The following is a 113,273-nucleotide window of genomic DNA, read 5'->3' on the forward strand; positions in this document are numbered from 1 at the left end:
TTCGCCCTGGTCATCTACCTGTGCGACGGCCCCGCGCCGCTGGCCTGCACGGCGATCGTGGCGCTGCTCGCGTGCGCGCTGTGCGTCATCGTGCACAAGTTCGCCAGGCTCGTCGGCGCCGACGAGCGCGCCGCGTTCCGCCTGGTCGTCGTGACCGCCTTCATGCCCGCGCTGCTGCTGCACACGTCCGACACCTACAAGGACGGGTTCAACGCGTTCCTCGTCGTGGCCTGCGTCGGCATCGGGGCGTCGGCCGCGCGGCGGTTCAGCCTGAGCAGGCTGGTCCTGGCGGCGGGGTTGCTGTGGTGCCTGTGGTACGTCCGCCCCTACATGGTGTTCATGTGCGTGGTGCCGCTGATCTGCGGAGTGCTGGTCTCGAAGGCGAAGTTCTCGGTGCGCAAGCTGGTCACGTTCAGCGCGCTGCTGGCCACGGCCATGCTGTTCTTCGGCAGCGTGTACGACAGCGCCGCCATCGAGCAGCTGCAGCAGCAACTGGACCGGGGACAGTCGAACGTGGTCCGGTACGCCAACGCCACCGGCGGCTCAGGGGTGATCTTCGAGGACGGCGGCGACGCGTGGAACTCCCTCGGGGAGAAGCTGGTCTACACGGTCCTGTCGCCGTTCCCGTGGGCCTCGGGCAGCCTCGCGCTGCACCTCGGGAAGATCGACGTGCTGCTCTGGTATTTCCTGCTCTGGTCGGCGGCTCGTGGCGCCGTGCGGCTCTGGCGCCACGATCGGCGAATCCTGCTCATCCTGCTGCTGTTCATCGTGCCCGGCACGATCGCCTACGCGACCACTATGTCCAACATCGGGCTGATCTTCCGGCAGCGGATCCCCATCGTCCTGGTCACCAGCCTGCTCGCCGCGGTGGCCTGGAGCCGGCTGCCGCTGGGGTCCTCGGTGGCTCCGTCCGGCGCTCCCGGAGCTCCCGGCCGCTCCAGGGCGCGGGACCCGCGGCCGGCCAGGCACCTGACCGGGGATCCCGCGCCTCGCCGGTGACTCCCTACCGATCTGTCTGGTAGACGGCGAAGTCCCCGGAACGGAACCGGAGCCGGGCGAAGTCCGCGAGGTCGCGGCTCACGCCGGGGCGCGTCCCGTCGACGAACAGCCAGCCGACCCCGTAGCCCTCCCGGAGCCGCTGGACCGCGCCCGTCGACGGAGCCGCGAAGGCCGCCTCGTTCGCCTCGAACCGGGCCCGGTCCCAGAACGGAAGGCTCATCACGGGCAGGCCCGGCTGCCAGCGGTCCGCGTTCGTCGACGTGAACGCCCAGCCCTCGATCAGGAAACGCCGCTCGGTCAGGGCCGACATCCAGAACTGGCGAGTGTCGCACGGGTTCTCGAAGCCCCACCGGCAGTGCACGTTCGTCGCGACCAGGGTGTCCTCGGGCGAGTTGGCGCGCAGCCACCTCGCCGCGTCCAGCGCGCCCTGGGGGATAGCGACACCGGGCTCCGCCGAGGCCGCCTGACCGCCGCCGCCGTACGCGAAGGACAGGACGCGGGCGTGATGCGCGGCGGGCAGGCCGATGGCGGCCAGCGCCGTGAGCAGCAGAGCCCAGCCGCGGCGGCCCGGCTTCAGGACGACCAGGACGAGCACCGCCAGGGTGACCACCACGGCCAGCGCGACGGGCGGCCGGTAGAGGACGGAGTCCGCCTGGCCGGGATCCAGCGGCGTCCTGACCCCGCAGAGGACAGGGATCGCGTACGCGCAGACCACTCCGGCGCCCACGGCGCAGAGCGTCGCCCGGCGCGATACCCGGCCACGGCGCAGGATCATGATGAGCCCGTGGACCGCGATGATCGCGAGATAGGGGTAGGTCCCCCACAGGAAGTAGAGCTGGCTCCTGCCGGGATGATCGAGCACGAGGATCGCGCCGAGACCGGCGGCGCTGATGCCCAGCATGAGGACCACATCGGCGCGCAGCAGCGATCTCGGCCGGCTCAGCAGCCCCAGCACCGGGCACCAGGTGACGGCCCAGGACAGCAGGTAGATCGTCAGCACGCCGAGCAGCGAGGCCAGTGGGGGCACGGAGTCGATCGGCAGGCCGGTCAGGTCCTGCCAGACCGTGCGCAGGTAGGAGAGCGGGGCGACGATCGTGCCCTGCCGCTGGCCGCCGTACAGGACGTACTGGGCGAAGAACAGGCATCCCGCGGTCATCGCGAGCGTGACGACGGCGGCCCACGGAGGCCGCCGCCTCCTGACCACCTTGACCGCGATCACCGCCAGCAGCCCCACGGTGAGCATGGGCAGGTGCGTGGCCTTGGCGCCCATGACCACCACGAGGAAGATCGCGAGGACCAGCCATACCCCGCCGCCCCACCGGCCCAGCCGCAGCAGATCGTGCACGAGCAGCACGACGGGAACGAACAGCAGGGCCCCGAACGCGAAGGTGGGGCTCCCCCACGCCGCGTCGTGCATGCCGCCGAAGGTGAACACGCCGCTCGAACCGAGGTAGAGGAGGGGCGCCCCCAGCAGGACCGTCGCGCAGGTGGCGATCAGGGCTCCCCTCCACGACTCCATCACCTGCCGCCCCAGCATCGCGACCAGGACGACGAACGCGGCCAGCACCGGCAGCATCCCCAGCCGGAAGAGCAGGACGAGCGGCTCCACACCGCTGATCCAGCTCGCGGCGGCGTAGTGCGCGTAGACGAACCAGTGATAGGAGAGCGGCTCGCCGGCCACCATGGGGGTCATGGGCGGCATGTGCTGCTTCAGCTCACCGATCAGCGCGAGGTGGAACGGCGCGTCATCGGGATAGCCCGCCAGGGCGGGCCAGGACAGCGGGCCCAAACTGTAGTAGGCGCGCGCGCTCCAGGCGACCAGATAGCAGACGATCGCCGCCAGCGACCACGACCACCAGACCGGAGCGGCCGGCCGCGCCCCGCCCTTCCAGTGCCTGCGGAGCCGGGGAGAGGCGAGGAAGGCGACGTAGACGGCGACCGGCCACGCCACGACGAGCAGCGGTAGGTCGAGGGCCCGGACGACGATGTACACCAGCACTTCGATGGCGTAGCCGAGCGCCACCCCCAGCGCCAGCTCCTCCGCCAGGGTGCGGCGGTCGCCGTAGAGGGCACGGACCAGCAGCAGCCCCGGACCCGCGAGACACAGCACGACATAAGCGCCGAAGGCCGCCATGTCCCCGATGGAAACACCGTAGAACCGCAGGACAACGGCGACGAACCCCAGCGTGAGCACGGCGGGCAGCCACGAGAACACCCCCCGCGCTCCGGGGGGACGGCGATCCGGATGTCGCCCGGCGCCGGGGAGCCGGATCTCGTGCAGGTCTTTGGGTGATCCTCCGGGGGCATGGGCGAAACCCTCGAGAGACGCGGAACCGGTCATGAGCGTGAGTCTGGCAATTCCGGCGACCGCGACAGGGCGAACACCGGGCGCTCAGCGATGTCCTTGCCTTTCCTTTGTTCCGGCACCACCGACTGTTCCGCAGGCAGGGCCGAAGCGTTCTCACGCGCAGGCCGGCCCTGATCCGGCGAGCGGTTGCGGCGTGGGGATGCGCTGGTGGCGGGCGGGTCGGTGGCGGTGACGTGCTCTGAGTGGCGGGCACGTAATCCGTTGGAATTTCCGGGACCACGCACAGCGAGGCTGTATTACCCGCTCACGTAGTACCACCCGGACAAATAAACGTAGAAACACTCGGTGGTTGCGCCTCCCGGAAAGAAATGTCTCCAAAGCTCGCATTGCTCCTTGGTGGAGTAGGGACCATGCCAGCCCGGCACGGGGGCGAGACTCTCGCTCACGGCAGCGGAAGGCGTGCTGTAGACGCCACTGTTCGATGCCAGAGTCGATGCGTTCGCAGGTGCGGCAATGAAGAAAGCGGCAGCCAGGCCGCCGAAGGTCACAGCAGTGGCGAGAATTTTGCGTAGCCCGAACATCGTTTGGATCCTCCATGGTCTGATTAAGATCGATTGGTGAACTCTGAGCCCACGTGAGGTCAGCGAAAACTCCATCTGGCCTCAGTGTCTTTCTCGTTCGTACGCCAGGCGGACTGACAGCCGCGATCGCGGGATAACTCGTCTGCCCCTTCCATCGGTTGGTGTCTTATTAAGGCTGCATGACGATGCCGGGCCCTGTCTTACGGATGAGTGCACTCGTATTTGGTCTGCGCGCACTGTTGCGTATTGCTCGCGGAACCGGCGTGAGGAAAGGCCCAGGGCCGAAGCGTTCTCAGGTGGTGAGACCGAGTGGCTGAAGGCCGTCGGCTGGGTGGCCGCGGTCGGTGGCGGCGGCGAAGTCGGTTCAGCCGATCAGGCGGGCCAGGCCGCTGGCCAGGTTGCGCAGGCCGGCCATGATCCGGGGTGCGGTTGCGGTGCGGACGTATCGCCCGGAGAATCGACCATCCGATTCCGCCTCCACCAGTAATCGGTATTAACGACGATATCGCTCCACTTGTGGGCTTGGTCGTAAGAAAGCATTGGCAAAGACATCGCTGTATGACACCTTCCACACCGTCTCCCGCCACGCGTTATCGCCAAACTTGCCGCCATCTGACATTGCTTGACTCTGGATGCGGCCGGGGGCCACGTGCTGAACAGCGGGCAGAAGACCGGTTTCCCGGCACGGCGGCTGCTACGCACCGCGCTGTTCGGGCTCGGCGGCGGCGCGGCGTCCGCGCTCAGCCTGCTGCTGGGCGCCGACGCTCCGCCGGCGCCGGTCACTCAGCCGCCGGCGCCGATCACGGTCGTCGCCGCCGACCGGCACGCAGCACCCTCCTGGAGCCGCGCCTCCGCGTACGACCCTGTCGACCGGATGCGGCCGGGGAAGCGGCAGACCGTCACCGAGGCCTTTCGCAGGATGCGCCGGCACCTGCCCGCCCAGACCCGCAAGGGCAGAGCCGAATGCCCGCCGACCTCCGTCATCTGCATCGAGAACAGCCTGCCGGGCAGCCCACCGAGCCAGTGGGACGTGCCCACCCAGGGCGGCATCCCCGGCTATCCCACGCAGATCAGCGTGAACAAGGGGCAGACCGTTCAGTTCAAGGTGAACACCGGCGCGACCGACTACCGCATCGAGATCTTCCGGCTCGGTTACTACAGCGGCCTGGGCGCCCGCCAGATGGCGACCGTGCAGCCCTCCGTCACGCTCCCCCAGCTACAACCGGAATGCGTGAGCGAGCCGTCGACGGGGCTGGTGGACTGCGGCAACTGGGCGGTGTCCGCCTCCTGGGCGGTGCCGGCCACCGCCGTCTCGGGGGTCTACATCGCCAACCTGATCCGCGAGGACGGCATCAGTGGCCTGAGCCAGATGATCTTCGTCGTCCGGGACGACGCCCGCCAGTCGGAGATCCTCCTGCAGACCTCCGACGCCACCTGGCAGGCCTACAACACCTACGGCGGCAACAGCCTCTACACCGGCAGCCCGGCGAACCGGGCGTTCAAGGTCAGCTACAACCGTCCCTTCGACGCCCGCAGCAGGTTCTTCGGAGCCGAGTATCCGATGGTCCGCTGGATCGAGGCCAACGGCTACGACGTCAGCTACACCAGCAACATCGACACGGCCAGCCGCGGCGCGGCGATGCTGAACCACCAGACGTTCATCTCGTCCGGCCACGACGAATACTGGTCCAACGACATGCTGGACAACGCCTACGCAGCCCGGAACGCGGGGGTGAACCTGGCCTTCTTCACCGGCAACGAGATCTTCTGGAAGACCCGGTGGGAGCCGAGCATCGACGGGCAGGCCACTCCCTTCCGCACCCTGGTCTGTTACAAGGAGACGCTGGCCAACGCCAAGATCGACCCCAGTCCGCAGTGGACGGGGACCTGGCGTGATCCGCGTTTCTCCCCGCCTTCGGACGGGGGCAGACCGGAGAACGCCCTCACCGGCACGTTGTTCCGGATGAACGGCTACTCGTACAACGCCATCAGCGTGCCCGCGGAGTTCGGCTCCATGCGGTTGTGGCGCAACACCTCCATCGCCGGCCTGCAGCCGGGGCAGGCGGTGACCTTCCCCCTCGGCACACTCGGCTACGAATGGGACGAGGCGCCCGACAACGGAGTCGCGCCGGCGGGACTGGTGAAGTTCTCGCGGACGACCGTGTCGACCACCAATCTGTTCCTGCTCGACTTCGGTAGCACCTACGGCGCCGGGACCGCGACGCACAGCCTGACGCTCTACAAGCCCACGAGCAACGCGCTCGTCTTCGGCTCGGGCACCGTCCAGTGGGCTTGGGGGCTGGACGCGGTCCACGACCTTCCCGGGACACCGACGAACATCGACATGCAGCAGGCGACCGTCAACCTGTTCGCCGACATGAGGTCCCAGCCGGCCAGCCTCCAGCCGGGGCTGGTGCCGACGACGCCGTCCACGGACACCGCTCCCCCGACCTCGGCGATCAACAATCCCGCCGCCGCGGGCGTCGTGTCCGCGGGTTCGGTCGTCCAGATCCAGGGCACGGCGGCCGACACGGGCGGCGGCGTCGTGGCGGGGGTCGAGGTGTCGGTCGACGGCGGCAACCGCTGGTTCCAGGCGGTCGGCCGCACCAACTGGACGTTCAACTGGACGACGCCCGGCACCACCGGACCTGTGACGATCAGGACACGGGCGGTCGACGACATCGGCAACATCCAGGGCACCGCGACGCAGCGCACGGTCACCGTGGCCAGGGACTGTCCGCCCTGCACCCTGTGGCCGGACACGACCGTGCCGGCCACCGTCTCCACCAGCGATGACAGGGCGGTGGAGCTGGGTGTGAAGTTCCGGGCCACGAGCCCGGGCTTCATCCGGGGGGTCAGGTTCTACAAGGGCGCGCTCAACACCGGAACGCACACCGGCAGCTTGTGGAGCACCTCTGGGCAGCTCCTGGCGACCGCGACGTTCACCAACGAGACGGCCAGCGGATGGCAGCAGGTGAACTTCTCGACACCTGTCGCCGTCACCGCCGGCACCACCTACATCGCCTCCTACTTCACACCGACCGGCCACTTCGCGGTGAACCGGGCCTACTTCACCGCCCCCTATGAGAACGGCCCGCTCATCGCCCCCGCCGACGCGGCCTCAGGCGGGAACGGCGTCTACCTCTACAGCGCGACGAGCGCCTTCCCGGCCAACACCTTCAACGCCAGCAACTACTGGGTGGACCCCGTCTTCGTGCCGTCGAACAGCCTCTTCGACGCCTCTATGACCCCGTCGACGATCTCCTCGGACAACAAGGCCATCACGCTCGGCGTGAACTTCAGGGCGTCGACCAACGGGGTCGTCCAGGGAGTCCGGTTCTACAAGAGCTCGCTGAACACCGGGCCGCACACCGGAAGCCTGTGGAGCAGCGACGGGCAGCTCCTCGCCGACGCCGTCTTCACCAACGAGACCGCGTCAGGCTGGCAACAGGTGACCTTCTCGTCTCCCGTCACCATCTCCGCCGGCACCACCTACATCGCCTCCTACCACACACCGTCCGGAAACTACGCGGCCTCACGGCAGTTCTACGCGTCGCCCTACACGAACGGGCCGCTCACGGCGGTCGCGAGCGGGCCGGGCACCGGGAACAACGTCTACACCTACGGCGCGACGAACACCTTCCCGACGAGCACCTTCAACGCCAGCAACTACTGGGTGGACGTGGTGTTCGTGCCGTTGAACAGCCTCTGGGACGCCTCGACGGTCCCGGCCGGCCAGTCGACCGACAACAGGGCCGTGACGCTGGGTGTGAAGTTCCGGGCGACCACCGGCGGGGCCATCCAGGGGGTGCGCTTCTACAAGGGCCCGCAGAACACCGGGCCGCACATCGGAAGCCTGTGGACCGCCGACGGGCAGCTCCTGGCCAGCGCGACCTTCACCAAAGAGACGGCGACGGGCTGGCAACAGGTGAGCTTCCCCTCGCCTGTCACTATTGCCCCCAACACCACCTATATCGCGTCTTATTACACTCCCAGCGGACTGTTCTCGATCACCCGGCCCTACTTCACCACCCAGTACGTCAACCGCCCGCTCATCGCCCTCGCCGACGGCGCGGAGGGCGGGAACGCCGTCTACACGTACGGTGCGGGGAACACCTTCCCGACCAGCAGTTTCCAGTCCAGTAACTACTGGGTGGACGTCCTGTTCGCGCCCTGACCGGACCGGCACGGAAAGGCTCACGAAAAGGGCTCACCCCGGCGGTCATCGCCGGGGTGAGCCTTTTCTCTACAGCAGGTTCGCGGCGCCGGCCACGCTCAGAGCGTCGCCTCCTTCAACGGCCGCCACCATGCCTCGTTCTCCCGGTACCAGCGCACCACCTCGGCCAGCCCCTCGTCGAAGCCGACCTGGGGCTCGTAGCCGAGCGCCCGGATCTTGCCGCTGTCGACGGAGTAACGCCGGTCGTGACCGGGCCGGTCGGCCACGTACGCGACCATCTCCCAGCCGGCGCCGACCGCGTCGAGCAGCCGCCGCGTGAGCTCCCGGTTGGTCAGCTCGACGCCGCCCCCGATGTTGTAGACCTCTCCGGCCGACCCCTTCTCCAGCACGAGCTGGATGCCGCGGCAGTGGTCGTCGACGTGCAGCCACTCGCGTACGTTGCCGGCGTCGCCGTACAGGGGCACCGGCCGGCCGTCGATCAGGTTGGTCACGAACAGCGGGATGACCTTCTCGGGATACTGGTACGGGCCATAGTTGTTGGTGCACCGGGTCACCCGGACGTCCAGCCCGTAGGTCCGGTGATAGGCCCGGCAGAGCAGGTCGGCGCCCGCCTTGGCCGCCGAGTAGGGCGAGTTGGGCAGCAGCGGCTCCTCCTCGGTCCACGACCCATCGTCGATCGACCCGTACACCTCGTCGGTCGAGACCTGGACGACGGCCCGCACGCCGGCTTCGAGCGCGGCCTGCAGCAGCCGCTGGGTGCCGTAGACGTTGCTCAGGACGAAGTCACCGGGGCCGGTGATCGAGCGGTCGACGTGCGTCTCGGCCGCGAAGTTGACGACGACGTCGTGGCCGGGAACCACGTCGGCGAGCAGCCGGCCGTCCGTGATGTCGCCGTGGACCAGGGTGTATCCCGGGTGCCCGGCGACCGGCAGCAGGTTGGCCAGGTTGCCGGCGTAGCTGAGTTTGTCCAGCACGGTCACCTGGACGTCCTCATAACCCGGCAGGCGCCCGGACAGCAACGACCGCACGTAGTGCGAACCGATGAACCCGGCGCCGCCGGGCACGAGGATTCTCACGCTCTCACCTGAATCTTGCTGTGGTCTCCGACCATGAGCTGGTTGACGTGCGGAAAGTCCATGGACCGGGTGACCTCGACGTTACGGCCGATCAGCGAGTTGGTGAGCCCGCGGACCCCCGTGATGGACGACTCCCCCAGGATGATGCTGTACTCCACCTCGGCGCGCTCCAGCACGCAGCCCTCACCGATCGAGGTGTAGGGCCCGATGTGGGAGCCGCTGATCTTGGTGTTGGCGCCGAGCACGACCGGTCCCCTGATCACGGAGTTCTCGACCAGGGCGCCGGGCGCGATGACGACGCGGCCGCTGATCTCGGAGAACCCGTCCACGGTGCCCCTGACGTCGTGCTCGATGGTCTCCAGGACGATCTCGTTGCACTCCAGCATGTCCTGTAGCCGGCCGGTGTCCTTCCAGTAGCCGCTGACCAGATGCGAGTGCACCCTGAAGCCGTGGTCGACCAGCCACCTGATCGCGTCCGTGATCTCCAGCTCGCCGCGCGCCGACGGCCTGATCGCGCGGACGGCCTCGTGGATCGCCGGGGAGAAGGTGTAGACGCCGACGATCGCGAGATCGCTGCGCGGATGGACCGGCTTCTCCTCCAGCGCGACGATCTCGCCGTCCGGCCCGAGCTCGGCGACTCCGTAGAACCGCGGCTCGGCGACCTTGGTGAGCAGGATCTGGGCGTCGTGGTCGGCCCCGCGGAACGCGTCCACCAGGTCGGCGATGCCGTCCACCAGGAAGTTGTCGCCGAGGTACATCACGAACGGATCGTCGCCGAGGAACTCCCGGGCGATCAGCACGCAGTGCGCCAGCCCCAGCGGCTCCTCCTGCGGGATGTAGGTGACCTCCAGGCCGAAGCGCGAGCCGTCTCCCACCGCCTCCCGCACCTCGCGGGCCGTGTCGCCGACGATGATGCCGACGCTCCGGATGCCCGCGTCGCGGATCGCCTCCAGCCCGTAGTAGAGGATCGGCTTGTTGGCTATGGGGACCAGTTGCTTCGCCGAGGTGTGGGTGAGCGGGCGCAGTCTCGTGCCCTTACCGCCCGCCAGAACAAGTGCCTTCACCGCTCACTGAGCCCTTCCGCGAAGAGTGCATGCCGCGTGAACCGCCTGTCCACTTGACGGTATGCGAGTGCGAATTACCGGGCCGTCCGCCACATTTCCCTTTGCCGAAGGGCGTGCCACATGTTGCCAACGCGAGAGGGTTCGGTCAGCGGGCGACCCGGAGCGGCCGCCCGGCGGGCTCGGGTCGCGCCCGCGCCGCTCGGGTCCCCCTGAGCACGTGGCGGGTCAGTACGTACGTGAGCGGGACGTTGACGGCCAGCACGACCGGCATCGCGAGCCAGGGGGCGAGCCCGGCCCCGGTCAGCAGCACGACGAGTCCGAGGCCGACCAGGTAGGCGACCAGGTACACGACCGGGAAGCGCAGGGCGGACCTGAGTGAGGCCCGGGTGCGGAACACGAAGACGGTGTTGATGACGTAGCCGAGCACGATCCCGGTCGCGTAGGCCAGCGAGTAGGCGACCGGCGGCGGCATCGACCACGTCAGGACGACGAACAGACCGTGGGTCACGGCCGTGTTCGTGGCTCCTCCGGCGACGAACCGGGCGAACCTCCGGCGCGCCGCGTTCACACCCGCACCGGCTCACCCGAGACGACCCGGCGGAACTCGTCGTACGAGCGGATGTAGTCGTCCGGGTCGTAGGGATGCGAGGCGAACACGAGCAGCAGGGCGTCCGGCGAGTACCGGTACTGCGTGCCCCAGATCATGGCCGGCATGTAGACGCCCCGGCTGGGCCGGTCCAGGCTGATCTCCCGCCGGTTGCGGCCGTCGTCCAGCAGGACTCCGCACGAGCCGCGCACACAGATCAGGAACTGGTCGCACCGCCGGTGCGCGTGCTCGCCGCGTACCTCGCGGCTGGGCACGTTGTAGACCAGGAAGTAGCGGGCCGGCCGGAACGGCAGCTCGCGCTCGAACTCGCCGACCGACAGCTCGCCCCGCAGGTCCTTGGCGACGCGGAGTTCGTGGAGGGTCGCCTTCCCCACGCCGAGGCCGGTGCCGCCGGCCGACGGGGCGCCGCCCGCCGCGAACGGGACACCGGGGTCCACCGGATCGGCGACGTAGCCCTTGATGCGGGCCGGGTTGCCGACCACGATCGCGTTCGGCGGGACGGACCGGGTCACCACCGCGCCCGCGCCCACCATCGCGCCGGTGCCGATCTCCAGGCCGGGCAGGATCGTGCTGTTCGCCCCGATGGAGGCGCCGGCCCGGACGACGGTGCGGGTGAACGCCTCGGGACGGACCCTGCTGCGCGGGAACGGATCGTTGGTGAACGTCGCGTTCGGGCCGATGAAGACGTCGTCCTCGACGGTGATCCCGTCCCAGAGCTGCACCCCGCACTTGACGGTCACGCGGTCTCCCACGACGACGTCGTTCTCGACGAAGACCCCGTCGCAGATGTTGCAGTCGCCGCCGATCCGGGCGCCCGGCAGGATGTGCGCGAAGGCCCAGACCCGGGTGCCGTCGCCGACGTCCGCGCTCTCGCAGAGCGCCCGCGGATGGATGTACGTCGTGCTCACGCGTGCCTGCCCGTGCAGAGGAGATCGGCGGTGGTCTCGGCCGCCCCCTCGAAGGTGCTGGCGGTGCGCACCAGGGCCAAGGGACGTTTCTTGGTGTTCTCGTAGCTGCGCCAGGCGTAGGAGCCGACGAAGCCGATGCCCAGGGTGTTGAGCGCGCCGAAGAACGTGATGACCACGATCGTGGCCGCGTACCCGGCCGCCTCGATCTGCCCGGTCAGGCGCATGACGATCACGAGTACGGCGAGGCAGCCGGCCACCACGAACCCGAGCAGGCCCATCACCGTGAGGATCCGGATGGGCAGGTCCGTGAAGGCGAAGACGCTGTCCAGCAGATAGTCGATCTTCTTGCGGAGCGTCCAGGTGCTCGTGCCGTGCGCCCGCTCGCGCCGGTCGTACGGCACCTCGCCGCGCCGGAAGCCGAGCCAGTAGACGAGCCCCACCAGGGATGTGTTGGCCTCGTCGAGCCGCAGCAGCTCGTCACGGATGCGCTGGTTGCAGCCGAAGACGTCCACCCCGCCCTGCGGGATCTCCGGCACCACGAACCGGCGGTAGAACGACCAGAACAGGTTGGCCGTCAGGCGCGACATCCCCGGGTCGTCGCGGCTCTCACGAACCCCCACCACGATGTCCGACTCGTCCTTCACCAGCCGGTCGAGGAAACTGAGCAGGAGCTCGGGCGGCTCCTGCAGGTCCGCGGCCATCACCGCGAAGTAGTCGCCCCGCGCGGCCCGCAGACCGGTGCGGATGGCCGCGAACGATCCGAAGTTGCGCGCGTGCAGCAGCAGCTGCGACCGGAACGGCGCCTGCGGCAGCGCCGCCTTCAGCAGTTCGAAGCTGTCGTCCGGGCTGCCGTCGACCACGAAGACGAACTCCACCGGCAGCCCGTAGCGCTCGGCGACGGTCGCGCCGACACCGGTGAGCTCCTCGATCAGCAGCGGCACGGTCTCGGCGTTGCGGTACACGGGGATGATCACGGAGAACATGGCCTCACCACGTGTTCAGGCACGAGATCACCCGCGTGACCTCGCCGTCGGAGAGTTCGGGATAGCAGGGCAGGGTCAGGATCGAACCGGCCAGGGCGTCCGTCACCGGCAGCTCCGCCGGGTCGCCGAGACCGGCCAGCGCGGGCTGGCGGTGGTCCGGCACGGGGTAGTGCACGTCGCTCAGCACGCAGGCCGACGCCAGCCGCGCCCGCAGCGCCTCGCGGTCGTCGCTCACGACCACGTAGAGGTGGCCGACGAACTCCTCGCCGTGCACCGGCGGGCACTGGATCTTCGGGTGGGCGATCTCCCGCGAATAGCGGGCCGCGATGGCCCGGCGGCGGTCGTTCCAGGAGTCGAGGAAGGGCAGTTTGGCGCGCAGCACGGCGGCCTGCATCTCGTCGAGGCGGCTGTTGCGCCCGCCGCCGGGGCCGGCGCGGTACTTCGACTCCCAGCCGTACTGCCGCAGCCGCCGTACCCGCTCGGCGACGTGCGCGTCACCGGTGACCACGGCGCCCGCGTCGCCGAGCGCCCCGAGGTTCTTCGTCGGGTAGAAGCTGAAGGCCGCCGCGACGCCGAACGTGCCGGCCCGCCGCCCGCCGCGCGCGGCGCCGTGCGACTGCGCGCAGTCCTCGAACACCGGGACGTCCGCGTGGGCCGCGACGTCCAGGATCGCGTCCATGTCGTGCAGCAGGCCGAACAGGTGCGTCACCACGACCGCGTCGAGTCCGCCGCCGGCGGCGGCCCGCTCCAGCTCGGCCGGACGCATCAGTTTCGTGTCCGGGTCCACGTCCACGAAGACGGGGCGGGCTCCGAGGGCCAGCAGGGCGGTCGTGGTGTAGAAGCCGGCGTTGGCGACGGTGGCGACCCGGCTGCCGGGCCCGACGCCGAGAGCGCGCAGTCCGAGCTCGATGGCGTCCGTCCCGTTCGCGACGCCCACGCAGTGCGCGGCTCCGCAGTAGGCGGCGAACTCCCGCTCGAACGCCTTCCCCTCCGCGCCGAGGACGTACCAGCCGCTGCCGAGCACCCTTTCGACGGCGTCGCGCACCGCCGCGCCGGTCGAGAACGCGTGCCGGCCCAGATCGTTGATCAGGACACGGCCCGCGCCCTCGCTCCCGCCGTCGTCGAGCCCCTCCAAGGGGAGGTAGGGCGAGTAGTGATCAACAGAGCGCATCGTCGGCCTTTGCTGCGTGCGGCGGTCACGGCTGCCAGGACAGGCGCTCCACATTCAACGCGGGCGGGAGCCTCGGCGGATCCGCCCGACACGCGGGGCACTGCCATCCCTTGGCGAGCCATTACCCAGGGCTTGCCCGGCGGAGGTCCCCCGGCGCCGGGGGACGAGGTCACACGACCGCCGGGCGCGCATCCGGTCGCCGCAGCTTCCGCAGCTCCCGCGTGAACCGTACGTACTGGGACGGGGTCGGTGAGTACCACTGGCGGCTGGTCAGGTCGGAGCGCCGGTAGGGGCGCGAGCGGCCGTCCAGCACCGCGCGCACGGCCTCCGCCATCGCGTCCAGCGCGCCGAGGTACTGCTTCACCGGAAGCGTGCGGTAGGTGTCGGTGAACGGGTCGACCGCGACGGGCTCCTGCGCGAGGATCTCGCCTGTGTCCACGCCCGGGTCGATCAGGTGGATCGTCGTCCCGACCAGCTCGGGGCGGCCCTCGTAGATCGCCCAGAAGCCGCCGTGCACTCCCCGGTATCTCGGCGTGATGCCGACGTGGATGTTGACGAACGCCGGGGCGCATTCGAGGATCCGCCTGCCGACGATGCCCGTGCCCGAGACCACGACCGCGCCGGGCCGCTCGTCGCACAGCAGGCCGGCGACCTCCGGGCCGTTCACGGACCCGACGTCCAGCACCCTGAGCCGGCCGTCGGGAGGACGGCGGTCGTGCCCGGCGAGCAGCTCCGCCACGCGGGCGCGTGACCGCGGCCTGATCACCATCCGGTCGTAGCCGAGGAAGGCCAGCTGGGCGGCCACGGCGCGGACGCCGAGCTTCCGGAGCCGGTGCCGGAGCAGCCGTCGCTGACTCCCCTGCTCGAAGACCACGGCCGACACCTCGAAGCGCGCCGCCAGGTGGTTGATGAGCAGGTAGGAGGTCTCGCTGCGGGCGGCCAGGATCACGATGCCGCTCACCGCCGCGCCCCCGCCCCGCTGACCTCGGCGTTGGCCAGCACGAACTCGGCGGCCTGGGCCATCGTCATGACGGCCAGCTCTCCCCTGTCGCGGCGCGCGCGGACCTCTCGCAGGATCTGCTCCAGCGCGCCGAACATCCGGGGATCGCCGCCCAGGTTGAACGGGTGGAACCAGAGATGGTAGATCTCGCCCCGGCGGACCGCGCGGTCGAGACCGAGCCGGGCCTGCCGCACCCTGGAGGCGATCGGGATGAGCCTGCGTGGCCCGTTGCCGCCGATGAGAAACTGCGACGCGGGCAGGTTCACCAGGCGCTCGCCCTCCCGGAGGGCGGGCACGGCGTAGGTCGGGGCGGCCGTCCCCAGGGCCCGATCCAGGAAGTGAAGCGCGCCGGAACGGTTTCCGTACCAGTTCCGCTCCACCCCTCGATAGGCGATGATCCCGAAATCGGACAGGGTGTCGACGAATCCGACCTGGTTCCGCGGATAGACGATGGAGCGCATCGGCAGGCCGAGCCGCTCGCTCACCTCGGCGGCGGCCTCCAGCTCGCGGACCCACACGTCGCGGGTGGTGCGCGGATCATGCGCGTAGACGTGGCTGAAGGTGTGCGTGCCGATCTCGTGGCGCACCCGCGCGCCGGTGAGCCACTCCGTCAGATAGGGCGCGCTGTACCAGCGTTCCGGCGTGCGGGCAGGCCCGGAACGGGCCGCCGGCTCCAGGAGGAGCCGGCCCACCACCGCCCACGTGGCGGGGACCTGGTATCCGTCCAGCAGATCGATCAGCCGCCGAATGATCTGTGGTTCCTCGTCGAGAATTCTGGAGAAACGCGGCAGGTCTTCGGAATTCGTGCCCCAGGCCAGCTCTGTATCGAGAGAAAGAATGAATATTCCGGGCATGCGGGGAGATTATCAATCGCCAAACCGCATTCAGCCGGCAGGCGGTCCGATTTCATCGCGATTTTGGTTAAGTCATCATTACCCGGGCCGGCCGGCACGGGCCGTTCTCGCCGCCGTGCCGACCGCCCTCCTCGCCGTCAACGGCCGCAGCACCGAACGCAGGTCGGCCGTTCCCGGTATCAACTCTCGCACCGGCAGCCCGGTCGACCGGGTGAACCGGACGACTTCGAGGAAGGCCATGAGGACGTAGGCCACGGTGGACGCCACGGCGGCGCCCACCGCGCCCCACCGGGGAATCATCACCAGGTTGAGCAGCACGTTCACGGTGAGGGCGCTGACCGCGATGGCGGTCATCGTGATCGGCCGGTCGAGGCGCACCAGATACTGCTCCAGCGGCCGGACCACCATCAGCGCGATCGTTCCCGGAGCCAGCGCGAGCAGCGGGGCGACGCTTCCGGCGAAGGACGGGCCATAGACCAGCGGGATGAGCCAGGGCGACGCCGCCGCGAGCAGGCCGACGAGTGCCGAGGAGACGAACAGGTTGATCCGGAGCGCGCGTGCGGTGACCTGCGAGGCGTCGGACACGTGGCCGCCCGCCTGCTGGGGAAGGACCACCTGCGTGATCGTCTCGCCGGGGATCCGGGCGAGGGCCATCACCGTGACGGCGACGGTGTAGATGCCCACCGCGGCCGCCGAGTCCAGGGCGTTGAGCAGCAGGATGTCGATGCTGACGAGGAAATACAGGGCCACCCAGCCCACGTGGTACTTGGCCGAGAGGGCGAGCTGACACCGTACGAGCGCCCTGTCCCAGTGACGCGCGCTGGGCCGGAGCCCGCGCAGCCCCCGGACGAAGGGCAGGGCCGTCGAGATCGCCCAGCAGATGATCACACTGGCGACGGTCACCTGACCGATCGCCGCGAGAAACAGCAGCGGCAGGCACTGCGCGAGCGCGGCGAGCAGGATCGTGCGGTTGACGAACTCCATCCGCGACCGCAGCGTCAGGATGCCGTCGAGGTTGATGGCCGCCGCGCCCAGCGGCACCACCGCCAGCGCCAGCGCCCACAGGGCGAACCCGCCGGGCGAGCCACCGGCCGTGGCCAGCGCCAACGCGCCCAGCGCCGACACGGCGCCCAGCACCAGCCCGAGGACCAGGCCGTTGGTGACCAGCGCCTGGTGCCGCGTCCGGTCCGACCACCAGGCGATCTGCGACTTCTCCACCGACAGGTGCCCGACGACGATGGCGGCGCCCGCCGCCGTGGCGATCACCGCGTAGACGCCTCTGCCCTCCGGCTGGAGCGTGCGGGCGATGAGCACCCCGGTCGCCATCGCCAGGATCAGCCTGACCGCGCGGCTGACCAGCGTGTGCAGGACGACCGTCTCGGTGGACCTCACCGCGGGGGGACGGGCCATGGGATCAGGTCGCGCACCGATCCTCCAGCAGCCGGTGATACAGGCCCATGTGCTCCTCCACCATGGTGGTGACGTCGAGGTTCTTGCTCGCCCACAGGCGGCTCGCGGCCCCCAGCGACGCGGCGAGCTCCGGATCGTCCAGCAGGCGGACGACGGCCTGGCTGAGGGCCACGGGGTCCGCCGGAGGAACGAGGACGCCGCGGTCCTCCACCAGCTCGGGCGTGCCGCCGACCGAGGTGGCGACGATCGGCCGTCCCCGGGCCATCGCCTCCATGACGGAGTTGCTCAGCCCTTCCGAGACCGAGGGCGAGACGACGATGTCGGCACGGTCCAGCATCCCTCTGCTGTCCGTCATGGCTCCCATGAAGCGGATGTCGAGATCGAGCGCGTTCGCCCGCTCCCTGAGCCGGTCCTCTTCGGGGCCGTCCCCGACGAGCACCACGGTGATCGGCCTGCCCTGGCGGGCGAGCAGCGCGGCGGCGTCGAACAGGAAGCCGTGTCCCTTCTCCGGCCGGAGCCGGGCCAGGCAGAGCACCACGGGAAGGCCGGTGTCGATGCTCGCCGGTTCGACCGGGTCGAACGCCGAATCCTGGAGACCGTTGTAGATCACGCTGAGCTTCTGGGGCGGAACCCCCTCGACCGTCCGCGCGTCCTCCGCCACGGCCACCGCGTTGGCGACGACGTGATCGGTGATCCGGACCATCGCGCTGCCGAGCTTGAAGCACCAGCGGTCTCTCAGGATGTCGCTCAGGCTCCGGCGACCGGCCACCAGGACCGGGACCCGGGCGAGCAGGGCTGCCGGGGCCGCCGGCATGTAGCACTCCATGAGAAAGGCGTGCAGCACGTCAGGACGGAGCCGGCGCAGCAGCCGCACCAGGCGGGCGAAGAGCCACACCCTCTGCATGACCGTGGCCCGGCCGCGCCGCCGCCGGACGAGGTGGTGGACCTCGATCCCCGCGGCTCGCAGCCCCGCCTCGTGGGGCCCGCCTCCGACCAGGAGGACGACGTCCACCTGGATGCCCCGGAGCCGTAGTTCGCGGGCGAGCAGGACCACCTGCGTCTCGGTGCCGCCGAAGCCCAGTTGCCCGATGAAGAGCACGACGCGCCGCAGGGTGGCATGGCCACCGGACGCCACGTCAGGCACCCTTCTGGGCCATGGCGCAGCGCCCCTCGGCGGCCACCGGATCGGCCGGCGACCCGTGCGCCCGTTGCCACAGCTCGAACTGGAGCAACGCCCAGATACGTTCGGCGTAGTCGGCCCCCGCCATGTGCCGCTGGAGCAGGTCCAGAACCGCCGTGGGCCTGAACAGGCCCCGGGCGCGGGCGGTGTCGTCGGTGAGGAGGTCGTAGGCGAGCTCTCGCAGGTCGCCGCGGAGCCAGGTGGCGAGCGGCACGCCGAACCCCTTCTTGGGGAACTCCAGCAGCTTCGGCGGCAGCCAGGGCGCGACCGCCCTTTTGAGCAGCAGCTTCGTCTGAAGCCTGCGCACCTTGTACCCGCTGGGCACGGCCGCCGCCCACTCCATCAGCTGATGGTCGAGGAACGGCGACCGCGCCTCGAGCGAGTTGGCCATCGTGGTGATGTCCACCTTGACCAGGAGGTCGCCCGGCAGGTAGGTGAGCGTGTCGAGTTCGAGGACCCGGCCCACCTCTGTCTCCAGCGCCGATTCGCGGAAGATATCGCCGAAAAGCCGATAACTGTCGGCATGCGCGACCTGCCGCCGCATGGCGTCGGTGTAGATCCGGGCCTTCTGCTCACGCGTGAAGCACGACATCAGCGACGCGTAGCGATGCGACGGAGCTTCGGCGCTGAACGCCATCAGCCGGCCGATCTTCCGGGCCGGGGAGCCCGAACGGGTCCGCTCCATGATCTGCGTGCCGAGCCGGTTGGCCCCCCAGGCGATGGGCGACGGGACGGCCGGGATCCGGCCGGCCAGGTTCATCAGGCCATAGCGCTGATAGCCGCCGAAGCATTCGTCTCCTCCGTCGCCGTTGAGGACCACGGTGACGTGCTGCCGGCTCATCTGGGCGACGTAGAAGCTCGGGATCGCCGACGAGTCGGCGAACGGCTCGTCGAAGTGCCAGGCGAGCCGCGGCAGGATGTCGAGCAGGTCGGAGGTGACCACGAACTCGTGATGGTCGGTGCCGTAGTGCTCGGCGACCATCCGGGCCTTGTGGCGTTCGTCGTACCTGCTGTCCTCGAAGCCTATGCAGAACGTCTTGACCGGCTCGGGACTCTGCATGGCCATCGCGGCCACCACCGCGGAGGAGTCGATGCCGCCGGACAGGAACGCGCCCAGCGGGCGCTCGCTCACCATCCGGACCCGGGTCGCCTCCAGGAGCAACTCGCGCAGCCGTTCCTCCTCCTCCCGCTCGTCGGTGAACGGCCGTGGGACGTGGTCGAGCCGCCAGTAGCGGTGCACGTCGATCCGCCCGTGCTCCCAGGTCAGGAAGTGACCCGGCGGCAGCTTGTGCACGCCCTGGTAGATCGACTGCGGCGCGGGGACGTACTGGAAGCTCAGGTAGTGGTGCAGAGCGAGCAGGTCGAGCTCGCGCGGCATGCCGGGGTCCTGCGCGAGGGCCTTCAGCTCGGAGGCGAAGTGGATCGAGTCATGGTCAGTGCGCCAGTAGAGCGGCTTCTTCCCGATCCGGTCCCGGGCGAGGACCAGTCGTTCGCGGTCACGGTCCCAGATGGCGAGGGCGAACATGCCGCGGAGCCGGTGCAGGAAGTCGACGCCGTACTCCTCGTACAGGTGGACCAGGCACTCGCTGTCTCCGGCCGTGCGGAGCCGGTGCCCGCGCCGGGCCAGGTCTTCGCGAAGCTCGGCGAAATTGTAGATCTCACCGTTGAAGACGGCGACGACCCGGTCGTTCTCGCCGTACACGGGTTGGTCGCCGGTCGCCACGTCGATGATCGCCAACCGGCGCATGCCGAGCGCGGCCTGCGCGTCGTCGTGGAATCCGGCGCCGTCGGGGCCCCGGTGCCTCATCACGTCGCACATGCGGCGGACGAGCGCCGGGTCCGGGCCGGACGCCGACACGATTCCCGCTATGCCACACACGGTGCCTCCATAAAACGGTGTACGACCGAACCGATCACACCTGGTCGTCGTGATCATACGTAGAGTAGGCATCTTTGACTTCTCCGGACGGCGCGAGAGGAGAGTGTGTCGTGATGAACTACACCGATTCGGCCTTATTTACCGTTAGAGGAGGTGATTCGATCGGATCTGTCATGATTTCCAATCGACCGTCATGCTTCATCGACCAAGGACGCCTTTTTCTGGCCGACTTCATATGCCGATAAATCCTCAAATTCCAGGAAATATCAGCACCATTCTCCACCTCGGAAAAAGTTTCATAAACGCTGGTCGACGACAACTCACGAAGAGTACAGTGCGATTGCGTCTCCTTTTATGAGGATCTTATTCACGAGTTCCTCGCGACATGGGACGCCTAGGCATCAGGGCGGAAATGGCGGCGTCGATCCCCACGCGGTGACCGCGTAAAAGCAGCGCCGGACATTCCGCGAGACCGACGAAGAAGTTGAGTTTCATGCGCGAATCCCAGCCCCAGCACGACGCACCCGACCAGACCTCCGGCCCCCGGGCCTCGGCGCCACCGGCATCCTCCTCCCGTCACCTCCGCTCGCGATCCCGGGGCCGGTCCGGCCTCGCGATCCTGCTCGCGGCCACCCTGTCGATGGGCGCGGTCGTCGCCATGCCGAGCGGCGCCCACGCGATCGGGCCACCGGTGGACCTCGGCGACGCGGCGGACTTCGCCGTGCTGGCCTCGACCGCGGTGTCCAACACCAACCAGACGGCGCTCACAGGAGACCTCGGCGTGAGCCCCGGCACCACGGTGTCGGGGTTCCCGCCCGGCACCGTGAGCGGCGACATGCACCAGAACGACGCCGCCGCGGTCAACGCGAAGGCCGACGTGGTGGCCGCGTACAACGATCTCGCGAGCCGGCCCCCGGACGCCACCGTCGCCCCCGCGCTCGGCGGGACCACCAAGACCCCGGGCGTGTACGCCTCCACCAGCGGCAGCTTCGCGATCAGCGGCACTCTCACCCTCGACGCCGAGGCCGACCCGGACGCGATCTTCGTCTTCAAGGCGACCTCCCTCACCGCGGCGAACGTGAGCAACATCAACCTGGTCGGCGGCGCCCAGGAGGACAACGTCTTCTGGCAGGTCACCGGCACCGCGAGCCTCGGTACGTACCCCACCTTCCGGGGCAACGTCCTCGCGTCGGGCGCGGTCACGGTCGGCAGCGGTTCGGCGGTGTTCGGCCGGGTGTTCTCCATCAACAACGTGGTCACGCTGCAGGGCACGGACGGCATTCCGGCCACGCGCGTCACCGTGCCGAACAACCCGCCGACCACCACGACCCTCACCTCGTCGCCCAACCCCTCCGCCACGGGCGAACCGGTCACCTTCACCGCCACGGTCGACGGCGGCGCCGCGCCGGTCACGCCGGCCGGTGACGTGGTCTTCAAGGACGGCGCCACCGTCATCGGCACCGACCGTTTCGACCAGAACAACGACGCCCAGATCACGGTCTCCGACCTCGGTGCGGGCCAGCACCACATCGTCGCCGTCTACCTGGGCGGCACGGTGTTCAACAACGAGCAGCCCATCACGTTCGCGCCGAGCACCTCACCCGTGCGGGTGCAGAACGTGACCACGTCGCTCTGGAACGACTCGACCAACCCGGCGGGCCAATCCACGGACGACCGGGCCGTCACCCTCGGCGTGAAGTTCACCGCCGCCACGAGCGGGCTCGTGGAGGGCGTCCGGTTCTTCAAAGGCCCCGGCAACACCGGCCCCCATGTCGGCAGCCTCTGGACCAGCGGCGGGCAACTCCTGGCAAGCGGCACCTTCACCGGCGAGACCGCCACCGGCTGGCAGCAGCTGACCTTCTCCACCCCCGTGACCATCAACGCCGACACCACCTACGTGGCGTCCTACCACACCACGGCCGGGCTCTTCTCCCTGAACAGGCCCTACTTCACCTCGCTGCACGCCCAGGGCCCGCTCACCGCGCTCCAGGACGGGGCCCAGGGCGGCAACGGCGTCTACACCTACGGGGCCACGAACTCCTTCCCCACCAGCACCTTCAGGGCGAGCAACTACTGGGTCGACATCGCGTTCACCCCGTCTGACAGCCTCTGGAGCGACTCGACCAACCCGGCGGGCCAGTCCGGGGACGACCGGGCCGTCACCCTCGGCGTGAAGTTCAGATCGATCTCCGACGGGCTCGTGCAGGGCATCAGGTTCCACAAGCGGCCAGGAAACAGCGGCCCCCACGTCGGCAGCCTGTGGACCAGCGGCGGGCAACTCCTGGCAAGCGGCACCTTCACCGACGAGACCCCCACCGGCTGGCAGGAGATGACCTTCTCCACCCCCGTGGCCGTCAACGCCGACACCACCTACATCGCGTCCTACCACACCCCGACCGGGCAGTTCTCCGTGACCAATTCCTACTTCACCGAGAAATGGGTGAACGGCCCGCTCACCGCGCTCGAAGACGGGTTCCAGGGCGGCAACGGCGTCTTCGTCTACGGCGCCGCCAACTCCTTCCCCACCAGCTCCCACAACGCCAGAAACTACTGGGTCGACGTGCTGTTCGTCTCACCCTGAGCCGCGCTCGTCCAGGTGCGAACCCTCGCCGGTGAACGCTCGCCGACCTGACGGGATCAGGTCGGCGAGAGCCGATCGAGTGCGGCGCCCTACGTCGCCGGAGTCGCCAGCTTCACCAGAGTCGGCCAGGTCACCGGAGTCGCCGCAGTTGCCGGAGTCGGCGGAGTCGGCGGAGTCGCAGTTGCCGGAGTCGCCGCTCGCCGGAGCGCGGGCTGAAGGGTCGTGAATCCGTCGCAGTACGTGGTGCCCCACGCCGGTCCCGGAGGCGGTGGCGCGGCGGTCAGGACGCACTTCGTCTGGGCCAGGGAGCCGCTCGACGTCAGCACCGTGATCAGCAGGCTGCTGAGCGGCTCGTCCGCCTCCGTCACCGAGACGCCGACCACCCCGGGCGGGTAACCGGGCACCGACGTGAGGCTGTGCCAGCCTCCCGGCGCGGGTGTCCGAGGGTCCAGGATCCAGGTCACGCCGTCCGAGACGTACGCGGTGAAGTTCGTGTCGTAGGGCGGGAAGGTCAGCGAGACGAGAGTCGAGCCGACCCCGGAGGCCGTTCCCGGTGTGCCCGGTGTGCCCGGCGCACCGCGCGGCCCTCGCGGGCCCGGCAGGCCAGGCACTCCCTGCGGCCCCCGAGGACCGGTCTCACCCTGCGGCCCTGGCTCGCCCTCGAGGCTGGGTGGCCCCTGCCATCCGGGCCCCGCCGGTCCCCGCTCCCCTTGCTCCCCTTGCTCCCCTCGCTCCCCTTGCTCCCCTCGCTCCCCTCGCTCGCCCCGCTCGCCGCGCGGGCCCGGCGGCCCTTCCGGACCACGGAGAAAGCGCGCGCAGCGGAACCGGTGGCACAAGTGGCGGCAGCGCCTGCCGTGGCAGTCCCGGCGATCGGCGACGGCGTCCCCACTCACCGCGAAGGTGGCCGAGGAAGCGGTCACCGCCGCCTGGGCCGTCCCAGGAAACCACAGGCCCGTCGCCGCACAGGTCAGCGTCAACGCGAAACCCGGTATGCCCCTGCGAGAAATCACGTGGTCTCCCTTTCATGGCGAAGAGGAACAGTGCGAATGGTCAATGTCACCGGCGATTGAGCACCTGCTGGGCCACCACCGGCGACTCACTCGGGGCGAATTCGACCCACGCCTCGAACACGGCGGTCCCCCCGTTCACGTAGACGGCCCTGATCTCGTGGACGCCCCGGGACAGGGAGGAGGTCGTGAACGTCGCGATCCCCGTCCGGTCGGCGTAGGCCTCGCCGAGGATGGTGGCGCCCTCCATGAACAGGACCATGCCGGTGGGGCCGAACCCCTGGACGTTCCCGTCGACCTTGGCGGTGAAGGTCACCGGCTCCCCCATGCGGGACGGGTTCGGGGCCGAGGTGAGGGTCGTCGTGGTGGGCGGGTTGTCCGGCACGGTGACCCGCGTAGCGGGCAAAATCTCGGTGCCCTCGAAGGTGAGCCCCTCGTTGAGGGCCATCGTGCGGCCGTAGATCGCCGCGCCGTACGACACCTTGACCGAGTTCCGCGCCAGGACGGTCCCGCGGAAGGTGGAGTAGGTCCCCAGGGTCGCGTCGTCGCCGACCTGCCAGATGACGTGGTCGGCCTTCGCGCCGTTCACCAGGTCGATGTTGCTCACCCGCGCCGTGTCCAGGGTGGAGTCGGCCTGGAAGATGAAGACCGCGTCCAGGTCGCCCTGGGCGTCGAGCGTGAGGGTTCCGTTGATGCGGAAGCTGCCGTCCGTGCTCTCGTAGACGCCGGGCGAGATGGTCTTGCCGCCCAGCTCCGGCGACATGACGCCGTTGGCCGCCCGCCCGGCCGCGTCCTCGTAGGCCTCGATCGCGTCGGCCTTCGTCTCCCGCGCCTCCGGGTCGTCGATGTAGATTCCTCCGTCACGTACCTCCCCCGGCGGGAAGCCGACCACCTCGTCGCCAGGGGTGATGGCCAGGTCACCGGTGACCTGGGTCAGACCCGCGTTGAGGATCCGGGTCGCCCCCATCGCCGCGCAGTCATAGGCACTGCCCAGCTCCACGCGGGGCACCCGCCGTACCCGCCCCTCACCGGGCGCGCGGTACGCGGCGGGCTTCGCGCCGATCGTCCCCGGCTCCGCCTTGGCCGCCGCGTTGTACGGGGCAGGCTCGGCGTTGAACGTCCCCATCGCGAGCGCGCTGACCACGACCGCGGCCAGCCAGGACGAGGGCAGTGACTTCATCATGCGGGCAAGTGTGACAACCCGGTCGGCCCGGACGGACGGGAGCCGTCGGCAGTGGGAGATGTCCTTGCCAGAGTTTGTGCGGTTCGAGACAAGGACCGCTCTCCGCCCGCGCCGCTCTGCGCCCGCGACTGCGGCCAGAGCCGGTAGACGCCGAAGTCGCCGGTGCGGAAGCGCAGGTCCGCGAAGGTCTCCAGGGCGGAGCCGGGTCCGGTCCGGCGCTCGTCCACGAACAGCCACCGCACCCCGTAGCGCTCACGCAGCCGCCGGACCGCGCCCGCCGACGGCCGCTCGAAGACCGCGTCGTTGGCCCGCAGCCGGTCGTGATCCCAGAACGGGCGGGTGACCACCCGCCCGCCCGGACGGCGGCCGTCGAGGTTGGTCGCCGTGTAGGCCCACCCCTCGACGAGCATCCGCCGCTCGCTCAGCGCGGCGGCCCAGAAGGCGCGGCTGTCGCACGGGCTCTCGTATCCCAGGCGGCAGTGCACGTTGGTGGCGACGAGCTCACCGGGATCGGAGTGGTCACGCAACCACCGCCCCGCCGCCAGTCCCCCCTCAGGGACGTCCGGAGCCGGCGCCGGCCCGGCCACCGGGCTCCCGTACGTGCCGGGCAGGGCTCGCGCGACCCAGGCGGCGGGTGTGCCGGCCGCCGTGACCATGCACATCACCAGCGCGCACGTACGGACCCCGTTCTGCCGCGCGGCGCGCAGCACGGCGACGGCCAGCAGCACCACGCCCAGCAGCACGGCGTACGGCAGCCACAGCGCGAGGCCGTCCTGGCCGGAGCCCAGCGGGGTCCGGACGCCGCAGAGCAGCCGGACGGCGCAGGCGGCGAGCACCCCGGCGACGGCCGCGTAGGCCATGGCCCGGACCGTCACCCCCGCCCTCCTGACGACGTACGCCGCCCCGGCGACCGCGACCATCGCCAGGTAGGGGTAGGACGCCTGCGGGAAGTAGCCCTGCGACTGGCCCGGATGGCCAAGCATGAACACCGCCGCGAGAGCGGCCGCGTTCATGCCGAGCGCCAGCACGACCGGTGGCGACAGGAGCCGCCGTGGCCCCGCGAGCAGGCCCAGTACCCCGCACCAGGTGATCAGCCCGCACAGCAGGCACAGCGCGGCGACCGAGAGGGCGGCGGCCCAGGAGACCTGCTCCGGCGCCCCGCCCGCGCCGGTCAGGTCCTGCCAGGTCACCCGCATGAGCGACAGCGGCTCGAACACCAGGCCCTGTCGCGCGCCGCCGAACAGCACGACGTGCGCGACGAGCAGGCAGGCGACGGTCAGCCCCAGCGCGGCCAGGGCGCGCCGGGGCGGCGAGAACCACCTGGCCGTCTCGACCGCCACGACCGCCACCAGCCCCGCCACGAGCACCGGCAGGTAGGTGGCCTTGGCCCCCATGACCGCCATGAGCATCACGGCCAGCAGCACCCACCGGCCCCGGGCCGGCCGCCGGTCACCGAGCAGATCGACGAGCACCAGGACGACCGGGGCGAACAGCAGGGCGCCGAAGGTCTGGCTCGGGCTCGTCCACGACTGCGTGCCGCCCCAGGCGGACACCTCCGCCGTGCCCAGGTACAGGTCGGGCGCGGCGAGGAAGACCGTGCTCGCCAGGGCGATCAGCCCTCCCGTCCACGAGCCCGTGACCCGGCGGCCGACCGCCGCGAGGCACCCGGCGAGCGCGGCCAGCATGGGCAGCAGGGCCAGGCGGTAGAGGAGCACGAGAGGCTCGATCCCGGTCACCCAACTGGCCGCCGCGAGATGCGCGTGGACGAACCAGTGGTAGGCGAGGGGTTCGCCGGCGACCGTGGGCACCACGGGCGGCACGTGGTGCCTCAGCTCGCCGGCCAGCGCCAGGTGATAGGGCAGGTCGACGTACGAGGAGGCGATCGCGGGCCAGGTCAGGGCGTTGGCCGCGAAGAAGCCCGCGCTCCACAGGATGAGGCAGATCACGATCAGCGCGAGGCACCAGGCCCGCCCGAGCGGCGTGCGGCGCGCCGGACGGGCGGCCCTCCAGTGCCGGCGCAGCCGGGGGACGGCGAGGAAGACCGCGTACGTGCCGAGCGGCCAGGCCACGACCAGCAGCGGCGCTCCGAGCGCGCGGGCCGGGAGGTAGGCCAGCAGCTCCAGCGCGTAGCCGAGGGCCACCCCCAGCGCCAGCTCCTCCGGCAGCGTCCGCGCCCGCGGATGCAGGAGCCTGACCCACAACAGACCTGGCAGCGCGAGCCCCAGCGCGACGTACAGGCCGAACACGCTCATGTCCCGGGCGGAGACGCCGTGCAGACCGAGTACGACGACGGCGCAGGAGAGCACGGCCGTCGCCGGCAGCCAGGCCGACAGCCGCCCCAACGGCCCGCGCGGGACGGCGCGCCCCGCACCGGACTCCGGCTCGGGCGGGGGAAACTGGGACGAGGTCGCGGAAGGCAGCGCGGCGCGGGGCGTGGACGGGGCTTCGGCCATGCGCGCAAGCCTGGCGACGCCCGCGCGCCCGGCGGACGCCGACAGCCGAACCAGGTGACGTTCCTTACCTGCCTTTGGCCGGTGGAGACGCCCGTCCAGGGCCGCCCGGCGCGATCACGCGGAGCTTCCCGACACGCCCTCAGCTCATATCCGTGTCAGATTCGTCACTCGGCGTAACGTGGGGTGTGTGAGGATCTGGCCGCTCAGAGGGTTGGTCATCCTTTTCGTCTACTGCGTCTACTGATCGGCCAGCCGAATGAGTCTTCCGAAACAGGCGCGTCCCGGCATCGCTCCGGGTCCCCGGTGTTCCGAGCTCCATTGCCTCCGTTGCCGTGGCACGCTCCGCGTGGCCGACGGCGAGCTGACGTGTGAGGTCTGCCCAGCCACCTATCCCGTGGACAAGGGGATCCCGAGGTTCGTCCCCGAGGACAACTACGCCAAGGGGTTCGGCTACCAGTGGAACCGGCACCGGCTGACCCAGCTCGACAGCCACTGCGGCCTGCCCATCTCCCGCGACCGGGTGATGAGCGCGAGCGGCTGGACCGCCGCCGAGTTGCGCGGTAAAACCCTGCTCGAATGCGGCAGCGGGGCCGGCCGGTTCACCGAGGTGCTGTGCGAGACCGGCGCAGTCGTGACGTCGTTCGACATCTCCAGCGCGGTCCACGCCAACGCCGCCTCCAACGGCCACTTCCCCAACCTGCTGCTCCTGCAGGCCAGCATCTACGACCTGCCGCTGCCCGAGGAGTCCTTCGACTACCTGTTCTGCTTCGGCGTCATCCAGCACACGCCCGACGTCGAGCGCACCTTCAAGACGTTGTTCCGCTACCTGCGGCCCGGCGGCCGCTTCTGCGTCGACGTCTACGCGGCGCCGATCTCCTACCTGCACCCCCGGCAGCTGTTGCGCCCGCTGACCAAGCGCGTTCCTCCGGCCCGGCTGTACGCCATGGTCGAGAAGACCGCGCCGAAGCTGCTGCCGCTGTCCCTGGCGCTCTCCTCCGTCCCCGTCGCGGGGCCGGGCCTGGCGCGTCTGGTCCCCGTGGCCATCCATCGGCATCTGGGCCTGCGAGACCGGCAGACCGTCCGTGACTGGTCGGTGCTCGACACCTTCGACTGGTTCGCGCCGCGCTACGAGAGGCCGCAGACCCGTCGGCGGCTGGAGCGGTGGACCCGGGACCTCGGGTTGAAGCAGGTGTCGATCCACCGCAATCGCGGCCTCTACGTGGTGCGCGGCGTCAAGTAGCCCCGGCCATGGGACTGACGCGCCCGGCTCTGGCCGGGCGCGTCTCAGCTCGAACCAACGGGAGTCTTTGCATGGAAGAGAAACTGGTTGTCGTCGGCCAGGGCTATGTCGGCCTGCCCCTGGCGATGCGGGCCGTGGAGGCGGGGTTCGACGTCGTGGGAATCGACGTCGACCAGTGGCGCGTCAAGCGGCTGAACGCCTGCGAGTCCTATGTCGAGGACATCACCGACGACCGGCTGGCCGCCGCGCTGCGCAGCGGCCGCTACCTGGCCAGCTCTGATTACGCCGACGCCGAGGGATTCGGCGTGTGCGTGATCACGGTGCCGACGCCGCTCGCCGAGGGCGCCCCCGACCTGAGGTACATCGCCTCGTCCGGCCGGTCGATCGCGCCGTTGCTCCGCCCCGGCGCCACCGTGATCCTGGAGTCCACCACCTACCCGGGCACCACCGAGGAGTATCTGCTGCCGCTGCTGGAGGAGGGCTCCGGGCTGCGCGCTCCGGAGGACTTCTTCCTGGGCTACAGCCCCGAGCGCATCGACCCGGGCAACCCCGAATGGCGCCTGGAGAACACCCCGAAGGTCGTGTCCGGCCTCGACGAGGCGTCCCTGTCCAAGGTCGGGGCGTTCTACGGGCAGATCGTGAGCCGGGTCGTCCCCGTCTCGTCGCTCCAGGTGGCCGAGCTGTGCAAGCTGCTCGAGAACACCTTCAGGCACGTCAACATCGCCCTGGTCAACGAGCTGTCCATCTTCGCCGAGCAGCTCGGCATCGACGTCTGGGAGGCCATCGACGCGGCCTCCACCAAGCCGTTCGGGTACATGCGCTTCACGCCGGGGCCCGGCGTCGGCGGGCACTGCCTGCCGATCGACCCGTCCTACCTGTCGTGGAAGGTGAAGCGGAGCCTGGGGCACAACTTCCGGTTCGTGGAGCTGGCCAACGACATCAACGACCACATGCCCGAGCACGTCGTGCACCGGGTGACCCTGGCGCTGAACCAGCGTCGCAAGCCGGTCAAGGGCAGCCGCGTGGTCGTGCTCGGGCTGGCGTACAAGAAGAACGCCGGCGACTGCCGCGAATCGCCCGCGATCGAGGTGGCCAGGGGGCTGCACAAGCTGGGCGCCGACGTACGGGCCGCCGATCCGCACGTGGAGCACTTCCTGCTGCCTCCCGGCGTCGAGATCATCGAGGTCTCGCGCCGGGAGCTGGCCGAGGCGGACGCGGTGGTGATCCTCACCGATCACGACTGCTTCGACTACGAGCTGATCGAGCAGGTGAGCCCGTTCGTCTTCGACACCCGCAATCGCTGCCGGGGGCCCAACGTCGAGCTGCTCTGACACTAGGGGATCGCCGAGACCGGCACCTCTCGCACCTCGACCAGCGGGCTCGGCGCCATTCCGGGCGTGACGCCGGCGAACCACGCGGCGGGGGTGCCGGCCGCGGTGACCAGGCAGATCACCAGCGCGAACGTCCGCCGCCCGCCGGTCCGGGCGGCGAGCAGCGCGAGCGCGACCAGCAGCACCACGCCCATCAGGGCGAGGTAGGGCAGGTAGAGGAGCACGGCGTCCTCGCCGCGGCCCAGCGGCACCTCGACGTCGCAGAGCATCCGGACGAGGTAGGCGGCCAGCACCCCGGTCCCGGCCGCGAGCAGCACCGACCTGAGCGGCAGCCGGGCCCGCCGTACGACGAGGAGCAGCCCGTAGACCGCGACCATCGCCAGGTACGGGTACGGCCCTTCGAGGAAGTGCCGATCGCCGAGCAGCAGCCCCAGCGGGAGACCGGTCGCGCTCATGCCGAGCACCAGCACCACAGGGGGCCGCAGCAGCAGTTGCGGCCGGCTCACCAGCCCGAACGCTCCGCACCAGGTGATCGCGCCGCAGAGGGTGAGCAGCAGCGCGACGCCGAGCAGCGCGGCCGGCGAGGGCGCCTCGTCGCCCAGGCCGGTCAGCCGGCCCAGCGTCTCCCGCACGACCGGGCCGGCCACCGGCGACATCCCGGCGGCCGGCGCGACGGCCAGGCACACCCCGGTCAGCCCGAGGGCGGCGAGGGCCCGCCGGGGCAGGCTGAACCACCTGACCGTCTCGACGGCCACGACCGCCACGAGCCCACCGGCCAGCAGCGGCAGGTAGGCGGCCTTCGCACCCATGACCGCCACGAGCATCACGGCCAGGAACACCCACCGGCCCCGGGTCTGCCGCCGGTCGCCGAGCAGGTCGACGACCACGAGCACGACCGAGGCGAAGAGCAGCGCGCCGAAGGTACGGGCCGGGCTCGACCACGACTGCACCGGCTCCCAGGCGAACACGCCCGCGGCCCCCCGGTAGAGGCTGGGCGCCGCGACGAAGACGGTGGCGGCCAGGGCGCCGAGCGCTCCCGCCCACGTGCCGATGACGCGGCGGCCGACGGCCCCGAGCAGGACCACGAGCGCGGCCAGCATGGGCAGCATGGCCAGGCGTGAGGACAGGACCAGCGGCTCGATTCCGGTGAGCGCCGCCGCCGCGAGGTGCGCCTGGATGGACCATTCGGGCCCGTCCAGCACGCCGGCCGGGGCGAGCGGGGCGCCGAACCGGTCGGCGGCGGTCCATCCGATCAGGCAGATCACGCCCAGCGCCAGCCCCCACGACCAGCGGAGCGACGTCCGGGCCGGGCGGGGCGCGCCCTTCCAGTGCCGGTGCAGGCGGGGGACCGCCAGGAAGAGCGCGTACGTGCCGAGCGGCCAGACCGCGACGAGCAGGGGCACCCCGGCCGCGCGGCTGAGAAGGGAGGCGAGGACTTCCAGCGCGTAGCCGAAGGTCAGCCCGAGCGCGACCTCCTCGGGCAGCGCGCGGGGACGCCGGTACAGGAGCCGGACCCACAGCAGGCCCGGCAGCGCGAGGCCCAGGGTGACGTAGCCGCTGAACAGGACGAGGTCCGTGACGGAGACGCCGTAGAACCCGAGCACCACTCCGGCGCAGGCGGCCACCGCCACGGCGGGCAACCAGGTGGAGAGCCGCTGCCAGGCCGGCCGCGGGCCGGGGGGCGCTGGTCCGTCCGCGCCGGTCTCCGGCGCGGAGGCGGCGGAGGCGGCGGAGGGCAGCGGGGAACGCGGAAAAGGAGGAGCTTCTGCCATGAGCGCTAGCCTGGCGAGGCAGGCGCTCCGGACCGGCGCGGACGCCCGGGCACGGCAATGTCCTTGCCGGTCCTTGGCGGGGTTTTCAGGCCAGGACGGTCACTTCAGGGCGGTCACTTCTGAGCGTCACTTCAGGGCGGTCACTTCAGGGCGGCCGAGAGCGCGGTGAGACCGCGGTCGAGGTCGGACTCGGTGATGTTGAGCGCCGGGCGCAGCCGGACGGAGCGGGGGCCGCAGGGGAGCACGAGCACGCCCTGCTCCTCACGGACGCGGCTGACGAAGGCGTCCCGGCTGGAGGTGCCGGGCAGGTCGAAGGCGCACATCAGGCCGCGGCCGCGCACGTTGGACACGCTGTCGGGCTGCTCGGCCTGGATCTTGGCGAGGCGTTCGAGCAGGAGGACGCCGAGGGTGGCCGCGCGCGGGATCAGGCGGTCGCGCTCGATGATCTCCAACAGCCCGCGCGAGCGGACCATGTCGACCAGGTTGCCGCCCCAGGTGGAGTTGATCCGGCCGCTCACCTGGAAGACGTTGTCGGGCACCAGGTCCACGCGGCGGCCCGCCATGATCCCGCCGACCTGCACCTTCTTGGCGAACGCCACGACGTCGGGGGCCAGGCCGAGCTGCTGGTAGGCCCATGGGGTGCCGGTCGCGCCGCCGCCGGTCTGCACCTCGTCCAGCACGAACAGGGCGTCGTACTCGTGGCACAGCCGCTGCATGGCCTGCAGGAACTCGGGGCGCAGGTGGTTGTCGCCCCCCTCGCCCTGGATGGGCTCGGCGATGAAGCAGGCGATGTCGTGCGGGTGGCGCTCGAAGGCGGCACGGGCCTGCTCCAGCGCGTGCGCCTCCGCCGCCTCCACGTCTCCGAGGTGGGCGGCCGGTACGTCGAGGCGCGGCCAGTCGAAGACGGGGAAACGGTCGGTCTTGGCCGGCTCGGTGTTGGTCAGGCTCATCGTGTAGCCGCTGCGGCCGTGGAAGGCCCTGGTCAGATGCATGACCCGGGTGCCGAGCTCGCGCGACCTGCCGGCGGCCTCGTTGCGGCGGCTCTTCCAGTCGAAGGCGGTCTTGAGGGCGTTCTCGACGGCCAGCGCGCCACCCTCGACGAAGAACAGGTGGGGCAGTTCGGGGTCGCCGAGCACGCGGGTGAACGTGTCGACGAAGTCGGCGAGATGCTCGGTGTAGATGTCGGGGTTGGCGGGCTTGTTGCGGGCGACCCGGCCGAGCACCTCGGCGAACTCGGGGTCGAAGGGCGGGTTCACGCCCAGCGGGGCGGAGGCGAAGAACGTGTAGAAGTCGAGATATCGGCGGCCGTCGCGCGCATCGACGAGCCAGGAGCCCTGACTTCGTTCGAGATCGAGCACCAGGCGGTAACCGTCGACGAGCAGGTGGCGGGCGAGCCGGTCGTGTACGTCCATGTCTCCTCCACAGTGAGCCAGACATGGCATACGTTCCCCACTCCAGCAGGCAATTATCCGAAAATTTTCCGGATTCTAAGCGCCTGGCGCGAGTTTCTTCACCCGGAATGCCAGAGCCACTACCGCGATGCCGTACAGGATCGCGAACAGGCCGACCAGCCAGACGAGCGTGAGCAGGCCCGCGCCCGGCCAGATCAGCAGGACGATGCCGAAGATCACCAACAGCACCCCGCCCACGATCAGCATCCACTCGTTGGCGGCCGTCTCGCGCAACCTGACGCCCGCCACGATCTCCGCCACGCCGGCCAGGATGGCCCAGATGGCCACGACGTAGAGCAGGGCCAGCGAGGTGATCCCCGGCCAGACGAGGGCCACGATGCCGGCCACGATGCCGAGGATCCCGGAGATGATCAGCCAGGCCCGCGACCCCGTGTCACGTTCGGATCCGGCGAACAGCAGGAAGAAGCCGTTCACGATCGCGTACGCGCCGAAGAAGATCACCAGGACCAGCACCGTGAGGCCCGGCCAGATGAGGGCGAGGATGCCGAAGATGATGGCGGCGATGCCCCGGATGAGAACCAACCACCAGGTGCGCGCGATTTGCTCCATGGTGGATCTATGTCCAGTTTGTCACCGCATGCAGCCCACCATCGGGTCAAGCGTTGGTGATCCGCACCCCCACCGTCCCCGCGTCGCCCCGGCGCAGCTTGCTGCCGAGCATCGCGATCCGGCCCATCAGGCCGTACTTCCGCTTGAGGAGGCCGCGCACCCGCTCGGTCTCCTCGGGGCCGAGCACCTCGGCCCGGCCGGGCACTGCCTCTCCCCTGAGCTTTCCCCTGTGGTCACAGGGTGCCACCGCCACATCGGGATTGTTGCGGATGCGCTTGACCTTGCCGGAGTTCGCGGCGGTCCAGAGGACCAGGGCGTCGCCGTCCTGGGCCACCCAGACCGCCGTCGCGACGGGGGTGCCGTCCTTGCGGTAGGTCGTCACTGAGATGTACTGCTCCGCGCCGAGATTCACATGTGTGAGTAGACCACGATCGACACCGCGATGTACTGCACCAGGTAGGCGGCGACGGTGAAAGCGTGGAACACCTCGTGGAAACCGAACCACTGAGGTGACGGATCCGGGCGGCGCAGGCCGTACACGACCGCGCCGGCACTGTAGAAGACGCCGCCGACGGCCACCAGCACGACGGCGGCCACGCCCGCCCCCTCCAGCAACTGCGGCAGCACGAAGATCGCGGTCCAGCCGAGCGCCAGGTAGAGCACGGTGTAGAGCCAGCGTGGCGCGCCCATCCAGCACACCCGGAACAACACGCCGGCCAGCGCGCCGCCCCAGGTGACGGTCAGCACGATCACCCGCGCCGCGCCCGAGAGCGCGAGCAGCGCGAACGGCGTGTAGGTGCCCGCGATGATCAGGTAGATGTTGGCGTGGTCGAAGCGGCGCAGCACCTCGGCCAGGCGCGGGCCCAGCGTGCCGCGATGGTAGGTGGCGGAGATGCCGAAGAGCAGGCCCGAGCTGATCGCGTAAACGGCCGCCGCGACGCGGGACAGGAGGGTCGGGCCCAGCGCCACGAGCGCGAACCCCGCGACCAGCGTCACGGGCAGCGCTCCCATGTGCAACCAGCCTCGCAATCGGGGCTTCACGGTCAAGGTCGTCATATAACCTACGGTACCGTAGGTTAGAGCCCGTTGAGGAAGCGGGCGGTGATCGGCAGCGCGGCCGTCCGGCCCGCTCCGCCGTGCCGTACGAACACGCAGAAGGCCAGGTCGTCGCGGTAGCCGACGAACCATCCGTGGTCGTCGCCGTCCACCACCTCGGCGGTGCCGGTCTTGCCGGAGACCCCGGCGGGCAGGCCCGCCCCGCTCGCCGTCCCGTGGTCGACGACCGCGGCCATCATGTCGCGCAGCGCGGCGACGATCCCCTCGTCGAGCCGGACCGGCCGGTGCGGCGTCCCCTCGATGCGCGCGGCCTCGTCCTCCGGGAGCAACCGAGGCGAGCGCCAGGTGCCGCTCTGGACGGCGGCGGCGATCGCCGCCATGCAGAGCGGGGTGGCGAGCACGGTGCCCTGCCCGATCGCGGCGGCGCCGTGCCAGTCGGCGTTCTCCGGATCCTCCATCGTGCCGCAGGCGCCGCCCGCGCCCGTCGGCAGGCCGCGGCCGAACCCCCACTCCTCGGCCGTCGCGCGCAGGTCCTCGGTGCCCAGCCGGGCCACGGTCTGCTGCACGAACGTGGTGTTGCAGGAGTGGGCGAAGGCGTCGGTGAAGGAGACGGTGCCGTGGTCCTGGTGGCCGGCGTTGTGGAAGGACCGGCCGAAGGGGATCGTGTACTCGCCCGGACAGGCGAACTCGGTCGCCGGGTCGAGGCCGCTCTTCAGCAGCGCCGCCGCGGTGATCACCTTGAACGTGGAGCCGGGCGGGAAGAGGTCGTGGAAGGCGCTGGCGCCCTGGAGCCGGTCGGCGACCGCGAGCACCTCCCCCGAGCTGGGGCGCAGCGCGATGATCGCGGCGTCCTGCACCCCGTCCAGCGCCCGCGCCGCCGCCGCCTGCACCGGGCGCGACAGCGTGGTGCGCTGGGCCTCGGTCTTCGGTTCGGCGGTCATCAGCCGCCGGACCGGCTGTCCCGGCACCGTCGACACCAGCGCCCAGCCCTGGTTCACCTCCCCGAACTCGGGTCTGATCCGGTCCAGATAGGACTCGGCGTAGCTGTCGTTGGGGATCTTGTCGCCCTCCCTGGTGACCAACTCGGCCGAGGGCCCGTCGAACTCCGTCAGGTCCAGCGTCCCGCCGTCCTTGAGCAGCGGATGGAGCGTCTCGGGCGACCAGAGCACCTTCCAGGCCCGCCCCCGTACGGCCAGCCGCAACGTCCCGGCGAACGGCCACGGCCCGAACTCGCGTAACTCGCGGCTCCCGGTGAACGGCACCTCGGCCGTCTCCTCCCCCGTGCTCTGCACCGCGCCGGGCACCAGCTCGACCTCCTCGACGTGCAGTCTCTCGGTGAACGACAGGTGGCGGCTGACGAAGTCGGCCGGCGGCTGGTGGACGAGCCGGGCCATCGCCCGCACGTCACCGTCCTGCCACGCCCGGAAGTAGGCCGCCGAGGTCTCCTGGGCGCTGCCCCGGACCCGGTTGGCGGCCAGCACGGCGAAGCCGTACGCGCCCAATACCGCCACTACGGCGATAACGAGCACAATCAGCCTGCGGCGTCGCATACGGTTTCCCCCAGGGAGGAGACAGCGTGGCACGAGGACAGCGCGAACCGATGCCCGGTCTGTATCCGGTGACGTTCGGCGAGATCGAACTGCTCCGGGATCTGGATCGGCAGGACGGCTGGGTGCTGTCCAAGGATGGCGTACCTCAGTCGTATGTTGACCTACAAGACCCCACATATCTGGAATTCGAGTACGTACGCCTCATGGCGGACGTCATCGACCTCCTCCCGGAGGGCCCGCTCACCTGTGTCCACGTGGGCGGCGGCGCCTGCACGATCCCCCGCTACGTGGCGGCCACCCGGTCCGGCTCGCGGCACATCGTCATCGAGCCCGACGGCCTCCTGGTCGACCTGATCCGCAAGCAGCTCGATCTGCGCTCGGTGCCACGCCTGAAGGTCATGGTCCGGGACGGCCGCGACGGCATCGCCCGCGTCTGGGACTCCTCAGCCGACCTGGTGGTGCTCGACGCGTTCGCCGGGGCCACCATGCCGGTCGAGCTGGCCACGGCCGAGTACATGAGCGACCTGACCCGCGTTCTGCGCCCCTCGGGGCTGCTGCTGATCAACCTGGCCGACGGCAAGGGCCTGAGCTTCGCCAGGCGGCTCGTGGCCACCGTGCTGGGCGCCTACCGCCACGTCGCGCTGCTGGCCGAGCCCGGCGTGCTGCGCGGCCGCAGGTTCGGCAACCTCATCGTCGCGGCGTCTCGCACCGAGTTGCCCGTCGACCTCCTCACCCGCCGCGCCGCGGGCGGCCTCACCCAGGCCAGATGCGTGTACGGCGAGGCGCTGACGCGTTTCGTGGCGGGGGCCTCCCCGATCAGAGACGGCGACCCGGTGCTCGCCCCGGTGCCGCCTCCGGCCGTGTTCGGCTGACCCCCGCGCGCGGGCCCGTGGTCCATGTACAGCGGACGAGCGGCCTGGAATAGTTGAAAACTAAATCAGGTTGAGTGGAGCAGATTCCCCCGGAAGGAGCCGGCATGCCAGCCGTAACCGTAGACAACCCGCTCACCCTCCCCCGCATCCCCAGCCCCGCCGCCGGGACCCCCGAGCGGAAGGTGCTGGCCGTGGAGACCGCGCCCAGCGGATTCGAGGGCGAAGGCTTCCCCGTACGCAGGGCGCTCGCCTCGATCAAACCGTCCTACCTCGACCCCTTCGTGATGATGGACCAGATGGGCGAGGTCGACTACGCGGCCGGCGAGCCCAAGGGCACCCCGTGGCACCCGCACCGAGGGTTCGAGACCGTCACCTACATGATCGACGGCGTCATGGAGCATCTCGACTCGGGCGGCGGCGGTGGCACGATCACCAACGGCGACACGCAGTGGATGACCGCCGGGAGCGGGATCCTCCACCGGGAGGCGCCGCCGGAGTGGCTCGTCCAGCAGGGCGGCCTCTTCCACGGCATCCAGCTCTGGGTCAACCTGCCGGGCGCCAAGAAGATGATCGCGCCGAGGTACCAGGACATCGGCAGCTCCAGCGTCGTGCTGCTGAGCAGCCACGACGGCGGCGCCCTGGTGCGGCTCATCGCCGGCGACCTGGCGGGCAACGTCGGGCCCGGCAGCACGCAGACGCCCATCACGCTGCTGCACGCCACGATCAGCCCCGGCGCCCGCCTCACGATGCCGTGGCGCAAGGACTTCAACGCGCTCGCCTACGCGCTGTCCGGTCGCGGCACGGCCGGGGCCGAGCGGCGGCCGTTCGAGAGTGGGCAACTGGCCGTCTTCGACGGCTTCGGAAACCGCCCCGGGCTGACCACGGCGGGCGAGAGCATCACCATCTCCGCCACGGACACCCTTGAAGTGATCATCCTGGGCGGCGAGCCGATCGGCGAGCCGGTGGCCCACTACGGGCCGTTCGTCATGAACACCCGCGCCGAGCTGGTGCAGGCCTTCGAGGACTTCCAGGCCGGCCGCCTCGGCACGATCCCGGCCGGCCACGCCTGATCAGGCGGGCCGGCTCGGGTCAGGTCACGTCAGGTCAGTCCATGTCAATCCAGGATCGGCCCCGTCCAGGATCGGGCCCGTCCAGGATCGAGTCAGTCCAGGGTCAGGCAGGCGACGCGGTCGCCGGCGGAGCCGGCCTCGGGGCCCGTGGGCGTGGTCGACTCGGAGTGGATCACCAGGGAGCCGGGATCACGGCCGTCGAGCGACCACGGGTTGCGGGCCGTGGCGCGACCGGCGCCCGCCTCGTCGGTCTTGAAGTCGAGCCACACCTCGCTCGTGGCATTCGCCTTGCCCGGCTCTTGCTGGAAGTGGGGGCCCGAGTCGTCGGGCTTGGGCCCGCACACCTTGGTGTGCAGGTGGGCGCCGTAGCGGCGGTTGGGGAGGAAGCCCTCGACCACGAGGGAGGTCAGCGTCTTGCCACCGGCGGACTCGACGGTGACGCTGGCCTGGGCGCCGTCGGGGACGAGCTTGCGGTCGTAGGTGATGGCCGCGGTGTCGCTGGTCGAGAAGGTGCCGCTGGAGGAGAGCGCCGTCGCGCTGTTGGACGTGCTGTCGGTGGTGTGGTCGCCCGGCTCGCCGGGGCCGGCGCTGGGCGTGCGGGCGTAGGTCTCGCCGGCCGACGGGGTGGGGCTCTGCGCCGCCTGCCCCACCGGGGCGTCGCGCGCCGGGCTGGTGGTGGTCTGGGCACAGCCCGCCACGAGCAGGACGAGCAGGAGTGCGGGCACGCGCATGGGAAACCCCCAGAGCAGTGATGGGAACACGAGCCTTTCGGCCTACCGGCTCGCGAGGCCAACCACTCTAGCGAGTAACCGAACCGCTACGCACCGTGTTTCGCGGCGATGGCGTCGATCAGCGCGGCCAGGGTGAAGTCGGCCTCGGTGAGACCGCCCTTGTCGTGCGTCGTCAGGGCGAGGTGCAGCTTGCGCCACCGGATGTCGATGTCGGGGTGGTGGTTGAGCTCCTCGGCCTTGACCGCGATCTCGTCGACGATGCGGATGGCCGTGGGGAAGTCGGGCGCGGCGACGGTGCGGCGGATCTCGTCTCCCTCGCGCCGCCAGGCGGGCAGCTCGCTGAGCTTCTTCTCGACGTCCATGGGACTCACGGTACTTCAGCGTCCCGGACCCCGGACCGACCCGGACCGGGGCCGCGCCGGACCGGGGGTCCCGAAGCCGGCTGTCGCCACCAGAAGTCGCCGCCGGAACGAGCGCGCGTCGCCGTCAACCAACGTGAGCGCGGGTCTCGCCGAACGCCGGAACGACCGCGCGAGGCCGTCAGCCGAAGTGGGCGCGGGTCTCGCCGAACGCCTGGTCGGTGCCGTCGAGGGCGCGGGCCACGTCCTCCTCGGTGTGGGCGGCCGACATGAACCAGTTGTGCCACGGATGGAGGTAGACCCCGTGGCGCAGGCAGGCGTCGCTCCAGTAGAGGGCCGTGGACAGGTCCGCGTCGCCGTCGAAGCTCAGCCAGGGGATCGTCACCGGCCCGGTCTGGTTCACCGTGAAGCCGTGCGCCTTGGCCTGCGCGTACAGCCCTTCGCGCAGTTGGGTGCCGGCCCGCTCCATGGTGGCGATGCCGCCGGTGTCGCGGAGCGTCTCGATCGTCGCCTTGGCCGCCGCCATGGCCACCGCCGAGAACCAGAACGACCCCGTCGAGTAGAGCGACTGCGCCGCCTCGCGCAACGCGTCGGTGCCGGTCACGGCGGCGATCGGATAGCCGTTGGCCATGGCCTTGGACCAGGCCGTCAGGTCGGGCCGCACGCCGTAGGGCTCCCAGGAGCCGCGCAGGTCGATCCGGAACCCCGCCCGCACGTCGTCGATCACCAGCGCGGCCCCGAGCCGGTCGGCCAGCGCCCGCGCGCCCCGCGCGAAGGCGGGCTCGACCAGCTCCTGGTCCTCGAACGAGTCGTGCTTGAACGGCGTCACGATGATCGCCGCCACCTCGCCCTCCACGGTCGCCGCCGCGTTCTCCAGCGACTCCAGCGAGTTGTACGCGAACTCCACCAGGTCGGCCCGCTCGTTCGGCGTGGTGCCGGCGAGCGACGGCGTGCACCAGGGGTCGGCCCCGTGGTAGGCCCCGTGCGCCATCAGCACCTTGGTCCGGCCGGTGGCGGCCCTGGCCACCATGAGGGCCTGGGTGGTGGCGTCGGTGCCGTTCTTGGAGAACATCGCCCAGTCGGCGCTGGGCACGGTGTCGACGAGCAGCTCGGCCAGCTCGACCATGACGGGGCCCGGCCCGTTGAGGCAGTCGCCCAGCGCGAGCTGGCGGGCGGCGGCCTCCTCGACGCGGGGGTGCCGGTGCCCGAGCACGACCGGCCCCCAGCTGCACATGAAGTCGATGTACTCGCGCCCGTCCACGTCCCACTGGCGGCAGCCCTCGCCGCGCTCGAAGAACTGCGGGTATCCGGGGGCGAAGATGGCGGCGTTGAGGTGCCCGTACATCCCGCCGGGCACCACTTTCGCCGCGCGCCGGCGAAGCTCGGCGTCTGTCATGGCGAAGCCTTCTCTCTCGTGTCGGTACGGCCCGCGTACGGTCTCGCCGGACGGTCTCGCCGGGAGCGGCGGCCCGCGTGGCCGGTGAAGGTCAGGTCAGGTCAGGAGGGCAAGGGTGGAGTCGAGGTCGGTGAGGCCCGCGTCGGAGCCGAGGCCGGTCGCCACCCGGGCGGCGGCGGCCGTGCCCCAGCGCGCCGCGCCGATCACGTCCTGCCCGTGCAGCAGGCCCGTGACGAACCCGGCGCAGTAGGCGTCGCCGCAGCCGGTCGTGTCGACGACCTCGGTCTTCAGGGCGGGCACCCGCTCGACGCCGTCGCCGGTGGCGACCAGGCTGCCCTCGCCGCCCAGCGTGACCAGCACCCCGCGCGGCCCTTCGGCCAGCAGTGCCCGCGCCGCGTCCGTCACGTCCTGGGCGCCGCCGGCCATGAGCAGCGCCTGCGACTCGTTGGGCAGCACGTAGTCAACGTGCGGCAGGAAGGCGCGGGCCATGCCCAGCAGGTCGGGCAGCTCCGACAGCAGGTCCATGGTCACGACGGCGCCGGCCGCCCGGATGGAGTCGAGCAGCTCGAAGAACGCCGGGTCGCCCAGCCCGAACGTGACGTCCATGCCGCCCAGGTGCACCGCGCGGACGCCGCGCAGGACCTCGGGGTCGAGGTCGGCGAGCGTCACGCCGAGGTTGGCGCCGGGCACGTGGAAGCTGGGGCGTCCGCCGTCCGGCCTGATCGGCAGGATGGACGCCGCCGTCTGCTCGCCGGGGCGGCGCACCAGGCGGGAGACGTCCACGCCCCGCTTGGCCATCACCGCGAGCAGGAAGTCGCCGAGCTCGTCGTCGCCGATCGCGCCCATGGTGACGACGTCGTTGCCCAGCTTGACCAGGTCGACCGCGGTGCCGGCGGCCGACCCGGCGGCGGTCAGGCGGATCTGGTCGACCAGCACGGTGTCCTGGCCCTCGGGGATGCGCTCGACGGGCCTGGCGAGGATGTCGACGATGTGGACGCCGACGGTGGCAACGGTCATGGACTAAATAGACAGACGTCCGAATAAAAAGTCAATATGCTGATAGCAGGTAGAGCGAAGGGGGCACCACGATGCCGAAGATCGTTGACCACGACGAGCGCAGGCGCGAGGTGCTGTCGGCGGCCCGCCGGGTGATCGTCAGAGACGGCATCGACGCCGCCACCACCCGCGCGATCGCCAAGGAGGCGGGCTACTCCAACGGGGTGCTCGCCCACTACTTCGCCGACAAGGACGAGATCCTGCTGTCCGCGCTGCGCCAGTCCCACCAGCGCATCCGCGACCGCCTCACCCGCAAGGTCGAGGGCGCGAGCGGGCTGGCCGCGCTGCGCGAGCTGCTGCTCGACAACCTCCCCCTGGACGCGGAGCGCACCCAGGAGACCCGGCTCGAAGTGAGCTTCTGGAGCCGCAGCCTGGCCTCGGAGCGCCTGGCCGAGGTGCAGCGCGCCGAGGCCGCCGAGCTGCGCGCGGCCATCCGCTCGTTGCTCGCCGAGGCCCGCGCGGCCGGCGAGCTGGCCGGCGACGACAACCTCGACGACCTGACCGAGCACCTGCTCGCCCTGGTCGACGGCCTCAGCCTGCACCTGCTGCTCTACCCCGACCGGCTGACCCGGGTCGACCTCGAACGCCTGCTCCTCGCCTCCCTCGATCGCCTCGCCGCCTGACCGGCCCATCCTGGAGATTGCCGCATTTCGGACGGCCGACTACATTGCCGCTCATGAGCCTCCGCGAGCAGCTGTGCGAGTACGGCAGGCGCGCCGTCGAGCTGGGCCTGGTCATCGGCACCTCGGGCAACCTGAGCGTCCGGCAGGAGGATCGGGTCGCCGTGACCCCGTCGGGCGTGGCGCTCGACCGGCTGACCCCCGAGCTGTGCCCGGTCGTCGACCTGGCGGGCAACCTGGTCGAGGGCGAGTCGCAACCGTCCTCCGAGACCCCGATGCACCTGGCCGTCTACGCGTCCGGCGACGCGCGGGCCGTGGTCCACACGCACTCGGTGTTCGGCACGGTCGTGGCCACCACGATGACCGAGCTGCCGCCGATCCACTACAACGCGCTGCTGCTCGGCGGGACGGTGCGGGTCGCCGAATACGCCACGTACGGCACGCCCGAGCTGGCGGCCAATGTCAGGGCGGCGCTGGAGGGGCGGCGGGCGGTGCTGATGGCCAACCACGGCGGCATGACCGTCGGCGCCACGCTGGAGGAGGCGTTCGAGGCCACTCGGCTGCTGGAGTGGCTGTGCGAGGTGTACGTGCGCGCTCTCGGCGTGGGCACCCCCAACGTCCTGACCCCCGAGCAGTTGGACGCCGTGGTGGAGCGCGCGTTCAACCCGCCGGTGTTCCCTCGCCGGGCAGGCTGACGGCCCGCTCGGCCAGGCCGAGCGGCAGCCCGCCCGCGCCGGCGATCCGGTCGTGGAACGCCTTCAGTGACCCCTGGTACGCCTGCCTGATGCGGTCGATCTCGAGCGCGCCCGTGAGGTAGGACGGCGCCTGCGTGGGCCAGGCGCAGTAGCGGCTGACCTCGGCCCGGGCGGTGCCGGGCGTGAGCGACGCCTTGGTGGCCATGAACGTCTCGGCCTGCTTGATCGACATGTCGTCGCAGTGCAGCGCCGTGTCCACGACGATCCGGGCGGCGCGGAAGACCCGGCAGTCGAGGTGGGCCAGCTCGGTGGCGGGCGTGTCGAAGTAGCCCTGCTCGTGCAGCAGCTTCTCGACGTAGAGGGCCCAGCCCTCGGAGAAGTACGGCGTGCGGAACACCTTGCGGACGGTTCGCGGGTTGCCGGCCATGTGCGATAAGTGCCAGTGGTGCCCCGGGTAGGTCTCGTGCGCGGCGATCGACGGCATCTGGGCCCGCGAGTTGGTCCGCAGGCGCTGACGTACCTCCTCCTCGGTGAAGTCGTCGGGCGTGAACGGCACGAAGAAGACGCCCGTGCGTGAGCTGGTCAGCGGGGGCGGCGCCAGGTAGTGGGCCACGGCCGCGATCGGCCGAGTGTACTCGGCCGAGGGCAGCACCAGGCACTCCTCCCCTTCGGGGAAGGTCACCAGGTCACGGGACCGGACGAACGCGCGGACCCGCCGCGTCTCGGCCTCGTACTCGGCGCGCATCGCCTCCAGGGTCGGCGGGTGATCGTCCATGAGCGACTCCATGACGGCCCGCCAGTCGGCGGTGCCGCCGGCCTGCCGGGCCACCTCGCGCATCCGCTCGTCCAGCGAGGCCCACGCCGCTCCGCCCTTCTCGTGCAGCTCGGCCGCGCCGTAGCCGAGCAGCTCGCGCTCGCGCAGCAGAGTGGAGTAGAGCCGCTCCCCCATCCGCCAGTCGCCACCGCAGGCGAAGCCCTCCAGGAAGGCGACGAGCTCGTCGAAGGCCCGCGCGGCGAGCTCGGCGGCCTCCGCCAGCCGCGCGCTCAGCGCGGGGTCGCGCACCATCGACGGAACGGTCCGGGTGAGGAAGCGCCGCCCCGTGCGCGCCTGGTCGAGACCGCGCCGCACCAGCAGCGGCGCCGCGAGGCCGGGGTCGAGGTTGGCGCGGCAGGCGGCCAGCACGCCGGGCACCTCGGCCAGCCGCGAGACGGCGGCGGCGACCAGCTCGGGTTCCGGCTTGAGCCGCTGCTGGAAGGGGTTGAACAGGGAGGTGAAGACCGCCGAGAGGTAGACGGCGGGGTCGCGGCGCCAGTCGGGCCAGGAGGCGAGCGCGACCCAGCCTCTCAGCTGCGACAGGACGAGATCCCGGTCGATCGCGTCGTCGGGGGTGGCGGCCTCCAGGGTGGAGAGCCGTTCGAGCCAGCCGGCCTCCTCCCGCGCGCGGGCGGTGAAGGCGGCGGCGGTGAAGTCGCCGAGCGTGTGGTCGTAGCCGTCGGCTCCCAATTGGCTCGCGACCACCGGACGTCCGGAAAAGTACCAATGGAGAAACTCGTCCACGATCGCACAATATCCTGATCTCCATGCCTCTCCAGATCACCGGCACGCTCGGCGACCCCGACCTCATCGGCCTGCCCTGGGACGTGCCGCTCGCGCAGTGGCCGGAGCGGCATCTGGTCGACCTCCCGCGCGGCATCTCACGGCACGTGGTGCGGTTCGCCAGGCTGTCCGGCAAGGTCTACGCGATCAAGGAGATCAGCGAGAGGTACGCCAGGCGGGAGTACCAGCTGCTGTGGGACCTGGCCAGGCTGGACGCGCCGTCGGTGCAGCCGGTCGCCTACGTCACCGGCCGGGACGAGGGGCTCGACGCCGCGCTGATCACCCGGCACCTGCAGTTCTCGCTCCCCTACCGAGCCGTCATGTCGGGCACGCTGCGGCCCGACACGCTCACCCGCCTGCTGGACGCGCTCGCCCTGCTGCTCGTCCGGCTGCACCTGAACGGCTTCTACTGGGGCGACTGCTCGCTGTCCAACACGCTGTTCCGCAGAGACGCCGGGGCGTTCGCCGCCTACCTGGTCGACGCGGAGACCGGGGAGCTGCACCCGATGATCAGCGAGGGACAGCGGCGCGGCGACATCGACATCGCGCACGTCAACATCTTCGGCGAGATGCTCGACCTCGAGGCCGGCGGCCTGCTGCACCCGACGATCGACCCGATGGACACGGCCGAGGACATCGTCGCCCGCTACCACCGGCTGTGGGACGAGATCACCCAGGACGAGATCATCGAGGAGGTCGACTGGCACGTTGTCGAGCAGCGGCTCCGGCGGCTCAACCTGCTCGGGTTCGACGTGGCCGAGATGATGGTGCGCCGCAAGGTCGGCACCGGGCGGCTGATCGTCCGGCCCAAGGTGGTCGACGCCGGGCACCACCAGCGGCGACTGCTCCGGCTGACCGGGCTCGACGTGGAGGAGAACCAGGCCCGGCGGCTGCTGAACGACCTCGACGGCTTCCGCGTGGCCCAGGGACTGCGGCACGAGGACGAGGCGATCGTGGCCCACCGATGGCTGGCCGAGGTGTTCCAGCCGACGGTGGCGGCCATCCCGGCCGGCCTGCGCGGCAAGCTGGAGCCCGCGCAGCTGTTCCACGAGATCCTGGACCACCGGTGGTATTTGTCGGAGGCGGCGGGCGCCGACGTGGGGCTGGCCGCCGCGGTGCGGTCGTACGTCGGCACCGTGCTCGTGCACAAGCCCGACGAGAAGGCGCTGCTGCCGGACGAGCCCGTCGAGTAGGCGGGTCGGCGGGGCTGTCAGTAGCCCACGGTGATGCGGCTGCGGAGGTGCTCGAAACGTTCCATCTCGTCGCCGATGGCGACCGCGAAGTCCTCGGCCGAGATGAAGCTGCGTCCCTCCGCGTCGGACAGCAGTTCGTCGCGGCCGATGCGGTAGGCGCCGGTGCGCACGCCAGGAGCGACCTCGGCGGGCGGCGAGACGTAGGTCCAGTCGAGGTCGCCGACCTCGCGGAAGACTCCCAGCGCGGCCCGCTGCGCGAGCGCCTCCTTCTTCCACGACTCGGGGAAGCCGGGCGCGTCGACCAGGTCGAGGTCGGGGGCCACCCGCAGGCTGCCCGCGCCGCCGACGAAGATGAGCCGCCGCACCCCGGCCGCGCGCATGCCGTCGACGAGCGCGCGGACGTCGGCCAGGAAGGGCCCCTCGGGCTCGGTGCCGTCGCGGGGCGGGGCGATCGCGGAGATGACCACGTCGTATCCCCTGGCCAGCGCGGCGGCGTCGCGCACGTCGCCCTGGATCGGACCCGACCTGCTGACGCCGGTCACGTCATGGCCCCGCCCGGCGAGCTCGGCGGCGATGCGGCTGCCGATCATACCGGTGGCGCCAAAAAGAAGGATCTTCATATTTCCACACTACCCACCGGATACCGGCTACTTCATCACCCGATAATGTGAATCACATTCTTTATCGTCGTCACCGATTCGGTTAAATCTAATAAAAAATCCGTCGCGGTGGGGTTTTTCTCCATCCCCGCCGTATAGCTGTTTAACTCCTCCTTTATCAAAGCTTCTTCGCCGCCTCCGGCCCTCCTACGCTGGCTCAATCCTTCAGAAGCGGCGAGGGGAGGACACGTGCTCGGGTTGGACGACTGTCTGATCGAGGTCATGGCGATACCGGGGGCCCTGGACGCGATGCTGCTGGACCAGACGAGCGGCATGGCGGTGGCGGTCAGCGGCTCGCCGCAGGGCGTCGACACCGAGGGCTCGGCCGCCGCCCTGACCGAGACGCTCCGCGCGACCGTGGACGGGCTGGCCCGCTCGTGTCCCGGCGACACGGTGCGCATCGACGACATGCTCGTCACCACCGACCAGGGCCACCACCTGCTCAGGCTGATGGAGACGGCCTTCGAGGGACCGCTGGTCATCTACGTCCGCCTCGACCTGGAACGGTCGAACCTGGCGCTCGCGCGCCACCGCCTGCGGGCCATCTCCAGCAGCCTGCTGACCTGACCCATGGCCCCCCTCGACACGCTGCTGGCGGGCCTCGCCCGCGAACGCTCCACCGGCGCCCTGCTCGTCGGCCGCGCCGGAACGGTCTTCCTCGACGAGGGGCGGGTGACGTACATGGAGTGCGTCCAGACGCCCGGAGTCGAGCGGCTGCTCACCGCGCGCGGCCGCTCGACCGAGGCGACCCTGCGCGGGATGCAGGCCGACGGCGGCTGCGAGCGGCTGCTCGCGGAGGGTGTTCTCACGCTCGGCGAGCTGCAGTACTGCGTGCTGGGCGCCGTCCTGGACGCCGCGTTCTTCCTGCTGCCGGTCGGCGGGACCCGGCCGAAGTTCCGCCCCGGCGAACGGCACTGGCTGGGCGGGCGCTGGTACTTCGAGGTGTCGGGGCTGCTGCGCGAGTGCGCGCGCCGCCGCGCGCAGCTCGCGCGGATCTGGCCGTCCGCCGAGGTGGACACCGCTCCGGTACGGCCGGCGCCCTGGCTCACCGGGCAGGGCGTCACTCTCGGCAGGGTCGAGTGGGAGGTCGTCGCCCGGGCCGACCACAAGGCGACGCCGCTCGACCTGGCCAGGCAACTGGGCAGGTCCGGCTACTCGATCCTGCTGGCCGTGCGCAGGCTGGCGGCGGCCGGGCTGCTGGTCCCGCGTGAGGAACCCGCGCCGGCCGAGGACCCCCGGCTGCCGAAGCGGTCCCGGCAGGCGGTCAAGGCGCCGTCCACCGGCGGCTCGACGGGGCCACCCCTCGGGCCGGCCGTGACGGCGGACCCCACAGACCTGGCCCTGCTGCTGCGCCTGAAGAAGGCCCTGGAGGAACTGGCATGAGGTTCCCCCCACTGACCGCCATGAGGTTGCCCGCACTGAGAAGGAGGCCGCCGGTGGAGCTGCGCGACGAGGTGCTCAAGGAGATGGTCCTCCTGCGCGAGCGCACCCCCGACATCAACGGCAGCGTCGCGTGCACGGTGGACGGGCTCGCGGTCGCCTGCGATCTCGAGGGCGACAACGGCGACCAGACGGCCGCGCTGACCGCCGCGATGGTCGCCATGAGCCGGCGCATGCTCGCCATGTCCGGCAAGGGCGACCTGGAGGAGACGCTCGTCTCAGGGGCGGCCGGGTTCGCCGCGTTCTACACCGCGGGCCCCACGATCGTCCTCACAGTCCTGGCACGGCCCGGCACGAACGTCGGGCTGCTCCGGCTGGAGGGCCGTAAGACGGCGGCCGCTGTCGGCCGCCACGCAGCACGGATCCGATGACCGATCGGACGACCGATCGGACGACCATCAACGAACGGAGGAAGACATGGCCAGCATGGACGTCTCTCTGAAGGAGATGATGACGATCGACGGCTCGCTCGGGGCCGCGATCGTCGACCACGGCAGCGGCATGGCGCTCGGCGCGCTCGGCGGCTCCAAGGAGCTGGATCTGCAGGTCGCCGCCGCGGGCAACACCGAGGTGGTCAAGGCCAAGCTGCGCACGATGGACTCGCTCGGGCTCAAGGACTCGATCGAGGACATCCTCATCACGCTCAGCGGCCAGTATCACATCATCCGTCCGATCAGCGGGCGCGGCGGCAAGGGGCTGTTCCTCTACCTCGCCCTCGACCGGGGGCGGGCCAATCTGGCGATGGCCCGCCACCAGCTCCGTGGCATCGAGGAGAAGCTGGACGTCTAGCCAGCGGTCAGCTTGGCGATGGCGCCCACGATGTCCGGCCACAGCGGCCTGGGCAGATCGTGGCCCATGCCGGGGTAGGTCAGTAGCGTGGCGCCGGGGATCGCCGCGGCGGTGGCCTGCCCGCCGGCCAAGGGGACGAGCTGGTCGTCCTCGCCGTGGATCACCAGACTGGGGACACCGACCCCGGCCAGCGCCCCGGTGCGGTCGGGCGAGACGAGGATCGCGGCCAGCTGCCGGGCCGTCCCGGCCGGGTCGTAGCACCGGTCGAAGGCCAGGCCGGTCAGTCTGGTGAGGCGCTCGCGGTCCAGCTCGTAGCCGGGCGAGCCGATCACGGTCCAGGTCTCCAGCGCCCGGGCGAGCGCCGTCTCACGGTCGGGAGCGGGCGGCGCGAACAGCACCGCGCCGGCCGCGGCCGTGGGCTGGGCCAGTCCAGGCCCGGGGGTGGACATGATGGAGGTGAGGCTGGACACCCGCCCGGGGTGGCGGATCGCCAGCGACTGGGCGATCATACCGCCCATCGAGGCGCCGACCACGTGGGCGGCCGGCCAGCCGAGCGCGTCCATCAGCCCGGCGGCGTCGTCGGCCATGTCGTCCAGCACGTACGACGAGGACGTCCCCAGGTCGGGGACGCCCTCGTCGTGGAAGTGCGTGGACAGGCCGGCGTCGCGGTTGTCGAACCTGACGACGTGGTGGCCCTGCTCGGCCAGCAGCTCGCACAGGTCGTCGTCCCAGTGGATGAGCTGGGCGCCCAGCCCCATGATCAGGAGCAGTGGGCGCCCGCCGGGCGAACCGAAGCTCTCGTACGCGATCTCGATGCCGTTCACGGCCGCACGCATGGTCACGAACCTAGAATGGCATTCTAGTCGGGGCCGGTAAAGCCCGTCAGCTCTTGATCGAGCGGATGTGCTCGCGGCCGGCGTAGGCCACGCCGCCCACGGTGGCCAGCCCGCCGACCAGGGCCAGGATCCCTGCCGTGTCCGCGGTCTCGACGTCCGGCTCGGGAGCGGCGTCCGGCTCGGGAGCGGCGTCCGGCTCGGGAGCGGCGACCAGGCGGCCGGCCGAACCTGGGGCGCTCTTCTGCTCGGTGCTCTCCTCGGCCAGGATCTCCGGCGGCTGGGCCGGGTTCCGGTCGATCCGGGACCAGGCGCCCGTGGAGAAGGCGACCGGGTGGTTCTTCTTGCCGACACCCTTGCCCCACTTGGTGATGACGTAGTCGACCTTGATGTGGCCCTGGCCGCCGATGCCGTCGACGCCCAGCGTGCGGGAGTTGAACGTGCCACCGGTCAGGTCGGCGAACGTCTTGGCGTCCAGGTCGAGCATGATGCCGTTGTTCGACGGGTTACCGGGACCCCGGTCGCCCACGAAGAACGGCATCTTCTTGCCCTTGTAGACGACATAGCCCTCGGTCAGCAGCGGCCAGCTCGGGCTGGCGGCCAGCTTCTTCTGCATCGGCTTGCCACTGGCGGGCAGACCGGTGTCACCGGCGCGGCCGGAGGAGTCATCCCAGAAGTAGGAAGCCGTGGTCGACCCCTGGAGCAGGACCTTCGCGTCGTCACCGGTGTCGGCGTGCGCCGTGCCCGTGCCGATGGCGAGCGCGGTGAGCGCCGCGGCGGTGACCAGGGGGAGGGTACGTTTACCAAAGCGAACGGCCATGAAGTGGTAGATCCTTTACCTCAGGAAGCAGGGAAACGGCACTCCACTCAGGAGGCGTAGCCGGGCGAAGGACGCCTGCGGGCGCTACGCGGGGAGCGCGAGAAAGTCTGCGGAGAAGTGCCGCTCAGTGGTCGGCTTGCGCCTTTGCGCGAGGTGGGGATGTGCGGGGGTGCTTCACGATAGGGTCGTCCTCTCCATCTCGCCTACCGGGTTAGCTGACGGGTTCGGGCGTGGAGATGCCCTACCGGCACGAGTGCCGGATTCACCCCAGAAAGGTGGGTCCCCGGTTCCCGCCTGAGCGGGATTCGGCGCCAGCCGGCCGCCGCTTCCTGGACGAAGCGACCAAGTCACCAGCTGGTAACTCCAAAAGACTAACCCAGGAATCGGACATACGCAATGAAAGCCCCATGAAACGGGCTAAGATCTACCCGAGACGGCAAAGAGAAGGGGGGCACGGCGTCCCGTACCCCCCGAAAACGTCAGGTCTCAGCCACCGCTCTTGCGTCTGAACGATCGCTTGTTGGCAGCCGGACCGTGGGCCCCGTGAATCTTGGACTGGTCGGCGCCCCTGCCACCCGCGCCCGAGTCGGCATGCTGGTTGCGCTTGCGCTCCAGCGCCTCGCGGAACTTGCGCTTCATCTCGTCCTCGGGAGTCTCGCTGACTTCCGGCTCCGGTGTTTCCGCCATGAGGACCTCCTGGTGTTGGGGACAAATCAAAGCTTCGCATGGTCACGCCCGTGACGCGAAACCGGCCACGCGAACCGCGCGTCTCCCGCCGGACAGGGGCCCAGCGCGCGATGCGGCACGCACGCTGCGTGGTCGTGCCCCGCGAAGAATCTCCCTTATGTGGCGTTGAGGTGTGGTTCATCCCGGTTAGACCACTGAGGTGGCGTTGAGCCTGTTCCGTCTCATGGGCCAGGACCTGGCGGTGGATCTCGGCACAGCCGGCACGCGGATCTACTCCCGGGGCAGGGGCATCGTGCTCGACGAGCCCTCGCTCGTCGCGCATCACCCTCGTACGGGAAAGATCGTGGCGTACGGGGCGGAAGCCGACGATCTGGACGGTGAGACCCGGCTGATCCGGCCCGTCTGGGGGCAGGGCACGTTCGACCGCGACTTCACCCGGCGGATGCTCAAGCACTTCCTGCGCAAGGTGCACGCGCACCCGTACGCCCGGCCGCGCGTGGTCATGGCCCTCCCCGACGACTCGACCGCCGTCGAGCGCCGCGACCTGCAGGACCTGGCCTTCGAGTCGGACGCGCGGCAGATCTACCTCGTCCGGCACGGGCTGGCGGCGGCCCTGGGTGCGGGTCTGCCGCTCGGCGAACCGGCCGGAGTGATGATCATCGACATCGGCCACGCATTCGCCCGGATCGCGGTCGTCGCCGGTGGCCAGGTGGTCGCCGCCCGGACGACGAGAAGCGGCGGCGACCACGTGAACGACTCCATCGCCCGCCTCGTCGAGCGCGACCACGGCCTGATCGTGGGCGACGGCGCCGCCGAGGCGGCCAAACGCGGCCTCGGCCCCGCCTGGAAGCCGCTCGACCGGCAGGTGACCGTGCACGCCCACGCCCCCGAGACCGGGCACGAGAGCCAGGTCACGCTGACGGCCCAGGAGATCTACGAGGCCACCTCACAGCCGGCCGACCTGATCGTCCGGGCCGCGATCGGCACTCTGGACGGATGTCCCGCCGAGGTCGTGGCCGACGTGGCCGTCCACGGCGCGGTCCTGCTCGGGGGCGGCTCCCTGGTCTGCGGTCTGAGCAGACGGCTGCGCGCCCGGCTCGGCGTCCCCGTACGGCGCGCCGAACGCCCCCGGGAGTCGGTGACCCTCGGTCTCGGCCGCTGCGCCGACGACCTGGCCCTGGCCGCAAGCCTGCACGCCATCCACCCGTAAGCCGGTGTCAGGCCGCTCCGGGGTTGAATGAATCTGCGCGGGCACCTGGGACGTGGCTGCTGCGAGAGTGGACGTCGCCGGCGGGAGCGGGCGGAAACAGCGGCCAATGTCGTGGAGAGGCGGACGGGCGATGCGCGGCTGGTTGATCGGTCTGGTCGTGGGTGTGGCCTGTGTGGTGCTGTGCTGGGCGGTGCTGGCGGTGCTGGCCCGCCGACTGCCGCCGGGCACCGCGCGGGATCTGGCCGCGTTCGTCCCCGACTGCCTCACCACGGTCCGCAGACTGCGCCGGCACCCCCAGGTGCCGCGCCGGGCCAAGGTGGCCATCGTGTTCGCGGGCATGTGGGTGGCCAGCCCGATCGACCTGATCCCCGAGTTCCTGCCGGTCATCGGCCCCCTGGACGACATCGTGGTGGTGGCCCTGGCGCTGAGGTACGCCGCCCGGCAGGTGCCCCGCGAGGTGCTGCTGGAGGCGTGGCCGGGCGAGCCACGCCTGCTGCTCAGGCTGATCGGGCAGCGCTGACCCGTACCCGCGCCGGGAGGCCGCTGGTCAGATCGGCGGCTGTGGGTCGTACTGGATGTAGTGCCTCACCTGCCGGGCCCTGTCGACCCCGGAGAGGCGGGCCACCAGGTGGAGTGCCATGTCGATGCCCGCCGACACCCCCGAGGAGGTGACCATGTCGCCGTCGTCGACGAACCGGTCCTCGGGACGGACCTCGATCGTCGGGTCGAGCTCGCCGAGCAGGTCCAGGGCGCCCCAGTGGGTGGTCGCCGGGCGGCCGGCGAGCAGACCGGCCGCGGCGTACACGAGCGAGCCCGTGCACACGCTGGTCAGCAGGGGCACGCGGGCGCGCTGCTCGCGAACCCAGGCGAGGTACTCCTCGTCCTGGAGCAGCGGTCGGGTGCCCATCCCGCCGGGGTGCAGCAGCACGTCCAGCGGGCCGACCCCGGACAGATCGTGCTCGGCGATCAGGCGCAGGCCCTTCGCCGCCCGGACGGGCCCGCCCACGCGTCCGAAGGTGACGACCTCGACCTCGTCGGGACACTGCTCGGCCCAGGAGGCCAGCACCTCCCACGGGCCGACGGCGTCCAGCTCCTCGACGCCGTCGAACAGCATGATCCCGATGCGCATCAGTCGCTCCTCACAGTCTGGAAACGGCGGCGGCATTGGCCCGGCGTGACGTCGGAGGCCAGCCTGACACAGCGGTCCAGGGTCTCGACCGTGCCGAATCCGGCTCTCCCATCGGATGGCGTCCACGGCCGCCGCCGTATACGGAACCATGTCCTCGCGCAGCCGGTCGAGCGGATACCACTCCAGGACGGCGCACTTGTCCGGCTCGGCGTTGAAGGGCTCGCCCTTCAACCGCTCGGCACGAAAACAGCCCGACCCTTTCCGGAGCCCGGTGTATCACGTGGCAGGTCAGGTCGGCGGGGTCGACATCCATTCCGACCTCTTCCCTCATCTCCAGGCCGGCCGCCTCAAACCACCGACTCCCCACCTCCAGATGGCTGCGGGGCGGGTGCCCACTCGCCAGAATCGGCCCAGCGATGCCCCTCTGTACACGAGGGCAGCCGTCTGGGTCTGCCAAGCCAGGACGACCGTGGCTGCCTCCAGCGCTGCTTCGGTGAACGGGACGCGCGGCAACACGCGCGCCGACGCTTCGCCGAGACGGCCATATCTCGACCACCAGTCGAACGACTGGGCCGGACACCAGGACCTATGGCGCGGACTCCTACGACCTCCACGGTGGCCAAGAGGCAGCGGTAGGGAATCGGGTGCTGCTCGCCGCCTCGCTCTAGGCAAGTCACGCCCCAATCACTGGGTCTCGCGAAGGAATCGGACGGAGGTCAGATTTGGCGATCTAGAAGACCGGTAGCGCTGCGTCAGCTTAATGTGGCGCATAGTGCATGTGCTCTCGTGATGCAGACAGGGCGAAGGGGCTGACATGAAGGCGAACGAACCACGCTTCGTAGGCTCATCCAGGGCGACCAACAGTTGCTGGTGCCGTTGTATCAGCGCCACTACACCTGGGAGCGACCTCAGCTGCGCCAGTTGTGGAGCGACATTGTGGCCCAAGTCGACATGCTGGCCCAGGGCAAGGCGGATGCTCCCAGCCACTTCCTTGGTTCAGTGGTCCTCGCGCCCGGTCCCGAGCTGGCGCCCAGCCGGTCGCAGTGGATCGTGGTGGACGGCCAGCAGCGACTCACCACGCTAATGCTCGCCCTCTGCGCCGTCCGTGACCATCTGGTGGCCGAAGATCCAAAGGCAAAGGAGCGGATCAACGAGCTCCATCTGATCAACAAGTGGCAGCCGGGCGAGCTGCGTTATCGGCTGCTTCCCACACAGGCCGACCGGGCCGCTTTCAAGGCGTGCGTCGATGACGTGGCCGAGGGCATGTCCGACAGTCTGATCGGTAACGCGTACCAATTCTTCCGCGGCATGCTCCGAGAGTTCGACGATCCAGCAGATCCGCACGACCTCGCCCGCGTGGAATCGGTCCTGTTGGATCGTCTCAATCTGGTTCAGATCACCGTGGAGAAGGACGACAACGCCTTCCGCATTTTCGAATCGATCAACAACACGGGGATGCGGCTCAGTCAAGTCGATCTGATCCGCAACTACGTGTTCATGTGCCTACCCACACGGGGCCAGCACGTCTACGACGAGTACTGGATGCCGATCCAACGGCTGCTCGATGCCAAGGCCATGGAACAGCTCATGTATCTAGTGCTCGTCCTCAAGGAGGGCGAGGGAGCTCAGTACAACGCCATCTACCGAGGCCACCAGCAGCTCCTCCTGGGGCTGGCCAGCGACGAGACCAAGGTCGAGGCCTACGTCAGGGACCTCCACCGCCGTGCGCGGCACCTGAGGCTGATCCTTGATCCGTCCGAAGGTCTGCCCTTCACGCAGCACTTGCGGTTCCTCAAGGAATGGCAAGCCAGCACCGCATACCCGCTGGTCATGCGGCTTCTCGCGTTCCGTGAGGACGATCACGTCAGCGACGATGAAGTCGCCCAGACGTTGACCTTCGTCGAGAGCTTCATCGTCCGCCGTCTGATCGCTGGCGTGACCACGGGCAACCTTAACCGCATCTTCCAGCGCCTTGCTGGACAACTCGACCCTGACGACGACCTGCCGCAGACGGTCCGGGCTGCGCTCTCCCCTGCCAGGCTCTACTGGCCTTCTGACGAGCAACTGCGTGAAGCGATCCGCAACCGCGCCTTCTATTGGCAAGGTCGAGCGGCACAGCAAAAGCTGGTGCTGCGCCGCTTGGAGGAGTCATTGGGGAGCAAGGAGTCCGTAGACCTCACCGATAAGCGCATTACCATCGAGCATGTATTGCCCCAGTCCCTCACGGCTGACTGGCTTGAACAGCTGACCGATGATGAAGGTGTGCATCGGCAGCTCGTCCATACCCTCGGCAACCTCACACTCAGCGGCTACAACTCCGAGCTGAGCAACAGCTCCTTCGCCACCAAGCGCAAGCAACTCGGACAGAGCAGCCTGAAGATGAACCAAGAGATCGCCGCGTGCGAGCAGTGGGGCAAGGCCGAGATCTTTTCACGAGCCGACCGTTTGGCTGATCGAGCGATCACTATTTGGCCGGGCCCAGACGAGTCCAGTCGAGAACCTGCTCCCTCACGCGACTGGACTCTGCTCTATAAGGCGCTCGCCGCCCTCCCTCCGTCGACGTGGACGTCCTACTCGGACATGGCCGAACTAATCGGCTCACACCCCGTCCCAGTGGGAGTTCACCTGGCTACCGTGCCTGCGCTCAATGCCCACCGAGTGCTGACCAAGCAGGGCAAGCCATCGGAGAGCTTCCGCTGGATTGATCCCGACGATGACCGCGATGTCCACGATGTCCTGCGTGCCGAGGGCATCGCTTTCGACGAGAACGGTGGCGCCTCCACTGATCAGCACGTTAGTGCGCGAGAACTTGCCCACCTGCTCGAGCTGCCGGGAGCCATGGATCTCGCCGAAACCGAGACCACTGAAGATTACGAGGAGGCGACGCACGAGCGAGAGCAACGCTTCGTCCAGCAGCTCACCGAGCAAAGTGGGCCCCAGGCTGCGGGCGCGGTCCAACGGGTGCTTGACCACTGGCGGAAGCAGGGACGCGAAGTACAGTACGGCACCTCGACAGGAGCATCCTGCGCCCCGATCATCAAGGTGCACGGAAAACCGCTTTACGTGGTGCGGTTCTACGCCAAGACCATCGAGTTCCCCTTCGGCCTACTCAAGAATCGGCCGCCATTTGACGATCTTGAACTACGGGAAGAGTTGCTGGAGCTACTCAACAGCGCACCAGGTATGGACATCCCCGTGGCCAAGCTGGAGCTGTATCCCTCGATCAAGAACACCCAACTGATCAACGCGGCAGTCTTCGATGTCATCGTCGCAGTCCTAGACAAGTTCGCGGCGCACGTCGCCGCCTGAGCGGCGCCCTGCGGATTTCTTCGGCCCTGTCGGGGATCGCCGGTGACCGGCCTTATCCGGAAGCAGCTTGTCGAGCATGCTCCGCGTGACCGGGATCGCATCTGCCCGGCCTCCCATGGCTCACGGGGCGCATCGGGGACACTGGAGTGGTGCGTGAGCTGGTCATCGTCCACAACCCCGATCCCGACTCCCGCCTGCCGTACCTGATCCGGCTCCCGCTCGGGGAGACGGGGCTGCTGCTGCGCGCGGGCGGGACCTGGCCGCGGGAGAAGGCGATCTACTGCTTCCCGGCCGGGCCCAGCGAATGGCCGCTCGACCCGGATGTGGTCGAGCGGGTGCCGGCCAAGTCGTGTGTACGGCGCGGCGCCGCCATCGACTTGGTCCTGGATCGGGCTCGGGAGAACCGCTCCCAGATCGTCTTCACCAAGGCCCGCGGCCGAGACGCGATCTTCTGGCAGACCGCCCGCGTCCGCAAGCAGGCCCGGCCGAACGTGACCACACCCACGGCGCGGGCGGGGGGAATCGCGGCACTGCCCATCGTGGTCGATTCCGGCGAGCGGTATGCCTATCGGTTCGCCCGCCAGCAGGTGGAGGTCACCAGGAAACGCCTGGCCTGCGGTGACTACGGAGTCGAGGTCGCCGGGCGGCTCCATGCTTCGGTGGAGCGCAAGAGTCTGGCCGATCTGGTGTCCAGCCTGCTCAACACCAGGCTGAAGTACCAGCTGACCGAGCTTTCCACGCTCCCGCACGCCGCGGTTGGCGTGGAGGACCGCTACAGCCAAGTGTTCAAGCTGGATCACGTCCGCCCCGCCATCGTCGCCGACGGGGTCGCCGAGTTGCAGGTGGCCTTCCCAAGCGTGCCGATCGTGTTCGGTGAGACCCGTCAGCTGACCGAGGAATGGACCTACCGGTTCCTGGCAGCCGCCTACACCGCTGCCGACCATCCACCGGTCCGCGAGGCGCCTCCGATTGACGCTGCGCGGCCGGGTGAGGCAGGGAGCCAGGTCCACGTCCGCGAGCCGGCGCTGGATCCATCCACTGCCGAGGTCCGGGCCTGGGCCCGGGCCAACGGCTTGGCCGTACCTGACAAGGGGCGGCTGCGCCAGGAGATCTGGGAGGCGTACCGGCAGGCTACCGGCCGTACGAGTACCCGTGGGGCATTGATCAGGTAGTCCAGGCCACAGCACATCCGCCCGAGCATGGCCGGAACCGTCGGGGACGGGAGCTTGACCGGCTGTCAGGCAAGGTCCTCATACGAAGCCCCAACGCAGAAATCTGAGCTGGGGTCTTTCGGTGTGCGTCGCCAAGGACTCGAACCCCGGACGGGCGCGTACGCCCGTGTCGTGTCCCGCTGACGTGGACAAAGGGTGACATGCAGGGGTCCTTGGGCACGTACCGCTACTTCCCGGTGGGGAATTTCGCAGGGAAGGAGGGTGCGGGGTCGTTCGTCCTCGGTTCGTTGATCGCCAGACCGACGGCCCCACCGGTGAGCCCGCCCAGCGCGAGCGCCGCGATCAGGACACCGGCCGTGAGCAGTATGACCCCCACCGTCCCTGACCGGCGGCTCCGGACATCCGTACCGGACGGCGCCTGAGGGAGATTCTGGAACCCAGGCGATCCGGGATGGCCGTACGGGGACATCTGCGACGGCGGCTGAACCGCGTACGGCTGAGGCATCTGCGGCCAGGGTGTCTCGGACGGCCAGGAGGAAAGGGGCTGACCCGCCAGGTGATCGGAAGGCTGCGGCGCGGTGAGGTGTCGCGGTGCTGAGGGGCCAGGAGGCGGCGGGGCCTGCACCGGCTGCCAGGCGGTGCCGTCCCACCAGAACCTGCCGTCAGGAGAGTACTGCCCGCCAGATTGAGCCGCCATCACTGTCTATTGCCTCCGTCTTATCGTGAGGTCGACGGTCTTCGCGTCCCGCTGCAGTACGTACTCCCAATCAAGGATGTAGGTCACATCCTCATCCACTCCGAGCTGCTCGGTCAGCCAGTGGTTGACCTTCTTGACCGCCGAAGGATCGTCACGGTGCGGCAAGGTCGCAAACCACGACATGTAGTCCAAATCGGCCCCGGCCAATGTGTCGCCGCCAGGATTCAGAATGCTGAGCTCGACCTTGTTGATATATTCATAGAATTTCACCACACTATCGGCGCGAAACAGGTCCGCCTTGAACCGCACTTCGCCGACCTTCAGCCCACAGGACCAGAATATTCTTTCGTCGGCGCATGCGTGTCCCTGACGCTTCAACGCTTCGACGACCGTGGTGATTTTGAGGCCGGGAACGCAGTCGTGGCCGCAGTAACTCGTATCCTGTCCGCGGACGTTGCCTGCGATGACGTAGGCGCCGACACCGGCGAGCAGGAAGACGACCAAGCTGATCACCCCTACCGTGATCAGGCGAGCCCCGCGGCGATCCGCGGGGACCTGGGGAGGGATGTCTTCTGGCGGGGCCCAGCCTAAGGCCGGAGGCCCGGGAGGCATCATGGATATCTCAACACCTTATTCCGAACAGAATCGTTCCATCGGGGCCAAGAAGAATCGCCACTCATGCTGAGAATTTTTGGGATCTCTCGATCCAGTGCCATGTCCCGCACACGCAGCGGCGAGTCGGTGATCCTGGCGTATGCCCTCACCGCCGCCTCCCCGCCCTTGAGCCGCCCGGCCCGCCGGCGATCACCTGCCCCCATGCCGAACAGGCTATGGGGAGCGACGCCAGCGTGAGCGGCACACATCCCGAATCGGTGGGGTGTAAGCCGGAATGCTCCCGGCCCCTGAACCGCCGGAGGCACCGGGGAAGGCCATCGACAAGCAACCACCCACGGAGCCGCCACGGAGCGACCATCATGATCAGGATGAGGCGTGAGCCGCCGTCAGGCGCGACACCATACAAAGAAACCCCAGGTCAGAACACTGACCTGGGGTTTCTTACTGGTGCGCCGCCAGGGACTCGAACCCCGGACCCGCTGATTAAGAGTCAGCTGCTCTGACCAACTGAGCTAGCGGCGCGTGCAGGAAGGAATATACCGGCACTCGGCACCTTGGTCGAATCAGCATCTATCCCCCACGCCTGGCTAGAATAAAGTTCGGCCAGCAGACAGGAGCATTGATGTTCGACTCGCCCGCCGACGTGACAGAGCGGCTCGCCGCCGTCGACTACCTCTCCGACGACGCTATCTCCACCTCGGTGTTCCTGGCCGCCGCCCTCGGCAAGCCGTTGCTGGTCGAAGGGCCCGCGGGGGTGGGCAAGACCCAGCTGGCCAAGGCCATGGCGCTGGCCACCGGGTCCGAGCTGATCAGGCTCCAGTGCTACGAGGGGCTCGACGAGGCCAGGGCCCTGTACGAGTGGAACTACAAGAAGCAACTGCTGCGCATCCAGGCCACCAGCGCCGACGACGACATCTTCACCGAGGAGTTCCTGCTGGAGCGGCCGCTGCTGAAGGCGATCCGGACGGGCGTGCCGACCGTGCTGCTCATCGACGAGACGGACAAGGCCGACGTCGAGGTCGAGGGGCTGCTGCTGGAGCTGCTGTCCGACTTCCAGGTGACGATCCCCGAGCTGGGCACGATCACCGCCGTGCACAAGCCGTACGTGGTGCTGACCTCCAACGCCACCCGGGAGCTGTCAGAGGCGCTCAAGCGGCGCTGCCTCTACCTGCACATCGAGTACCCGACACCCGAGCGCGAGCGCGACATCGTGCTCAGCCAGGTGCCCACGATCCGCGCCGATCTGGCCGAACAGCTCGCCAGGACCGTCGCCACGCTGCGCGCGCTGGAGCTGAAGAAGGCGCCGTCGGTGGCGGAGACGGTCGACTGGGCCAACACCCTGCTGGCGCTCGGCCGCGACGAGCTGGACGAGGCCACGATGGCGGGCACGCTCGGCGTGGTGCTCAAGCACGCCTCCGACCAGACCCGCGCGATCAAGGAGCTCGGCCTGTCCGAGGCCTGACCCGCCACCTGACCCGCTGCCTGATCGCCGCCCGACCCGCCCGTCCCATCCCGTTGGAGGTCACATGTCGCTCGTCGACAGGCATGTCGGGTTCATTCACGCCCTTCGCGAGGCGGGGGTGCCGGTGTCGCTGGCCGAAGGGCTGGACGCGGCGCGGGCGCTACGGGTGATCGACCTGGCCGAGCGCGAGTCGCTGCGCGCTGCCTACGCGGCGACGCTGGTCAAGAAGCCGGGCTACCGTCCGGGGTTCGACGTGCTGTTCGACCTGTGGTTTCCGGCCTCGACGACCGGCCTGTACGACCAGGGGCCCGGCGCCGAGGGGGCGCCCGATCCGCGGACGGCGCCCGTCGAGGACCTGCGCGGTTACCTGGCCCGGCTGCTGACCGACGGCACCGACGCGGAGCTGCGGGAGTTCGCCCGGGCCATGGTCGAGCGGTTCGGCCGCCGGCCGGCCGGACCGGGGCGGCAGAACTGGTTCTCCTACAGCGTGATGCGCGCCCTGTCGCCCGAGACGCTGATGGCCAGGATCCTGCGGGAGGTGCTGGCCGGTCAGGAGCGAGGCGGGCTGGCCGAGAAGACGGCGCGCCAGCGGGTGGCCGCCGGCACCCGGCGGTTCGAGGACGCGGTCGCCACCGATGTGCGCCGCCGGATCGCCGAGGACTCCGGCGTCGAGCGGATCGCCCGCTCCACCGTGCGTCCCCCGCTCGACCAGATCGACTTCCTCCGCGTCACCAAGGCCGACCTGGCCCGGCTGCGCCGCGAGGTCCATCCGCTGGCCAGGCGGCTGGCGGCCCGGCTGACGATCAAGCACCGGCGGGGGCGGCGCGGGCGGCTCGACTTCCGCCGCACGATGCGCGCCTCCCTGCAGAGCGGCGGCGTCCCGCTGACGACCTACTTCAAGCCGCCCCGGCCGCACAAGCCCGAGCTGGTCATCCTCTGCGACACCAGCGACTCGGTCTCGTCGTTCGCCCACTTCACCCTGCTGCTCACGTACGCGCTGAGGGAGCAGTTCACCAAGGTACGGGCGTTCGGCTTCGTGGACACGGTGGACGAGATCACCAGGTTCTTCGTGCCCGGGGCGGACGTGGTGGAGGCCATGGCCAAGCTCGCCGACGAGGCGGACATGGTCAGGTTCGGCCGCACCAACTACGGTCACGCGCTGGAGAGGTTCGCCGAGCGTTACGGCGACGCGATCGGGCCGAAGACGTCACTGCTCATCCTCGGCGACGCCCGGTCCAACTACCAGCCCCCCGCGCTGGACGTCCTGAAGTCACTGGTCGCCAAGGCTCGCCACGCCTACTGGCTGAACCCTGAGCCGCGCCCGCAGTGGGACACGGGCGACTCGATCGCCTCGGACTACGGAACGGTCGTCCCCATGTACGAGTGCCGCAACGTCTCCCAGCTGACGGGCTTCATCGAGCAGCTCGCCTGACCGGCCGAAAGGCCAGGCGAGCCGCCGGGCCGCGCGGCCGGACCACGCTGTCAGGCCGCGGGGTCAGGCCGCGGGGGTCAGACCGCGGGGGTCAGCCGCGGGGTCAGGAACGCTGGCTCTGGAGCTCGCGCGCGGCGGTGCGGGCGAGCAGCTCGACCTGCTCGTCGCTCAGCACGGTCTCCCGCGAGGACTTGATCTCCTTGGCCACCAGGCGCGGCTTGAGGAGGGTCACCCCCTCGGCGGCGACCGCGCCGCCACGCGGCAGCGAGCCGCAGTGCACAGCGAGCAGCGGCGTGATCCGCACCGGGATGCCGGTCTCGCGGGTCAGCAGCTCGGCGAACGCCTCGGCGGTGTCGACCAGCGGCTTGGCCACCTTGGTGCCGTATCTCTCACCGAAGAACAGCCGCCCGGCGTAGGTGGCGATCTCGGTGTCGGGGCTCCACGACTCGTTGTCGACGATCCAGACGCCGCCGGGGCCGATCACCAGGTGGTCGATGGACGCCTGGTCCCTGATGGCCCGCCCGTCGAGGACGTGGTAGCCCTGCCTGCCGAGTGCGCGCCGCAGCAGCCGTCGGGTGATCACCTCACCGCGCCGCCTGCCGCGCCAGACGGCGGTGGCGCGGAACGAACGCCAGTCGAGCCACCAGTCGGCGCCGGCCACGACCCCGGCGAGCGCGAGACCGCACAGGGGGGCGAGCGCGACCTCGAACCTGAGCGCCAGGGCGATGCCCGCCACGAAGCCCGCGACGGCCTTGACGATGCGCGACCTCTGCCGGTTGCGGGCGTCCTCGCGCCAGAACTTCTCGTAGTACCACTGCGGCGACGAGCCAGTGAACTTCTCGTCCTGCTGCACGTAGATAGAGCCACCAGGCACGGCAAACTCCCCGAATGAGTTGTGACCATGAGGATCTGCCACGCCGAAGATCCCTCGCCTGATCAAGTATTACCCCACTCCAAGCAAGGGCACCCTAAGGTGACGGAAATAGCACCCAGAAGGCCAAGAGAAGACCAATCAACCGACCAGTCGGTATGCTGAGCGAGGTGATGGAGGGGGACACAGGTGAAAGAGGAACCGGTACGCCAGCGACTGCTGGGCGCGGCGACACGGCTGTTCGCCGAGCGCGGCTTCGAGAGCACCTCGGTCCAAGAGATCGTCGTGGCAGCGGGCGTCACCAAGGGCGCCATGTATCACTATTTCAGCTCAAAAGATGATCTGTTGCAAGAGATCTACGGCCGTCTTCTGCGCATGCAGATGGACCGGCTGACCGCGATCGCCGACGGCCCCGAGCCGCTCGCCGAGCGGCTGCACCGGGCCGCGGCCGACGTCGTGGAGACCACGACGGCCAACCTCGACGACTCGAAGATCTTCTTCCGCTCGATGCACCTGCTGGCGCCCGAGACCCAGAAGACCGTGCGGGCCGAGCGCCGCCGCTACCACGAGCGCTTCCGCGACCTGGTGGCCGAGGGACAGCGGGCGGGCACGTTCAGCGACCGGGTGCCCGCCGAGCTCGTCGTCGACTACTTCTTCGGCTCCGTGCACCACCTGGGCACGTGGTACCACGCGGACGGGCCGCTCACCGGCGCCCAGGTGGGCAGGCACTTCGCCGACCTGCTGCTCACCTCACTCGGGGCCGGGCACGCCGGCGAGTGAGGCCAGCGCCTCGCGGTGGTCGCCGGGGGTGCCGAGCGCGATCTCGGTGGCCTTGGCGCGCTTGAGGTAGAGATGCACCGGATGTTCCCACGTCATCCCGATGCCCCCGTGCAGTTGCAGCGCCTCCTCGGCGGTGCGCACCGCCACGTCGCCGTTCCACGCCTGTGCCACGGCCACGGACACGGCCGACCCCTCGGCGACGGCTCCCCGGGCGGCGGCCCTTGCCCGGACCACGTCGAGCCACAGATCGGCCAGGCGGTGCTTGATCGCCTGGAACGAGCCGATCGGCCGGGCGAACTGGTGGCGTTCCTTCACGTACGCGAGCGTCGTGTCGAGGCACCATTCGGCTACGCCCAGTTGCTCGGAGGCGAGCAGCCCCGCGCCGAACCTCAGCACCTCGGCCAGGTCCACCGGACCGAGCGGCACGGCGAGGGCGTCGTCGAAGGTGACGGTGGCCACCGGCCGGGTCAGGTCGAGCGACGGCACGACCTCGACGCCCGCGCCCTCGACGAGGTACAGGACGCCGTTGACCGGCACCAGCAGCACGTCGGCCACGTCGGCCCCGGCCACGCCGGAGACCGAGCCGGACAGGCGGGCGCCGTCGTCGCCGGCCCGCACCGCCGACCCGCGCTCCGGCCGGTACGGTGACGCGGCGAAGGAGACGGCCAGGGCGGCCGTGGCCCGCCCTTCGGCCAGCCGGCCGAGCAGCTCACGCACCCGGTCCACGGCCGCAGCCTGGGGCAGGTCACCGCCCTGGTCCACGGCGGCCGTCTGGGGCAGCTCACCGGCCCGGTCCACGGCGGCCGACTGGAGCAGCGCGTGGGTGGCCAGCACCGCGCTGGTGAAGTAGGGCACCGGGGCGACGGCCCTGCCCAGCTCCTCCAGCACCACCGCCGCCTCACTCGCGCTCGCCCCGGCGCCGCCGTACGCCTCGGGGATGAGCAGCCCGGCCACGCCGATCTCGCCCGCCAGCGTCCGCCACAGGTCGAGGTCGTAAGGCTCGGACTCGATCCGCTTCAGCACCGCCGCGGGCGGGCAGCGGTCGGCGAGCAGCCCGCGCACGGCGGCCCGCAGCTCCTCCTCGACCTCGGAATACAGCAGCGTCATGGGGCGCTCCCCCTTCTCCTCCGCCACACCGGCCGTCATCGGGGCAGGTCCTTCCAGGGCACGTTCTTGTCGACGCGGGGCTCGGAGGGCAGGCCGAGCACCCGTTCGGAGATGATGTTGCGCAGGATCTCCGAGGTGCCGCCCTCGATGGAGTTGCCCTTGGCCCGCAGATAGCGGTATCCGGCCCCGCGACCGTAGAAGTCGACGCCCTCCGAGCGGCGGAACGTCCAGTCGTCGTAGCCGAGGTCGCGCCTGAGCTCGACGTCGAGGCCGGACAGCGCCTGGTTGAGCCTGGCGAACGACAGCTTCATGCCCGAGCCCTCGGGTCCAGGCTGGCCGGCGACCAGTTGCTCGCGCAGCCGCGCGCCGGACAGGCGGGTCACCTCCGCCTCCACCCAGAGCGACAGCAGCCGCTGGTGCAGGTCGTGCGTGCGCAGCTCGGGGTGCTCGCGCCAGGTCTCCAGTACCGAGCCGAACATGCCGCCGCCGCGGCGGACGGGAGCGCCGCCGATCGCGACGCGCTCGTTCATCAGCGTGGTCTGCGCGACGCGCCAGCCGTCGCCCACCTCGCCGAGCCGCAGGTCGTCGGAGAGCCGCACGCCGGTGAGGAACACCTCGTTGAACTCGGCCTCGCCGGTGATCTGGCGCAGCGGCCGCACCTCGACGCCGGGAGCGTGCATGTCGCAGACGAAGTACGTCATGCCGCGGTGTTTGGGCACGTCGGGGTCGGTACGGGTGACCAGGATCGCCCACCGGGAGTGATGGGCGCCGGACGTCCACACCTTCTGGCCGTCCACCACCCACTCGTCACCGTCGCGGACCGCCCGCGTGGCCAGCGTGGCCAGGTCGGAACCGGCGCCGGGCTCGCTGAAGAGCTGGCACCAGATCTCCTCGCCGGTCCACAGCGGCCTCAGGAACCGGCGCTTCTGCTCGTCGGTGCCGAACGCCAGGATCGTCGGCGCCGCCATGCCCAGGCCGATGCCCTGGACGCTGCTGAGCTGGGGGGTGTGGGCCAGCTCGCGCTCGACCACCTGCTGCAGTTCGCGTGACACTCCCAGGCCGCCGAGCCCCTCGGGGAACCAGACCCACGCCAGGCCGGCGTCGAACCTGGCCCGCAGGAACTCCAGCCGGTCGCCACTCGGGTCGTTTTGGTCAAGGAACGCGGCTGTGCGCTCCTTGAGCTGCGCTTCGTCCACTCCAGCTCCCTCTCGTCCAGCTCCCTCTCGGCCAGCTCCCTCTCGGCCAGCTCCCTTGCGATCCGTCACATGTACTTCTTGAGCTCGCGGTGGGCCAGCGACCGCTTGTGCACCTCGTCGGGGCCGTCGGCCAGCCGCAGCGAGCGGGCCCCGGCCCAGAGCGCGGCCAGCGGGAAGTCCTGCGAGACGCCGCCCGCCCCGTGCACCTGGATGGCCTTGTCGAGGATCCACTCCACGGTGATCGGTGTGGAGATCTTGATGGCCTGGATCTCGGTGTGGGCGCCCTGGCTGCCGACGGTGTCCATCAGCCAGGCCGTCTTGAGCACCAGCAGCCGCAACTGCTCGATCCGGATGCGGGACTCGGCGATCCAGTCCTGGACCACGCCCTGCTGGGCGACGGGCTTGCCGAACGTGGTCCTGCTCAGCGCCCGCCGGCACATGAGCTCGATGGCGCGCTCGGCCATGCCGATCAGCCGCATGCAGTGGTGGATGCGGCCGGGGCCGAGCCTGGCCTGGGCGATGGCGAAACCGCCGCCCTGCTCGCCGATCAGGTTGTCGGCCGGGACGCGGACGTCCTCGAAGAGGATCTCGGCGTGCCCGCCGTGGTCGGAGTCGCTGTAGCCGAACACGTGCATGCCGCGTTTGATCTGCATGCCCGGGGTGTCGCGTGGCACCAGGATCATGCTCTGCTGCCGGCGGGCCGGCGCCTCGGGGTCCGTCTTGCCCATCACGATGAAGATCTTGCAGTCGGGGTTCATCGCCCCTGAGATGAACCACTTGCGGCCGTTGATGACGTACTCGTTGCCGTCGCGGACGATCGACGTCGCGATGTTGGTGGCGTCGGAGGAGGCTACCTCGGGCTCGGTCATCGCGAAGGCCGAGCGGATCTCCCCGTCGAGCAGCGGCCGCAGCCACTCCTTGCGCTGCCATTCGCTACCGAACATGGAGAGGACCTCCATGTTGCCGGTGTCGGGCGCGGCGCAGTTGGTGGCGGCGGGCGCGAGGTTGGGACTGCGGCCCATGATCTCCGCCAGCGGCGCGTACTGCAGGTTGGTCAGCCCCGCTCCGTGGTCACCGGGCAGGAACAGGTTCCACAGGCCGCGTTTTCTGGCCTCGTCCTTCAGGTCGGCGAGCAGCGGCGGCGGGCTCCATCCGCTGGTCGCCGCCTGCTCCTCGAAGGCGGCCTCGGCTGGGTAGACGCACTCGTCCATGAAGCGCAGCAGTCGTTCGCGCAGGTCCTCGGTGACGGCGTCGAAGGCGAAGTCCATGTCGTGAGCCTACCGACCGGCCGGTATGTCTGTCGACAGGTGGTTTCCAGCAAAAACCGGCATGTGGCGCTAACCGCCCTCCCCGACCGGGACCTAACCTGACCGCCATGACCGCGAAGCTCCCGTCACCCGTGACGCTCGAGAACGACGTCGTCCGACTCGAACCTCTCACCATGACCCACATACCCGACCTGTTCGCCGCGGGCGGCGACGACGACGAGGTCTGGCGCTGGCTCCCCGCCGCCGTGCCCCGCTCCGAGGACGATCTGGCACAGATCGCCCGCATGCTGATCGAGGACGACCGGCACGTCCCGTTCGCGGTGATCCCGCGGCAGACGGGCCGGGCAGCCGGCTGGACCACCTACGGCGACGTGCCGGGCTTCGACGAGAGCGTCGAGATCGGCTGGACGTGGTACGGCAGGGCGTTCTGGCGCACTGCCGTCAACACGGGCTGCAAGCTGCTGCTCATCGACCACGCCTTCGACAAGCTGGGCTTCAACCGGGTCCTGCTCAAGACCGACGTGCTCAACCTGCGCTCGCAGAACGCGATCAGGCGGATCGGCGGTCTGCACGAGGGCACCCTGCGCCGGCAGCGCAGGCGCCCCGACGGCAGCTGGCGCGACGCCGTCTACTTCGGCATCCTCCAGGAGGAGTGGCCGGACCACCGTGCCCGCCTGACCCGCTGAACGCCCGGCCTCGTCAGGCCAGCATGCCGGTCAGCAGCTCGCGCATCGCCGTGCGCAGCTCGTCGAGTGACGGTTCGGCGCCCGCTCCGGCTATCGCGTCGAACATGATGCCCTCGCCGTACGCCACGAGCCGGCGCGCGTGGCGTACGGGGTCGGGCGAGCCGGCGGCGGCGAGCAGGGCGACGGCGGGGTCGCGGAAGCGGCGGCCCGCCTGGTCGTAGATCACGCGCAGCTCGGGCCGCCGGGTGGCCTCCAGGGCCAGCTCGTAGCGGGCCAGCGTGCGCCTGCGGTCGCGGAGCTGCACCTGCAACGCCTCGGCCAGCCGCCCCGGCAGGTCGCCGAGCGGGTTCCGCGCCTCCCCCTCGGGGCCGTCGAGCGATCTCTCGGAGGTCCCTCCGGGCACGTCGGGCGTCAGGAGGGCGGACAGGGCCTGCTCTTCCAGCTCCGTCAGGCGTGACAGCGTCAGCTCCAGGAGGGCGGCGCGGGTGCGGGCCAGGTTGGAGGTCGAGCCGGGGGGCAGACCGGCGGCCTCGTCGACGGCGCGGTGGGTGAGCCCGCGCATGCCGCGCTCGGCCAGCAGGCTGATGGCGGCCTCCGCGACCTGGTCAGAGCGCTTCACGGGCAGAGATACTACACCGGTAGTAAGACCTCACTACAGGCGTAGTACGCTGAGACTACAGACGTAGTGAACAAGGAGGCGGAACATGCCGAACGCGGTGGTGATCGGCGGGGGCGTCGGCGGGCTGACCGCCGGGATCGCGCTGCACCGACGGGGCTGGGACGTGACCGTGCTGGAGCGGGCGGAGCACCTGGACCAGGCGGGCTCCGGGCTGGCCATCGCGGCCAACGCGCTGCGCGCCCTCGACACGCTGGGACTGGGCGACCGGATCCGCGAGCTGTCGAGGCTGCAAGGGGAGGCCGGTGTGTGCCGCCCCGACGGCCGGTGGCTGATGCGCACCAGCGAGGAGCGGGCACGCGAACGGTTCGGCGACTCGGTGGTCGTCATGTTGCGGGCCACGCTCGCCGAGGTCCTCGCCGACGCCCTGGGCGAGCGGCACCTGCGGCTGGGCACCACGGTCACCGGTGTCGACCCCGGCACCGGCACCGTCCGCACCGCCGCGGGCGACCTCCGGGCCGACCTGGTCGTGGCGGCCGACGGCATCCACTCGGCGACCAGGAGCGCGCTCTTCCCGGAGCATCCCGGGCCGGTCTACTCGGGGGTGACCGCGTGGCGCGGGCTCGTGCCGAGCTCGGGCCCCGCGGTGCGGAGCACGGAGACGTGGGGCAGGGGCCGGGTGTTCGGCGTGCACCAACTGGCCCGCGACCTCGTCTACTTCTACGCGACCGACCTGGCGCCGGCCGGCGCCAGGGCCGCCGACGAGCGCGAGGAGCTGCTACGCGGGTTCGGCGGGTGGCACGCACCGATCCCGGAGCTGCTGCGCGCGGTGGATCCGGCGCGGATCCTGCGCAACGACGTCCACTACCTCGACCGCCCGCTGCCCGCCCTCCACCGGGGCCGGGTGGCGCTGCTCGGCGACGCGGCCCACCCGATGACGCCCAACCTGGGCCAGGGCGCCTGCCAAGCGATCGAGGACGCGGTCGTGCTCGCCCAGGTGGCCGGGGGCGACCTCGCCGGCTACACGGACGCCCGGCTGCGCCGAACCGCCGGGATCGTGCGCCGTAGCATGACCGTCTGCCGGGCGACCAAGACCCGCGCCCCTGCGGCGGTGCGGCTTCGCGACCTGGCGATGTCGCTGGCCGGACGGCTCAGCCCAGATCTGATGTTGCGTTCATTCGACGAGGTGCTGGACTGGACTCCACCGGTGCCGGCTTCGAGTGGTCGGGGGCCAGCCGCCCGAGCGTGATCGTGCCGCCGATGGTCAGCGCGGCCGCGAGCAGGGCGGGGATGGCCGTTGCGGGACTCGTCGGCAGCGGCTCGCCGAGCAGGATCACACCGGCCAGCACCGAGGTGATGGGGTCGATCACCTGCACGCCGGCGTAGGCGATGCCGAAGTAGCCGACCGCGTAGGACCGCTGCAGCAGCACCACGGCGGCGACCAGCAGCACCGGCACGGCCAGGGTGAACCAGTGCAGCAACCGCCCCAGGTCGCCCTCCAGGCCCCCGCCGACCACCCGGACGAACGTGGACACGCTGGCGGTCACGGCCCCCGCCGCGACTGACAGCAGCAGGGCCCGGGCCGGACCGCGGGCCCGGCTCGCGGCCAGCTGCGTGATGAGCACGACCATGCCGATCACCGCGATGAACGCGATCGCGGCGCCGTTGCCCAGCCGGGGCGTGACGTTGTGGGTGGGGACCAGCATCATCAGCCAGAGCAGCCCGACGGCCACCGCGATGGAGCCGAAGATCTCCCCCTTGTACGGCCTGCGCCCGTACATGAACGCCGCCAGCGGCACCGCGAACACCAGCGTGGCCACGCTGATCGGCTGCACCACGACCAGCGGCGCGAGGCTGAGCGCCACGGCGTGCAGGCAGGCTCCGGTGAACCCGATGATGCCGCCGATCCACCAGCGAGGGCGCCTCACCAACTTGAGCGAGGCGCCCTCCACCACTGCTTCGTACTGCTGCAGGGCCGCGCCGAGCGCGTAGCCGAGGGCACCGGCCAGGGCGATGAGCAGCCCGGCCCAGCTCATGCGCGCCCGCGTAGGCGCAGAGATCCCGTCAAGAGCATTGCTCAAGCTTAGGTCCCGGGCCGACCGCTGGAATCACCCTTTAGGCCAATCCTTGCCTCTTCATCCGCCGGCGCCGTCACTCTTTCTCTGGACAGACGCAGAAGAGATGCCCCTCGGGATCCCGCAGGACGATCCAGCCGACGCCCTCCTCGGTGACGCCCGGCTGGAACTCGGGCCTGGTGGCGCCCAGCGCGATGTAGTCCTCGACGGCCCGCTCCACATCCGGCACCCGGAAGTCCAGGTGGAACTGCTTGTCCGGCCCCGGCCACGCCGCCGGCTCACGGTCGGGGACCCGGCCGAAGTAGATGGCGGTGGTGCCGTCGCCCACCCCTGCGTACTCGTCCTCGGAGTACAGGATGTCCAGGCCGGTCACCTCGTGGTAGAACTCGGCCAGCTTCTTGGGCTCCGCGCAGTCAATGCTGACCGCCAGGAGCTTCGCCTTCGTTGTCATGCTCCGAGGCTCCCAGCCGTACCTGCCATCCTCTGTCAGGTAAGAGGATCAGGTCTTGCGCGTGCCCGAGGACACCCGCTTGAGGATGCGGTCCCACTCGGTGCCGAACGGGTTGTCCTGCACCAGGTAGGTCCACGTCGCCGTGGGCCGCTTGAGGTCGGGCTCGGGCGCCTCGAACGACTCCAGCGAGCGCCGCTCGACCTCGCCCAGCAGCGACTTGTACTCGGCCACGGCCTCGCGGTGGAACTCGTCGATCGGGCTCATCCGGCCGAGCGCCCGCAGGTGGATGCCCTCGCGCAGGTCGGTGAGGAAGGCCAGGTGCTCGGTCCAGCACCGGTCGATCGCGTGCAGCACGATCTGCCGGGCCGTCTCCTCGCGGGTGTCGGCGGGCATCGACTCCCAGCGCTCGGGGTCCTTCTCGGCCAGGGCGCGGGCGGCCGCGTCACCGTGCAGGACCTTGTCGCGCCACTCCAGGATGAGCTCGCGCTGGTGCTCCAGCAGCCGGGTGTAGCGCCAGGTGTTGCGGTGGATCTGCAGGTGCACGCCCTCGGCGATGCGCTGGGCGTGGCCCACCAGGTAGGCGCCACGGCGGTGGCGCACCAGGCCGTCGGAGTCGGCCGCGGGCGGGCGCTCGTCGGCGACGAACTGCGTGATCAGGTCGTCGCGCATGCTGACGAAGAACACCGAGCCGCCGGGGTCGCCCTGCCGGCCCGCCCGGCCGCGCAACTGGTCGTCGAGGCGGCTGCTGGCGTGGCGGCCGGAGCCGATCACGTACAGGCCGCCCAGCTCGGGCACGCCGTCGCCGAGGCGGATGTCGGTGCCGCGCCCGGCCATCTGGGTGGAGACGGTGATGGCGTCGCGCTCGCCCGCCCTCGCGATGATCGCCGCCTCCTCGGCGTCGTTCTTCGCGTTGAGCACGACCGGCTCCAGGCCGCGCCGCTGCAGCAGCGTGGCGAGGTTCTCCGACTCGGCCACGTCGAGCGTGCCGATGAGGATGGGCCGGCCGGTGGCGTGGGCCGCCTGGATCTCCTCGACCAGCGCGGCGTCCTTCTCGGGCACGGTCGGGTAGATGCGGTCCGGCTCGTCCTTGCGGACGCACGGGCGGTTGGACGGGATCACCGCGACCTTCAGCCCGTAGAACTCGCCGAGCTGCTCGCTGACCGCGACCGCCGTGCCGGTCATGCCGGAGATCTGCGGGTAGCGGCGGATCAGGCCCTGGACGGTGATGGAGTCGAGGATCTCGCCCTTCTCGCTGGGCGCCAGCGTCTCCTTGGCCTCCACGGCCGCCTGCAGGCCGTCGGGCCAGCGCTGCAGGAGCGCCACCCGGCCGCGCGAGGGGTTGATCAGCTGCACCCGGCCGTCGCGCACGATGTAGTCGACGTCGCGGGTGAGCAGCGCGTGGGCGTGCAGGGCCAGGTTGAGCTCGATCAGGACGCCCGGCTCGTGCTCGTCGTAGAGCTCGACGCCGAGCAGGTTCTCCACGGTGTCGGCGCCCTTGGGGGTCAGGTAGACGTTGCGGGCCTGGTCGTCGACCTCGTAGTGGTAGCCCCTGACCAGTTGCCGGGCCAGGATGGCCATCTCCGGCACCGCGCTGCCCGCGTCGGACGCGCCGGCCATGACCAGCGGCACCCGGGCCTCGTCGACCAGCACCGAGTCGGCCTCGTCGATCAGCGCCACCTCGGGCGCGGGCACGATCAGCTCGCTCGCGTCGGTGCGCAGCCGGTCGCGCAGCACGTCGAAGCCGATCTCGCTGACGGGCCCATAGGTGACGTCCTTCGCGTACGCCTCGCGCCGCTCGTCCGGCGTGGAGCTCTGGCCGATCCAGCCGACCGTGACGCCCATCGCCTCGTAGAACGGCGCCATCCACTCCGCGTCGCGCCTGGCCAGGTAGTCGTTGACGGACATCACGTGCACGCGCTTGCCCTGGAGCGCGTAGCCGGCCGCGGCCATCGCGCCGGACAGCGTCTTGCCCTCGCCGGTGGCCATCTCGGCCACCTTGCCGTCGAGCAGGGCGAGAGTGCCCAGCAGCTGCACGTCGTACGGCCGAAGCCCGAGGGTGCGGTCGGCGGCCTCGCGCGCGACGGCGCAGAACTCTGCCAGATCGTCCATCGACGGCTGCGGCAGCTCGTCGAGCTGGCCGACCCGGTCGGCCCGGTCGGCGGCGGCCTTGACGACCTTCTTGTAGGGGCTCAGACTCACGCCCCCCGGACGGTCCAGGAGATTTCTGAAAATTCCGGAAATCGAAGCCACAGTCCCTCCAACGCACACTTCGTCGGCACCGTTCCCCTTGTGCCCCTATGCATGAGGTCTGGACGGAGTCAGGAGCGGAGCGACGGTACGACATGCGTCGCCGTACCGGACCCTAACCCATGAGACGGGCCGCACCGTCACTCCGCTCCGCTACCCGGGCGGTCCGATCACGCCTGACCGGCCGTGGAACTGGCCCTCGCGGTGAGCACCACCACGGCGGCCGACAACAACGCGCACCCGCCCCAGGCGAGAGGCGACAGCCGCTCGCCGAACAGCACCACGCCCAGCACGGCCGCGCCCGCCGCCTCGACCAGCGAGATGATCGACACCGTGGTGGCGTCGAGCGCGGTCAGCGCGCGGAAGAACAACCCGTACGCCAGCGCGGTCGGCACCGCCCCGAGATAGAGCAGCAGCGCCACCGACGGCAGGTTGAGCTCCGGCAGCACCCCCTCGGCCAGCGCCAACGGCATCAGGCAGATCGCGCCGACGAGGAACCCGCCCACGGCCGTGCCCTGGGGGTCGTCCTGGTGACGCCGCGAGAACACCGTCACCCCGGCGTAGCCGGCGGCCGACAGCAACGCGAACGCGATCCCGGCGAGACCGCCGCCGCCTTCGACCGCGGCCTCCCCGGTGAGCAGCGCCAGCCCGGCGAGCGCGGCCGCCAGGGCGGTGAGCCCGACGCGGCCGAGCCGCTCGCGCAGCAGGATCCGGCCGCCGAGGGCGGTGAGGACCGGGGTGGCGCCCATCGTCACCACGGTCGCGACCGCCACGCCGGACTCGGCGATCGAGGCGAAGTAGGCCGTCTGGTAGACGGCCATGCCCAGGCCCACGACGACGACCCGCGGGCTGAACCGGTCGAGCCGGCCGCCCGTGAGGCGGGTCAGCGCGAGCAGGAAGGCGGCGCCGAGCAGGTAGCGCCAGAGGGAGACGCCGACGGGGCCGAGCCCGCCGGACTGGAAGAGCAGCGACCCGGCGGCGCCGCCGGTGCCCCAGGCGGTCGCGGCCACGGACACGTAGAACGCGCCCCGCCGGGCGGAAACAGAGGTCATGACAGATCTCTCCGAATGGAGTGGTCGGAAGTGGGCCCGTCGTGCGGGCAGCGTCCACCCCCGGATCGAAGAGATCCGGAAAAATCAGGAGATGCCGCCCGCTACGGGGCGGGCGGCGGGGAGCAGATCAGAAAACGCGGCACGATCACACCCTAACGGCCGTCAAGGTTCGCCCGCGACGCCGGTGTCACGGCCACGCCGGGTCGCCCGTGGCGTGCACCGGGGTGTCGAGCACGCCGAGGCGTTCGAGCAGGGTGAGGAACGTGGCGGCGTACGGCGAGTCGGCCGTCACGGTGGCAACCCGCGTCCAGTCGACCTGCTCGCGCAGCGCCCGCACCTGCGGCAGCAGCCCGCCGTAGTCGCAGGCGTGCTCGGACAGCGGCAGCAGCCAGGAGATGACCAGGTCGGTCGCCTCCAGCACGGGCACGATCACCGCCGACGCCTTCATCGGCTCGGCCCGGTCGAGCAGCTCGTCGGTGATCGGCCGGTCGGACACCCGGAAGATCAGGTCCACCAGCCGGCCCTCGTCGAACGCCTTGACCAGCCAGTCCTCGGGCGGCTTGGCGGTCTGGAAGCCCAATCCGCGCAACGCGTCGAGGGCGGCGGGCACGTCGTGCTCGGTGAGGACGAAGTCGACGTCGTGCAACGAGGGCGCCGCTCCCCTGGCGTAGGCCGCGCAACCACCGGCCAGCGCGAACTTCACACCGGCGTCCTTCAGCCCCGAACTCGCCCGCTTGAGGGTGTCGAGGATGGCGTCGGTGACCGCGTGACTGTGGCTGCCCATGTGAGCGGGCTACCCCTACGATCGCCGGATAGACGTCTTCGGCCGCGTCTGTCGGGGCCGGAGTAGCCGCCCGGCACAGGGGTAGCGCGTGCCCATGAATGACTTCCTCGAGAAGACCGAACAGGAGTACTCGGGCGAGCACGATCGCCCGCTCAAGTCCTACCTCCGCATCCTCACCGTGTACGGCGGCGCGGTCGCCACGGGCATCGCCGTCGCCGCGCTGACCGGCCGGCGGGCGCCCGAGCGCGTCGGGCTGATGGACCTGGCGTTGATGGCGGCCTGCACGCACAAGGTGTCACGACTGATCGCCAAGGACCCGGTCACCAGCCCGCTGCGCGCGCCGTTCACCACGTACGAGGGCGTCAGCGGGCCGTCGGAGCTGAAGGAGGAGCCGCGCAACGCGATGGGCGAGCTGCTCGCCTGTCCGTTCTGCCTGGCCCAGTGGACGGCCACGGCCTACGCGGCCGGGCTGGTCTTCGCGCCGCGGTTCACCCGCCTGGCCGGGGTCACCATGACCGCGGTGGCCGCCTCCGACTGGCTGCAACTGGCCTACGCCAAGCTCATGCGCTCGGCCGGGTAACCCCATCCCTCCGGTGACATCTGCGAAGAAACGACCAAATCGAAAAGAATGTTAAAGGTCCGGCGCTCAGGGCAGAAGCGGGCTCATGGCTACTCTGCTATGGATCATCGCTGTCATCCTCGTCATCTCCGGCATCTACGTGATTCTGGCCCGGCGCGATCTGCTCTGGGGAATCGTCCTCATCGTCATCGGTTTCCTGGTCGGTCCCGGCGGTGTCAGCATCTTCAATGTCTAGGGGCGCAGGGCGCCCTTACCGCCTCCCCACTGGGCCGGGACACCCTTCCGGTCCAGTGGCCTCACCGGATTTTCCGACATGTCACGTCTTAGGTCCCCGGTATTTATGCAGCGGGGCCTGATCTTCCGATTTCCGTTCGATGGCCGCTATTCGATGGCCGCTATGAGCCGGGCCGGCGGCTCGCATCCGCGAGCAGCCGGCCCGGCTCCGGCCGGATGGCCGGCCTCGCGTGAGGGACTAACCGCCGTTGAGGCAGTAGACGGCGTAGGCCCGCCCCAGCACGGGCAGCGCGACGTTGCGCACCCGGATGCCGCCGGGGGTGAGCCCCTTCTCGCTGCCCTTGTGGGCGTGCCCGTGCAGGATCAGCTCAGCGCCCGCGATGTCGACCGCCTCGGCCAACAGGTAGCTGCCGAGGAAGGGATAGATCTCCAGCGGCTCCCCTTCGAGCGTCTCCTTGACGGGGGAGTAGTGCGACAGCACCACGCGCCGGTCCACCTGCATCTCCTTGAGCGCCAGCCGCCAGGCGTCGGCGATCTGCCGGGTGTGGCCGACGAAGTCCTTGATCTCACGCTCGCCGAACTCGCTCGCGCACTTGCCGGCGAATCCGCCGCCGAAGCCCTTGCCGCCGACCACGCCCAGCTTGGAGTCGCCGCACTGGATCACGACGCCGTCGTCGTCGAGCACGATGACGCCGGCGTCACGGAGCACGGCGGCGATCTCGTGCTGCAGGTCGGAGTGGTAGTCGTGGTTGCCGAGCACGGTGACGGCGGGCACCGGCAGGTCGCGCAACTCGTCGGCCACGACCCTGCCCTCCTCCAGGGTGCCGTGCCGGGTCAGGTCACCCGCGAGCATCAGCACGTCGGCGCGCTCCTCGATGCCCTTGAGTCGTTCCCGGTAGCTGCCCCGGGCGTCTTCGCCCAGATGGAGGTCGCCCGCGGCCGCGATGCGCAGATCAGTCAAGATGCTCATCCTCTCCCGGCTCGCCGTAGTCGACGATCTTGATTTCGTTGTGCATCCTCAGGCCGGGCGCCGCCTCGTGGGCCACCGCCCCCAGCCGTTCGCGTTGCTCGGCACCGCTCACCTTGCCGCGCAGGAACATCTGGTCGCCCCTGACGTCGACGTGGATGCCGAGCTCGTGGGTACGCGTGTCCTCGGCCAGCGCCTGCTGGACCCGGGCCGCGACGTACTGCGGTGCTTCCATCGCACTCCCCTTTCCAGTCGCCGCATGCCCATGGAGGAACGGGTCAAACGGCGCGGAAGATGCCCAGCTCTCAGGCACATTGCCCCGGCTACCCAGGACGTTAGACGGCAAACGGTCCGGGCAGGTGTGCGCCATGTCTGAGAAAAGCGAATGGGAACGCCGTGACCAATGGGAAGGACGGTCGGAATCTGGCAAACCGATGGTTCCCGCGACGCCACGCGACGTCGTGCACATCAGGGTCGGGTCCTTCATCCTCGTCTTCGCCTTCGCCTTCGGCGTGCTGGGCATCATCTCCCAGGCCTACGTGCTCACCGTGCTCGCCGCCTTGGCCGCCGTGGTCACGATCGTCGACATCGTGCTCGCCGTACGACGCCAGAGGGACCGCAACGTCGGAGAGGCAGGCTGAGCACGTCATGAGACCGCAGCAAGAAGATCTTCGACGCGATGACGGGCTCCGCGACAAGGTGGTCGTGGTCACCGGGGCGAGCGGCGGTGTCGGGCGGGCCGTGGTGCGCCTGCTCGGCGAGAAGGGCGCCAAGGTCGCGCTGATCGCCCGGGGCACGACCGGGCTCGGCGCGGCGGCCGTGGACGTGGGCGTGGCGGGCGGGAGCGGCCAGGTCTACGAGGCGGACGTCGCGGACTACCAGCAGTTGCGCAAGGCGGCCGAACGGGTCGAGGCCGAGATGGGCCCCATCGACGTGTGGATCAACGTCGCCTTCTCCTCGGTCTTCGCCAAGTTCACCGACATCACGCCCGAGGAGTACGAGCGGACCACCGCCGTCACCTACCTCGGGTACGTCTGGGGCACCCGGGTGGCCCTCGACCTGATGCGCCCGCGCGGCAGGGGCACGATCGTGCAGACCGGGTCGGCCCTGTCGCAGCGCGGCATCCCGCTGCAGTCGGCCTACTGCGGGGCCAAACACGCGGTCAAGGGCTTCACCGAGTCGGTGCGCACGGAGCTGCTGGCCGAGCGGAGCGGGATCCACATCACCATGGTCCAGCTGCCCGCGGTCAACACCCCGCAGTTCGACTGGGTGCTGAACAAGCTGCGCCGGCACCCGCAGCCGGTGCCTCCCATCTACCAGCCGGAGGTGGCCGCCGACGGCATCGTCTACGCCGCCGAGCATCCGGAGCGCAAGGAGTACTGGGTCGGCATCACCACCGCCGCCACCCTGCTCGCCCAGCGCGTCGCCCCGGCGCTGGTGGACCGTTACCTGTCCCGCACCGGTGTGGACTCGCAGCAGACGACCGAGGAGACGCCCACCGACGTGGCCAACCTCTGGGAACCGGCCGACGAGGCGCGCGACTACGGCGCCCACGGCAGCTTCGACCACCGCTCCCACGGCCGAAGCCCGCAGCTCTGGCTCTCCCAGCACCGCCGCCCCGTCCTCCTCGCTCTCGGCGCCGGCGCGCTGGCGGGCGCTTTCGCCGCCCTGCGCCGCGCCCGCTGACGTCCCCGGAAGGAGACCTCATGCCTGAACGCGATCTTCGGTATCTGTCCGACCTGGCCGCCCAGCTGCGCGTGGACTCCGTACGCAGCTCCGCGGCGGCCAAGTCCGGGCACCCGACCTCGTCCATGTCGGCCGCCGACCTGATGGCCGTGCTGTTCACCTGCCACCTCCACTACGACTTCGCCCGGCCCGAGAACCCCGCCAACGACCACCTGATCTTCTCCAAGGGGCACGCCTCCCCCCTGCTCTACTCGCTGTACAAGGCGGCGGGCGCGATCACCGACGAGGAGCTGCTGTCCTTCAGGAAGCAGGGCAGCCCGCTGGAGGGGCATCCGACCCCGAGGCTGCCCTGGGTGGACGTGGCGACCGGATCACTGGGGCAGGGCCTTCCGGTCGGCGTGGGCATCGCGCTGGCCGGGCGGCTGGAGCGGCTGCCGTACCGGGTGTGGGTGCTGTGCGGTGACGGCGAGCTGGCCGAGGGGTCGATCTGGGAGGCCGCCGAGCACGCCGGCGACGCGGGCCTGGCCAACCTGACCCTGATCGTGGACGTCAACCGGCTGGGACAGCGGGGGCCGACCCGGCACGGCTGGGACACCGGCGCGTACGCCCGCAGGTTCGGCGCGTTCGGCTGGCACACGATCGAGATCGACGGGCACGACCCGGGCCAGATCGACTTCGCCCTGAGCGACGCCCGCAACACGCGCAGGCGGCCGACCGTGATCCTGGCCAAGACCCGCAAGGGCGAGGGCGTCCTGGAGGTCGAGAACCGCGAGGGCGCGCACGGCAAGGCGCTGAAGGACCCCGTCACGGCCATCGGCGAGCTGGGCGGCCCGCGTGACCTCACCGTCGACGTGCACCGGCCCGAGCCGGGAGCGGAGCCGTACCGGTTCGGGGCAGGCGCGCTCAGCCTGCCGGAGTACGCGGTCGGCGAGCGGGTCGCGACCCGGACCGCCTACGGCGAGGCGCTGGCCGCCGTAGGCGCGGCCCGCGGCGACGTGGTGGCGCTGGACGGCGAGGTGGCCGACTCCACCAAGACCGAGGAGTTCGCCACCGCGTTCCCCGAGCGGTTCTTCGAGATGTACATCGCCGAGCAGCAACTGGTCGCCGCGGCGATCGGACTGCAGGTGCGGGGCTGGATTCCGTACGCGGCGACGTTCGCGGCGTTCCTGACCCGGGCGCACGACTTCATCCGGATGGCCGCGGTGAGCCGGGCGTCGATCAGGCTGGTCGGCTCGCACGCCGGAGTGTCGATCGGCGAGGACGGCCCGTCCCAGATGGGGCTGGAGGACCTGGCCATGATGCGCGCGGTCCACGGCAGCACGGTGCTCTACCCGTGTGACGCCAACCAGGCGGCGGCTCTGACGGCCGCGATGGCCGGCCTCGACGGGGTGTCCTACCTGAGGACGACCCGCGGCGAGACGCCGGTGATCTACCCGCCGGGCGAGCACTTCTCCGTGGGCGGCTGCCGGGTGCTGCGGCAATCCCCCGCCGACCGGGCCACGGTGGTGACGGCAGGAGTGACCGTGCACGAGGCCCTGGCTGCCGCCGACGAGCTGGCCGCGCAGGGTGTCGCGATCGGCGTGATAGACCTCTACTCGGTCAAGCCCGTCGACGCCGCCGCCCTCGCGGAGGCCGCGACCACCACGGGCAACCTCATCACGGTGGAGGACCACCGGCCCGAAGGCGGGCTCGGGGACGCGGTGCTCGACGCCGTCAGCGAGCTCGGGCCGCGGGTGGTGAAGCTGGCCGTTCGGGACCTGCCCGGATCCGCGACTCCCGGGCAACAGCTGGCGAACGCCCGCATTGACCGCCACGCGATTGCCGAGGCGGTCAAGCGGTTGTTGTGAACGAGCGGTCGTGAGCGGAGTGACCGTGTACGGGCGGGGTCAGCCGCGGGCCTTGACCCCGGCCCGCCGGTTGGCCTTCTGGATCGCCTCGACCAGCTCCGGCTTGGTCATCTTCGATCGGCCGGGGATGTCGAGCCTGCTGGCCACCTGCCTTAGGTGCTCCTTGTTGGCGTTGGCGTCGACGCCCTCTGCCGTCCTGCCGGAACGGTCGAGGGCGCCCTGGTCGGACGGGCCCTTGCGCGCCTTCGGCTCCCAGTGGTCACCCACCTTCTCGAAGGTGTGTTTCAGGGCGGAGAAGGCCGTCATGTGGGCGCGGCGGCCCTCGCCGTACGTCTCGACGGCGGAGTCGTGCGCCTTCATCCAGGTGTCCTGCGCCTTCTTCGGCGAACGACGGATGGTCGACGGCAGTTCCTCGCGGGCTGGCATGACGCTGTACCTCCTACAGCGGCGGTTCGTCGTAGCGGCGGCGCTCCTCGTACACCGTGGTGCGCCGCGTCTCGGGCTCGTCGACGAGCTCGTGGCGGACGACAGGCTCGTCGATGGGGCCGACGGCTCTGCGGGTGACGCTGATCCGATACAGGCCGAACAGCAGTCCGGCCAGACCGCCGATCATCAGAATGACCCCGACGACGTTGATGTCGAGACCCGCGAGATCGAACTCCACGGCCCAGGTGAGGATCGCGCCAAGCATGATGAGGATGATGCTTCCGGCGATGGTCATGATTACCTCCTTGACAGAAGGAACCTCTTTCCTCATGGCAAAAAACAAACCAGTAGTGCTGGTCGGGTTGATGGGCTCAGGCAAGTCGACGGTGGGGCGCCTGATCAGCGACGCCCTCGGCCGGCCGCTGAGCGACAGCGATCCCTTCCTCCGGGCCTGGTACGGCGCCAGCGCGGCGCAGATCGCGGCCGGCCACGGCGTGGCGGGCCTGCACGAGCGCGAGGCCGAGCATGTGCTGGCGGAGCTGCGCGGCGAGCCGAAGGTGATCACCGCCGCGGCGAGCTCCGTCGAGGATCCTCGGGTCCGCGACGCCCTGCGCGGCACCCTGGTGGTGTGGCTGGACGCGCCCGACGCGGTGCTGGCCGAGCGGATGCGCACCGGCGACCACCGGCCCGCCTTCCCGCCGGAGTCCGTACGGGCCCGGCGCGAGCCGTACTTCCGCGAGGTGGCCGACCTGACCTTCGACGTCAGCGTGACGACGCCCGAGGAGATCGCGGCGGCGGTGTTGGCCGAAATGGGATTGCCCGCGGCTGATCACGGCTGATAGCCAGGAGGGATGTTCGCTGAGAAACCCACTCTCGCGGGCGAGCGCGTGACGCTCGTCCCGGTCGGCCCCGAGCACGCCGAGGGCCTGTACGAGCTGGTCACCGACCCCGAGGTGCGGCGGCTGACCGGCTCGCACGCGGAGTTCGACCGGGACACCGCACGCCAGTGGTATCTGACGAGGGGCGGCCGTCCCGAACGCCTCGACCTGGCGATCACGGCCGGAGACGCGTACGTGGGAGAGATCGTGCTCAACGAGCTCGACTCCGCCAACCTCGCCTGCAATCTGCGGATCGCGCTGCTGGGCTCGCGGGTCTTCGGCAAGGGCTACGGCACCGAGGCCATCACGCTGGTGCTCGGCCACGCCTTCGCGACGACGGCGCTGCACCGGATCAGCCTGGACGTGCACGCCTTCAACGACCGGGCCAGGCACGTCTACAAGAAGGTGGGGTTCGTCGAGGAGGGCGTGCGCCGCGACGCGCTGCTGTGGGACGGCGAGTGGCACGACTCGGTGACCATGTCGGTGCTGCGGACCGAATGGCTGCCAGGATCGGAACGCCTGGCATAATGATCATGACGCACGGGTCCTCCGAGGCGCGCGGGGGGCCTGTGACGTTCTTTCCTCCGCCCGATGGCGGGCGTCAACCAATCACCGGTTTCGCGCATCTAAGCGTCAGTGACGATGCGCTTGGTGCCTGGTGACCCGGAGAGCCTCGCCGGCTACTGGCTGGCGGGACGGCTCGGCGCGGGCGTCCGGGGCGTGGTCTACGACGCCTACGACGGGGAGGGCCGCCGTTTCGCGGTGAAGGTGCCCCGGGGCGAGGTCACCGAGCAGCTGGGCGAGGCCGTCTGGCGGGTGGCGCCGCACCATCTGGCCAGGGTGGTCGCGGTCGGGGTCGACCGGTCGGTCCCCTACATCGTCAGCGAGTTCGCCGAGGGCCCCGACCTGCGGCAGGCGGTCGCCGTCCACGGCCCCTACACGGGCACGGAGCTGGACGCGCTGGCCGGCGCGCTCGCCACGGCGCTGCGCACCCTGCACGCGGTGGGCATCGCCCACCGTGACCTGCGGCCCGAGAACGTGCTGCTCTCCCCCGGCGGGCCCACTCTGATCGACCTCGGCGTGGCGGCCCCCGGCTCGCTCGGCACCCGCACCTACCTGGCGCCCGAGGTCGTCACCGGGCGGCGGGCTGGGCCGGCGGCCGACGTGTTCGCCTGGGGCGCCGTGCTGCTCTTCGCCGCGACCGGCCGCGACCCGTTCCACGGCGACAGTCCGGGCGGCGTGATGCACCGGCTGCTCGCCGTGGACCCCGAGCTGGACGAGCTTCCCGGCCGTCTGCGCGAGCTGGTCGGCCGGGCCCTGTCCAAGGACGCCACCACCCGCCCCACCGCCACCGACCTGCCGCTGTGCGCCGAGCTGCCGGACGCCCTCGAACCACCGGCCACCAGCGGGTCGCCGGATGACTCCGAACCACCGACCACCACCGGGGCTCCGGGCGGCCCCAAGCCACCGGTCACCGCCGGGGCTCCGGGCGGTCCCGAGCCGCAGGGCTGCGCCGCTGCCCGGCTGGGGCCTCCCGGCGGGCTGGCGGGGCCGCGCTCGCTCGGCGTGGTCGCCGAGGAGGTCTACGCGTCGCTGACGCCGCGCCAGCGGGAGGAGACGCCGGTGCTGTTGCTCCGGCTGCTCGACGGCGAGGCCGTGGCGGGCGACGAGCACGGCGTGCTCGCCCGCCTCACCGACGCGGGCCTGCTCGTACGGGAGAGCGTCCGGGTCGAGCCCAGACAGACCGCTGCGGGCAAGCTCGTGGCCATCGCCGGCGACGGGGTAGTCCCGGCCTGCGCCGCCCTCGTCCACGCCTGGCCCCGGCTGCGCGCCTGGGCCGACGACCGGCGAACCGGCCCCACACCCGCCCGAGGCCGCACCCGGCCACCAGGCGTGGCCGCTGAGCGGCGGATCCCCGGAGCAGCCTGACCGGCCCCTCCGCCGCGTGACACCACCCGGGCCGGCATCGATCGTCAGGAGCCGCTCGCGGGCACGGGCACGCCTGATAGCGCGTGCTCGACGACGATATGGTGACAACGAGGGAATGATTGCCACATCCACTGCGCTGGCGCCGTGGTCACAGCCGCCTCGTCTGGGCCTCACCGCGCGGGTGAGGGCGCCGGGCGCGGATGACCAGGGATCGCGCGTCTCGAGAAAGCCGAGCACGACTCGATGACCGACCTGGTGACCTTCGGTGAGACCATGGCGCTGTTCACGGCCCGCCGCACGGGCCCGATGCGGTTCGCCCGCGACTTCGACCTCGGCATCGGCGGCGCCGAGTCCAACGTGGCGATCGGCGTCGCCCGCCTCGGCCACGGCACCGCCTGGACCGGCCGCGTCGGCGCCGACGAGTTCGGCGACCTGATCCGGGCCACGCTCATGGGCGAGGGCGTGCTGACCCACGCGATCGCCGATCCCGAGGCGCCGACCGGCCTGATGATCAAGGGGCGGCGCACCGCCGACCTGATCGACGTCAGCTACTACCGCGCGGGCAGCGCCGGCTCCCGCCTGTCCCCCGGCGACCTCGACCTCGACCTCATCAGATCCGCCCGGATGCTGCACGTCTCGGCGATCACTCCCGCCCTGTCGGCTTCGGCCCGCGAGACGGTACGGCAGGCGATCGCCGGGGCACGCGCCGCCGGCGTCCCCGTGTCGCTCGACATCAACTACCGGGGACGGCTGTGGTCGCCCGCCGAGGCCGGGGCGTGGCTGCGCGAGACGATCGGCGACGTGGACGTGCTGTTCGCCACCGAGGCCGAGGGCCGCCTGATCGCCGACGCCGACGGGGCCGCCGACCTGGCCAAGGCGCTGGCCGCGCTGGGGCCACGGCACGTCCTGGTCAAGTTCGGCGCCAGGGGCGCCATGGAGCTGTCCGACGGCGAGATCCGGCACGCGGAGCCGTACCAGGTGACCGAGGTCGACCCCGTGGGGGCCGGGGACGCCTTCGCGGCCGGCTGGCTGGCCGACTGGCTGGCCGGCGCGTCGCCCGGCCAGCGGCTGCGGACGGCCTGCGCCGCCGGGGCGTTCGCCGTCACCTCGCAGGGCGACTGGGAGAGCCTGCCCCGCCGGGCCGACCTGCGGCTCCTGCACGGCTCCGCCGACGGAGTGACCCGCTGACACCAGGCGACGAGCGTGATTAGGGAGCCCGTCCCCAGGGGGCGGGCGCCGGCGGGTAGCACGTCCCAGAAACAGTCCCTAGGCGACGGGAGTGACGTCGATGTGGCAGACCCGCTCCTCCGCGAAGGCGATCGTGGTGGCCGGCCCGCCGCCCGGTGGGGTGACCTGGAGGGCGGCCGGCGTCACGCAGTCGGTCTCGACGACCGTCCAGTGCAGGACCGCGCCGGCCGTGTCGCCCGGCTGGAGCGTGACGACGGGTGACGGCCCGTCGGCCGCGCTCACCGGCAGGGACAGAGCGGCGCCCTGCGCGGAGAGCAGGACGAGCTCCGGACGGCCGTACAGGGTGCAGGCGGTCTCCGACCGGTTGGTGAACTCCAGCGGCGCGTAGCGGTTGCCCGCGCCCGCGTCCACCCGGCCCAGGCTCGCCTGCAACCGGCTCGCCGAGCACTGCCCCACGGCCCCGGGCTCGGCCGGCTGGCACGCCAGGGCTGGGGCGGCGCCGCCTGCCAGCAGGAGCCCGCCCACGATCCCGGCGATCCGAAGACTTCTCATCACAGTGCTTATGCCCTGGTCGCGCGATTCTTTTCACCTTCGCGCCGATATTGCACTCCACTCCGCCCAGATGCCCACGGGATACCCGAACGAGATTTCGGGGGCCGGCGCGGACACGAGTGGGGCTGCGAGCTGGAATGGCCCCTGTTCGTGCCGGAGCCACAGGGGCGGACACCAAAAATCCCAGCTCAGCATGCTGAGCTGGGATCTGCGCGGTGCGCCGCCAGGGACTCGAACCCCGGACCCGCTGATTAAGAGTCAGCTGCTCTGACCAACTGAGCTAGCGGCGCTTGCGACTGAAGTAACTGTAGCAGCAGCCGCATACCGCCGCGCACATCAACCGAGCCGCTCCCCCAGCCGGGTGTACGCGCCCAGGACCAGATCCCAGAACCGGGGCACGTCCAGCGAGGTCGCGACCAGGGCGTTCGGCCGGCGGTCGCGAGGGGCGAAGTCGGTCACCGTCATCCCGGAGGTGTAGCGGCCGGCCGTCTCGACGTTCACGACCGCCGGAACGCGGGTGAACAGCGACGGGTCCAGCACGTACGCGACCGCGCAGGCGTCGTGGATGGCGGGGCCGCCCTCGGCGGTGACCATGCCGTAGGAGGTCGTGGCGGGAAGGAGCAGGGCGGACAGCCGGCCGAGGTCGCTCATCCGATCGAGGACGGCCGTGGTGACGAGGGCGGTGAGGGTGACGTCGAGGCCGAGCATGGTGACGGTCCAGCCGGCGTCGAAGACGATCGAGGCCGCCTCCGGATCGGCGACCATGTTGAACTCGGCGGCCGGGTTGTGGTTGCCCCGGGTGTAGGTGCCGCCCATGATGACGAAGTCGCGGGTCCATTCGACGACGCGCGGCTCGCGGCGTACGGCGAGGGCGATGTTGGTCAGGGGGCCGATCGCGAGCAGGGTGATCTCGCCGGGCGCGGCCCGCAGCGTCTCGATGATCAGGTCGACCGCGTGGACGGGCGACGCGGGGCGCGCCGGAGCCGGGAGCTCGGCGTCGCCGAGGCCGGAACGGCCGTGCACGTGGGCGGCGCGGACGTCCCGCCGGAGCAGGGCGCCGGCGCTGCCGGCGGCGACGGGCACGTCGCCGAGGTCGAGGAACTCCCTGAGCGCCAGCGCGTTCGCGGTGGTCCGCTCCAGGTCGACGTTGCCGGCGACCGTGGTGACGCCGACCAGGTCCAGCGACGGCGAACCGGCGACCAGCGCCAGAGCGAGCGCGTCGTCGATGCCCGGGTCGCAGTCGATCAGAACCTTCGTCACGGAACTCACGGAAGTCACGCAGACGTACTGTACGCATTTGGCGGACACGACATCGGGGCCTGGGTTCTCCCCCTGGAACCGCCTGGCCTCGATCTTCTGCCGAGAACGTCCTGTCGCCGTGCATGGATCGAGGCCGGGCGGTTTCCCCCAAAGCCGCCCGGCCTCGATCTTTCGGCGGTCCAGGCCGGCGCGCTTTCCCCCAAAAGTCGCCGGCGGTCCCGCTCTGCAGACGACGGTCCCCCTCCGCGTCCGCATCGGTGAAGGTCTGCTAGTCAGTCGCAGGACTCTTGACCTGCCTCGACACTACCGAGACGAATGCAACGGACGCGTCATAACGGGGTCGAATATCGACCTAATCCGGCTACGGAACCTCCAAACGGACCTCGGTTCCTTCCTGCAGCGACCGAGTCACCGTGCAGTACTTCTCGTGCACCCTGGTCGCCACCGCCCGGTAGACCTCCTCGGCCTCCTTGGCGGGCAACTCGACGTCGTAGGTGACGGTGACGGGCCCGAGCAGGTTGGATTCGGCCTTCTGCGCCTCCACGGTCATCGCCAGCCGGACCAGCCGGTGACCGCGCTGGGCCGTGAGCGGCTCGACTGTGACGATGTTGCAACCGCCCACCGCCGCCAGCAGCAGCTCGACCGGAGTGAACGCCCCCTCCTCGTCGCCGCTCCCCATCCGGACCTCGGCTCCACGAGAGTTCGTCGCCCGGAATCCGCCGTCATCTGTCCGCTCAACCCGTACGTTAGCCATGTTTCAGACCCTACTCAGGTGGCTCTCATGTTGACCACGCATGGTCGAAGCATGGCTGGTGACGTGCGTGCGAAGCAGTGGCCCCTCGTCTTCTGGGCCGGGGTCGCGGTGGCCGAGTTCGGCGCGCTGCGGCCGGAGGCCGGCTCCCCGCTACGACCCGCCACGCTCGCCGCCTCGGCGGCGCTCGTCGCGCTCGGCCTGCTCTCCGTCAGGGCGGCGGCCCTGTCCGAGGTGGCCAGGCAGCGCCTGCGCCTCGTCGGCTATCCCGTGGGCGCGCTGATGCTGGCCCACCAGTTCGGTCCGGCCACGTACGTGACCGGCCTCAGCCGCACGGGCTCGCTCATCCTGTACGCCCTGGCGGCCGTGATGGCGGTGTGGAGCCACGCCTGGCCCTCGACGCCGGGGAAGTCGCTGCTCATCGTGTCCGGGCTGGACCCCGCCGGTCTGCGCGAGCTGCTGGCGGGCCGTACCGACGACACCGTGGCCGTCTACCGCACCGACCGCGTCACCGACGAGCTGCGCGAACTCGAGTCCAGGTACGCTCTGGTACTGGTGACCGGCGACGAGCACGACCCCCGGGTCAAGGAACGCATCAGCGCCTCGGGGCTGCGGCGCCAGGTGCCGGACATCGCCGAGCGTGAGGTGATCGTGACGGGACCGCGCACCTTCACGAGGTACGTCCGGGGCGCCCTGGACCGCCTGGCGGTGCCCCCCACGCAGGTCCGCACCGGCGTAAAGTCCCGGCAAAGGGCTTAGCCCGGCGTTACGCGGCACGTGGAACGGTTGAGGCTGACAAGGAGGCAACGTGACGACTTTCCCTGGAAGCGCCCGTGTCGAGATGGTCAACGGCATCCGGGTCAGCGTGGACATCCGCACGGCTCTGCCACGTCGGGAGCTGACTCCTCTTCTCGACAATGCCTTCGCCTGGCTGCACTGGGTGGACGAAACGTTCAACCCCCTGAACGAGGACAGCCAGATCGGGCGGCTCAACCACGGCCGGACCATCGAGCAGATCCCCGAGCTCATCGAGGTGCTGCACCGCTGCGACGAGCTGAGGGAGGCGACCGGCGGCTGGTTCGACCCCCGCATCAACGGCGTCGTCGACCCGTCCGGCTACATCAAGGGCTGGGCCCTCGAACGGCTCTCGCGCGGGCTGGTCATGGCCGGCGCCGGCGACCACCGCGTCAACGCGGGAGGCGACATCAGACTGCGCGGCTCGGCCGCTCCCGGCAAGCCGTGGAGCGTCGAGATCCGCGATCCGCACACGGGCCTGGTGCGCAGGGTCGTCCACGGCCACGACCTCGGCATCGCCACCTCGGGCGCCGCCCGCATCGTCGACCCACACACGGGCCGGCGGCAGCGCGGACTCAGCTCGGTCACGGTGCTCGGGCCCGACCTCGGGGTGGCCGACGCCTACGCCACCGCGTTGTTCGCCATGGGCCCGGTGGCGGCCAGGCGCTTCGCGGCGGACCTGGCGGAGGGGCCGTACCAGACCATGATCGTCGAGCGGGACGGGCGAGAGGTGAGCACCCCCGGGTTCGCGGAGTACGGCGAGCCGCCGGCCCGGCTGGCCGGCTAAGCCTCGGGGTGTTTGGCCAGGTAGTCGAGGTAGACGGGGCGCAGCGCCTCGCCGAGGTCGCCCTCACCGGCCGCGATGGCGTCGCTGAGCAGCGCGGAGACCCGGCTCAGGCTGGCGGTGGTCTCCCTCTCGTGCCCGGTGGCGGCCTCGGCGGCGGGGATGACCTTCAGCAGGTTCCACAGGAAGTCCAGGTCCCCGTGACGCACGGCATAGCGGACCGCGCGATCGTGCAACTCGCTGGCCGACAACGACTCCAGACCCTCGGTGTTCATCTCACTCCTTTTCAGGACGCCCCTTCCCTCGTTCGCCGCCGATAACCAGCGGCCGCGCGCGGTGATCGGCGAGCGCATAGCGTGGGGTCCCGCCGCCCCTATCGGAGTGCCGAGCAGAAATGGGAGGATCCCCCAGCGTGAGATTCATCATCAGGACCCTGGCGGCCGCCGTCGCCCTCTGGGTCGCGATCCAGTTCCTCGACGGCATCGACATCACCGCCCCCGAATACTCGGCCGAATACTGGGGCACGCTGCTTGTCGTCGCCCTGATCTTCGGCCTGATCAACGCCATCGTGAAGCCGATCGTCAAGGCGCTCGGCTGCGCGATCATCGTGCTCACGCTCGGGCTCTTCCTCCTCGTCATCAACGCGGCCATGCTGTTGCTGACCAGCTGGATCTCGGAACAGCTCAGCATCCCCTTCCACGTCGACGACTTCTACCCCGCCGCCTTCTGGGGCGCGATCATCATCAGCGTCGTCAGCTGGGTGCTCGGCCTGCTCATCCCCGACGGCGACTGACCCCGTGGAGCTCGACGGCACCGCGCTGACCTGCGCGCAGGTGCACGCGGTGTCGTACGGCACGGCCCAGGTCACGATCGGCTCGCTCGATCGGGCCCGGGCCGCGTGGGACACCGCCCGGGAGCTGACCGGCCCGGTCTACGGCCGCGGCACCGGCGTCGGGGCCAACAAGGACGTCCAGGTCGACGGGGGCGGTCTCGACCTGCTGCGCAGTCACGCGGGCGGGGCCGGCCCCCTGGTGCCGCCCGAGCGGGCCAGGGGCATGCTCGTGGTCCGGCTCAACCAGCTGCTCGCCGGTGGCTCGGGCGTCGACCCGGGGTTGCTGCCGGTGCTGGCCGGGGCGGTCAACGCCGGATTCACCCCGCCGGTCCGCACCTACGGGGCGATCGGCACCGGTGACCTGACCGCGCTGGCCACCACCGCCCTGTGCCTGCTGGGCGAGCTCGGCTGGCGGACCGGGCGGGAGGGTGTGCCGGCCCCCCGCTACGCGCTGGCCTCCGGTGACGCGCTGCCGTTCATCAGCTCGGGGGCCGCCACGCTGGCCGACGCCGCGCTCGCCTGCCACCGGCTGCGCGGGCTGCTCGACGCCGCCGTCGACGTGGCCGCCCTCTCGTTCGAGGCCACCGGCGCCTCGGCCGAGCCGTTGGCGGCGCCCGTACAGGAGGCGCGTCCGCATCCCGGCCAGGCGCTCACGGCCGCGCGCCTGCGCGGGCTCCTCGGCGGCCGGCCCGCCACCCGGATCCAGGACCCGTACGGGTTCCGCGCGTTCCCCCAGGTGCACGGGGCGGCGCTCGACGCGCTGGCCGGAGCCGAGCGGGTGATCGAGACCGACCTCAACTCCGCCACCGAGAACCCTCTCGTCGCCGGCTCGCTGGCCTGGCACAACGGCAACTTCCACTCGGCGCCGGTCGCGCTCGCGCTCGACGCGCTGCGCGCCGCCCTGGTGCCGGCGGCCCAGCTGAGCACGGCCCGCCTGGCCACACTGATGGAGCCCGCCTACACCGACCGGCCGCCCTTCCTCGCCGCCCGGCCAGGCGGCTCGGGCGTCATGATCCTCGAGTACGTCGCCCAGGACGCCCTGGCCGAGCTCCGGCACCTGGCGACCCCCGTCACCACCGGCACCGCGGTGATCTCGCGGGGCACCGAGGACCACGCCGGGTTCGCCACGCAGGCGGCCCGGCACGCGCTGCGCTGCGTGGAGCCCCTGGAGATCGTGCTGGCCTGCGAGCGGGTGGCGGCCACCCGGGCCCTCGGCGACCCCGTGCCCGACCGGCCTCTCACCGCGGACCTCGAGGCGGCCCGGCAGGCGCTCACCGCTCCGGAGGACCGGCACCGCGCCGGCTGAACCGCCTGGTGGGCCGGCCCGGTCGGCCACACACGAGACCAGCCCCGCCCGCGAAACGGACCGCGCGCCGTCACGGCAGGGACAGGACCGAGCCGCGTTCGCGCAGGGTGGGCTGCTGGACGACGCGACGCCGGCGGGTGGCGCCGTCGGCCGCCGCGCACATGAGGCGGACGGCGGCCCGCACGATGCCGTCGATGTCCCAGTCGACCGTGGTGAGCCCCGGGGTGAGCAGGCCGGACATGGGGTGGTCGTCGTAGCCCATGACCGAGATGTCGCCGGGGATCGACAGCCCCCGCTCGGCCGCCGCCGCGTAGACGCCGTAGGCGATCGAGTCGGCGAAGCAGAAGACCGCGCTCGCCCGGCCGTCGGCCAGGATGCGATGGGCGGCCTCGGTCGCCGCGCCGAGGCCGTGGGGGGCGGTGGCCACCTCGATGTCGAGACCGAGACGGTCGGCCTCGGCGGTCACGTGGACGTCGGCGGGCCGGTCGGGAGTGCTCGGCCGGGTCGGGGTGAGGACGGCGATGTGGCGGTGGTGCTTGCCCTTGAGGTGCTCCAGCGCGAGCGTCACGCCGCGGCGGTTGTCGAAGACGACCTCGCCCGCCGTGCCGGACAGTGAGTCGCCGATCGCGACGACCGGCAGCGACTCGCACAGCTCGGGCCAGAACGGTGCGGCGGGATCGACGGGCTGCACGATCATGCCGTCGACGCGCTGGTCGCGCAGCTGCTGGGCGAGCGCGCGCTCGCGGGCCGGGTCGCCGACGGCGTCGAGGATCAGGGCGTAGCGGTCCTTCTCGCGCAGGCCCCTGCTGATGCCCACGGCCAGCGACTGCTGCCAGAGGTCTTCGAGCGAGCCGCAGAGCAGGCCGATCATGCCGGTGCGGCCGCTGGCCAGCGCCCTGGCGATGGGGTCGGCCTCGTAGCCCAGCTCGGCCGCGGCGGCGCGGACCCGCTCCTTCGTCTCCTCGGACACCTGCAGGCCCCGCAGGGCGTAGGAGACGGCAGCGGGTGACAGACCGGTCGCCTGGGCCACCTCTCGGATCGTCGCTCTCTTGCGAGGCATCCCGCCAGCTTATTGCGTGGCGCCGACATTTTCGCGTGCCCGGGAAGGAGCGGGCGAACCGTTGACACGACAGAAGTGAAGCGGTTCACTGAACCGTATCACTGAATCGCTTCACCACTCGGCTTCACCAGGTGGTACGGTTTACCGGTAATCTTAGTAGGAAATGAGGGGAGGGGTCGATCGTGGGCATCGACGTGCACCAGCACCTGTGGACCGGTTCGTTCGTCGAGGCACTACGGGCCCGCACCTCCCCGCCCTACCTCGACGGCTGGACGTTGATCCTGGACGGCGAGCCCCCCTACGAGGTCGACCCGGCCGACCACGCGAGCCGCGACACCACCGGCCTGGAGCTCGCCCTGGTCTCCCTGTCCAGCCCGCTGGGCGTCGAGTCGCTGCCGCCGGAGGAGTCCTGGCCGCTGATCGACGCCTACCACGAGGGCGCGCTCGGCCTCGGACGGCCGTTCGGCGCGTGGGCCGCCACCTGTCACAGCGAGCCCGACCCCGGCCGCCTGGCCGAGGACCTCGATCGAGGCTTCGCCGGCCTGCAGATCCCGGCCACGGCCGAGCCCGACGACCGGCTGCTCGACGTGCTCACCAGCAGAGATCTGCCGCTCTTCGTGCACCCGGGCCCGGCGCGCGCCGTGCCCGGCACGCCCGCCTGGTGGCCCGCGCTGGTGCCGTACGTGCAGCAGATGCACGCCTCCTGGCACTACTTCCACGCCGTCGTCAGGCCCCGGCACCCGAGGTTGCGCGTCTGCTTCGCGCTGCTCGCCGGTCTGGCCCCGCTGCACTCCGAGCGGCTGATCGCCCGGGGCGGCGGCGGCCGGGGCCAGGTCGACACCGGCTTCTTCGTGGAGACCTCGTCGTACGGCCCGCGCGCGATCGACGCGATCGTCCGTGAGCTCGGCGTCGACGTCGTGGTCAACGGCTCCGACGCCCCCTACGCCACCGCACCCGACCCGGGCCTGGGCGAGGCCGCCGCGCACGCCATCCGGGTCACCAACCCCCGTCGTCTACTCGGCAGAGAGGAGTTTCGCAAGTGAGCGAGCACACCATCCACCAGATCCAGGACGAAGGCGCCTGCGCCCGGCTCCCGGAGCGCACGCTCGACCGGCGTGAGCTGCGTGACCTGGTGGACGACCTGGCCGTACGCCCCGAGGAGTGGCGGGACCAGGTCGACTTCCCCGCGGACGGGGGCCGGCACTACGCCTCGCTCTACCGCGACGCGTACGTCGACGTGTGGCTGCTGTGCTGGCGGCCCGAGGACGACACCGGCTGGCACGACCACGACATCTCCTCGGGCGCGGTGCACGTGGTCCAGGGGGCGCTGCTCGAGTGCAACCCGCGCATCGGCGGCGAGCACCTGGAGACGGTGATGGCGGAGGGGCAGTCGTTCTCGTTCGGCCCGGACCACATCCACCGGCTGACCGGGGCAACGGACCACAGCGTGTCGATCCACGCCTACTCGCCGCCGCTCTGGCGGCTCGGGCAGTACTCGATCGACGACACCGGCGTGATGCGCCGCGTCTCGGTGAGCTACGCCGACGAGCTGCGGCCCATGGACGACGGCGAGCTCCGTCCTATGGACGACGCGGTGGCCTGAGCACGCAGCAGCTTCCGCAGGGGTCGGCGTCGGGCAGGGTGATCCACAGACAGCAGGTCCTGCGGAAGTAGCCGTCGCCGCCCGGCTCGATCAGCCCGTCGACCGGCGGGCCGATCTCGCGCAGCAGCGCCATGTAGTCGGCGGGCGCGAACAGGGTCAGCGGGTGGGCGAACGCCTCGGCGGTCGAGCCCCACAGGGTGCGCTCGCCCACCTTGGCCATCGCGCTGATGGCCCGCACCAGCGGCTCCTGCGACTCGGCGAGCGCGCCGCCGATCGCGCCGGCGCCGGAGGCCCAGCTCACCCGGGAGGCCGCGATCGTCACCCCGGCGTCGGAGACCTTGAAGTAGGTGTCGGCCGGCCGCATGATCGGGATCCGGCCGTCGAGCGCCCAGCCGAGCGCCATCGGCATCGTGTGCCAGTAGGTGTAGGTCTTCCAGAACAGCGCCGCGCCGACGTGCCGCGGCGCGTTCCAGCGGGCGGCCGTCTCGTCGACCAGCCCGCCGAGCAGGTGGTGAGGCGGGCGGACCAGCTCCGAGGCCGGTGTCCAGCTGTCGTCGGGCGAGACCACGAGACCGGGCTCGACCCCGATCACCCCGCCCCGCTCGGCGGCCAGGCGCTCGAGCACCTCGGTCAGCATGCCGCGTCCCCCTCCTACGACCATAGGTAAGCCTAACCTAAAGCATCGGCCCGGCCGAGTTTGACAACGTTGTCTGTACGTCCGACATGGGACTTGACATCCTCCCCCTCGTGAACGAGGAGGATTCCCACGGTCGCCCGTGAGAGTTCCTGTTTCGTCGCCGGTCGCCCGCCAGGAAGAGACTTCCTTTAAGGTCTTACGCCAGCTCCGCAGGCGTTTCAGCTCTCCGCCAGCCCGGCGGCGAGAATGTTGCTGGCCGCGTTCACGTCCCGGTCGTGGGAGGCGCCGCAGGCGCATACCCAGGTCCGGACGTGGAGCGGCATCATGGCGGTGACGGCACCGCACGCCGAGCACCGCCTGGAGGACGGGAACCAGCGGTCCACCACGACGAGTCGCCGGCCGTACCAGCGGCTCTTGTACTCCAGCATGCCGCGCAGCTCCCGCCAGGACGCATCCGAGATGGCGCGCGCCAGCCTGTGATTCTTGACCATGTTGCGGACGGTCAGGTCTTCCACGGCGATCACTTGGTTCTCGCGAACAAGCCGTGTAGTGACCTTGTGCAGGAAGTCGCGTCTGCGGTCGGCGATCCGCGCGTACACGCGAGCCACTCGCAGCCGGGCCTTGACCCGGCTGGCCGATCCCTTCTCCTTTCGGGCCAGCGCCCGCTGAGCACGGGCCAGCCTGCGCCGGTCGGCCCGCTCATGGCGCGGGTTGACGATCTTCTCCCCGGTCGACAACGTGACCAGAGCGGTGATCCCCGCATCCACCCCCACCACCTGCTCGACCCGGGGCAGGGGGGTGATCTGCTCCTCCACCAGGATGGACACGAACCAGCGCCCGGCCGCGTCCCTGCTCACGGTCACCGTGGACGGCCGCGCGCCCTCAGGCAGGGGCCGCGACCACACGATGTCCAAGGGCTCGTCCATCTTCGCCAACGTCAACCGGCCGTCGCGCCAGCGGAACGCCGAACGGGTGTACTCCGCGCTCAGGCGCGACTTCTTACGGGACTTGAACACCGGGTATCCGGCCCGTTTGGCGAAGAAGCCGGCGAACGCCGCCTGAAGGTGGCGCAACGCCTGCTGCAACGGGACACACGACACCTCGGCGAGAAAGCCCAGCTCCTCGGTGCGCTTCCACGCCGTCAGCGCCGCCGAAGACTGCGCGTAGGAAACCCCGCGGCCCTCCAGGCGGTAGGCCCGGGTCCGCTCCTCCAAGGCCTTGTTGTAGACCAGGCGCACACAGCCGAACGTCCGGGCAAGCTCGGCAGCCTGCTCGGCAGTCGGATAGAAGCGGTACTTGTAGGCCCGCTTCACGATCTGCGCCACACGGCACACCGTACTGCAAGATCAGCCAACTATCGGACACGTGTTCGATTTGATGACATTGTTCTGGCTTTCCTTCCCGCCCTCAAGGACGGGGTCTCCAGCCTCAAGGAGATGCAATGATCCGAGCGTGAGACCGACGATGAAGGACGTCGCCTCGGCCGCGGGGGTGGCGCTCAAGACCGTCTCCCGGGTCGTGAACGGCGAGCCGGGGGTCAACCCGGCCACGGCGGAGCGCGTGCGCGACGCCATCGACCGGCTGGGCTACAGCCGCAACGAGAGCGCCCGGGTGCTGCGCAGGGGACGCACGTCGACCGTCGGCCTGGTGATCGAGGACGTGGCCGATCCCTTCTACTCCGCGCTGAGCCGCGCCGTGGAGGACGTCGCCATCCGGCACGGCTGCCTGCTGCTGACCGGCTCGTCCGGCGAGGAGCCGGCCAGGGAACGCGAGCTGGTCCGTACGTTCTGCGCGCGCAGGGTCGACGGGCTGATCGTGGTGCCGGCCGGTGGCGACCACTCCTACCTGCGGCCCGAGCTCGACGCCGGCACCCCCGCCGTCTTCGTGGACCGGCCACCCGGCCCCGGTCTCGACGTCGACACCGTGCTCAGCGACAACGCGGGCGGCGCGCGGCTGGCCACCCGGCATCTGATCGCCCACGGCCACCGCAGGATCGCGTTCCTCGGCGACCATCCGTCGATCTTCACCGCCGCCCGGCGGCTGCACGGCTACCGGGCCGCCCTGGGCCTGCTGTTCGACGAGCGGCTGGTGTCGATGCGCCCGCCCTCGCTGGACACCGCGCGGGCCGACCTGGACCGCATGCTGGCGCTCGACCGGCCGCCCACCGCGCTGTTCACGGGCAACGGCCGGCTCACCGTCACCGCGCTGCGCGCCCTCGGTGGACGGCCCCTGGCGCTGGTCGGGTTCGACGACTTCGAGCTGGCCGACCTGCTCAGCCCCGGCGTGACCGTGGTGGCCCAGGATCCCGGCGGGATGGGCCGGCGGGCGGCCGAGCTGTTGTTCCGGCGGCTGTCCGGCGATGACGGCCCCTCCGAGCACCACGAGTTGCCGGTCCGTCTCGTCCCCCGCGGCTCGGGCGAGCGACCGCCCTGAACTGCCCTGCCTCACAGGCGACCCGGACGAGCGCCCCCGCCTCACAGGCGACCCGGACGAGCGCCCCCCTCATATGCGGTCCGGGAGAGCGGCCCGCCTGGACTCCGGCTCGGGGCGGAGCGCGCCGGCGAGCGCGAGCGCGACGAGGACGCCCGCGCCGCCGGCCGCGACGATGGCCGGCCCAGGGCCGATCAGTTCGCCGAGCACCCCGACCAGCGCCGCGCCCACGGCCTGCCCCGTCATCAGCCCGGCCGACTGCAGCCCGAACGCCTGCCCGCGCACGTCCTCCGGCACCGCCTCTAGGAACCTCCGCTGCAGTCCCAGCTGGTATGCCAGCCCGACCGTGGCAAGCGCGGCCAGCGCACAGGCCCAGACCAGCCCCGGCGAGGCGAGGAAGGCCAGCCACGGCAGCCCGATCAGCACGGCCAGCGGCAGCGACAACCGCTCCCTCCTGGCGGGCGCCACGAACCTGCCGACCACGAACTGCCCCACCGCCATGCCGACGGCAGCCATCGCGAGCACCGCGCCGGCCCGCCCCTGCCCGCCGAGGTAGGGCACGATCATCGCCTCCGCCCCGGCCAGGCACACGGTCGGCAGCCAGCAGGCCAGCAGCAGCGCGCGGACGCGCCGGTCGGCCAGCAGCAGCCGGTTGACCCGCAGCGTGGTGCGGACCGCGCCGTGCTCGCCCGTACCCCTGGCGGGCCGGTACGGCAGGCCGCACCTGAGCACCACGGCGGCCACGGCGGACAGGGTGGCGGTCACGGCGAGCGCGCCGTGCGGCCCGATCAGGGTGAGGATGGCGCCACCGGCGGCCAGCCCCGCGACCTGGGCGCCGGCCGAGGTGACGCCCAGCAGCGAACGGCCCAGCACGAAGGCGTCGCCGGGCAGCACCTCGGGCAGCAGCGCGCTGTGCGCGGCCCCGAACACCGGCGAGAAGAGCCCGGTCACCAGCACCAGCGCGAGCATCGCGGGCACCGGCAGCCCCGCGTAGGCGAGCAGCAGGCAGACGACCACCCGGACCAGCTCACCGGCGATCATCAGCGCGCGCGGCGGCAGCCGGTCGGCCAGAGACAGCAGGAAGATCCCGCCGAAGATGTAGGGCAGCCAGCCCGCCATGTACGCGGCGGCCGACAGCCCCGGCGAGCCGGTCTGGGCGTACACCAGCACCGACAGGGCCAGCATCTTGATCGAGTCGCCGGACACCAGCAGCGCGAAGCCGCCGAACAGCACCCGGAACTCGCGGACCGCGAACACCTCACGGAAGGTGGCTCCGCGTTCGGTCACGTCTCACGCTCCTCAGGTCGGCGGCCCCGGGAGGTGAGGGGCCGCCGGGCACGATGCTGGCGGTACGACCTCGGATGCGGCGACTGTTTCGGATATAACCGAAAGATGTTCAGGATCGAGGTCACTCCGCAGGACGTGGCGGCCAGCCGGTTCGCGATCTCGCCGCTGATCGAGACCATGCACGCGCAGTGGGTCCTGTCGGGCAGGACCGAGGCGGGGATGCACCGGCACTGGGTGGCGCGGTGGCGCGAGCCGTACCAGGAGCTCGAACGGCGGCATCCGGCGCTGCGGGCCGCGACGGCGATCACCGGGAACAGGGGGCACGCGAACGTCGACTTCGTCGCGCCGCCGCCCGCCGGGCTGAGCGTGCCGTTCGCGGCCGAGCTGGCCGCGATGCGCTCGACCCCGGTCGGCCTGGCGCACGCGGAGATCGGCGCGGTGCTGGCGGCGCGGCCCCCGGTGGCCGCGTGGGCCCGCGAGCTGCTGCTCGGCCCCGACGTGGTGCGGCTGCTGGCCGACGCCTACAAGGAGCTCTGGACGGAGATCGTCTCGGTGGCCTGGCCGCGGTTCCACGCGGTGCTGGAGAGGGACGTGATCCAGCGGGCGGGGCGGCTGGCCGCCTACGGCTGGGCCGCCGCGCTCGACGACCTGAGCTCGCAGGTCAGGTGGGACGGTGACGGGTTCATCGGGATCCGGATGGGCAGGCGCGACGAGCGGCACCGGCTCGGCGGCAAGGGGCTGTTGTTCCTGCCGTCGGTGTTCGCGGGCAGCGTCGGCGCCTATCTGGAGGAGGCCTGGCCGTACGCGCTGGTCTATCCGGCGCGCGGCACCGCCATGGTGCCGCCCGCGCCGGCGCCCGGCCTGGCGCTGCTGATGGGCCGCACCCGGGCGCGCGTCCTCGCCGAGCTCGCCGTGCCGGCCACGACGACGCATCTCGCCGCCCTGCTCGGCCAGGGTCTCGGCACGACCGGCGGCCATCTGGCCGCCCTGCGCGGCGCCGGTCTCGTCACCCGGGCACGCACCGGGCGCAGCGTTCTCTACTCCCGCTCGCCGCTCGGCGACGCCCTGGTGGCGGGTTCGCTGCCATAGTGCCTCCGGACGTGTCGTGGGCACGCGGGGATCGCTAGCCTTTGCCTCGGAGAGCACGAAGGTATAGTCGTTGCGCATCCGTTCAGCAACAATGTTCAAGCCCTAGGGAGCGCGCGCATGAATGCCGCCGACGTCGGACCGGAGGCGCCAGCCCGGTTCCCTCAGGAGCTGATGTACGCGGCCGCCTCGCAGTACTACCTGGAGGACGCGACGCAGGCCGACATCGCCAAGCGGCTCGGCGTCAGCAGGGCGACCGTGAGCCGGCTGCTGACCGAGGCGCGCAAGCACGGCCTGGTCGAGATCAGGGTGCACCGGCCGTCCGCGCTGGAGGAGGGCCCGCTGGCCGCCGAGGTCGCCGCCGCCCTGCGCCTGGAGCGGGTCTACCTGGTGCCCAAGGTCAGCGGCCCGGCGCTCGGCCCGTGGCTGGCCCCGGGGCTGGCCAGGGCGCTCGCCGGGGTGGGGCTGACCTCGGGCGACGTGGTCCTGGTCTCCTCCGGCAGCACGATCTACGAGTGCGCGCGCGAGGGGCTCGGCCAGTTCCCCGGCGTCACGATCGCGCCGGCCGTGGGCGGCCAGGAGGATCCGCAGCCGTGGTTCCAGACCAACGAGACCACGCGCCTGCTGGCCGAGCGGGTCGGTGGCGTGCCGAGCTACCTCTACGCGCCCGCGCTGCCGGGGCCGGAGCTGTTCTACTCGCTGCAGCACGAGCCGTCGGTGCGCCGGGTGATGGACCTGTGGGGCCGGGCCAAGTGTGCGATCGTGGGCGTCGGCTCACCGCCGGTGATGCGCCAGGTCGTGCCCGCCTTCGTGCCCCGCTACGCCGACAGCCTGCGCCAGGCGGTGGGCGACGTGTGCTCGCGCTTCTACGACCGCGACGGCGAGCCCGTCGGCTATCCGGGCAGTGAGCGGCTGGTGGCGACGGCGCTGGAGGATCTGCGCCGCATTCCCTACTCCATCGCGGTCGCGGTGGGCCCGGAGAAGGTCGGCTCGATCGTCGCCGGGGCGCGGGGCGGCTATTTCAACCGCCTCGTCACCGACGCGCTGACCGCCGAGGGTCTGCTCACCGCCGTCCGCTGAGTACCCTCAAATGATTAACAGCAGGTCACAGGGGTAAAAACTCCCTGAACACTTTTGCTGGACAAAAGTTCTGGGTGCGCGCTAGCGTGAGTCGCACCGCAGCGCGTTGCCGTGTGTGAGCGGCCCTGTGCCCTGCGGCACTCGGGGGAACGCGACGCAACCAGCTCCGCGAGGACGTAGCAAGTGAGGAAAGAACCCTTGAACAGAACTCAGATGCGCACCACGGCGCTCGCCGCCGTGGCGGTCATCGCGGGCGCGGCTCTGACCGCCTGCGGCTCCGACAGCGGCACCACGGAGGCCGGTTCCGGCGGCGGCGGCACCGACGCCAAGGTGGCCTTCCTCATGCCCGACCTCGCGTCGACCAGGTACGAGCTCCAGGACAAGCCGCTGTTCGAGGCCAAGATGAAGGAGCTCTGCTCCGGCTGCTCGGTCATCTACCAGAACGCCGACTCCGACGCCGCCAAGCAGCAGCAGCAGGCCAACTCGGCGCTCGCGCAGGGCGTCAAGGCCATCGTGCTCGACCCGGTCGACTCGGCCGCCGCGGCCACCATCGTCAAGACGGCGCAGGCGCAGAACGTGCCGGTCATCGCCTACGACCGGCCGATCCCGGCGACGCCCGCCGACTACTACATCTCCTTCGACAACGAGAAGATCGGCTCCATGATCGGCCAGTCGCTGGTCGACCACCTCAAGGCCGAGAAGATCGAGGGCGGCCTGCTCCAGGTCAACGGCTCCCCCACGGACGCCGCGGCCGGCCTGATCAAGAAGGGCATCCACACCGCGATCGACCCGAGCGGCCACAAGCTGCTCGCCGAGTACGACACCCCCGACTGGCAGCCCGAGAAGGCGCAGACCTGGGTCAGCGGCCAGATCACCCAGTTCGGCGACAAGATCGTCGGCGTGGTGGCGGCCAACGACGGCACCGCCGGCGGCACCATCGCGGCGTTCAAGGCCGCGGGTGGCAAGGTGCCGCCGGTCACGGGCAACGACGCCGAGACGGCCGCCGCCCAGCGCATCATCTCGGGCGACCAGTACAACACGATCTCCAAGCCGATCAAGATCGTGGCCGAGGCCGCGGCCACCGTCGCCTGGGACTTCGTCCAGGGCAACAAGCCCGAGGGCAAGACCACGCTCTACGACACGCCGTCGGAGCTGTTCGTTCCCACGGTCGTGACCAAGGAGAACATCAAGGAGGTCCTGTTCGACAGCGGGATCATGAAGGCCTCCGAGGTCTGCACCGGCGCCTACGCCGAGGGTTGCGCCGAACTCGACATCAAGTAGATCTCCAGGAGTCCCCTTGTCGTCCAACCAGCAATCAGACAACGTCCTGTCCCTGCGCGGGATCAGCAAGACCTTCGGCGCGGTCGCCGCGCTGACCGACATCGACCTCGATGTGGCCGCGGGACAGGTCGTGGCCATCGTCGGAGACAACGGCGCGGGCAAGTCGACGCTGGTCAAGATCCTCTCGGGCGTGCACCCGCCGGACTCGGGAAAGATCGTCTTCGACTCGAAGACGGTCGAGATCCCGACTCCGGCGGCGGCCCACAGGCTCGGCATCGCCACGGTCTTCCAGGACCTCGCGCTGTGCGAGAACCTGAACGTGATCCAGAACCTCTTCCTGGGGCAGGAGCTGCGGCCGCTGCGGCTCAACGACGTGGCGATGGAGACCCGCTCCTGGGATCTGCTCCGCCAGCTCTCGGCCAAGATCCCCAGCGTGCGGGTGCCGGTGGCCTCGCTCTCCGGCGGACAGCGGCAGACCGTCGCGATCGCCCGGTCGCTGCTCGGCGACCCCAAGGTCATCATCCTCGACGAGCCGACCGCCGCCCTGGGCGTCGCCCAGACGGCCGAGGTGCTCAACCTGGTCGAACGGCTCCGCGAGCGCGGCCTCGGCGTCATCATGATCAGCCACAACATGGCCGACGTGAAGGCCGTGGCCGACACCGTGGCCGTCCTCAGGCTCGGCCGCAACAACGGAGTCTTCGACGTGAACGACGTCTCCCCCGAGGACATCATCGCCGCCATCACCGGAGCCACCGACAACGCGGTCTCCCAGCGGCAGGCGCGCAGGAAGGAAGGGCTCTCCTCGTGAGCACCACGGTCAAAAGCACGGCCACCGACCGCCAGGACGAGCGGCTGCGGTCACAGGAGGGGCTGCGCGGCGCGATCTCCGACGTGGTCGAGCGAGCCCGGGGCGGCGACCTCGGGGTGATCCCGGTCGTGGTCGGCCTCATCGTGATCTGGAGCGTGCTGCAGATCCTCAACCCCGTCTTCCTGTCCAGCGCCAACCTGGTGAACCTCACCTTGGAGTCGGCGGCCGTCGGCGTCATCGCGCTCGGCATCGTGTGCGTGCTGCTCGTCGGCGAGATCGACCTGTCGGTCGGCTCGGTCAGCGGGCTGTCGAGCGCCGTGCTGGCCGTCCTCTTCGTCAGCCAGGGCCTGCCGATCTGGGTGGCGATCCTGGCCTCGGTGCTCATGGGCGCGGTCGTCGGCTGGGTCTACGCGCAGCTGTACAACCGGTTCGGGGTGCCCAGCTTCGTCATCAGCATGGCCGGCCTGCTCGCCTTCCTGGGCCTGCAGCTCTACGTGCTCGGCAGCAAGGGCTCGATCAACCTGCCGTTCGACTCCGGGCTGGTGAACTTCGCCCAGCTGGCCTTCGTGCCCGACTGGCTCTCCTACACCTTCGCGGTGGTGGCGGCGGTCTGGCTGTTCGTCAGCGGCTACCTGCACGCGAGCGAGCGCCGCAGGGCGGGGCTGTCGTCCAAGACGACGTCCATGCTGGCCATCAGGAGCGCGGCGCTGCTGGTGGTGCTCGCCTTCGTGGTCTGGTACCTCGGTCAGACGCGCGGCATCGGCTGGATGTTCATGCTCTTCGTCGGGATGGTGCTGGTCATGCACTACCTGCTGTCCCGTACGAAGTGGGGCAGGTCCGTCTACGCCGTCGGCGGCAACGTGGAGGCGGCCCGGCGGGCCGGCATCAACGTCAAGGCCGTCTACACCTCAGTGTTCGTGCTCTGCTCGTCCTTCGCCGCGGTGGGCGGCATCCTGGCCGCCGCCCGGCTGGCCGCGGCCAACCAGAGCAGCGGCGGGGGCGACATCAACCTCAACGCCATCGCGGCGGCCGTGATCGGCGGGACCAGCCTGTTCGGCGGTCGCGGCTCGGCGTTCGGGGCGCTGCTCGGCATCATCGTCATCCAGTCGATCTCCAGCGGCCTGACCCTGCTGAACCTCGACTCCTCCATCCGGTTCGTGGTCACCGGCGCCGTCCTGCTGCTGGCCGTGGTCGTCGACTCGATCGCCCGCAAGTCTCGGACCTCACACGGAAGAGCCTGATGGCGGCGATCTGCGTCGATGCCGGCACCACGGTCGTCAAGGCGGTCGGCTACGACGAGGCGGGCGCGGAGGTCGCGGTCGCCCGGCACCAGACCGGCGTGTCCCGTCCCGCGCCCGGCTGGGCCGAGCAGGACATGACCACGGTCTGGGACGCGGTCGCGCGCACCGTGCGCGACGTCGCCGCCCGGACCGAGGGCCCGATCGACTTCCTCGCCGTCACCGCGCAGGGCGACGGGGTCTGGCTGGTCGACCCCGCCGGCGAGCCCACCGGCAACGCGATCCTGTGGAACGACGGCCGGGCCGCCGCCACGGTCGACGCCTGGGCCCGCTCCGGGGTCGCCGAACGCGCCTTCCGCCTCAACGGCAACGTCAGCGCGTCGGGCCTGCCGCACGCGATCCTGAGCTGGCTGCGCGAGCACGACCCCGACCGGCTCGACCGCTCGGCCGCCGGCCTCACCTGCGGCGGCTGGATCTTCTCCCGGCTGACCGGTGAGATCGCCACCGACGAGTCCGACGCGTCGGCCCCGTTCATGGACCTGCGCACCCGCGCCTACTCCCCCGAGCTGATGGCCATGTACGGCCTGGAGTGGGCCGAGCGGCTGCTGCCCGAGCCGCGTGACGACACGCGCCGGGTCGCCGCCCTCACCACCGGCGCCGCCGAGTCGCTCGGCCTGCCCGCCGGGACACCGGTCGTGATGGCGCCCTACGACATCGCCTCGACCGCGATCGGCGCCGGAGCCGTACGGCCCGGCCAGGCGTGCGGCATCCTCGGCACCACGCTGTGCACCGAGACCGTCGCCGACCCGCCCGACCTGGACGGCGAGCCGGTCGGCGTCACGCTCGCGATACCGGGCGGCTACCTGCGGGCCTTCCCCACCTTCTCCGGGGGCGAGGTCATCCAGTGGGCCTGCCGGCTGCTCGGCCTGCCCGCCCCGGCCGAGCTGGGCGAGCTGGCCGCGCAGAGCCCGCCGGGCGCCCGCGGCCTGGCCTTCCTGCCCTACCTCTCGCCGGCCGGTGAGCGGGTGCCGTTCTCCGACCCGCTCGCCCGGGGCTCCTTCCTGGGCCTGTCGTTCGAACACGGCCGCGAGCACATCGCCCGCGCCGTGCTCGAAGGGCTCAGCCTCGTCGTCCAGGACTGCCTGGCCGTCTCCGGGGTCGCGGCCCAGGAGCTGCGCGTGTGCGGCGGCGGGTCGGCCAACGCCCTGTGGGTGCGCATGATCTCCGACATCACCGGCCTGCCCGTCCACCGGTCGAGCGACGCCGAGGTCGGCGCGCGGGGCGCCTTCATCGTCGGGCTGGTCGCCACAGGCGCCGCCCCCGGTGTCGAGGTGGCCGCCGACCGGTTCGTCCGGCTGCGCGACGTCGTACATCCGGAACCCGGCCCGTACGACACCGCCTACCAGGACTTCCTTGCCCTGCGCGCGAACAGCGCCCGATCCTGGCCGCTGCTCGCCGAGACACGCGACCGGACTCGGGGCCGTACATGAGCGTGTGGATCGGCATCGACCTCGGCACGCAGAGCGTGCGCGCGATGGCCGTGGACGGGACCGGGCAGGTGCTCGGCGCGGCGAGCCGGCCGCTGACCAGCCACCGCGACGGACCGAGACACGAGCAGGACCCCGAGCAGTGGTGGCGTGAGCTGGCCGCCGCCACCCGCGAGGCGCTGCGCGACGTGCCGCCCGGCCGGATCGAGGGCGTGGCCGTCGACGCCACCTCTGGAACGGTCCTGCTCACCGACCGCGACGGCGAGCCGCTGACACCCGGCCTGATGTACGACGACCGGCGGGCCACCGGCGAGGTCGAGCGGGTCAACGCGGTGGGCGCGCCGGTGTGGGAGCGGCTCGGCTACCTGCGCATGCAGCCCAACTGGGCGCTGCCCAAGCTGCTCTGGCTGCTGCCGGACGCCCCCGCGGGGGCGCGGGCGGCCCACCAGAGCGACTTCGTCAACCGCCGCCTGACCGGCCACGACGTCGCGACCGACCTGAGCAACGCGCTCAAGACGGGCGTGCACCTGATCGACGAGGACTGGCCCCGCGAGGTGTTCGACGCGCTCGGCGTGCCCGCCTCGATGCTGCCCCAGGTCGTACGGCCCGGCAGCCGGCTGGGCACGGTGTGCGCCGAGGCCGCCGAGGCCACCGGCCTGCCCGCGGGCACCCCGGTGATCGCCGGCGCCACCGACGGCTGCGCCGCCCAACTGGGCGCGGGCGCTCTCACGACGGGCAGCTGGAACTCCGTGATGGGCACCACGCTCGTGCTCAAGGGCGTCACCCGCGAGCTCATCCACGACCCGCTGGGCGTCGTCTACTCGCACCGCGCCCCCGACGGCTCCTGGCTGCCGGGCGGCGCGTCCAGCACCGGCGCGGGCGTGCTGGCCCGCGACCTCGCCGGCCGCGACCTCGACGCGCTCAGCCGCGAGGCCGCCGCCCGTTCCTGGGCCGACCCCGCCACCATCTATCCGCTGGTCTCGCGGGGCGAGCGGTTCCCGTTCGACGCTCCAGCAGCGGAGGGCTTCACGCTCGGCCACGTCTCGGACGACGTCGAGCGCTACGCCGCCATCCTGCGCGGGGCGGCGTACATCGAGCGGCTCTGCTTCGACTACCTCGACCTGCTCGGCGCGCCGGTGGACGGCGAGATCATCCTGACCGGCGGGGCGACCCGCAGCGCGTACTGGAACCGGCTGCGCGCCGACGTGCTCGGGCGGCCGGTGACGCTGCGCGAGAACGCCGAGCCCGCGCTCGGCATGGCCGTGCTCGCCGCCGGGCCGGAGGCGTCGGCGGGCATGATCCGCACCCGCGAGGTCGTCCAGCCGGACGGCACCGACCTGCGCGAGCACTACCTGCGCTTCGTCGACGAACTGGAAGGCCGCGGCTGGCTCCCCTCGCCGGCCGCCGCCCACGCCCGCGAGAGGACCACCCGATGACCGACCTGGTGCTGGTGCGCCACGGCGAGACCGTCTGGCACGCCGAGAACCGCTACGCCGGGCTCAGCGACATCGAGCTGACCCCACGCGGCCACGACCAGGCCGCGCGCCTGGCCGGCTGGGCCGCCTCCGCGGGCCTGTCGGCCGTCTACTCCTCCACCCTCAGCCGGGCCCGGATCACCGCCTCGGCCAGCGCCCGCGCGGCGGGGGTCGAGCTCCAGGTGGACGCCCGCCTGGTCGAGCTCGACTTCGGCCAGGCCGACGGGCTGACCGCCGCCGAGATGCACGGGCGCTTCCCCGAGGCGCGGGCCGCGTTCGAGGCCGACCCGGCCGCGCACCCGCTGCCCGGCGGCGAGGACCCGCACCGGGCCGCCGACCGGTTCGTGGCCGCCCTGCGCGACATCCATGCCGCCCACCCGGACGGCCGGGTGCTGGTGGTCGCCCACACGACCGCCATCAGGCTCGCCCTGTGCGGGCTCATCGGGGTGCCGCTCGGCTCGTACCGGCGGCTCTTCCCGCGCCTGGACAACTGCGCCGTCACCGAGCTCCGCGTGCGGGCCGGGCAGGTCGCGATCCTGCAGTTCAACTCTCCGATTGGAGTCATGCGTTGACACTTCGAGTCCTTGCGGCCGGTGACCACTTCGTCCAGAACCGCCTGTTCGCAGACGCGCTCCGGCGCGAGGTTCCCGGCGAGGTCGAGATCCGCGAGCTCACGCTGCCGTGGCCGGTGGTGCCGTTCGGCCGGGTGGGCGAGGTCGACGAGGCGTCCGACGTGGAGGACGAGCTGATCGAGGCGCTGCGGGGCGTCGAGGTGTGCGTCACGCAGATGGCTCCCCTGACGCGCCGCGTCCTTTCCGCCAGCCCTGGCCTCAGGCTGTTCGGCGTCAGCCGTGGCGGCCCGGTCAACGCCAACCTGGCGGCGGCCACCGAGGCGGGCGTCGCCGTGACCTTCGCCCCCGGCCGCAACGCCGTCGCCACGGCCGAGCACACGCTGGCCATGCTGCTCGCCGCCACCCGCCGGATCCCGGCGACGCACGCCGACCTGGCCACGGGCGTGTGGCGGGGCGACTACTACCGCTACGAGATGGTCGGGCCCGAGCTCGACGGCAGCACGGTCGGCCTGGTCGGCTACGGCGCGATCGGCCGCCGGGTGTCCCGGATGCTGGAGGGCTTCGGCGCGCGGGTGCTGGTCCACGACCCGTACGTCGACCTGCCGGGCAAGGTGGGCCTCGACGAGCTGCTCACCCGCTCGCGCTTCGTCTCGCTGCACGCCCGGGCGACGCCCGAGACCACCGGCATGATCGGCGCCGCCGAGATCGCCCGGATGCCCGCCGGGTCCGTGCTGGTCAACTGCGCCAGGGGGGCGCTGCTCGACTACGACGCGATGTGCGACGCGCTGGAGTCCGGCCACCTGTTCGGCGCCGCCGTGGACGTCTTCCCCGAGGAGCCCATCCCCGACGGGTCGCGGCTGCTCACGACGCCCAACCTGGTGATGACCCCGCACCTGGCCGGGGCCAGCAAGGAGACGGCGATCAAGGCGGCGCGGATCGTCTCGGCGGACGTGGCCCGCTACGTGCGCGGCGAGCCGCTGGCCCACTGCGCCAACCCGGCCTTCGCCGCCTCCTGAGCCGCGGCTCGTCCCTCCGCTCAGCCCTTGAGGGCGCCCGCCATGAGGCCGCGCATGAAGAAGCGGCCCAGCAGGACGTAGATCAGCATCGTCGGAATCGAGGCCAGGATCGCCGCCGCCATCTGCTGGCTGTACGGGGTGGCCTGCGCGCCGGCGATGTTGTTGAGCATCACGGTGGCGGGCCAGCTCGTCGGCCCGGTGAGGAAGACGGCGAACAGGAAGTCGTTCCACAGCGAGGTGAACTGCCAGATGATCACTACGGCGATGGCGGGCGCCGACACCGGCAGCACCACCGACCAGTACGTCCGCAGCATCCCCGCGCCGTCGACCCGCGACGCCTCGATGAGCTCGTCGGGGATCGTGACGTAGTAGTTGCGGAAGATCAGCGTGCAGATCGGGATGCCGTAGACCACGTGCGCCAGCACCAGCCCCGGGATGCCGCCGTAGAAGACGCCCTGCAGCCCGGTCAGCTCGTTGAGCCCGACCAGCAGCTGCACCAGCGGGATCATCACGCCCTGGTAGGGGATGAACATGCCGAACAGGAAGAGCGTGAACAGCAGGTCGGCGCCCGGGAAGCGCCACTTGGACAGCACGTAGCCGTTCATCGAGCCCAGCACGCACGACAGCAGCGAGCCGGGCACCGCGAGCAGCACGCTGTTCCACAGCCCGGGCGCCAGCTTCTCCCACGCCACCCGCCACGCCTCGAGGGTCCAGGTCTGCGGCAGGTTCCAGGCCTGTCCGGGGTCGGCCTCGGTGAGCGGCTTGAAGCTGGTGACCAGCAGGACGTAGATCGGGATCAGGAAGATCACCACGAAGGCGATCAGCACCGCGAGCCGCAGCCCGGTGAACACCCGCCTTCGCCCGGCCACCGCCGTCATGTGCGCCTCTCCTTGCGTACGGACCAGACGAGGTAGGGGATGACGAAGATCGCGACGCTCAGCACGATGTACGAGGCGATGGTGGCGCCCTTGGCCGGATCGTGGGAGTCGAAGACCGCGACCCACATGAACACCGCCGGCACGTCGGTGATGATCTGCTTGCCCGACACCGCCACGATCAGGTCGAACACCTTCAGCGAGATGTGCCCGAGAATGATCAGCGCCGAGAGCGTCACCGGGCGCAGCAGGGGCAGCACGACGTGCCGGTAGACGCCCCACTCGGTGCACCCGTCGACCCGGGCGGCCTCACGCAGCTCCTCGGGGACGCCCCGGAAGCCAGCCAAGAATAATGCCATGACATATCCGGACATCTGCCACACGGCCGGGAGCGCCATCGCGGCCATCCCCCAGTCCGGATCCCGGAACCACTGCCACTGCGGCAACCCGATCGCGTCGAACAGCCGGTTGAGCCCGACCGCCCGCTCGTCCATGCCGGAGTTCATCAGCCACCGCCACACGATGCCGGTGGCGACGAACGAGATGGCCATCGGGAACAGGTAGATCGCCCGGAACGTGCCCTCGCCCCTGATCCCCTTCTCCATCAGGAAGGCCAGCAGCCAGCCGAGCACCAGCGCGCCCAGCACGAACACGATCGTGAAGACGATCGCGTGGTTGACCGAGATGTGCCATCGGGGCTGGTCCCAGAGGCTGATGAAGTTGTCGAGCCCGACGAACTTCCCCTCGGTCACCTCGTCGTGCTTGTCGGTCATGGCCAGCCGGAAGTTCCAGCCCAGCATGCCGTACACGAACACCCCGATCGCCACGATCGACGGCGCGACCAGGAGCAGTCCCGGCAGCCAGGTGCGTGCCCGCCTCACAACCACTCCCTCCAAGGAGTACGGCAGGCGCCCGGGGATGGACGCCTGCCGGTACGTGGGTTACTGGGCGTTGGCCGTGGCCGCGTCGGCCAGGGCCTTCTGCAGGGCGGCGACGTCCTTCGTGCCGAGGAACAGGCCGACCGCCTCGTTGATCGAGGCCAGCCACGGCTGGTTCACCGAGACGCCGTGCTGGATCGAGCCGGCCAGCTTGTCGCCCGACCAGTCCTTCAGCGCGTCGGCCAGGTAGTCGGTGTAGAGCGCCTGGTCGGCGTCCTTGCGGGCCGGGATGGAGCCCTTCTTCGGGTTGAAGGCGTCCTGGCCCTCCTTGCTGGCCGCGACCTTGAGCCAGGCGAGGGCCCCGTCACGGTTCTTCGCGCCCTTGGGCAGGGTGAAGCTGTCGGACAGCCACAGGTAGGTGCCCTCGGTGCCGGGAGCGGGCGCCCAGTCGAAGTCGGTCTTCGACGTCTTGCCCAGGCCGCCCTCCGGCGGGTTGTGGAAGTAGCCGTAGGCCCAGTCGCCCATGATGTTGAACGCGGCCTCGCCGTCGGCCACCTGCTTGGCGGCGGGCTGCCAGTCGTCCTGCGGGTCGCCCGCGTACGACATGATCGTCTTGAAGCTCTCCAGCGCCTTGGTCACCTCGGCGCTGTTCCAGTCGGCGCCCGGCTTGAACAGCGCGTTGTAGGCGTCGGTGCCGAGCGAGCCGAGCAGGACGCTCTCCAGCAGGTGGGTGACGGTCCACTCGGAGCCGATGGAGAGCGGGATCTTGCCCTTGGCCTTGACCTTCTGCAGCGCGGCGGTGAACTCCTCGATCGTCTTGGGCGCTCCGGCGACCCCGGCCTCCTTGAGGACCCCGGGGTTGAACCACAGGACGTTGGAGCGGTGGATGTTCACCGGCACCGAGTAGATCTTGCCGTTGACGCTGATCTGGTCGATCAGCTGGGCCGGGAAGACGTCCTGGAGCTTGAGCTCGTCGTAGAGGGAGTTGAGCTCCTCCAGGTCGCCGGCCTTGATGTAGCCCTGCAATTCCGCGCCCGCGTGCCCCTGGAAGGTGTCGGGCGGGGTGTCGGCCTGGAGCTTCGACTGCAGCAGCGCCTTGGCCTTGTCACCCGAGCCGCCGGCCACCGCCGCGTCGAAGAACGTGAACGAGGGGTTCTGCTTCTCGAAAATCTGCTTCATCGCCTGCAGCCCGTCGGCCTCTCCCGGCCCGGTCCACCAGGAGAACACCTCGACCTGCTTCGCCGCGTCGCCACCGCCCGTGGTCGGCTCTGCCGCCTGGTCGCCGCCACAGGCGGACAGGCTCAGCACGCTCGCCATGGTGATCGCGACGGCCGCCAGCCACCTTCGTCGCATCGCACTCCATCCCTTCGATACCCCGAGATGAGTTGACAACGAAGAGAGTTGACAACGTTGTCAGTAGGGCAATCAAGCCATTTCGCACTCACGGGCGTCAAGGTATGTGCGGTAACAGGTCCGCATACTCAACCGGCCCGGCACGGTCGCGCGGAAGTCGCGGAAAGCGCCGATGTATGTAGGGCGAGGCGCGCCCGCCGGGCGGAGGAGGGACCGCGTGACCTGGGAGGTGCGGGCTCGGACCCTGCGCGGTCCGAGCCCGCTGTCACGCGGCCGGAGCCCGGCCCCCACCCCTCCGAGGAGACCCGGCCTCACGGGAACGCGTGACGTCCGCGGCGGACCGGCCGCGACGCGTCGTGCGCGGGAAGCTCCAGGCAGGAGGAGCCAGATACGCGTCGCGCCGTGGCCGGCCACAGGCAGAAACGCTAGGCGCGCGGGCCGGGAACGCGCATGCGCCGAGATGGCCATTCGAGGATGTAGTCGCGCGCGGCCCCGATGTGTAGGACACGTCCGGATCAACGGCTCCCGCCCACCCCGCGCCGCGATTCGAGGGGGAAGTGCCGACCCGCCGGGCACAACCAACGGTATGGCCGACGAACCCCTCGAACTCGGCGAGATCTCCCTGTCCGAGTGGCACATCCACACCGACCAGATGGCCGAGGCGGGTTTCCTGACCATCGCCAGACGGCTGCCCTCCCTCGTCCGCCAGGCGATGGGCATGGCCTGGCGGGCCAGCCCGCGCGACACGGTGGCGACGGTCGTGCTGAGCCTGCTGGGCGGCGTCTTCACCGCGTTCGGGCTGCTCGCCACCACCGGCGTGCTGACCGCGCTCTTCGAGGAGGGGCCGACGCCCGAGCGGGTGCGAGCGGCGCTGCCCAGCCTGGTCATGGTGGGCGCGGCGGCGGCGCTGCGCACCGCGATGCAGGCGGGCGCCGGCTGGGCGCAACAGCGGCTCGAACCCCAGATCACCCGCCTGACCGAGGAGCGCCTCTACGGCCTGACCAGCCGGGTCGACCTGGTCGCCTACGACGACCCGGAGTTCCATGACGCGCTCCAGCGCGCCCGGATGCGCGGCGTGGCCACCGCCGACTCCGTGGTGGCGCTGGCCGTCGACGTGGTCACGGCCGCGATCGGCATCGCGGCGGTGGCCGGGGTGCTCGGCGTGCTGCACCCGGTGCTGCTGCCGCTGCTCCTGCTCGCCGTGCTGCCCGACGCGTGGGCCACGGTGCGCGCCGCCCGGATGCGCTACTCCACGCTCTACGCGCTCATCCCGGCTCACCGGCACAAGTGGATCATCGCGGAGTTACTCGCCAACCGCAGCCCGGCCGCCGAGGTCCGTTCGTTCACCATGCGCGGTTTCCTGCTGCGGTTGTACGACTCGGTGGCGCGGGCGGAACAGGAGGTGCTGCTCCGGCTGGCCAGGCGGCAGACGATCGCCAGGATCGTCGGCGAGGCGCTCGGCGGGCTCGGCAGCGCCCTCGTCTACGTGGCACTCGGCGTCCTGCTCGCGGTCGGCGCGATCCCGCTGGCCGTGGCCGGCACGGCCGTGCTCGCCATCAGGTCGGGCCAGTCCTCCCTGGCCAACCTCCTGTACGCCACCAACCGCCTCTACGAGGAGGGCCTCTACTTCACCGACTTCGTCGAGTTCTGCGATCAGGCCGAGGGCCGCCTGGCCGTGTCACGTCCCGGGCGGCCGCCGGCGCGCTTCGAGCGGATCAGCGTCGA

The 113,273-nt window shown here is 70.7% G+C and carries 105 protein-coding genes, 2 tRNA genes, 1 pseudogene and 1 riboswitch (2 of these 109 cut by a window edge); of the genes and pseudogenes, 50 read left to right on the plus strand and 58 right to left on the minus strand.

The genetic code is table 11. The annotated features are described in order from the left end of the window. Positions 1–999: the 3' portion of a hypothetical protein gene (locus AC5L3X_RS04395; protein WP_494855260.1), read on the plus strand. It extends 294 nt beyond the left edge of the window; the window shows 999 of its 1,293 coding nt (coding positions 295–1,293); the start codon falls outside the window, past its left edge; it ends in the stop codon at positions 997–999. Positions 1,000–1,003: 4 nt separating this feature from the next. On the opposite strand, the gene AC5L3X_RS04400 is transcribed toward AC5L3X_RS04395, so the two are convergent. Continuing rightward, positions 1,004–3,340, minus strand: a complete 2,337-nt coding sequence (locus AC5L3X_RS04400; protein WP_494855262.1) for a hypothetical protein — start codon at positions 3,338–3,340, stop codon at positions 1,004–1,006. 1,170 nt (positions 3,341–4,510) lie between these two features. On the opposite strand from AC5L3X_RS04400, the gene AC5L3X_RS04405 reads away from it, so the two are divergent. After that, a complete protein-coding gene (locus AC5L3X_RS04405) occupies positions 4,511–8,065 on the plus strand; it encodes a DUF4082 domain-containing protein (protein WP_494855264.1) in 3,555 nt (1,184 codons plus the stop codon). A 98-nt stretch (positions 8,066–8,163) separates the two neighbouring features. Here AC5L3X_RS04405 and rfbB read toward each other — a convergent pair whose 3' ends face one another. From rfbB to asnB, 11 genes are all read right to left on the minus strand, one after another. Next, complete coding sequence (gene rfbB, locus AC5L3X_RS04410; RefSeq protein ID WP_494855265.1) at positions 8,164–9,141, minus strand: dTDP-glucose 4,6-dehydratase; 978 nt, start codon at positions 9,139–9,141, stop codon at positions 8,164–8,166. Next, positions 9,138–10,205 carry a glucose-1-phosphate thymidylyltransferase gene (locus AC5L3X_RS04415; RefSeq protein ID WP_494855266.1) on the minus strand — a complete coding sequence of 356 codons (1,068 nt, stop codon included), beginning with the start codon at positions 10,203–10,205 and terminating at the stop codon, positions 9,138–9,140. The genes rfbB and AC5L3X_RS04415 overlap by 4 nt, the downstream gene beginning before the upstream one ends. Before the next feature lie 145 nt (positions 10,206–10,350). After that, positions 10,351–10,773, minus strand: a complete 423-nt coding sequence (locus AC5L3X_RS04420) for a GtrA family protein (RefSeq protein ID WP_494855267.1) — start codon at positions 10,771–10,773, stop codon at positions 10,351–10,353. Continuing rightward, on the minus strand, positions 10,770–11,720 hold the full coding sequence (locus tag AC5L3X_RS04425) for a WxcM-like domain-containing protein (RefSeq protein ID WP_494855269.1): 951 nt from the start codon (positions 11,718–11,720) through the stop codon (positions 10,770–10,772). Before AC5L3X_RS04425 ends, AC5L3X_RS04420 begins: the two co-directional genes overlap by 4 nt. Continuing rightward, the gene (locus AC5L3X_RS04430) at positions 11,717–12,703 is read right to left on the minus strand and encodes a glycosyltransferase family 2 protein (RefSeq protein WP_494855270.1); all 987 of its coding nucleotides are present in this window, start codon (positions 12,701–12,703) and stop codon (positions 11,717–11,719) included. Before AC5L3X_RS04430 ends, AC5L3X_RS04425 begins: the two co-directional genes overlap by 4 nt. Before the next feature lie 4 nt (positions 12,704–12,707). Beyond that, positions 12,708–13,874: a DegT/DnrJ/EryC1/StrS family aminotransferase gene (locus tag AC5L3X_RS04435; protein WP_494855271.1), complete on the minus strand. Its 1,167-nt coding sequence runs from the start codon at positions 13,872–13,874 to the stop codon at positions 12,708–12,710. Positions 13,875–14,043: 169 nt separating this feature from the next. Next, positions 14,044–14,835: a formyl transferase gene (locus AC5L3X_RS04440; protein WP_494855272.1), complete on the minus strand. Its 792-nt coding sequence runs from the start codon at positions 14,833–14,835 to the stop codon at positions 14,044–14,046. Next, the gene (locus AC5L3X_RS04445; RefSeq protein ID WP_494855274.1) at positions 14,832–15,728 is read right to left on the minus strand and encodes a polysaccharide deacetylase family protein; all 897 of its coding nucleotides are present in this window, start codon (positions 15,726–15,728) and stop codon (positions 14,832–14,834) included. Before AC5L3X_RS04445 ends, AC5L3X_RS04440 begins: the two co-directional genes overlap by 4 nt. Before the next feature lie 78 nt (positions 15,729–15,806). Next, positions 15,807–17,138, minus strand: a complete 1,332-nt coding sequence (locus AC5L3X_RS04450; protein ID WP_494855276.1) for a lipopolysaccharide biosynthesis protein — start codon at positions 17,136–17,138, stop codon at positions 15,807–15,809. A 4-nt stretch (positions 17,139–17,142) separates the two neighbouring features. Beyond that, positions 17,143–18,273 carry a glycosyltransferase family 4 protein gene (locus AC5L3X_RS04455; RefSeq protein ID WP_494855277.1) on the minus strand — a complete coding sequence of 377 codons (1,131 nt, stop codon included), beginning with the start codon at positions 18,271–18,273 and terminating at the stop codon, positions 17,143–17,145. Position 18,274: 1 nt separating this feature from the next. Further along, positions 18,275–20,197: an asparagine synthase (glutamine-hydrolyzing) gene (asnB, locus tag AC5L3X_RS04460; RefSeq protein ID WP_494855279.1), complete on the minus strand. Its 1,923-nt coding sequence runs from the start codon at positions 20,195–20,197 to the stop codon at positions 18,275–18,277. 493 nt (positions 20,198–20,690) lie between these two features. On the opposite strand from asnB, the gene AC5L3X_RS04465 reads away from it, so the two are divergent. Further along, positions 20,691–22,778, plus strand: a complete 2,088-nt coding sequence (locus tag AC5L3X_RS04465) for a DUF4082 domain-containing protein (RefSeq protein ID WP_494855281.1) — start codon at positions 20,691–20,693, stop codon at positions 22,776–22,778. A gap of 222 nt (positions 22,779–23,000) precedes the next feature. Beyond that, positions 23,001–23,174, plus strand: coding sequence for a hypothetical protein (locus tag AC5L3X_RS04470; protein WP_225262442.1), 174 nt, complete (start codon positions 23,001–23,003; stop codon positions 23,172–23,174). Positions 23,175–23,834: 660 nt separating this feature from the next. Here the strand turns inward: AC5L3X_RS04470 and AC5L3X_RS04475 are convergent. Both AC5L3X_RS04475 and AC5L3X_RS04480 read right to left on the minus strand, forming a co-directional pair. After that, complete coding sequence (locus tag AC5L3X_RS04475) at positions 23,835–24,968, minus strand: ice-binding family protein (protein ID WP_494855282.1); 1,134 nt, start codon at positions 24,966–24,968, stop codon at positions 23,835–23,837. Next, the gene (locus AC5L3X_RS04480) at positions 24,965–27,421 is read right to left on the minus strand and encodes a hypothetical protein (RefSeq protein ID WP_494855283.1); all 2,457 of its coding nucleotides are present in this window, start codon (positions 27,419–27,421) and stop codon (positions 24,965–24,967) included. Before AC5L3X_RS04480 ends, AC5L3X_RS04475 begins: the two co-directional genes overlap by 4 nt. Positions 27,422–27,767: 346 nt before the next feature. On the opposite strand from AC5L3X_RS04480, the gene AC5L3X_RS04485 reads away from it, so the two are divergent. Continuing rightward, positions 27,768–28,661 carry a methyltransferase domain-containing protein gene (locus AC5L3X_RS04485; protein ID WP_494855285.1) on the plus strand — a complete coding sequence of 298 codons (894 nt, stop codon included), beginning with the start codon at positions 27,768–27,770 and terminating at the stop codon, positions 28,659–28,661. A 71-nt stretch (positions 28,662–28,732) separates the two neighbouring features. Next, positions 28,733–29,992, plus strand: coding sequence for a nucleotide sugar dehydrogenase (locus AC5L3X_RS04490; protein ID WP_494855286.1), 1,260 nt, complete (start codon positions 28,733–28,735; stop codon positions 29,990–29,992). Positions 29,993–29,994: 2 nt separating this feature from the next. Here the strand turns inward: AC5L3X_RS04490 and AC5L3X_RS04495 are convergent, their stop codons facing one another. The 6 genes from AC5L3X_RS04495 to AC5L3X_RS04520 form a co-directional block, all read right to left on the minus strand. Then, positions 29,995–31,764: a hypothetical protein gene (locus tag AC5L3X_RS04495; RefSeq protein ID WP_494855287.1), complete on the minus strand. Its 1,770-nt coding sequence runs from the start codon at positions 31,762–31,764 to the stop codon at positions 29,995–29,997. A gap of 140 nt (positions 31,765–31,904) precedes the next feature. Beyond that, the gene (gene lat, locus AC5L3X_RS04500; RefSeq protein ID WP_494855288.1) at positions 31,905–33,176 is read right to left on the minus strand and encodes an L-lysine 6-transaminase; all 1,272 of its coding nucleotides are present in this window, start codon (positions 33,174–33,176) and stop codon (positions 31,905–31,907) included. A gap of 75 nt (positions 33,177–33,251) precedes the next feature. Further along, complete coding sequence (locus AC5L3X_RS04505) at positions 33,252–33,785, minus strand: HdeD family acid-resistance protein (RefSeq protein ID WP_494855290.1); 534 nt, start codon at positions 33,783–33,785, stop codon at positions 33,252–33,254. Positions 33,786–33,831: 46 nt separating this feature from the next. Next, on the minus strand, positions 33,832–34,197 hold the full coding sequence (locus AC5L3X_RS04510) for a PPOX class F420-dependent oxidoreductase (protein ID WP_494855292.1): 366 nt from the start codon (positions 34,195–34,197) through the stop codon (positions 33,832–33,834). Then, on the minus strand, positions 34,194–34,841 hold the full coding sequence (gene trhA / locus AC5L3X_RS04515) for a PAQR family membrane homeostasis protein TrhA (RefSeq protein WP_225262440.1): 648 nt from the start codon (positions 34,839–34,841) through the stop codon (positions 34,194–34,196). Before trhA ends, AC5L3X_RS04510 begins: the two co-directional genes overlap by 4 nt. A gap of 20 nt (positions 34,842–34,861) precedes the next feature. Then, positions 34,862–36,352: a penicillin-binding transpeptidase domain-containing protein gene (locus AC5L3X_RS04520; protein ID WP_494855293.1), complete on the minus strand. Its 1,491-nt coding sequence runs from the start codon at positions 36,350–36,352 to the stop codon at positions 34,862–34,864. A gap of 89 nt (positions 36,353–36,441) precedes the next feature. Here AC5L3X_RS04520 and AC5L3X_RS04525 point away from each other — a divergent pair, with 89 nt between their 5' ends. Beyond that, positions 36,442–37,263 (plus strand): spermidine synthase, encoded by an 822-nt coding sequence (locus tag AC5L3X_RS04525; protein WP_494855567.1) that lies wholly within the window; start codon positions 36,442–36,444, stop codon positions 37,261–37,263. A 104-nt stretch (positions 37,264–37,367) separates the two neighbouring features. Next, positions 37,368–38,333, plus strand: coding sequence for a pirin family protein (locus AC5L3X_RS04530; RefSeq protein ID WP_494855295.1), 966 nt, complete (start codon positions 37,368–37,370; stop codon positions 38,331–38,333). A 92-nt stretch (positions 38,334–38,425) separates the two neighbouring features. Here AC5L3X_RS04530 and AC5L3X_RS04535 read toward each other — a convergent pair whose 3' ends face one another. The 4 genes from AC5L3X_RS04535 to AC5L3X_RS04550 form a co-directional block, all read right to left on the minus strand. After that, positions 38,426–39,064, minus strand: a complete 639-nt coding sequence (locus AC5L3X_RS04535; protein WP_494855297.1) for a hypothetical protein — start codon at positions 39,062–39,064, stop codon at positions 38,426–38,428. An 86-nt stretch (positions 39,065–39,150) separates the two neighbouring features. Further along, positions 39,151–39,426: a 4a-hydroxytetrahydrobiopterin dehydratase gene (locus AC5L3X_RS04540; RefSeq protein ID WP_189123460.1), complete on the minus strand. Its 276-nt coding sequence runs from the start codon at positions 39,424–39,426 to the stop codon at positions 39,151–39,153. Positions 39,427–39,604: 178 nt separating this feature from the next. Beyond that, a complete protein-coding gene (locus AC5L3X_RS04545; protein WP_494855299.1) occupies positions 39,605–40,819 on the minus strand; it encodes an aminotransferase class III-fold pyridoxal phosphate-dependent enzyme in 1,215 nt (404 codons plus the stop codon). Positions 40,820–40,915: 96 nt separating this feature from the next. Beyond that, positions 40,916–41,836, minus strand: coding sequence for a carbohydrate kinase family protein (locus AC5L3X_RS04550; RefSeq protein ID WP_189123457.1), 921 nt, complete (start codon positions 41,834–41,836; stop codon positions 40,916–40,918). A gap of 71 nt (positions 41,837–41,907) precedes the next feature. On the opposite strand from AC5L3X_RS04550, the gene AC5L3X_RS04555 reads away from it, so the two are divergent. Further along, positions 41,908–42,498 (plus strand): TetR/AcrR family transcriptional regulator, encoded by a 591-nt coding sequence (locus AC5L3X_RS04555; protein WP_494855301.1) that lies wholly within the window; start codon positions 41,908–41,910, stop codon positions 42,496–42,498. A 53-nt stretch (positions 42,499–42,551) separates the two neighbouring features. Beyond that, positions 42,552–43,190: a class II aldolase/adducin family protein gene (locus AC5L3X_RS04560; protein WP_494855303.1), complete on the plus strand. Its 639-nt coding sequence runs from the start codon at positions 42,552–42,554 to the stop codon at positions 43,188–43,190. On the opposite strand, the gene AC5L3X_RS04565 is transcribed toward AC5L3X_RS04560, so the two are convergent. Continuing rightward, entirely contained in the window at positions 43,156–44,748 is a 1,593-nt protein-coding gene (locus tag AC5L3X_RS04565; protein WP_494855304.1) for a DUF885 domain-containing protein, read from the minus strand. The two genes, AC5L3X_RS04560 and AC5L3X_RS04565, sit on opposite strands and share 35 nt — an antisense overlap. Before the next feature lie 23 nt (positions 44,749–44,771). Here AC5L3X_RS04565 and AC5L3X_RS04570 point away from each other — a divergent pair, with 23 nt between their 5' ends. Continuing rightward, the gene (locus AC5L3X_RS04570) at positions 44,772–45,980 is read left to right on the plus strand and encodes a DUF4032 domain-containing protein (RefSeq protein ID WP_494855305.1); all 1,209 of its coding nucleotides are present in this window, start codon (positions 44,772–44,774) and stop codon (positions 45,978–45,980) included. A gap of 17 nt (positions 45,981–45,997) precedes the next feature. On the opposite strand, the gene AC5L3X_RS04575 is transcribed toward AC5L3X_RS04570, so the two are convergent. Then, positions 45,998–46,600: an NAD(P)-dependent oxidoreductase gene (locus AC5L3X_RS04575; RefSeq protein ID WP_494855306.1), complete on the minus strand. Its 603-nt coding sequence runs from the start codon at positions 46,598–46,600 to the stop codon at positions 45,998–46,000. 228 nt (positions 46,601–46,828) lie between these two features. Between AC5L3X_RS04575 and AC5L3X_RS04580 the strand changes: the two genes are divergently transcribed. From AC5L3X_RS04580 to AC5L3X_RS04595, 4 genes are read left to right on the plus strand one after another with little or no spacing between them, the layout of a single operon-like run. Beyond that, the gene (locus tag AC5L3X_RS04580) at positions 46,829–47,206 is read left to right on the plus strand and encodes a roadblock/LC7 domain-containing protein (protein ID WP_189123451.1); all 378 of its coding nucleotides are present in this window, start codon (positions 46,829–46,831) and stop codon (positions 47,204–47,206) included. A gap of 3 nt (positions 47,207–47,209) precedes the next feature. Then, positions 47,210–48,022 (plus strand): transcriptional regulator, encoded by an 813-nt coding sequence (locus AC5L3X_RS04585; protein ID WP_189123450.1) that lies wholly within the window; start codon positions 47,210–47,212, stop codon positions 48,020–48,022. After that, on the plus strand, positions 48,019–48,450 hold the full coding sequence (locus AC5L3X_RS04590; RefSeq protein WP_225262438.1) for a roadblock/LC7 domain-containing protein: 432 nt from the start codon (positions 48,019–48,021) through the stop codon (positions 48,448–48,450). The genes AC5L3X_RS04585 and AC5L3X_RS04590 overlap by 4 nt, the downstream gene beginning before the upstream one ends. 46 nt (positions 48,451–48,496) lie before the next feature. Further along, on the plus strand, positions 48,497–48,868 hold the full coding sequence (locus AC5L3X_RS04595; protein ID WP_189123449.1) for a hypothetical protein: 372 nt from the start codon (positions 48,497–48,499) through the stop codon (positions 48,866–48,868). On the opposite strand, the gene AC5L3X_RS04600 is transcribed toward AC5L3X_RS04595, so the two are convergent. The 3 genes from AC5L3X_RS04600 to AC5L3X_RS04610 form a co-directional block, all read right to left on the minus strand. Then, positions 48,865–49,704, minus strand: coding sequence for an alpha/beta fold hydrolase (locus tag AC5L3X_RS04600; protein WP_494855309.1), 840 nt, complete (start codon positions 49,702–49,704; stop codon positions 48,865–48,867). The two genes, AC5L3X_RS04595 and AC5L3X_RS04600, sit on opposite strands and share 4 nt — an antisense overlap. Before the next feature lie 46 nt (positions 49,705–49,750). Next, positions 49,751–50,521 (minus strand): hypothetical protein, encoded by a 771-nt coding sequence (locus AC5L3X_RS04605; protein WP_494855311.1) that lies wholly within the window; start codon positions 50,519–50,521, stop codon positions 49,751–49,753. Between the two features lie 185 nt (positions 50,522–50,706). Then, a riboswitch (cyclic di-AMP (ydaO/yuaA leader) is annotated at positions 50,707–50,842 on the minus strand. A gap of 165 nt (positions 50,843–51,007) precedes the next feature. Beyond that, positions 51,008–51,208, minus strand: a complete 201-nt coding sequence (locus tag AC5L3X_RS04610; RefSeq protein ID WP_189123448.1) for a DUF5302 domain-containing protein — start codon at positions 51,206–51,208, stop codon at positions 51,008–51,010. A gap of 205 nt (positions 51,209–51,413) precedes the next feature. Between AC5L3X_RS04610 and AC5L3X_RS04615 the strand changes: the two genes are divergently transcribed. Together AC5L3X_RS04615 and AC5L3X_RS04620 are read left to right on the plus strand one after the other, a co-directional pair. Further along, entirely contained in the window at positions 51,414–52,418 is a 1,005-nt protein-coding gene (locus AC5L3X_RS04615; protein WP_494855313.1) for a rod shape-determining protein, read from the plus strand. A gap of 130 nt (positions 52,419–52,548) precedes the next feature. Then, positions 52,549–52,938: a YkvA family protein gene (locus AC5L3X_RS04620; protein ID WP_494855315.1), complete on the plus strand. Its 390-nt coding sequence runs from the start codon at positions 52,549–52,551 to the stop codon at positions 52,936–52,938. A gap of 27 nt (positions 52,939–52,965) precedes the next feature. Here the strand turns inward: AC5L3X_RS04620 and AC5L3X_RS04625 are convergent, their stop codons facing one another. Beyond that, complete coding sequence (locus AC5L3X_RS04625; RefSeq protein ID WP_494855317.1) at positions 52,966–53,547, minus strand: DJ-1/PfpI family protein; 582 nt, start codon at positions 53,545–53,547, stop codon at positions 52,966–52,968. A gap of 846 nt (positions 53,548–54,393) precedes the next feature. Between AC5L3X_RS04625 and AC5L3X_RS04630 the strand changes: the two genes are divergently transcribed. Both AC5L3X_RS04630 and AC5L3X_RS04635 read left to right on the plus strand, forming a co-directional pair. Next, entirely contained in the window at positions 54,394–56,856 is a 2,463-nt protein-coding gene (locus AC5L3X_RS04630) for a DUF262 domain-containing protein (protein WP_494855569.1), read from the plus strand. A 149-nt stretch (positions 56,857–57,005) separates the two neighbouring features. Next, positions 57,006–58,028, plus strand: coding sequence for an ERCC4 domain-containing protein (locus AC5L3X_RS04635; RefSeq protein WP_494855318.1), 1,023 nt, complete (start codon positions 57,006–57,008; stop codon positions 58,026–58,028). Positions 58,029–58,731: 703 nt separating this feature from the next. Here the strand turns inward: AC5L3X_RS04635 and AC5L3X_RS04640 are convergent. After that, positions 58,732–59,229 (minus strand): hypothetical protein, encoded by a 498-nt coding sequence (locus AC5L3X_RS04640; protein ID WP_494855320.1) that lies wholly within the window; start codon positions 59,227–59,229, stop codon positions 58,732–58,734. A gap of 556 nt (positions 59,230–59,785) precedes the next feature. Beyond that, positions 59,786–59,862, minus strand: a tRNA-Lys gene (locus AC5L3X_RS04645). A gap of 100 nt (positions 59,863–59,962) precedes the next feature. Between AC5L3X_RS04645 and AC5L3X_RS04650 the strand changes: the two genes are divergently transcribed. Together AC5L3X_RS04650 and AC5L3X_RS04655 are read left to right on the plus strand one after the other, a co-directional pair. After that, positions 59,963–60,802, plus strand: coding sequence for an AAA family ATPase (locus tag AC5L3X_RS04650; RefSeq protein ID WP_494855321.1), 840 nt, complete (start codon positions 59,963–59,965; stop codon positions 60,800–60,802). Positions 60,803–60,866: 64 nt separating this feature from the next. Next, positions 60,867–62,234 carry a vWA domain-containing protein gene (locus AC5L3X_RS04655; RefSeq protein ID WP_494855323.1) on the plus strand — a complete coding sequence of 456 codons (1,368 nt, stop codon included), beginning with the start codon at positions 60,867–60,869 and terminating at the stop codon, positions 62,232–62,234. Between the two features lie 103 nt (positions 62,235–62,337). On the opposite strand, the gene AC5L3X_RS04660 is transcribed toward AC5L3X_RS04655, so the two are convergent. Continuing rightward, positions 62,338–63,108 carry a nuclease-related domain-containing protein gene (locus AC5L3X_RS04660; RefSeq protein ID WP_494855325.1) on the minus strand — a complete coding sequence of 257 codons (771 nt, stop codon included), beginning with the start codon at positions 63,106–63,108 and terminating at the stop codon, positions 62,338–62,340. A 186-nt stretch (positions 63,109–63,294) separates the two neighbouring features. Between AC5L3X_RS04660 and AC5L3X_RS04665 the strand changes: the two genes are divergently transcribed. Continuing rightward, positions 63,295–63,885 carry a TetR/AcrR family transcriptional regulator gene (locus AC5L3X_RS04665; RefSeq protein ID WP_189123442.1) on the plus strand — a complete coding sequence of 197 codons (591 nt, stop codon included), beginning with the start codon at positions 63,295–63,297 and terminating at the stop codon, positions 63,883–63,885. On the opposite strand, the gene AC5L3X_RS04670 is transcribed toward AC5L3X_RS04665, so the two are convergent. From AC5L3X_RS04670 to AC5L3X_RS04680, 3 genes are all read right to left on the minus strand, one after another. Further along, on the minus strand, positions 63,856–65,031 hold the full coding sequence (locus tag AC5L3X_RS04670; RefSeq protein WP_494855327.1) for an acyl-CoA dehydrogenase family protein: 1,176 nt from the start codon (positions 65,029–65,031) through the stop codon (positions 63,856–63,858). The two genes, AC5L3X_RS04665 and AC5L3X_RS04670, sit on opposite strands and share 30 nt — an antisense overlap. After that, complete coding sequence (locus AC5L3X_RS04675; RefSeq protein WP_494855328.1) at positions 65,028–66,188, minus strand: acyl-CoA dehydrogenase family protein; 1,161 nt, start codon at positions 66,186–66,188, stop codon at positions 65,028–65,030. The genes AC5L3X_RS04670 and AC5L3X_RS04675 overlap by 4 nt, the downstream gene beginning before the upstream one ends. A gap of 65 nt (positions 66,189–66,253) precedes the next feature. Beyond that, a complete protein-coding gene (locus AC5L3X_RS04680; RefSeq protein ID WP_494855330.1) occupies positions 66,254–67,456 on the minus strand; it encodes an acyl-CoA dehydrogenase family protein in 1,203 nt (400 codons plus the stop codon). A gap of 107 nt (positions 67,457–67,563) precedes the next feature. Between AC5L3X_RS04680 and AC5L3X_RS04685 the strand changes: the two genes are divergently transcribed. Then, positions 67,564–68,142, plus strand: coding sequence for a GNAT family N-acetyltransferase (locus AC5L3X_RS04685; RefSeq protein ID WP_189123439.1), 579 nt, complete (start codon positions 67,564–67,566; stop codon positions 68,140–68,142). 13 nt (positions 68,143–68,155) lie between these two features. Here AC5L3X_RS04685 and AC5L3X_RS04690 read toward each other — a convergent pair whose 3' ends face one another. Beyond that, complete coding sequence (locus AC5L3X_RS04690; protein WP_494855332.1) at positions 68,156–68,761, minus strand: TetR/AcrR family transcriptional regulator; 606 nt, start codon at positions 68,759–68,761, stop codon at positions 68,156–68,158. An 85-nt stretch (positions 68,762–68,846) separates the two neighbouring features. Here AC5L3X_RS04690 and AC5L3X_RS04695 point away from each other — a divergent pair, with 85 nt between their 5' ends. Further along, positions 68,847–70,007 (plus strand): FAD-dependent monooxygenase, encoded by a 1,161-nt coding sequence (locus tag AC5L3X_RS04695; protein ID WP_494855333.1) that lies wholly within the window; start codon positions 68,847–68,849, stop codon positions 70,005–70,007. Here the strand turns inward: AC5L3X_RS04695 and AC5L3X_RS04700 are convergent. The 5 genes from AC5L3X_RS04700 to AC5L3X_RS04720 all read right to left on the minus strand — a co-directional run bounded on the left by AC5L3X_RS04700 (position 69,910) and on the right by AC5L3X_RS04720 (position 75,367). Beyond that, positions 69,910–70,794 carry a DMT family transporter gene (locus AC5L3X_RS04700; RefSeq protein WP_189123437.1) on the minus strand — a complete coding sequence of 295 codons (885 nt, stop codon included), beginning with the start codon at positions 70,792–70,794 and terminating at the stop codon, positions 69,910–69,912. The genes AC5L3X_RS04695 and AC5L3X_RS04700 overlap by 98 nt on opposite strands. A gap of 115 nt (positions 70,795–70,909) precedes the next feature. Continuing rightward, entirely contained in the window at positions 70,910–71,284 is a 375-nt protein-coding gene (locus AC5L3X_RS04705) for a VOC family protein (protein ID WP_494855334.1), read from the minus strand. Positions 71,285–71,332: 48 nt separating this feature from the next. After that, positions 71,333–73,483, minus strand: a complete 2,151-nt coding sequence (gene secA2, locus AC5L3X_RS04710) for an accessory Sec system translocase SecA2 (RefSeq protein WP_494855335.1) — start codon at positions 73,481–73,483, stop codon at positions 71,333–71,335. A gap of 218 nt (positions 73,484–73,701) precedes the next feature. Beyond that, positions 73,702–74,583, minus strand: a complete 882-nt coding sequence (locus tag AC5L3X_RS04715; protein ID WP_494855336.1) for a DMT family transporter — start codon at positions 74,581–74,583, stop codon at positions 73,702–73,704. Between the two features lie 187 nt (positions 74,584–74,770). After that, a complete protein-coding gene (locus AC5L3X_RS04720) occupies positions 74,771–75,367 on the minus strand; it encodes a nucleotidyltransferase (protein WP_189123433.1) in 597 nt (198 codons plus the stop codon). 94 nt (positions 75,368–75,461) lie between these two features. Here AC5L3X_RS04720 and AC5L3X_RS04725 point away from each other — a divergent pair, with 94 nt between their 5' ends. Together AC5L3X_RS04725 and AC5L3X_RS04730 are read left to right on the plus strand one after the other, a co-directional pair. After that, entirely contained in the window at positions 75,462–75,947 is a 486-nt protein-coding gene (locus tag AC5L3X_RS04725) for a DUF1360 domain-containing protein (protein ID WP_494855337.1), read from the plus strand. A gap of 85 nt (positions 75,948–76,032) precedes the next feature. Further along, positions 76,033–76,182, plus strand: coding sequence for a GPGG-motif small membrane protein (locus AC5L3X_RS04730; protein ID WP_181308348.1), 150 nt, complete (start codon positions 76,033–76,035; stop codon positions 76,180–76,182). Positions 76,183–76,419: 237 nt separating this feature from the next. On the opposite strand, the gene AC5L3X_RS04735 is transcribed toward AC5L3X_RS04730, so the two are convergent. Together AC5L3X_RS04735 and AC5L3X_RS04740 are read right to left on the minus strand one after the other, a co-directional pair. After that, positions 76,420–77,142 carry a metallophosphoesterase family protein gene (locus AC5L3X_RS04735; RefSeq protein ID WP_494855339.1) on the minus strand — a complete coding sequence of 241 codons (723 nt, stop codon included), beginning with the start codon at positions 77,140–77,142 and terminating at the stop codon, positions 76,420–76,422. Beyond that, positions 77,135–77,383: a BON domain-containing protein gene (locus AC5L3X_RS04740; RefSeq protein WP_189123430.1), complete on the minus strand. Its 249-nt coding sequence runs from the start codon at positions 77,381–77,383 to the stop codon at positions 77,135–77,137. Before AC5L3X_RS04740 ends, AC5L3X_RS04735 begins: the two co-directional genes overlap by 8 nt. A gap of 199 nt (positions 77,384–77,582) precedes the next feature. On the opposite strand from AC5L3X_RS04740, the gene AC5L3X_RS04745 reads away from it, so the two are divergent. The 3 genes from AC5L3X_RS04745 to AC5L3X_RS04755 are packed head-to-tail and all read left to right on the plus strand — an operon-like array spanning position 77,583 to position 80,681. After that, a complete protein-coding gene (locus AC5L3X_RS04745) occupies positions 77,583–77,789 on the plus strand; it encodes a hypothetical protein (RefSeq protein ID WP_494855341.1) in 207 nt (68 codons plus the stop codon). Between the two features lie 7 nt (positions 77,790–77,796). After that, positions 77,797–78,834, plus strand: coding sequence for an SDR family oxidoreductase (locus AC5L3X_RS04750; protein ID WP_494855342.1), 1,038 nt, complete (start codon positions 77,797–77,799; stop codon positions 78,832–78,834). A 20-nt stretch (positions 78,835–78,854) separates the two neighbouring features. Then, positions 78,855–80,681: a transketolase gene (locus tag AC5L3X_RS04755; RefSeq protein WP_494855343.1), complete on the plus strand. Its 1,827-nt coding sequence runs from the start codon at positions 78,855–78,857 to the stop codon at positions 80,679–80,681. A gap of 39 nt (positions 80,682–80,720) precedes the next feature. Here the strand turns inward: AC5L3X_RS04755 and AC5L3X_RS04760 are convergent, their stop codons facing one another. Next, positions 80,721–81,107 (minus strand): ChaB family protein, encoded by a 387-nt coding sequence (locus tag AC5L3X_RS04760; RefSeq protein WP_494855344.1) that lies wholly within the window; start codon positions 81,105–81,107, stop codon positions 80,721–80,723. A gap of 13 nt (positions 81,108–81,120) precedes the next feature. Then, the gene (locus AC5L3X_RS04765) at positions 81,121–81,402 is read right to left on the minus strand and encodes a hypothetical protein (protein ID WP_189123425.1); all 282 of its coding nucleotides are present in this window, start codon (positions 81,400–81,402) and stop codon (positions 81,121–81,123) included. 34 nt (positions 81,403–81,436) lie between these two features. Here AC5L3X_RS04765 and AC5L3X_RS04770 point away from each other — a divergent pair, with 34 nt between their 5' ends. The 4 genes from AC5L3X_RS04770 to AC5L3X_RS04785 all read left to right on the plus strand — a co-directional run bounded on the left by AC5L3X_RS04770 (position 81,437) and on the right by AC5L3X_RS04785 (position 85,102). Further along, positions 81,437–81,946, plus strand: coding sequence for a shikimate kinase (locus tag AC5L3X_RS04770; RefSeq protein WP_494855346.1), 510 nt, complete (start codon positions 81,437–81,439; stop codon positions 81,944–81,946). A 12-nt stretch (positions 81,947–81,958) separates the two neighbouring features. Beyond that, entirely contained in the window at positions 81,959–82,513 is a 555-nt protein-coding gene (locus tag AC5L3X_RS04775; RefSeq protein WP_494855347.1) for a GNAT family N-acetyltransferase, read from the plus strand. Between the two features lie 123 nt (positions 82,514–82,636). Next, on the plus strand, positions 82,637–83,914 hold the full coding sequence (locus AC5L3X_RS04780; protein ID WP_494855348.1) for a serine/threonine protein kinase: 1,278 nt from the start codon (positions 82,637–82,639) through the stop codon (positions 83,912–83,914). Positions 83,915–84,157: 243 nt separating this feature from the next. Beyond that, positions 84,158–85,102, plus strand: coding sequence for a sugar kinase (locus tag AC5L3X_RS04785; protein ID WP_494855349.1), 945 nt, complete (start codon positions 84,158–84,160; stop codon positions 85,100–85,102). Between the two features lie 78 nt (positions 85,103–85,180). Here AC5L3X_RS04785 and AC5L3X_RS04790 read toward each other — a convergent pair whose 3' ends face one another. The 4 genes from AC5L3X_RS04790 to AC5L3X_RS04805 form a co-directional block, all read right to left on the minus strand. After that, positions 85,181–85,654, minus strand: coding sequence for a DUF4232 domain-containing protein (locus tag AC5L3X_RS04790; protein WP_494855350.1), 474 nt, complete (start codon positions 85,652–85,654; stop codon positions 85,181–85,183). A 216-nt stretch (positions 85,655–85,870) separates the two neighbouring features. Further along, positions 85,871–85,944 (minus strand) — tRNA-Lys (locus AC5L3X_RS04795). A 46-nt stretch (positions 85,945–85,990) separates the two neighbouring features. Further along, entirely contained in the window at positions 85,991–86,914 is a 924-nt protein-coding gene (locus AC5L3X_RS04800; protein WP_494855352.1) for a nucleoside hydrolase, read from the minus strand. 361 nt (positions 86,915–87,275) lie between these two features. Next, complete coding sequence (locus tag AC5L3X_RS04805; protein WP_494855353.1) at positions 87,276–87,593, minus strand: OsmC family protein; 318 nt, start codon at positions 87,591–87,593, stop codon at positions 87,276–87,278. Between the two features lie 126 nt (positions 87,594–87,719). Between AC5L3X_RS04805 and AC5L3X_RS04810 the strand changes: the two genes are divergently transcribed. Together AC5L3X_RS04810 and AC5L3X_RS04815 are read left to right on the plus strand one after the other, a co-directional pair. Beyond that, positions 87,720–88,424, plus strand: a complete 705-nt coding sequence (locus tag AC5L3X_RS04810; protein WP_494855354.1) for a ferredoxin reductase domain-containing protein — start codon at positions 87,720–87,722, stop codon at positions 88,422–88,424. 49 nt (positions 88,425–88,473) lie between these two features. Next, entirely contained in the window at positions 88,474–89,247 is a 774-nt protein-coding gene (locus AC5L3X_RS04815) for an FAD:protein FMN transferase (RefSeq protein ID WP_494855355.1), read from the plus strand. Here AC5L3X_RS04815 and AC5L3X_RS04820 read toward each other — a convergent pair. Then, positions 89,244–89,519: a hypothetical protein gene (locus tag AC5L3X_RS04820; protein WP_189123416.1), complete on the minus strand. Its 276-nt coding sequence runs from the start codon at positions 89,517–89,519 to the stop codon at positions 89,244–89,246. The two genes, AC5L3X_RS04815 and AC5L3X_RS04820, sit on opposite strands and share 4 nt — an antisense overlap. Before the next feature lie 137 nt (positions 89,520–89,656). Here AC5L3X_RS04820 and AC5L3X_RS04825 point away from each other — a divergent pair, with 137 nt between their 5' ends. Further along, positions 89,657–90,037 (plus strand): phage holin family protein, encoded by a 381-nt coding sequence (locus AC5L3X_RS04825; RefSeq protein WP_189123415.1) that lies wholly within the window; start codon positions 89,657–89,659, stop codon positions 90,035–90,037. A 4-nt stretch (positions 90,038–90,041) separates the two neighbouring features. Next, complete coding sequence (locus tag AC5L3X_RS04830; protein ID WP_494855356.1) at positions 90,042–91,382, plus strand: aromatic amino acid lyase; 1,341 nt, start codon at positions 90,042–90,044, stop codon at positions 91,380–91,382. A 70-nt stretch (positions 91,383–91,452) separates the two neighbouring features. Here the strand turns inward: AC5L3X_RS04830 and AC5L3X_RS04835 are convergent, their stop codons facing one another. Then, positions 91,453–92,442: a LacI family DNA-binding transcriptional regulator gene (locus tag AC5L3X_RS04835; protein ID WP_189123413.1), complete on the minus strand. Its 990-nt coding sequence runs from the start codon at positions 92,440–92,442 to the stop codon at positions 91,453–91,455. Between the two features lie 182 nt (positions 92,443–92,624). Here AC5L3X_RS04835 and AC5L3X_RS04840 point away from each other — a divergent pair, with 182 nt between their 5' ends. Next, entirely contained in the window at positions 92,625–93,485 is an 861-nt protein-coding gene (locus AC5L3X_RS04840) for an amidohydrolase family protein (RefSeq protein ID WP_225262419.1), read from the plus strand. Further along, the gene (locus tag AC5L3X_RS04845; protein WP_189123412.1) at positions 93,482–94,045 is read left to right on the plus strand and encodes a cysteine dioxygenase; all 564 of its coding nucleotides are present in this window, start codon (positions 93,482–93,484) and stop codon (positions 94,043–94,045) included. Before AC5L3X_RS04840 ends, AC5L3X_RS04845 begins: the two co-directional genes overlap by 4 nt. Here AC5L3X_RS04845 and AC5L3X_RS04850 read toward each other — a convergent pair. Next, positions 94,023–94,682, minus strand: a complete 660-nt coding sequence (locus AC5L3X_RS04850; protein ID WP_494855358.1) for a hypothetical protein — start codon at positions 94,680–94,682, stop codon at positions 94,023–94,025. The two genes, AC5L3X_RS04845 and AC5L3X_RS04850, sit on opposite strands and share 23 nt — an antisense overlap. 191 nt (positions 94,683–94,873) lie before the next feature. Then, positions 94,874–96,007: pseudogene (locus AC5L3X_RS04855) on the minus strand (RNA-guided endonuclease InsQ/TnpB family protein); the annotation flags it as partial. A 127-nt stretch (positions 96,008–96,134) separates the two neighbouring features. Here AC5L3X_RS04855 and AC5L3X_RS04860 point away from each other — a divergent pair. Next, a complete protein-coding gene (locus tag AC5L3X_RS04860; RefSeq protein WP_494855360.1) occupies positions 96,135–97,115 on the plus strand; it encodes a LacI family DNA-binding transcriptional regulator in 981 nt (326 codons plus the stop codon). Between the two features lie 69 nt (positions 97,116–97,184). On the opposite strand, the gene AC5L3X_RS04865 is transcribed toward AC5L3X_RS04860, so the two are convergent. Then, a complete protein-coding gene (locus AC5L3X_RS04865) occupies positions 97,185–98,399 on the minus strand; it encodes an MFS transporter (RefSeq protein ID WP_494855362.1) in 1,215 nt (404 codons plus the stop codon). Between the two features lie 105 nt (positions 98,400–98,504). Between AC5L3X_RS04865 and AC5L3X_RS04870 the strand changes: the two genes are divergently transcribed. From AC5L3X_RS04870 to AC5L3X_RS04910, 9 genes are all read left to right on the plus strand, one after another. After that, positions 98,505–99,488: an ArsR/SmtB family transcription factor gene (locus AC5L3X_RS04870; RefSeq protein WP_494855363.1), complete on the plus strand. Its 984-nt coding sequence runs from the start codon at positions 98,505–98,507 to the stop codon at positions 99,486–99,488. A gap of 117 nt (positions 99,489–99,605) precedes the next feature. Then, complete coding sequence (locus tag AC5L3X_RS04875) at positions 99,606–100,565, plus strand: sugar-binding transcriptional regulator (RefSeq protein ID WP_494855365.1); 960 nt, start codon at positions 99,606–99,608, stop codon at positions 100,563–100,565. Between the two features lie 198 nt (positions 100,566–100,763). After that, a complete protein-coding gene (locus AC5L3X_RS04880; protein ID WP_494855367.1) occupies positions 100,764–101,846 on the plus strand; it encodes an ABC transporter substrate-binding protein in 1,083 nt (360 codons plus the stop codon). A gap of 16 nt (positions 101,847–101,862) precedes the next feature. After that, positions 101,863–102,654 (plus strand): ATP-binding cassette domain-containing protein, encoded by a 792-nt coding sequence (locus AC5L3X_RS04885; RefSeq protein WP_189123406.1) that lies wholly within the window; start codon positions 101,863–101,865, stop codon positions 102,652–102,654. Continuing rightward, positions 102,651–103,895 carry a sugar ABC transporter permease gene (locus tag AC5L3X_RS04890; protein WP_494855369.1) on the plus strand — a complete coding sequence of 415 codons (1,245 nt, stop codon included), beginning with the start codon at positions 102,651–102,653 and terminating at the stop codon, positions 103,893–103,895. The genes AC5L3X_RS04885 and AC5L3X_RS04890 overlap by 4 nt, the downstream gene beginning before the upstream one ends. Next, a complete protein-coding gene (locus AC5L3X_RS04895; protein WP_494855371.1) occupies positions 103,895–105,382 on the plus strand; it encodes an FGGY family carbohydrate kinase in 1,488 nt (495 codons plus the stop codon). The genes AC5L3X_RS04890 and AC5L3X_RS04895 overlap by 1 nt, the downstream gene beginning before the upstream one ends. Beyond that, a complete protein-coding gene (locus tag AC5L3X_RS04900; RefSeq protein WP_494855373.1) occupies positions 105,379–106,815 on the plus strand; it encodes an FGGY-family carbohydrate kinase in 1,437 nt (478 codons plus the stop codon). Before AC5L3X_RS04895 ends, AC5L3X_RS04900 begins: the two co-directional genes overlap by 4 nt. Continuing rightward, entirely contained in the window at positions 106,812–107,426 is a 615-nt protein-coding gene (locus tag AC5L3X_RS04905) for a histidine phosphatase family protein (protein WP_189123403.1), read from the plus strand. Before AC5L3X_RS04900 ends, AC5L3X_RS04905 begins: the two co-directional genes overlap by 4 nt. Continuing rightward, positions 107,423–108,442, plus strand: a complete 1,020-nt coding sequence (locus AC5L3X_RS04910) for a 2-hydroxyacid dehydrogenase (protein ID WP_494855375.1) — start codon at positions 107,423–107,425, stop codon at positions 108,440–108,442. Before AC5L3X_RS04905 ends, AC5L3X_RS04910 begins: the two co-directional genes overlap by 4 nt. A 20-nt stretch (positions 108,443–108,462) precedes the next feature. On the opposite strand, the gene AC5L3X_RS04915 is transcribed toward AC5L3X_RS04910, so the two are convergent. Genes AC5L3X_RS04915 through AC5L3X_RS04925 form a run of 3 tightly spaced genes read right to left on the minus strand, consistent with a single transcriptional unit; the run spans position 108,463 to position 111,548 of the window. After that, entirely contained in the window at positions 108,463–109,320 is an 858-nt protein-coding gene (locus tag AC5L3X_RS04915; RefSeq protein WP_358493435.1) for a carbohydrate ABC transporter permease, read from the minus strand. Then, positions 109,317–110,198 carry a carbohydrate ABC transporter permease gene (locus tag AC5L3X_RS04920; RefSeq protein WP_494855377.1) on the minus strand — a complete coding sequence of 294 codons (882 nt, stop codon included), beginning with the start codon at positions 110,196–110,198 and terminating at the stop codon, positions 109,317–109,319. The genes AC5L3X_RS04915 and AC5L3X_RS04920 overlap by 4 nt, the downstream gene beginning before the upstream one ends. Positions 110,199–110,258: 60 nt before the next feature. Then, the gene (locus AC5L3X_RS04925; RefSeq protein ID WP_494855379.1) at positions 110,259–111,548 is read right to left on the minus strand and encodes an ABC transporter substrate-binding protein; all 1,290 of its coding nucleotides are present in this window, start codon (positions 111,546–111,548) and stop codon (positions 110,259–110,261) included. Between the two features lie 586 nt (positions 111,549–112,134). On the opposite strand from AC5L3X_RS04925, the gene AC5L3X_RS04930 reads away from it, so the two are divergent. Continuing rightward, positions 112,135–113,273: the 5' portion of an ABC transporter ATP-binding protein gene (locus tag AC5L3X_RS04930; RefSeq protein ID WP_494855381.1), read on the plus strand. 724 nt of this gene lie beyond the right edge of the window; only the first 1,139 of its 1,863 coding nucleotides appear in the window; the start codon lies at positions 112,135–112,137; its stop codon lies beyond the right edge, outside the window.

The organism is Nonomuraea sp. CX421 (genome assembly GCF_059358955.1).

Coding starts and splice junctions, on each gene's coding strand:
- AC5L3X_RS04400 (WP_494855262.1), bottom strand. CDS start 3,340: ATGACCGGTTCCGCGTCTCTCGAGGGTTTCGCCCATGCCCCCGGAGGA.
- AC5L3X_RS04430 (WP_494855270.1), bottom strand. CDS start 12,703: ATGTTCTCCGTGATCATCCCCGTGTACCGCAACGCCGAGACCGTGCCG.
- AC5L3X_RS04435 (WP_494855271.1), bottom strand. CDS start 13,874: ATGCGCTCTGTTGATCACTACTCGCCCTACCTCCCCTTGGAGGGGCTC.
- AC5L3X_RS04445 (WP_494855274.1), bottom strand. CDS start 15,728: ATGCCCGGAATATTCATTCTTTCTCTCGATACAGAGCTGGCCTGGGGC.
- AC5L3X_RS04450 (WP_494855276.1), bottom strand. CDS start 17,138: ATGGCCCGTCCCCCCGCGGTGAGGTCCACCGAGACGGTCGTCCTGCAC.
- AC5L3X_RS04465 (WP_494855281.1), top strand. CDS start 20,691: ATGCGCGAATCCCAGCCCCAGCACGACGCACCCGACCAGACCTCCGGC.
- AC5L3X_RS04475 (WP_494855282.1), bottom strand. CDS start 24,968: ATGATGAAGTCACTGCCCTCGTCCTGGCTGGCCGCGGTCGTGGTCAGC.
- AC5L3X_RS04480 (WP_494855283.1), bottom strand. CDS start 27,421: ATGGCCGAAGCCCCGTCCACGCCCCGCGCCGCGCTGCCTTCCGCGACC.
- AC5L3X_RS04490 (WP_494855286.1), top strand. CDS start 28,733: ATGGAAGAGAAACTGGTTGTCGTCGGCCAGGGCTATGTCGGCCTGCCC.
- AC5L3X_RS04495 (WP_494855287.1), bottom strand. CDS start 31,764: ATGGCAGAAGCTCCTCCTTTTCCGCGTTCCCCGCTGCCCTCCGCCGCC.
- lat (WP_494855288.1), bottom strand. CDS start 33,176: ATGGACGTACACGACCGGCTCGCCCGCCACCTGCTCGTCGACGGTTAC.
- AC5L3X_RS04505 (WP_494855290.1), bottom strand. CDS start 33,785: ATGGAGCAAATCGCGCGCACCTGGTGGTTGGTTCTCATCCGGGGCATC.
- trhA (WP_225262440.1), bottom strand. CDS start 34,841: ATGACGACCTTGACCGTGAAGCCCCGATTGCGAGGCTGGTTGCACATG.
- AC5L3X_RS04525 (WP_494855567.1), top strand. CDS start 36,442: ATGCCCGGTCTGTATCCGGTGACGTTCGGCGAGATCGAACTGCTCCGG.
- AC5L3X_RS04530 (WP_494855295.1), top strand. CDS start 37,368: ATGCCAGCCGTAACCGTAGACAACCCGCTCACCCTCCCCCGCATCCCC.
- AC5L3X_RS04535 (WP_494855297.1), bottom strand. CDS start 39,064: ATGCGCGTGCCCGCACTCCTGCTCGTCCTGCTCGTGGCGGGCTGTGCC.
- AC5L3X_RS04540 (WP_189123460.1), bottom strand. CDS start 39,426: ATGGACGTCGAGAAGAAGCTCAGCGAGCTGCCCGCCTGGCGGCGCGAG.
- AC5L3X_RS04545 (WP_494855299.1), bottom strand. CDS start 40,819: ATGACAGACGCCGAGCTTCGCCGGCGCGCGGCGAAAGTGGTGCCCGGC.
- AC5L3X_RS04550 (WP_189123457.1), bottom strand. CDS start 41,836: ATGACCGTTGCCACCGTCGGCGTCCACATCGTCGACATCCTCGCCAGG.
- AC5L3X_RS04555 (WP_494855301.1), top strand. CDS start 41,908: ATGCCGAAGATCGTTGACCACGACGAGCGCAGGCGCGAGGTGCTGTCG.
- AC5L3X_RS04560 (WP_494855303.1), top strand. CDS start 42,552: ATGAGCCTCCGCGAGCAGCTGTGCGAGTACGGCAGGCGCGCCGTCGAG.
- AC5L3X_RS04570 (WP_494855305.1), top strand. CDS start 44,772: ATGCCTCTCCAGATCACCGGCACGCTCGGCGACCCCGACCTCATCGGC.
- AC5L3X_RS04575 (WP_494855306.1), bottom strand. CDS start 46,600: ATGAAGATCCTTCTTTTTGGCGCCACCGGTATGATCGGCAGCCGCATC.
- AC5L3X_RS04585 (WP_189123450.1), top strand. CDS start 47,210: ATGGCCCCCCTCGACACGCTGCTGGCGGGCCTCGCCCGCGAACGCTCC.
- AC5L3X_RS04590 (WP_225262438.1), top strand. CDS start 48,019: ATGAGGTTCCCCCCACTGACCGCCATGAGGTTGCCCGCACTGAGAAGG.
- AC5L3X_RS04595 (WP_189123449.1), top strand. CDS start 48,497: ATGGCCAGCATGGACGTCTCTCTGAAGGAGATGATGACGATCGACGGC.
- AC5L3X_RS04600 (WP_494855309.1), bottom strand. CDS start 49,704: ATGCGTGCGGCCGTGAACGGCATCGAGATCGCGTACGAGAGCTTCGGT.
- AC5L3X_RS04605 (WP_494855311.1), bottom strand. CDS start 50,521: ATGGCCGTTCGCTTTGGTAAACGTACCCTCCCCCTGGTCACCGCCGCG.
- AC5L3X_RS04610 (WP_189123448.1), bottom strand. CDS start 51,208: ATGGCGGAAACACCGGAGCCGGAAGTCAGCGAGACTCCCGAGGACGAG.
- AC5L3X_RS04620 (WP_494855315.1), top strand. CDS start 52,549: ATGCGCGGCTGGTTGATCGGTCTGGTCGTGGGTGTGGCCTGTGTGGTG.
- AC5L3X_RS04625 (WP_494855317.1), bottom strand. CDS start 53,547: ATGCGCATCGGGATCATGCTGTTCGACGGCGTCGAGGAGCTGGACGCC.
- AC5L3X_RS04650 (WP_494855321.1), top strand. CDS start 59,963: ATGTTCGACTCGCCCGCCGACGTGACAGAGCGGCTCGCCGCCGTCGAC.
- AC5L3X_RS04655 (WP_494855323.1), top strand. CDS start 60,867: ATGTCGCTCGTCGACAGGCATGTCGGGTTCATTCACGCCCTTCGCGAG.
- AC5L3X_RS04670 (WP_494855327.1), bottom strand. CDS start 65,031: ATGACGGCCGGTGTGGCGGAGGAGAAGGGGGAGCGCCCCATGACGCTG.
- AC5L3X_RS04680 (WP_494855330.1), bottom strand. CDS start 67,456: ATGGACTTCGCCTTCGACGCCGTCACCGAGGACCTGCGCGAACGACTG.
- AC5L3X_RS04685 (WP_189123439.1), top strand. CDS start 67,564: ATGACCGCGAAGCTCCCGTCACCCGTGACGCTCGAGAACGACGTCGTC.
- AC5L3X_RS04695 (WP_494855333.1), top strand. CDS start 68,847: ATGCCGAACGCGGTGGTGATCGGCGGGGGCGTCGGCGGGCTGACCGCC.
- AC5L3X_RS04700 (WP_189123437.1), bottom strand. CDS start 70,794: ATGAGCTGGGCCGGGCTGCTCATCGCCCTGGCCGGTGCCCTCGGCTAC.
- AC5L3X_RS04705 (WP_494855334.1), bottom strand. CDS start 71,284: ATGACAACGAAGGCGAAGCTCCTGGCGGTCAGCATTGACTGCGCGGAG.
- AC5L3X_RS04715 (WP_494855336.1), bottom strand. CDS start 74,583: ATGACCTCTGTTTCCGCCCGGCGGGGCGCGTTCTACGTGTCCGTGGCC.
- AC5L3X_RS04720 (WP_189123433.1), bottom strand. CDS start 75,367: ATGGGCAGCCACAGTCACGCGGTCACCGACGCCATCCTCGACACCCTC.
- AC5L3X_RS04725 (WP_494855337.1), top strand. CDS start 75,462: ATGAATGACTTCCTCGAGAAGACCGAACAGGAGTACTCGGGCGAGCAC.
- AC5L3X_RS04730 (WP_181308348.1), top strand. CDS start 76,033: ATGGCTACTCTGCTATGGATCATCGCTGTCATCCTCGTCATCTCCGGC.
- AC5L3X_RS04740 (WP_189123430.1), bottom strand. CDS start 77,383: ATGGAAGCACCGCAGTACGTCGCGGCCCGGGTCCAGCAGGCGCTGGCC.
- AC5L3X_RS04745 (WP_494855341.1), top strand. CDS start 77,583: ATGGTTCCCGCGACGCCACGCGACGTCGTGCACATCAGGGTCGGGTCC.
- AC5L3X_RS04750 (WP_494855342.1), top strand. CDS start 77,797: ATGAGACCGCAGCAAGAAGATCTTCGACGCGATGACGGGCTCCGCGAC.
- AC5L3X_RS04755 (WP_494855343.1), top strand. CDS start 78,855: ATGCCTGAACGCGATCTTCGGTATCTGTCCGACCTGGCCGCCCAGCTG.
- AC5L3X_RS04760 (WP_494855344.1), bottom strand. CDS start 81,107: ATGCCAGCCCGCGAGGAACTGCCGTCGACCATCCGTCGTTCGCCGAAG.
- AC5L3X_RS04765 (WP_189123425.1), bottom strand. CDS start 81,402: ATGACCATCGCCGGAAGCATCATCCTCATCATGCTTGGCGCGATCCTC.
- AC5L3X_RS04770 (WP_494855346.1), top strand. CDS start 81,437: ATGGCAAAAAACAAACCAGTAGTGCTGGTCGGGTTGATGGGCTCAGGC.
- AC5L3X_RS04775 (WP_494855347.1), top strand. CDS start 81,959: ATGTTCGCTGAGAAACCCACTCTCGCGGGCGAGCGCGTGACGCTCGTC.
- AC5L3X_RS04785 (WP_494855349.1), top strand. CDS start 84,158: ATGACCGACCTGGTGACCTTCGGTGAGACCATGGCGCTGTTCACGGCC.
- AC5L3X_RS04790 (WP_494855350.1), bottom strand. CDS start 85,654: ATGAGAAGTCTTCGGATCGCCGGGATCGTGGGCGGGCTCCTGCTGGCA.
- AC5L3X_RS04805 (WP_494855353.1), bottom strand. CDS start 87,593: ATGGGGAGCGGCGACGAGGAGGGGGCGTTCACTCCGGTCGAGCTGCTG.
- AC5L3X_RS04810 (WP_494855354.1), top strand. CDS start 87,720: ATGGCTGGTGACGTGCGTGCGAAGCAGTGGCCCCTCGTCTTCTGGGCC.
- AC5L3X_RS04820 (WP_189123416.1), bottom strand. CDS start 89,519: ATGAACACCGAGGGTCTGGAGTCGTTGTCGGCCAGCGAGTTGCACGAT.
- AC5L3X_RS04835 (WP_189123413.1), bottom strand. CDS start 92,442: ATGCCTCGCAAGAGAGCGACGATCCGAGAGGTGGCCCAGGCGACCGGT.
- AC5L3X_RS04850 (WP_494855358.1), bottom strand. CDS start 94,682: ATGCTGACCGAGGTGCTCGAGCGCCTGGCCGCCGAGCGGGGCGGGGTG.
- AC5L3X_RS04870 (WP_494855363.1), top strand. CDS start 98,505: ATGTTCAGGATCGAGGTCACTCCGCAGGACGTGGCGGCCAGCCGGTTC.
- AC5L3X_RS04875 (WP_494855365.1), top strand. CDS start 99,606: ATGAATGCCGCCGACGTCGGACCGGAGGCGCCAGCCCGGTTCCCTCAG.
- AC5L3X_RS04895 (WP_494855371.1), top strand. CDS start 103,895: ATGGCGGCGATCTGCGTCGATGCCGGCACCACGGTCGTCAAGGCGGTC.
- AC5L3X_RS04900 (WP_494855373.1), top strand. CDS start 105,379: ATGAGCGTGTGGATCGGCATCGACCTCGGCACGCAGAGCGTGCGCGCG.
- AC5L3X_RS04905 (WP_189123403.1), top strand. CDS start 106,812: ATGACCGACCTGGTGCTGGTGCGCCACGGCGAGACCGTCTGGCACGCC.
- AC5L3X_RS04915 (WP_358493435.1), bottom strand. CDS start 109,320: ATGACGGCGGTGGCCGGGCGAAGGCGGGTGTTCACCGGGCTGCGGCTC.
- AC5L3X_RS04925 (WP_494855379.1), bottom strand. CDS start 111,548: ATGCGACGAAGGTGGCTGGCGGCCGTCGCGATCACCATGGCGAGCGTG.